Origin of the sequence: Pseudomonas sp. I2 (assembly GCF_040984075.1) — a bacterium.
GTDB classification, from domain to species: domain Bacteria; phylum Pseudomonadota; class Gammaproteobacteria; order Pseudomonadales; family Pseudomonadaceae; genus Aquipseudomonas; species Aquipseudomonas guariconensis_B.
Genome location: NZ_JBCGFQ010000020.1, coordinates 1 through 98846, shown reverse-complemented (window position 1 = coordinate 98846; position 98846 = coordinate 1). Strand labels below are relative to the sequence as shown.

Genomic DNA, 98846 nt, shown 5'->3' with positions numbered 1-98846 from the left:
GGAAAAGCGCGATGAATCAATTTGCGATTCTGTACGGAGACCGGTTCATCAGGCCGACCTGGTGAGAATCAGGGCCTGCCTGACGGCAGGCCGTTACCGGCCCGCACACAAAAAATCTGACAGTCCCAGCGACGCCGCCTCCTCCCTCCCCTTCGGATATACTCCGGCGCAAGATGTACCAGCCCGATGATCGCAACATGAATGACCAACAGCACTGCCCCGCCTGTGGCGCCCTCAACCAGTGCAGCCTGGCCGACCCTCGTAGCGCCACGCAGAACTGCTGGTGCTTCGCGGTGACCATCGACCCAGCCGCGCTCCAGGCCGTGCCCGCCGAACTGCGCGACAAGGCCTGCCTGTGCCCTCGCTGCGCGTCGCTCAGCGAGCACGCCGAAGCAACGCGGCGCTAGACTGCGCTCTTTTCTCCCGACCTGCCGCCATGCGCCTAGACCGTTTCCTCGCCAACCACCCCTGCTACAACCGCCAGCAGGTCCGCCTGCTGCTGGTCCAGCGGCGTGTCCGCGTGGGCGATGCGGTGGTGAGCGACCCCCGTCATGAGGTCCGTGCGTTCGACCGCATCGAGGTGGACGGCCAAGTGCTCCAGGCCGGCCACCCGGCGCGCTACCTGATGCTGCACAAGCCCGCCGGTTACGTCAGCGCGACCCAGGACCCACGGCACCGCACGGTGCTCGACCTGCTGCCCGCTGGGCTGCGCGGCGACCTGCACATCGCCGGGCGCCTGGACTACAACACCACCGGGCTGATGATCCTGACCAACGACGGACAATGGTCGCGCCGCCTGACCCAGCCTGGTACCAAGCTGCCCAAGGTCTACCACGTCCAGACCGAGGACGAGATCGGCGAGCACTATGTCGCCAAGTTCCACGAAGGCTTCTACTTCGCCTTCGAAAACCTCACCACCCAGCCCGCCCGGCTGGACATCCTCGGGCCGCGCCAGGCACGCCTGGCGATCGTCGAGGGGCGTTATCACCAGGTCAAGCGCATGTTCGGCCACTTCCAGAACAAGGTGGTCGGGCTGCACCGCGAATGCATGGGGCCTATCCAGCTCGACCCTGCCCTGGCGCCGGGTGAGTTCCGCGAACTCACCGAGCAGGAGATCGCTTCGGTCTGAACGGATGGGGATGGGGCTGCTGCAGCCCTCGGACTACAAGGCCCCTGGATTGACCGGCATTCCCCAAACGACCGCCCAGCGGTTTTCCCCGCAGGATTCCCCGAACGGCACTTGCAGGATCCCGCCCCTGCTGCTTGAATCCTAACTCGTCGGTCTGCATGTGACTTATCGGTCACGCCCGCAGTCCAAGACACCTTTTTGCCGGCCACCCGGGGCCTCGATGCCCTGGGGCACGGCAGATTGCCCACCTAAAACAATACCGTCGACACGCGTGCCAAGGATCGACACAAGGGCTCCGGTTTCTCTTCGAGGCGTATGCCTACCTGTCATGAAGAACGTGCACCCTAGGTGACGCGAATACCCTTTTTGCGCCAGGAGTCGATGACATGAGGCCAGAAATCGCTGTGCTTGATATCCAAGGTCAGTACCGGGTTTACACGGAGTTCCATCGCGCCGAAGCCGCCGAGAAGACGATCATCCTGATCAACGGCTCCCTGGCCACCACGGCCTCCTTTGCCCAGACGGTGCGCAGCCTGCACCCGCAGTTCAATGTCGTGCTGTACGACCAGCCCTACGCCGGCAAGTCCAAGCCGCACAACCGCCAGGAACGGCTGATCACCAAGGAGACCGAGGCGCATATCCTCCTCGAGCTGATCGAGCACTTCCAGGCCGACCACGTGATGTCCTTTTCCTGGGGCGGCGCCTGCGCACTGCTGGCCCTTGCGTACCAGCCGCGACGGGTACGCAAGGCCATCGTCAGTTCGTTTTCGCCGGTGATCAACGAACCCATGCGCGACTACCTGGAGCGCGGTTGTCAGTACCTGGCCGCCTGCGACCGCTACCAAGTGGGCAACCTGGTCAACGACACCATCGGCAAGTACCTGCCGTCGCTGTTCAAGCGCTTCAACTACCGCCACGTCAGCAGCCTCGACAGCCACGAGTACGCGCAGATGCACTTCCACATCAACCAGGTGCTGCAGCATGACCTGCAGCGGGCACTGAAGGCTGCGCACAACATCGACATCCCGGTGCTGTTCATCAATGGCGAGCGTGACGAGTACACCACCGTCGAGGATGCCCGGCAGTTCGGCCAGCATGTGCAGCAAAGCCACTTCAGCGTGATCCGCGACGCCGGCCACTTCCTCGACATGGAGCACAAGAGCGCCTGTGAAGATACCCGCACCGCCATGCTCGGCTTCCTCAAGCCAACCGTGCGTGCGCCCCGTCAACGCCACCCGTACGTACAGGGGCAGCATGCATTGGCCATCTGACCGTCTCGGCGTCCCGTAGCCTCCAGCACCCGCAGGCTACGGGGCGTCGACAGGTCTTTTTACAACTCGGGCTTCTCATGGCGCGAGGGTTCTGGTAAAAAGTCGGGCTCCGAAGCGGGTGTAGTTCAATGGCAGAACTGCAGCTTCCCAAGCTGCTAGCGTGGGTTCGATTCCCATCACCCGCTCCATATCGCTTTCCCGCATGACGTTCCAGCAGCGTCATCGCCTGTCAAAAGGAGCTTCTGCTCCTTTTTTCGTGCCCTCCTTTCGTTATATGGCCTCTGGCCATCTCTTCGCCGATCGGCTTGAATGCCCTCTGGATTCCACTTGCAAGCGAAACGGCTTCGGGCGCATATGCTCGAAGCACTGCGAAACATTTCGAAAGGACTGCGCATGTTTCTCTCCCGCTGGCTACCCGGCCTGGCCAACCTCCTCCACTACCGCCGCGAGTGGTTCCATGCCGACCTGCAGGCAGGCCTGTCCGTGGCCGCGATCCAGATTCCCATCGCCATCGCCTACGCCCAGATCGTCGGTCTGCCGCCACAGTACGGGCTGTATGCCTGCGTGCTGCCGATGATGGTCTACGCCCTGATCGGCAGTTCGCGGCAATTGATGGTCGGCCCGGACGCGGCGACCTGCGCCATGATCGCCGGCGCCGTGGCGCCGCTGGCCATGGGCGATACGCAGCGCACCGCCGAGCTGGCGGTGATCGTCACCGTGCTGGTGGGGCTGATGCTGATCGCCGCCGGGGTGGCCCGGGCCGGGTTCATCGCCAGTTTCTTCTCGCGGCCGATCCTGATCGGCTACCTCAACGGCATCGGCCTGAGCCTGATCGCCGGGCAATTGAGCAAGGTGGTGGGGTTCAGGATCGAAGGCGACGGTTTCATCCTCAGCTTGCTCGACTTCCTCCAGCGTCTGGGTGAGATCCACTGGCTGACCCTGGCCATCGGCCTGGCCGGCCTGGGCCTGCTGATCTGGCTGCCGCGCCGTTATCCGCGCCTGCCCGCGGCGCTACTGACGGTGGCGCTGTTCACCCTGCTGGCGGGGCTGTTCGGCCTGGACCGTTTCGGCGTGGCCATCCTCGGCCCGGTGCCGGCGGGCATCCCGGAGCTGGCCTGGCCGCAGAGCAACCTGGCGGAAACCAAGAGCCTGCTGCGCGATGCCCTGGGTATCGCCACGGTGAGCTTCTGCAGCGCCATGCTCACCGCCCGCAGCTTCGCTGCCCGCCACGGCTACGCGATCAACGCCAACCATGAGTTCGTCGCCCTTGGCGTCAGCAACCTGGCCGCCGGGATCTCCCAGGGCTTCGCCATCAGCGGCGCCGATTCGCGGACCGCGGTCAACGACATGGTCGGCGGCAAGAGCCAATTGGTGGGCATCATCGCCGCGCTGGTGATCGCCTTGATCCTGCTGTTCTTCACCGCGCCCATGGCCTGGATTCCCCAGGCCGTCCTGGGCGCCGTGCTGCTGATGGCCGGCTGGGGGCTGATCGACGTGAAGTCCCTGGGCAAGATCTACAGGCTCAGCCGCTTCGAGTTCTGCCTGTGCCTGCTGACCACCGTGGGCGTGCTCGGCCTGGGCGTGTTGCCGGGCATCATCTTCGCCGTGACCCTGGCGATCCTGCGCCTGCTGTACAGCATCTACCAGCCCACCGACGCCGTGCTCGGCTGGGCGCCCGGTATCGAAGGCCAGGTCGACATCCGCCACCACCCCGACGCCCGCACCGTCCCGGGCCTGGTGGTGTACCGCTTCGACGACGCGATCCTGTTCTTCAACGCCGACTACTTCAAGATGCGCCTGCTCGACGCCGTGCAGCAGGAGAGCAAGCCCCAGGCCGTACTGTTCGACGCCGAGGCGGTGACCCGCATCGACGTCAGCGGCATCGCCGCCCTGCGCGAAGTGCGCGACACCCTCGCCGCCCAGGGCATCCACTTCAGCATCGCCCGCGCCCGTGGCCCCTTCCTGCGCATGCTGGTGCGCTCGGGGATGGCGCGGGAGATGGAGGACAAACTACTGTTCGGCTCGGTGCGGGCGGGGATCCGGGCGTACCGGGTGTGGCGCAACAGGCAGCGGCAAGCCGTACGGGAGGAGTGACGCCGCTTACCGCTGGCATGCCTGTTTCAAGGATCGATGCCTTGAGGATACCTGCACGCCTCGGCTACGGTTTGCGTCCCTTTGCCGAGCAGGCTGACCAACCCGCACGGCAGGCTCCCCCGCCATTGCAGGTAGTCGTGCCCCGCCGGATATTCGACTTGCTCGACCTCATACCCCTTGGCCAGCAGCACATCACGCAGGTGGCGATTGCTGTCGAGGATCCTGGGCCCTTCGAACAGCCCGGCCTGCAGGTAGAAACGCAGCGGCAGGCGGGGCACCTTGACGTACTCGCGGGTCAGCCAGCCAGGCTCCTCGCCCTCCCTGGCCCACCAGTAGGAACCCGACAGGCTCAGCACGTTACCGAACAGCTCTGGATGCCTGAGCCCCATGTAAGCTGCGGCCAGGCCGCCGTAGCTGGAGCCGGCGACCACGGTGTGCGAGGCCTGCGCCGAGATCCCTTGCCGATGCGCCCAGGGCATCAGTTCCTCGGCCATGAAGCGCGCGAAGGCTGGGTTGGGCGGCAGTTCCTGTTGACGGCTGAGGTCACTGGGATTGGCGATGATGATCGCCGCCGTGGGCGGTATCCGACCTTCGGCGATCAGGTTGTCGAGGATCGTCGGGGTCGGTACCTGGCGGGTGTAGGCGTGGGCGTCGAACAGCACCAGCAGGCCTTGGTCGGCCTGGCCCGGGCGCCAGCCAGCCGGACGGTACAGGTAGATGTCACGCTCGTTGCCCAGCGACCGGCTGGCCAGGCGCTTGCGCTCGACGCTGCCACGGGCCACGCCCGACCGCTCGGCACTCCACGGCTGCGGCGCAGCGTCGGGCAGCTCCAGGCGGGAACGTGACAACCAGGGGTCACCGCTGGCGTCGGCGAAGGTGTTGGGGTTGAGCGGGTCGCGGCGCGTGCTGGCGAGGATCACCCGGCGGTCGTCCGAGGGGGGTACATCCGGGGCCATCTGGTAGCTCAGCCGCGTAGCGGCGGGCACCTCGAAACTGCGGTACCAGACATCGCTTTCGCCCAGGCGCTGCAACGCCTCGTGGCTGCCACTCGGGGCGCCGAACATGCGCACGTTGTCCCTGGCACCGCGCCAGAGGAAGGTGACCAGGCGCTGCCCGGGCTTGCCGGGAACCGCCTCGACCAAGGGCGTGCCCTGTTCGGCACGCGCCTGCCAGAACGCTGCCGTGTCGCCACCGTTAGCGAGTTGCCCGGCCAGCTCGCGCAGGGTCGGGCTGGCCAGCGGCACCGGAGCACGGCGCTGCTCGCTGGCCGCCAGCACCTGCTCCAGGCGCAAGCTGAAGTGGGCCCCCGGGCGGATCGGCAGGGGCTCGGCGCGCAGGCCGAAACGGCCGTCGCGCCCGGCGACGAACAGGAACTCGCGGGGCTGGTCGAGGCCATCGAGCAGCAGGCGCAGCGATTGCCCGCGCTCATCGAGCAAGCGCAGGCTGACATCGCCATCGACCCGGCCACGAACCAGGTCCCCGGCCTTGAGCGACAGTGGCCAGACGGACTGGGAGGCCTCGAGGGCCCGGCCGCTGACGACCTGGCCTACCCGCAGCCCTTGGTCCGGCGCGGCCTGGGCCCCACCCGCACAAGCGGCGGCCATGAGCACCGCACACCCACAGCACGCGAATCGATGCATGTTCACCTCAGAAGTCGACACTGGCGGAGAGTTTCAGGGTTCGCGGCTCGCTCACCGTGGCGTAGCCAGGGTTGAACACCCCGGCCCAATAGGCGCGGTTCTCGACGTTTTCCAGGCTGGCACGCAGGGTCACGTCCTTGCTCAACACCTTGGTGGCATAGCGTGCGCCCAGGTCATAGCGAGTCCACTGGGGGATCTTCAGCGTGTTCTCGTCGTCCAGGTACTGGGAACTGCTGTGGATGCCCAGGGCGGTCAGGGTCAGGCCCTCTACCCACGGCAGGTCCCACTCGGCGCCAAGGTTGGCCGACCACTGCGGCACGCCACGGGCGGTATTGCCGTCGAGCTGGCCGTTGGCGGTCTTGGTCAGCCTGGCACGGGTATAGGTCACGCCACCGAGCAGACGTACGCCGGGCACGACCTCGCCGAACATGTTCCATTCCACGCCGCGGTTGCGCTGCTCGCCATCGTCGGTGTAGCGGTACTCGTCGGCCCCGCCGTCCTTGATCATGCTCGGCTTCTCGATCTGGAACACCGCCAGGGTATGACTGAAATCGCCCAGGTCCCACTTCACGCCGGTTTCCATCTGCCTGGCCACGTACGGTGCGAACTGCTCGCCATAGTTGGCCGCCTTGAGGTCAGTGACCATGCCGCCCTGGGTCAGCCCTTCGATGTAGTTGGCATACAGCGATACCGGCGCATCCCAGGGCTTGACCACGATCCCCAGGGCCGGGGTCAGCTTGCGCTCGTCGTAGGCGGGGTTGCTCATTTTCTGGCGTACCCGCTGGGCCCGTACCCCCAGGGTCAGCAGCACGCGGTCATCGACGAAACCCAGGGTGTCGGCCAGGGCGAAGCTGGACAAGGTGTTGTCGCCGGTCTTGTCGCTGCTGCCATGGTCGCCGGCGATCACCGCCTTGCCCGGGTGGTAGATGCTGGTGGTGTACTTCGGCCCGGTGACGGTCGGCGCACGGCCGATGTCCTGGTGCAGCAGGGTGGCACTGAGCACCAGTTGGTGGCTCACGTCACCGGTCATGAAGTTGCCGCGCAGGCCAGCCTCGGTGGACAGGCTGTGGGTGTAGCCGGCCTGGTTGTAGGTTTCGCCAGTGGCCGTGCCGTCGGCCTTGGTGACGATGACCCGGGTACCGTTGAGAAAGCCGTCGTAGCGGGTCCGCGCGCCACCGACGCTGGCGAAGGCGGTCCAGTGCTCGTCCAGCTCATATTCACCGTGCAGCACCACGGCTTTACTGATCTGCTTGGCATGGATGCCTTCGAGGATGTTGGTGTCGGGCTTGGGGGCCTTGGTCACCTGGCCCAGCTTGCTGAAGCCGGCCATCATCGGGCTGCCGTTGTCGAGTTTCTCATGGGTCTCGTAGGCATCGAGCTCGAGCTTGAAGTCGTCGCCCCGATAATCGAGCGCCAGGGACGCGAGGGTGCGATCCTTGGATTGCTGGTCCACACCGGTGTCGCCGCTACCGTAGACGCCGTTGAAGCGGATGCCGAAGCGACCGTCGGCGAAGCGCCGGCTCAGGTCGATGTGCTCGGCGACGAAACCATCGGACACGTAGCTGGTGGTCAGGCGCGTCAGCGGCGCATCGCCAGCGCGCTTGGGCACCAGGTTGATCACGCCGCCCACACCGCCATTGGGCGCCATGCCGGAAAGCAGTGCCCCCGGCCCCTTGAGCACCTCGACCCGCTCGAGGAACTCGGTCGGCACATGGCCATCCGGCGCCAGGCCGTACAGGCCGTTCACCGCAAGCTCAGTGGAGTCCAGGGAGTAACCGCGGATCATGAAGTTCTCGTAGGCATGACCTTCGCCAGTGCTGAAGCGGATCGACGGATCGTTGCGCAACACCGCGCCGACCGTGCCGCTCTGCTGGTTCTCGATGGCCTGCGCGGTATACGCGGTGATGTTGAACGGCGTGTCCATGATGTCGCGGTTGCCCAACAGGCCAACCCGCGCACCGCGGGCGACCTGGCCGCCGCTGTAGGCGTCGGGCAGGTCACTGGCGAAGCCGCTGGCGTTGACCGTGGTCGCCCCCAGGGTCAGGGCGCCCGCCTCGCTGCTGCTGCGCAGGATCACCACACCGTTTTCCTCGACCGCCACCAGGTCACTGCCCTGCAGCAACTGCTGCAAGGCTTGCAACACCGTGTAGCGCCCCCGCAGGGCCGGTGCGCTGCGGCCGGCGAGCACACGGCTGTCGGCCGCGATGGCCACACCTGACTCATGGGCCAGGGCATGCACGGTGGCCTCCAGGGACTGGCTTGGCAGGTCCAGCGCCAGCGGCTGGCTGTCGGCCAGCGCGACGGCGGGCGCCAGGCCCGCGCCACCCAAGGCGCAGGCCAGGGCCAAACGGCGCAGGGTGCCGGGGAAGCGGGTGGGGTAAAGCGACATGATCGGTCCTTGCAGAAGGTGGATTCACCTGTGATGACGCAGCACCTTTGCGTTACCCCTCAAAAAATCTGCCGGCCTGTTTCAACGTCGCTGCACCAGGCGTCGACCGCCCTCCTCCACCAGGCGTACCGGGAGGATCCGTGGCAGTGCTTCGAGCAGCACCTCGGGTCGGTCGCTGGGGAAGCTACCGGTCAGGCGCAACCCTGCCACGCCAGGATCGACCCGGAGCGGCTGCGCCAGGTAGGCATTGAGTTCGCCGATGACATCCGCCAGCGCCTGGTCGGTGAACGACCACCAGCCGCGCTGCCAGTGGCCCAGCTCGGGGCCGAAGCGACCGCCGGAGCGCAACGCGCCCAGCCGGCCCTGCTCGTCCAGGCAGATACGCTCACCGGCCACCAGAATCTGCTCGCCGCCTTGCAGGTCGCGCACCTGGACCCGCCCCCGGGCAACTGCCACCTGCACCCGACCGCCACGGTCGCTGACGCTGAAGGCGGTGCCGAGCACCTCTACCCTGCCCAGGCGGGTGCTGACCAGAAACGGCCGCCACATCTCGTGGGCGACGTCGAAGAACACATTGCCGTGCAACAACAGCACCTGGCGCTGGCCATGGTCGAAGCGCACCCGCAGGTTGGTCTCGGCAGCCGCCAGCAACTGGCTGCCGTCAGGCAGCGCGACGGCGCGCGGCGCTTCGGCGTGGGCGGTCTGCAGGTCGTGCTGGAAGGGTGAGGTACGCTTGAACATCCACCCCAGCCAGCCACCGGCCGCCAGCACCACGGCCAGGGCACTCCCCTGGCGCAGCAAGCGCCGACGGGCCGGGTCGTAGGGCTGCGGCTGCACCGCCCCCCGCAGCTGTGGTGCCAGGCGATGAACCATCTGCCAACGCTGTTCGGCCTCCTGCCAGGCGCGTTCGTGCTCGTCGCTCCTGCCGCGCCAGCGCTGCACCTGGCCACCGACCTGGCGCACCCGCTCCGGGTCATCGCCGTGCAAGGCCGCCAGATACATCAGCGCCTGCTGCACCTTGCGCGGTGACACCGACTCAACCATGACGCACGGCCAGGCGCAGTTCGGACAGGTCGAACACCGCGCGGGCAATATGCAGCTCCACCGACTTGGCCGACAGGCCCAGCGCCTGGCACACCTCGCGGTGGCTCTGCCCATGCAGACGCACACGGACGAAGACTTCGCGGCGCAGGCGCGGCATGCGCTCGATGCGGGCGATCAGCTGCTGCAACTGCTCGCGGGCGATCATGATCTCCTCGACACTGGGGCTGAGCGCATCGGCGCGGGCCAACCAGTCCTCCAGCGCTGCCAGTTCGGTGCTGCGCCGGCGGTACTGGTCGATGCACAGGTTGCGCGCGGCCTGGAACAACAGCGCGCGGGCATTGATCACCGGCGCATTGAGGGCATGGGCGTAGGCCTGGGCGAAGCTGGACTGGGCGATGTCGGCGGCATCGTCAGGGTTGCGCAGGCGGGCGCACAGGTAGCGGCGCAGGTCGCTGTAGTGGGCGAGCAGGTCGTCGACGACTGCCTGGAAGGCCGGCGCGGCGCCGGCCCAGGGCGTGGTGAAGGATGTCATTGCGCGTAGGAGTGGGCAGGATCGTTAATAGGAATTCCTATCATTCTCACACATGTCTTCCAGCCGTCGCCAGCCTATCGGTCTTGTGCGCCACTTCAGTGGCCAGCCACGCGAGATCCACGACATGCTAAAGTCGCCACGTTCTTCGCCCTACCCAACGGACCTGCGATGCCTGCTCTCGACGCCCACCTGCCCGCCTGGGCGGACCTGAACGACCGCCACCCCTGCGATGCCCTGCTGCTGGGCAACGGCGCCAGCCGCGCACTGTGGAAGCCGTTCGGCTACTTCTCGCTGTTCGAGGAGGCGCAGCGGGTCCGGCACAAGGCGCTGGGGGTCAGCGACCAGGCCTTGTTCAAGGCCCTCGGCACGGAGCTGTTCGAGCCGGTGCTCAGCACCCTGAACACCACGGTGCGGGCCAACGCCGCGCTGGCCATCAACTCCACCGCCCCGCTCAACCGCTACTACTCGATCAAGGAAGCGCTGATCCACGCCATGCGCGTCGTGCACCTGCCCTGGGCGCAGGTGTCAGGCGCCATCCTGGCGACGATCAACCAGGCCCTGCGCGGCTATCGCAACGTCTATACCAGCAACTACGACCTGCTGCTGCCCTGGGCCGTAGGGCAGGCGCCGGAGGGCTTCGCCACGCTGTTCGACGAGCAGGGTTTCTTCGACGTGCGCCGTACCGCCACCGAAGGCACCCGCGTCGTTCACCTGCACGGCGGCCTGCACCTGCTCAAGCTGCCCGACGGCAGCACCCGCCAGCGCAGCGCCGAAGGCGGCGAACTGCTCGATGGCTTTGCCGTGAACATTCCTGGCGAGGTGCCGCTGTTCGTCAACGAGAGCCGCAGCGAGGAAAAACTGCGCGCCATCCGCGCGTCGGACTATCTGTCCTGGGGGTTGGGCCAACTGGCCGGCGAAAACCAGGGCCTGTGCCTGTTCGGCCAGCACCTGGACGCCAGCGACCAGCACCTGCTCGACGCCATCCGCCAGGCCCGGCCGAAACACCTGTCGATTGCCATCCGGCCGTTGAGCGAGGCGTCGGTGATCAACCAGAAACAGCATTTCGCTCAACGCTTCGCTGATACGCCGCAGATCGCACTGCATTTCTTCGATGCCAGTAGCCATCCGCTGGGTAACCCCGCGTTGACGATCGCGGTGCCTGCCGAGCATGCCCGGCGGCGATGAGCAGACCGGGGGCAAAACTGCCCTGTCAGAGCGCGGGACGGCTGGTGCTGCGTTGACAAACCAAGCTGGCGACACGTGTCAGATCCACAGCAGCTCCTGACGTCACATGCCCGGGAGGGAATGGCCCTACATGACCTCAGGACCATTCCCTAGAGCAGGGCTTTACGAAGCGTGGCAGCGCAGAAGCCTCAAGCCGGAATCAACCCATCAGCCCGCAGCAATGTCTCCAGGCAATGCTCCTTGATGCCATAGAATGCCTTGAGCTGGCCGATCTTCTCGAGCAGCGCGGTGTTGTCCGCCGCCTGCCGGCGCTTCACCGCGAGGATCATCTTGTTCTTGTTGGTGTGCTCCAACGAGATGAACTCGAACACCTTGGTCTCGTAGCCACAGGCCTCCAGGTACAGCGCGCGCAGGCTGTCGGTGAGCATCTCGGCCTGCTGCCCCAGGTGCAGGCCGTACTGCAGCATCGGCTGGAGCAGGCCGGGGCTGTGCAACTGCGGGCGGATCTGCTTGTGGCAGCAGGGCGAGCACATGATGATCGCGGCCTTGCAGCGAATACCGGTGTGGATGGCGTAGTCGGTGGCGATGTCGCAGGCATGCAGGGCGATCATCACCTCGATGGCCTCGGGCACCACGCTGCGCACGTCGCCGCACTGGAACTCCAGCCCGGGATGCTGCAGGCGCGCGGCGGCGGCGTTGCACAGGTCGACCATGTCCTGGCGCAGCTCGACACCGGTGACCTGGGCGTCACGCGCCAGGCTGTTACGCAGGTAGTCATGCATGGCGAAGGTCAGGTAGCCCTTGCCCGAACCGAAGTCGGCCACCCGCAGCGGCTGGCCTGCCGCCAGTGGCGCGCTGGCCAGGGCATGGTCGAAGACCTCGATGAACTTGTTGATCTGCTTCCACTTGCGCGACATGGACGGGATCAACGCGCCCTGGGCATCGGTCACGCCCAGGTCACGCAGGAACGGCCGCGACAACGCCAGGTAGCGCTTCTTCTCCCGGTCGTGCCCGGCCGCCGGCTGCGCTTCGCGCGGGGGTTGCGTGCCATGGTGCAGGAGCTGCGGCTTGCCCTTCTTGCTGAAGCCCAGTTGCACCTCACCCTCGCGGGTGAACAGGTGGGCATTGCGAAAGCTCTGCGGCAGCAGTTCGGCGACCAGCGCCTTGGCCTGCTCCAGCGGCAGGTTGCGGGTGATGTCGCGGGTCTGGTGGCGATAGACCAGCGACAGGCAGGGCTGGCCCTTGACCACCACAGGCTTGGCGATGATCCGCTGCAGGGTCGGGTCGTCACCGACATGGCGGGCCAGCACCAGCCTGGCCAGGGTGCCGTCGTCCAGGGCGTCGGCCAGCAGGCTCAGGAACTGGGCACGCGCATCCGGCGCGGTGGGAGCGGAAGGGTTGGCGGACATGGGAAATGGGTGCCTCGGTATGCGGGGAGCGCAACGCGCAATGGCGGGCATTCTACGTCGATGCCCGGCCAGCGCGAAGGTTTTCTCGATGGAAGCCCTCCTGCTCCCACAGGGGAGAAGCGGTTCAGTCGAGAATCACCAAGCGGTTGGGCAGTTCGTTGCACGCATGGGTCGGCGGCACATGCTCGCTGAGCAGCTCGCCACAGGCCTCGATGCACTCGACGAAGCCCTGCAGGGTCTGGCCCTGACGCACCTGCTCGGTGAAGCGCGCCACGATGTCGGCCCGGGCCTGCTCCGGCAGGTGCCGGGCGATGCCTTCGTCGACGAGGATCTCCACGTGGTGCTCGGCCTCGCTGACGAAGATCAGCACCCCGGTGGCACCGGCGGTGCGTTGCAGGTTCAGTTCGAGGAACTGCTGGCGCGCCAGCCCCGAGGCGCGCCGATGGCGCAGCACGCGCGGTACCAGGAGGCTGGCCAGGCGCGGGTTGCGCAGCAGCAGGCACAGGGCGATGAACAGCAGCACCTGGGCCACCAGCAGGCCGCGGATACCGGGCCAGCCCAGGGCCACATGCAGCAGGCCGGGCAATGCCAGGGCCAGCAGCGCGGCCCAGAGCAACGGCAAGTAGGCGTAGTCGTCGGCGCGACGCGCCAGCACCGTCACCAGTTCCGCGTCGGTGCGCCGTTCGGCCCGGGCGATGGCCTCGGCGATCAGCCGCTGCTCGTATTCGTTGAGGTCAGTCATGCCTTCGGTCTCTCGATCGTTCTTATAGTTGTCCCGGCATCCAGCCGGCGGGAGTGTATCTCATGACGCGCGCCATATAAGGCATAATCCGCCGCCGCACTGGATCATGCAGGGCCGATCGGCTAAAACAAGCCCGGCGAACTGTACAACTTCGATAGCCGCCTGAAAAACTCCGACCGCACGCATCCCCCGGATACGGCACAGGCCACGACAACGGAACCCATGATGAAACTGTCTTTGCTGGGCCTGGCCATGGGCCTTGCCAGTCAGGCGGCCCTGGCCGCCACCGCCGCACCGCCCCTGCAAAACAAGCAGGCCTTCATCGACCACTTGATCCAGCAAATGACCGTCGAGGAGAAGATCGGCCAGTTGCGCCTGATCAGCATCGGCCCGGAAATGCCCCGCGAAAAGATCCGCGAGGAAATCGCCGCCGGTCGCATCGGTGGCACCTTCAACTCGCTCACCGCCCCGGAGAACCGGCCGATGCAGGATGCCGCCATGCGCAGCCGCCTGAAGATCCCGATGTTCTTCGCCTACGACACGATCCACGGTGAACGTACCCTCTTCCCGATTGGCCTGGGCCTGGCCGCGACCTGGGACATGCATGCCATCGCCAAGGTCGGCCGCACCGCAGCCATCGAAGCCGCCGCCGACGCCTTGGACATGACCTTCGCGCCCATGGTCGATATCGCCCGCGACCCGCGCTGGGGCCGCACCAGCGAAGGCTTCGGCGAGGACACCTACCTCACCTCGCGGATCGCCAAGGTGATGGTCGAGTCGTTCCAGGGCAAGAGCCCGGCCAATCCCGACAGCGTCATGACCATCGTCAAGCATTTCGCCCTGTATGGCGCGGTGGAGGGTGGGCGCGACTACAACACGGTCGATATGAGCCTGCCGAAGATGTACAACGACTACCTGCCGCCCTACCGCGCCGCGCTCGACGCGGGTGCCGGTGGCGTGATGGTCGCGCTCAACTCGATCAACGGCGTGCCCGCCACCGCCAATACCTGGCTGATGAACGACCTGCTGCGCAAGGAATGGGGCTTCAAGGGCGTGACCATCAGCGACCATGGCGCGATCCAGGAGCTGATCCGCCATGGTGTCGCCCAGGATGGCCGCGAGGCGGCGAAGCTGGCGATCAAGGCCGGCATCGACATGAGCATGAACGATACCCTCTATGGCGAAGAACTGCCGGGCCTGCTCGAGTCAGGTGAAGTGACCCAGGCCGAGCTGGACCAGGCCGTGCGTGAAGTCCTCGGCGCCAAGTACGACATGGGCCTGTTCAAGGACCCGTACCTGCGCATTGGCAAGGCCGAGAACGACCTCAAGGACTACTACAGCGACGACCGCCTGCACCGCGACACCGCGCGCGACGTGGCACGACGCAGCCTGGTGCTGCTGGAGAACCGCAACCAGACCCTGCCACTGAAGAAGGCCGGCACCATCGCCCTGGTCGGCCCGCTGGCCGACGCGCCGATCGACATGATGGGCAGTTGGGCCGCCGCTGGCCGCCCGGAACACTCGGTCACCGTGCGCGAAGGCCTGCGTCGCGCCCTGGGCGACAAGGCGACCCTGCTCTACGCCAAAGGCTCCAACGTCACCGGCGACAAGGCAATCGTCGATTACCTGAACTTCCTCAACTTCGATGCTCCGGAGATCATCGACGACCCGCGCCCGGCCGCGGTACTGATCGACGAAGCGGTCAAGGCGGCACGGCAGTCCGACGTGGTGGTGGCCGTGGTTGGCGAGTCACGCGGCATGTCCCACGAGTCGTCGAGCCGCACCAGCCTGCAGATCCCTGCCGTACAGCGTGAGCTGATCAAGGCCCTCAAGACCACCGGCAAGCCACTGGTGCTGGTGCTGATGAATGGCCGGCCGCTGTCGATCGCGTGGGAGCGCGAACAGGCCGATGCCATCCTCGAGACCTGGTTCAGCGGCACCGAGGGCGGCAATGCCATCGCCGACGTTCTGTTCGGCGACTACAACCCGTCCGGCAAGCTGGCGATCACCTTCCCGCGCTCGGTCGGGCAGATCCCGATGTACTACAACCACCTGCGTATCGGCCGCCCCTACACGCCGGGCAAGCCGGGCAACTACACCTCGCAGTACTTCGAGGAGCCCAATGGGCCGCTGTACCCGTTCGGCTATGGCCTGAGCTACAGCACCTTCGAGTTGTCGAACCTGACGCTCTCGCACAAGACACTCGAGCGCGGCGCCAGCCTGCAAGCCAAGGTCACGGTGAAGAACACTGGCAAGCGCGACGGCGAGACCGTGGTGCAGCTGTACCTGCAGGATGTCACTGCGTCCATGAGCCGCCCGGTCAAGGAGCTGAAGAACTTCCAGAAGCTGATGCTCAAGGCAGGCGAGTCGCGGACCTTGACCTTCCGCATCGGCGAGCAGGACCTTAGGTTCTACAATAGCCAACTGCAACGGGTCGCCGAGCCCGGGCAGTTCAATGTCCAGGTCGGCCTGGACTCCCAGGCGGTGCAGCAACAGAGCTTCGAGCTGCTGTAGGTCGGTCTGCTCGGCCTCTTCGCAGGCAAGCCCGCGAAGGGGTCGACACTGGCCCCCAGAACACACACCCGCACAGGCCAAGGATCCGCCTCATGCTTTTTTCTTTTCGAGCCCTGCGCCTGACCCTGATCGTCCTGCTGATCCTCCTCGGTACCGCGCTCAGCGCCGGCTGGGCCATGCACCAGGCCAAGCGCCAGGCGATGGAGACCGACGCCCGTCGGGCCAGCCAGCAGTTGACCCTGTACGCCAACTCCCTGCATACGCTGATCGAGCGCTACCGCGCCCTGCCCGCCGTGCTGGCCCTGGACCCGGAATTGATCGACGCCCTGCGCGGCCCACTCACCGAACAGCGCCAGGACGCCCTGAACCGCAAGCTCGAACGCATCAACGGCGCCGCCAACTCCTCCACCCTGGAACTGCTCGACCGCACCGGCCTGGCCGTGGCCGCCAGCAACTGGCGCCTGCCGACCAGCTACGTCGGCTCCAACTACGGCTTTCGCCCCTACTTCAAGCAGACCCGCAGCCAGGGCAGCGGCAGTTTCTACGCCGTCGGCGTGACCAGTGGCGTGCCGGGGTACTTCCTGTCCAGCGCGGTGCACGACGAACAGGGGCGCTTCCTCGGCGCCATGGTGGTCAAGCTGGAGTTTCCCGAGCTGGAGCGCGAATGGCGCCAGGGCAGCGACATCCTGCTGGTCAGTGACGCCCGCGGCATCATCTTCATCGCCAACCAGGACGGCTGGCGCTACCGCGAACTGCTGCCGATCTCCAGCGCCGATCGTGCCGAGCTGGCCGCGACCCGCCAGTACGACAAGCAGCCACTGGTGCCGCTGCAGCACCAGGTGCTGACCCGCTTCGGCGACAACAGCCACCTCACCCGCGTGCAAGGCCCCGAGGGCACCGGCGAATACCTGTGGGAGAGCCTGCCGCTGGAAACCGAGGGCTGGACCTTGCACCTGCTGCGCAAGCCGCAGGTCAGCAAGGATGGCCGCAACGCCGCCCTGGCCGCCGCCGCGGTATGGCTGAGCCTGGTGTTCGCCGCCCTGTTCGCCAGCCAGCGCCTGCGCCTGGCTCGCCTGCGCCAGCGCAGCCGCGACGAGCTCAAGCGTCTGGTCGAGGAACGCACCCGCGAACTGCGCACCGCCCAGGAAGGGCTGGTGCAGTCGGCCAAGCTGGCGGCCCTGGGGCAGATGTCGGCGGCACTGGCCCATGAGATCAACCAGCCGCTGACCACCCAGCGCATGCAACTGGAAACCCTGCGCCTGCTGCTCGACCACGGCCGCCACGAAGAGGCACGCCAGGCCCTGGAGCCGCTGGAGCAGATGCTCACGCGCATGGCCGCGCTGACCGGCCACCTCAAGACCTTCGCCCGCAACAGTCCCGGCGGCCTGCGCGAGCGCCTGGACCTGGCCACCGTGGTCGACCAGGCCCTGCACCTGCTGGAGGCGCGTATCCGCGGCGAAGGCGTCGAAGTGGCCCTGTACCTGGCACGCCCGGCCTGGGTACGCGGCGATGCCATCCGCCTCGAGCAGGTGCTGATCAACCTGTTGCACAACGCCCTCGACGCCATGGCCGACAAGCGCTACAAACGCCTGGAGATCCGTATCGAGGCCGATGACGGCCACTGGCGCCTGAGCGTGCTCGACTCCGGCGGCGGCATCCCCGAGGCCGACCTGGCCAAGGTCTTCGACCCCTTCTTCACCACCAAGCCGGTGGGCGAAGGGCTCGGCCTGGGCCTGGCGATCTCCTACGGCATCGTCCACGAGGCCGGCGGCCAACTGCAGGCCGAGAACCTGCCCGGCGGCGCCCGCCTGAGCCTTACCCTGCCACGTGACCTGGAGCCTGTATGTTGAATTCGGTGATCGTCGTCGACGATGAAGCCAGTATCCGCACCGCGGTGGAACAGTGGCTGAGCCTGTCGGGCTTCAGCGTGCAACTGTTCGCCCGTGCCGAGGATTGCCTGGCGCAATTGCCGCCCCACTACCCCGGGGTGATCGTCAGCGACGTGCGCATGCCGGGCATGGATGGCCTGCAACTGCTCGAGCGGCTGCAGGGCCAGGACCCCGACCTGCCGGTGATCCTGCTCACCGGCCACGGCGACGTGCCCATGGCGGTGGAGGCCATGCGCAGCGGCGCCTATGACTTCCTGGAAAAACCCTTCACGCCGCAGACCCTGCTCGGCAGCCTGCGCCGGGCCCTGGAAAAACGCCAACTGGTGCTGGAGAACCGCCGCCTGCACCAGCAGGCCGACCTCAAGGCACGCCTGGAAGGCACCCTGCTGGGCATGTCCCAGGGCCTGCAGCAATTGCGCCGGCAGGTCCTGGACCTGGCGAACCTGCCGGTCAACGTGCTGATCCGTGGCGAGACCGGCAGCGGCAAGGAGCGTGTCGCCCGCTGCCTGCACGACTTCGGGCCACGCGCCGACAAACCCTTCGTCGCCCTCAACTGTGCGGCGATCCCCGAGTCGCTGTTCGAGGCCGAGCTGTTCGGTCATGAGAGCGGCGCCTTCACCGGCGCCCAGGGCAAGCGCATCGGCAAGCTGGAATACGCCAATGGCGGCACGGTGTTCCTCGACGAGATCGAGAGCATGCCCCTGGCCCAACAGGCCAAGCTGCTGCGCGTGATCCAAGAGCAGAAACTCGAGCGCCTGGGGGCCAACCAGAGCATCAGCGTAGACCTGCGGATCATCGCCGCGACCAAGCCCGACCTGCTCGAAGAAGCCCGTGCCGGACGCTTCCGCGAAGACCTGGCCTACCGCCTGAATGTCGCCGAACTGCGCCTGGCACCCTTGCGCGAGCGGCGCGAGGACATCCCGTTGCTGTTCGAGCACTTCGCCCGCGCGGCCGCCGAGCGCCTGGGCCGCGCTGCACCACCGCTGGCCGGTGCGCAACTGGCGCAGCTGCTGGCCCACGACTGGCCGGGCAACGTGCGCGAACTGGCCAATGCCGCCGAACGCCACGCCCTGGGCCTGGACTCGCCGGGCCTGGAAGCAACCAGCGCGAGCCATTCCCTCGCCGAACAGATGGAAGCGTTCGAGGCCCAGTGCCTGCGTGCTGCGCTGCGCCAGCACAAGGGCGAGATCAAGGCGGTCATGGAAACCCTGCAACTGCCACGGCGCACGCTGAACGAGAAGATGCAGCGGCACGGGTTGGTACGCGAGGATTTCCTCGAGCGCGAATGAGCGGATTCTTGCTCGCTCACGCTTTTCGATAAGCGGAAATCCGCTCATTCAGCCGCTTTCGTAGGGGCGGCGTTGCAGCCCATCGCGGGCAAGCCCGCCCCCCGTGAGGGGGTGCCGTATACCTCAAGAAGTGCGGTTTACAGGGCTTGCGTGGGGGCTGACCGGCCCACGATAGGGCACGCGGCGCCCTCATTTGGATCACCCTGCATCCATTTGGCACACTTTCTGCACTTGTCCCGGCAAGCCGCGCCACGGCGCGCTCCACAAAAACAACGAGAAGGTATCCCTGATGGATAACGCCACCACCCTGCCCGCCGGGGCGGCCCTCGCGCCCGCCGCGGAAAAAACCACCTCCAGCCGTCTCAAGTCGATCTTCAGCGGATCCATCGGCAACATGGTCGAATGGTACGACTGGTACGTCTACGCCGCATTCTCGCTGTACTTCGCCAAGGCCTTCTTCCCGGCTGGCGACACCACCGCCCAACTGCTCAATACCGCCGCGATCTTCGCCGTGGGCTTCCTCATGCGCCCGATCGGTGGCTGGCTGATGGGCCTGTACGCCGACCGCAAGGGCCGCAAGGCCGCGCTGATGGCCTCGGTACTGCTGATGTGCGCAGGCTCCTTGATCATCGCCCTGACCCCGGGCTACGAAAGCATCGGCGTCGCCGCGCCGGTCCTGCTGGTGCTGGCGCGCCTGATGCAGGGCCTATCGGTGGGCGGTGAATACGGCACCTCGGCGACCTACCTCAGCGAGATGGCCACCAAGGACCGCCGTGGCTTCTTCTCCAGCTTCCAGTACGTGACCCTGATCTCCGGCCAGCTCATCGCCCTGGCGGTGCTGATCATCCTGCAACAGACGCTCACCACCGAGCAGTTGTACGCCTGGGGCTGGCGCGTGCCCTTCGTGATCGGCGCGCTGTGCGCGGTGGTCGCCCTGTACCTGCGCCGTGGCATGGAAGAAACCGCCTCCTTCACCAAGAAGGAGAAGGCCAAGGAAAGCCTGATGCGCACCCTGCTGCGCCATCCCAAGGAGCTGATGACCGTGGTCGGCCTGACCATGGGCGGCACCCTGGCGTTCTACACCTACACCACCTACATGCAGAAGTACCTGGTCAACACCGTGGGCATGAGCATCAGCGACTCGACCACCATCTCGGCGGCCACGCTGTTCCTGTTCATGTGCCTGCAACCGGTGATCGGCAGCCTCTCCGACAAGATCGGCCGCCGCCCGATCCTGATCGCCTTCGGCGTGCTCGGTACCCTGTTCACCGTGCCGATCCTCAGCACCCTGCACACCGTGCAGACCTGGTGGGGCGCCTTCTTCCTGATCATGGCGGCGCTGATCATCGTCAGCGGCTACACCTCGATCAACGCGGTGGTCAAGGCCGAGCTGTTCCCCACCGAGATCCGCGCCCTGGGCGTGGGCCTGCCCTACGCCCTGACCGTGTCGATCTTCGGCGGCACCGCCGAGTACGTGGCTCTGTGGTTCAAGAGCGCAGGCATGGAAACCGGCTTCTACTGGTACGTCACCGGCTGCATCGCTTGCTCGCTGCTGGTGTATGCCACCATGAAGGACACCCGCAAGCACTCGCGGATCACCACTGACTGATCCTGCTTGCAAGCCTGCAAAAGGGGCGCTCCGTCTGACGGGGCGCCCCTTTTTCATGGCTATCGTGAGCCGAATAACCCCCTTATTCGGCTCACCAAATGAGCCGAATAAGGCTACTATTGGGCTCATGGCACAACAAGGGGAAACCATGAGCGATCCAATGTGGATCTGGCAGCGGCCAGAGTGGCCTCATTTGCGCTGGGATACAGAGCAGCTTGCCACGCTGCTGCGAAGCTGTGTCGAAACGCAGGGACGTTTGCTGGGCAGGATCGGTGCCGTGGACGAACTCAGCGAAAGCCACAATATCCTGGATACCTTGCTGCAGAACATCATTACGTCCTCCGCCATCGAGGGCGAGCAGCTCAATGTCGGCTCCGTGCGTTCCTCCCTGGCCCGTCGCCTGGGTCTCGAGGGGCATGGTTCGACTACAGCCCGCAGCGAGGGGCTTGCCGAACTGATGCTGGACGCGACGCAGGGATATGACCAGCCCTTGACCCTGCAACGCCTGTTCACCTGGCATCGATGGTTGTTCCCGGCAAGCGACGAGGCCCTGGGTAAACCCATCCTCGTCGGCCAACTGCGGGACGAGGCGCCCATGCAGGTGGTTTCCGGCCGCCTCGACAAACCCAGGGTACATTTCGAAGCGCCCCCGCGAGCCGGGCTGCAAGAGCAGCTCCAGGCGTTTCTCGAATGGTTCGAGGACAGTCGCCACTTCACGCAGTTGGACCCGTTCCTACGCGCCGGCATCGCCCACTTCTGGTTCGTGACCCTGCATCCGTTCGATGATGGCAATGGTCGCCTGACCCGCGCCCTCACTGACCTGGCCCTGGCCCAGGGCGAACGACAGGCCATCCGTTTCCATGCGATGTCCGCCAGCATCCTCGAGGATCGGTCAGGCTATTACGCGGTGCTGGAAAGCAGCCAGAAAGGCGACCTGGACATTACACGCTGGCTAGCCTGGTTCTTGACGACCTTGCTGCGCAGCCTGGAGCAGGCGCTGGTGCGGATCGACCGGGTGTTGGCCAAGGCGCGCTTCTGGCATGCGCACCGCAGTGATGGGCTGCTGCCCGAGCAGGTGAAGGTGCTCAACCGATTGCTCGATGGCGGCCAACGCGGCTTCGAGGCGGGTATCAACGCCAGTCAGTATCAAGCGGTGGCCAAGGTGTCCAAGGCCACCGCCACCCGCCATCTCACCGACCTGCTCGACAAGGGCTGCCTGGTTCGCCTGCCGGGCGGCGGTCGCAGTACCCGCTACCGGGTCAATACGCCCGTTGATGATCAGGTTGAACGATAGAACTTCAACCTGACCCTTCGCACTTAACCCCGAATTAATTCAGCAGAGGCATCCTTCGAAGGGTGGCGAAGTGTCTTTCGCCGCTCCCGGAAAGGGACACCTGACGTGATGCTTCGCAGGTATCTGCACATCAAACAAATCGAAAAAGTAGATTTATTAGCGCTACTTTTTGCGCTTTTTAATCTAATTAATCGGCGTAACATGAAACCCATAGAGCAGAGCAACCCATCGATTCCACTGGAGCAACGACCATGAAAAACAAACTGATCCTGACCCTGGCCCTGTCGGTACTGGCGACCGGCGCCTTCGCCGAAGACGGCTTCGACCGTACCAACGCCCACAACTTCACCGCCGTCCAGACCCAATCGGCGACTTATGCAGAAGATGGTTTCGACCGTACCGGCGCACAACGCTTCGCCGAAGATGGCTTCGACCGTACCGGCGCACAACGCTTCGCCGAAGATGGCTTCGACCGCACTGGCGCACAACGCTTCGCCGAAGATGGCTTCGACCGCACTGGCGCACAACGCTTCGCCGAAGACGGCTTCGACCGCACCCACGCCCACCGCATCGGCTGATCCCGCGATGCGAGCGCCCAGCCCGGCTTCGGCCGGGCTTGATCGTTTCCAGCCGGGCCCAGCCTTGGCACACTAGGCGCCTCGTCCCGCCAAGAGGAAGGGCCACAGGCCCTGCGCAGATGTACTACTACGAACCCGCCAAAGGCCACGGCCTGCCTCATGACCCGTTCAACGCCATCGTCGGCCCCCGGCCCATCGGCTGGATCTCCACCCAGGACCGCGAAGGTCGCCTGAACCTGGCGCCCTACAGTTTTTTCAACGCCTTCAACTACGTGCCGCCGATCATCGGTTTCTGCAGCATCGGCCGCAAAGACAGCCTGAACAACATCGAACAGACCGGTGAATTCGTCTGGAACCTGGCCACCCGCCCGCTGGCCGAGCAGATGAACCAGAGCTGCGTGGCGGTGGCGGCCGAGGTGGATGAATTCCAGTTGAGCGAACTGACGCCCACGGCATCGCGCATCGTCGGGGTACCGCGCGTGGGGGAAAGCCCGGTGGCCTTCGAGTGCAAGGTGAGCCAGATCGTCCAGCTCCAGCGCGCCGACCAGGCGCTGGTGCCCAGTTGGCTGATCCTTGGCGAAGTGGTGGCCGTGCATATCGCCGAGCACCTGCTCAAGGACGGCATCTACGACACTGCCGCCGCCGAGCCCATCCTGCGCGGCGGCGGGCCTGCGGATTACTTCGAGCTGGGCAACTGCTTCAAGATGCCCCGGCCACGGGCCTGATCACCAGACCAGCTCGCCGTCTTCGCTGACGCCTTGCAGGCGCCCGAGCTCGGCGCAGGCGGCTTCGTCGGCGGCCATCGCCGTCTTGAACAGTTGCCCGTCCAGCACCTTGTGGAAACGCGGCGCGCCGCCCATGCCCAGGGCCTTCACGGCGATCGCGGCGTGGTAGCCGCCGCCCTCTGCCGGAACCATTGCCGAAACCGCTTCGAAGCGGGGGAATTCTCTACGTGCCATCGTGCCTGTATCCACGTGTTGATCGAAGGGCGGCATTCTAACCTGGCGAGTGCCGGGCACAATCGGTGCTGCCTATTCGGGCCCAGGCATCATGCAAAGGTATGCAGGTCGAGGCTCGCGACCACCTGCGCCTGCACCAGCTCGCCGAACAGGTCCAGGGTCGGCGAGGCGAAGTAGCCGCTCATGGCCTGCTGGTCGCGCCAGCTGCCACTGAGCAGCCAGAGGTCCGTATCGGCCTGGGAGCGCTGCACGGTGAAACTCAGGCAGCCGGGCGTCTGCAACGAGGGTTCGAGCAGGTCACGCAGGCGCGCGCCCAACTCCGCCGAACGACCGCTGCTGGCCCGGATGAAAGCCAGGTGAGTGACCGGTTGAGGCTGGGTCATGAACGTTCTCCTTGAAGCAGACGGACGGAAAGGCCAGGCTGGCAAGGTTAGGCCCTCGCCCGCGCGCGCCGTTAGGCCATTACTGCCGGCCGCTTGCCTGATCCTGCAACCGTGCAGGATCAGGCAAGCGAGGAGCAGCTTTCGACTAGCGCCCACCCTTGCCCGAACCTATCCTGCGTCGGTCAGTAGAGGAAACCCGCCATGACCACGCCCACGCCCCCCGCCCCGTCCCTGGAGCTACAACGCCAGGAGCTGGCCGACCTGATCCTGCGCCATGCCGGCGAGCCCTACGGCACGGCCTCGGCGGTCGACGACCTGTACCTGGTGGCCTACCGGGAAAACGTGCGTTCGGTGCCGAGCCTGGCGCAACCTGCCCTGTGTGTCCTGGCCCAGGGCAGCAAGAGCCTGTTCCTGGGCGACGAGCAATACACCTACGACCCATTGCACTACATGGTGGTGTCGGTAACCCTGCCGATCAGCCGGGTGCGCCTGGACGCCAGCCCCGAGACGCCCAGCCTGGGCCTGCGCCTGGACATCGACCCGGCACAGATCAGCCAACTGATCGCCGAAAGCGGGCCGATGCTGGTGCCCAACCTTCCTTCTGGCCGTGGCCTGTATGTGGAAAAGACCGATCCGCAGTTGCTCGATGCCTTGCTACGTCTGGTGCGCCTGCTCGACGCCCCCCGGGATATCCCCATGCTGGCGCCACTGATCCGCCGGGAAATCCTCTATCGCCTGCTACGCGGGCCACAGGGCTACCGCCTGTACGAGATCGCCCTGGCCAACAGCCAGACCCACCGGGTCAGCCAGGCCATCGCCTGGCTCAACCAGCACTTCCAGCGACCGCTGCGCATCGAAGATCTGGCGCGCGAGGTCAACCTCAGTACCTCGACCTTGCACCATCGATTCAAGGCAGTGACCTCGATGAGCCCCCTGCAGTACCAGAAGCAGTTGCGCCTGCAGGAAGCGCGGCGGTTGATGCTCAATGAGGGGCTCGAAGCCGCGGTGGCGGGGTACCGGGTGGGCTACGAAAGCCCGTCTCAGTTCAGCCGGGAGTACAGCAGGCTGTATGGCGCACCGCCGATCCGTGACGTGGCGCGGCTGCGTACCGCTGCCGATTGAAGGCCGGGTTGCGCTGCCATGATGGGGCGCGCAGCGGCCCCGATGCAGCCGCTTCGCCGTACCTGTCAGCCCCCCACCGCCGTCTGCCACTGGGCTTGGTCGATCTGGATCAAGGTCGGCCCCTGGCGCTCCACAGCCTGGCGCAGCGCGGCCTGCAACTGGCCCACGTCCTCCACCTGCTGCGCCGCGGCGCCCAGGGCCCGGGCGACACCGATGAAGTCCGGCGTATGGATGTCCACGCCCACCGGTTCGATGGCCCGGTTGACCATGTATTTCTTGATTTCCTCGTAACCCTGGTTGTTCCACAGCAGCACGATCAACGGCACCTGGGCCTCCACCGCGCTGGCCAGTTCAGGCAGGGTGAACTGCAAGCCGCCATCGCCGATCAGGCAGATGGCTGGTGAACGCTCGTCCACCTGCCCGCCGCTGCCGAGCCAGGCGCCCATGGCCGCCGGTAGGGCGTAGCCAAGGGTGCCGTAGCCGGTCGAGGCGTTGAACCAGCGCCGTGGCTGGTCCATGTCCAAGGTCAGGTTGCCGGTGTACACCGGCTGGGTCGAGTCGCCCACCAGGATGGCGTCGGGCAGGGTTTCCAGCACGCTGGTGAGCAGGCGTGTCTGGCTCAGGGTCGGCGGGTCCCAAGTGGTCGACAAGTCCTGGCGCAGGCGAGCGGCACGCACGGCGCCCCAGGCGGGGTCACGCACCGGTTGCATCTGAGTCTGCAAGGCATCGAGCAAGGCCTCGGCCGCCTGCTCGGCATCTGCCACCAGCGCCAGTTCCGGCAGGTAGTTGCGCACGGTCTGGTCCGGGTCGATGTCTATGCGCAGCAGGCTGCCGGGAATCTCGAAGCCGCCTTTGAAGGTCACGTCGTAGTCGGTCTCGGCAAGCTCGGTGCCGATGGCCAGCACCACGTCGGCCTCGGCGACCAGCGCGCGAGTGGCCGGCAGCGACTGGGTCGAACCGATCTGCAACGGATGCCCGGACGGCAGCAAGCCCTTGGCATTGATGGTCAGCGCCACCGGTGCCTGCAAGTGCTCCGCCAGGCGGGCCAGGGCCGTGCCCGCCGCCAGGGCGCCGCCACCGGCGAGGATCAACGGCCGCCGCGCCGAGGCCAGGCGCTCGGCCATGAGCGCCACACCCCGTGGCGCCGCGCCCGCCCGACCGGTGCGCACGGGACGACCCGGCAGCAGGTGGCCGGCCGGCTCGACCAGCACATCCAGGGGGATCTCGATATGCACCGGCCTTGGCCGGGCACCGTCGAACACGGCAAAGGCACGGGCCAGCACCTGGGGCAGGTCGTCGGCACTCATCAAGGTATGGGAGAACGCCGCCACACCGGCGACCAACCCTGCCTGGCTGGGCAGCTCGTGCAACTTGCCGCGACCGCCGCCGAGTTGGTCGCGGGCCTGCACGCTGGAAATCACCAGCATCGGGATCGAGTCGGCATAGGCTTGGCCCATGGCCGTGGTGATGTTGGTCATGCCAGGGCCGGTGATGATGAAACACACCCCCGGCTTGCCACGGGTGCGCGCATAGCCGTCGGCCATGAACCCGGCCCCCTGCTCGTGGCGTGGGGTGATGTGCCGGATCGACGATCCCGCCAGGCCGCGATACAGCTCCACGGTATGCACGCCAGGAATGCCGAAGACATGCTCCACGCCATAGCCTTCGAGGAGTTCGACCAGTACTTCGCCACAGGTTGCCATCTGTCTTTTACCTGATTCTTGTTGAGACCAGTGACCATGGAACCAAGGCATGGCTATCGCCACAATGCAAAAAAACACATACTAGTCATGTCTTGTGATCATGGCTCAGCGCAATGAAACGTCTGCCTCCTCTACCGGCCCTGCACACCTTTCTGGTCACCGCCCAACATTGCAATTTCACCCGCGCGGCGCAGCAGCTGCACATCACCCAGGGCGCGGTCAGCCGGCAGATCGCCGGGCTCGAGGAACACCTGGGCTATGCCCTGTTCCAGCGCCAGGCCCGTGGCCTGGCACTGACCCGCGAGGGCCAGGACTGGTTGCCCCGGGTGCAGCAGGTGTTCGCCCTCATCGAGCAGGGCGTGCGCGAAGTCGGCGGGCGCAGCGCCGTCCTGCAGCTCAAGGCGCCCACCTGCGTGATGCGCTGGCTGCTGCCACGGCTGATGGAATGGCAGGCCCTGCGCCCGGACGTGCCGGTGGAGCTGACCACCACCGTGCAGCACGGCGTGGACCTGCGCCGCGAAGGCTTCGATGCCGCCGTAGTCTATGGCGGGCCACCGAGCCCGGGCCTGCAGGTGCGCAAGCTATTCGACGAGCAACTGACGCCGGTCTGCGCCCCGTCGTTGCTGCAGGGCGCCGCGTCGTTGGCGTGCCTGGAGGACCTGTCCCGGCACATGCTGCTGCACCCCTCGTCGGACGAGCATGACTGGCGGCTGTGGCTACAGGCGGCGGGAGCGGCGTTCGAGCCGCAGGGGCCCAGGCAGCATTTCCAGACCCTGGACATGGCGATGGCCATGGCTGCCCAGGGTACCGGCGTGGCGATCGGCGACTGGGCGCTGATTGGCGACGACCTGCTCAGCGGCCGGCTGTGCATGCCTTTCGGGCTGAAGGTGGCAACCGGCAAGGGCTACTACCTGGTCTGCCCTGCCAAGCCGCTGCCGCCGGGGCTGGTCGAGCTGATGGATTGGCTCGAGGATCGCGCCAGGCAGTGATCCCAGGTTGACCTATGCTTGTAGGTATCACCTGTTGCAGCAACAGGAGGTACGCACCATGAGCATCAGATCCAGACGCTGGACCCTTGCCCTCATCGTGATCGCCGTCGCGGGGCTCTATGGTTCGGCCTGCTGGCGAGTCGAATTGCTGCGCAACCAACCCAACGCCGCGGCAAGCTGCGCCCAGGAGCATTGCGTGCCGCACACCGCGACCTTGAGCGCCGTGCGCTGAACCGACTGCACCGCGCCGATCACTCCTCGACGCTCATGTACTCCTTGGCCCAGCGAATGTAGTCCTCGGGCTGGGTGTAGGTATGCGACAGCTCGGTGGCGCTGAGGCTCTCGGACTTGTTCTGCTGCCCGCGTTGCAGACGCAGGCAGTCGTAGGTGGCCTTGATCGCGGCGAAGTAGGCGGCATGGCCGTCGACCACCACCCGCACGCCCAGGCGCGCCAGGCGCTCGTCGTCACGCAGGTTCGGGTTGCCGTAGCTGACCAGCATCAGTGGCACCGTCAGGTGCTCGGCGATCTGCTCCAGATGGTCGAAATCCCTCACACCCACCATGCAGATACCATCGGCCCCGGCCTTCTGGTAGCTCTGGGTGCGGACGATGATTTCCTCGGTGCTCAGCACGCCGGCGTTGGTCCGGGCGATGATCGACAGCGCCGAGTCGACCCGCGCCTCGAGGGCCGCGCGGATCTTGCCGACCCCTTCCTCCACCGGGATCAGGTCGGTGGACTTGCGGCCGAACTGCGCCGGCAGCAGGGTATCCTCGATGGTCAGCGCGGCCACGCCGGCGCGCTCCAGCTCGATCACCGTGCGCATCACGTTGAGGGCGTTGCCGTAGCCGTGGTCGGCATCGGCGATCACCGGCAACTGGGCCACCCGGCCGATGCGAGTGGCCTGCTCGACGAACTCGCTCAGGGTGATCAGGGCGAAATCGGGCGCGGCCAGCACCTGAAGCGAGGCCACCGAACCACCGAGGATGCCGACCTCGAAGCCCAGGTCGGCGGCGATGCGGGCCGACATGGGGTCAAACACCGACGCGGTGTGAAAGCACGAACCTGAAGCCAGCAGTTCGCGGAAGGCAAAACGCAGATCGTGGTGGGAAGCCTTGGACATGATCACTCCGCTTGTAAGGTGAAAATTGAACCTGACCTGTTCCAACCGTCGCCATCTGGGCGGTCATGCTCGACATGCAGGCAGAGGAATAGAAGGTGTGGGAAACAGCGCTGGGAAATCCTGCGGCAATGCGTTGCACCATGCTGGTGCAGACCGCGGATTTCAGCGACTGCGGCCAGGTCACGATATCACGCAGCCATGCAGCACTGGATGAATGCGCCAATGCCGATCTTGCATAGGGGATGCACGTAGTACATAGGAAGCTACCTAACTCAGGTTACAATCCGGCGGTTGGCGCGATAGCGAGGTGAGCTATTCAGGGGGCGCGAAGCGACCCTGATGAGATACCACGACTCGAACCGCCCTGATACACCCCATTCCCCGACAAGGTATGCCCGTGACCGCCGCCCTCCCCCCTGCCGTGCTGCGCAGCGTCCTCACCGCCCTGATGCTGGCGATCTTCCTCGGCGCCCTGGACCAGACCATCGTCGCCGTGTCCATGCCCGCGATCTCCGCGCAGTTCAACGATGTCGGCCTGCTGGCCTGGGTCATCTCCGGCTACATGGTGGCCATGACCGTGGCCGTGCCGATCTATGGCAAGCTCGGCGACCTCTACGGACGCCGACGCATGATCCTCACCGGCACCGCCGTGTTCACCCTGGCCTCGGTAGCCTGCGCCCTGGCCCAGGACATGCAGCAACTGGTGCTGGCACGGGTGGTCCAGGGCATCGGGGCCGGCGGCATGGTGTCGGTGAGCCAGGCGATCATCGGCGACTTCGTCCCGCCTCGGGAACGCGGTCGCTACCAGGGCTACTTCAGCAGCATGTACGCCCTGGCCAGCGTGGCCGGGCCGGTGCTCGGCGGCTGGCTGACCGAATACCTGTCATGGCGCTGGGTGTTCTGGATCAACCTGCCGCTGGGCCTGTTCGCCCTATGGGCGATCCACCGTGCCCTGGGCAACATGCCCGGCCAACGGCGCGACGCGCAGGTGGACTATCTCGGCGCGCTGCTGCTGATCCTCGGGCTGGGCAGCCTGCTGCTGGGCATCACCCTGGTCGGCCAGGGCCATGCCTGGCTGGCGCCACCGGTACTGGCGCTGTTCGCCACGGCCCTGCTGGGGCTGCTGCTGTTCGTCGGGCATGAGCGGCGCTGCGCCGAGCCGCTCCTGCCCCTGCAACTGTTCGGCAACCGCGCGGCGGTCCTGTGCTGGTGCACGGTGTTCTTCGCCAGCTTCCAGTCGATCGCCCTGACCATGCTCATGCCCCTGCGCTACCAGGGCATCACCGGCGCCGGCGCCGACAGCGCCGCCCTACACCTGCTGCCGCTGGCCATGGGCCTGCCCTTGGGCGCCTTCTGTGGTGGGCGCATGACCAGCCTCACCGGCCGCTACCGGCCGCAGATCCTCGCCGGCGCCGTGCTGATGCCCGTGGCCATCGCCGCCATGGCCCTGACGCCGCCGCAAGCGGGCGTGCTCAGTGCCGTATTCATGTCGCTGGCCGGCATCGCCTGCGGCCTGCAGTTCCCCACCTCGCTGGTGGGCGCGCAGAGCGCGGTCGAGATGAAGGACATCGGCGTTTCCACCAGCACCACCAACTTGTTCCGCTCCCTCGGCGGTGCCATGGGGGTGGCGTGCATGTCCAGCCTGCTGCTGGCGCTGCTGCACCAGGGTGGTTTCGAGTTGTTGGGCAATCCGCTGCTGGGCAGCCTGAAGGCGGGTGAAGCGGACCCGGTGACCCAGGCACGGTTGCTGGAGACGTTTCGTCATCTGCTGCTGGCCAGCGCCGGGGTATCGCTGATCGGGCTGGGGGCTGCACTGGCGATGCCCGACCGCCAACTGCGGGGGCATTGAGGATGCTGGGGCCGCTCGGGCGCCGCATTAACCTCCCCTTAATACAGAGGGGAAACACTTCATCACAATCCTTCACAAAGTGTCATTTGCGCAGGGAGGGACTCAAGCGCAGCATATCTAGCCCCGTGTCGACCCATTTTTCAGCATCGCCCAACAGGTCGAAGCTGTCCGGCAACAGCAACCAACGCCCGATCAAGCCATCGACATAGGCGAACAGGGCGATGGCCGCACGTTGCACGTCCAGGTCGGCGGGCAATTGCTCGCGGCGCACGGCATTGGTCATGGCCAGGGTGATGCCCTCATGGCAATCCAGGACCGCTCCCTGGCGCTGCTGGCGGATTTCACACATGTCGTCGGTGAACTCGCACTTGTGATGCAGGATTTCATTGATACGCCGGGTGCGCGCGTCGAGCGCCAGCTCGTTGAGCACCTGCAGCAACAGCGTGCGCATGCAGCCGAGCGGGTCGACCTCGTCCTCGCTCTCGCTCGCGCGGGCCAGGTGGTCATGGGTCTCGTGCAGGCTGTCGAGCAATGCCTGGATCAGGTCGGCCTTGTTGCTGAAATGCCAGTAGATCGCCCCGCGGGTCACGCCCGCCAGCTCGGCGATGTCGGCCAGGGTGGTTCGCGCAACCCCGCGCTTGTAGAAGGCCTTTTCCGCCGCCTCGATGATCTGGGCGCGGGTTTCCTGGGCTTCCTCTTTGGTTCGACGGACCATGGCAGCTCAACCTCTATCACGGCCCGCACGCTCGCATGGCGTGCGGTCATCAGGCCGGGGTCGCCTCTTTCAGGGCCTCACCCGGTGTATGTGTCCAGTCCGCGGGGGGATTCACACCCCTCTGCGGTATTTACAAACAAGCATGAATGTAAGTATATTCGTTAGTAAGCTATTTATCCACTGGATAAGTATTTTTCCGATAGGACACTTCCACTATTCTTGAGCGTCTCCCAGCTCTAGCGACCCGAGGATCCTCATGCAATTCAAGCCAGCCGTCACCGCCCTGGTTTCCGCCGTCGCCCTGGCAACCTTGCTAAGTGGCTGTAACAAAGAAGAAGCAGCGCCCGCGGCGCAGGCTCCTCTGGTCGGCGTCGTTACCCTCCAGCCACAGGCCTACACCCTGACCAGCGAACTGCCGGGACGCACCAGCGCCTACCGGGTCGCCGAGGTTCGTCCACAGGTCAACGGCATCATTCTCAAGCGCCTGTTCAAGGAAGGCAGCGACGTCAAGGCCGGCCAACAGCTGTACCAGATCGACCCGGCCATCTACGAAGCCAACCTGGCCAATGCCCAGGCCAACCTGCAAGCCACCCGCTCGCTGGCCGAGCGCTACAAGCAGCTGATCGACGAGCAGGCTGTCTCCAAGCAGGAATACGACGACGCCAATGCCAAACGATTGCAGGCTGAAGCCTCGCTCAAGAGCGCCCAGATCGACCTGCGCTACACCAAGGTCCTGGCCCCGATCAGCGGCCGCATCGGTCGCTCGTCGGTCACCGAAGGCGCGCTGGTGAACAACGGCCAGAGCAACGCCATGGCCACCATCCAGCAGCTCGACCCGATCTACGTCGACGTCACCCAGTCCACCGCCGAGCTGCTCAAGCTGCGCCGCGACCTGGAAAGCGGCCAGTTGCAGAAGGCCGGCGAGAATGCCGCCAAGGTCCAGCTGGTGCTGGAAGACGGCAGCCTGTTCGGCCAGGAAGGCCGCCTGGAGTTCTCCGAAGTCGCGGTCGACGAGACCACCGGCTCGGTGACCCTGCGGGCGATCTTCCCCAACCCCGAGCACACCCTGCTGCCCGGCATGTTCGTGCATGCCCGCCTGCAGGCCGGGGTCAACGCCAACGCCATCCTGGCCCCACAGCAGGGCGTGACCCGGGACCTCAAGGGCAACCCGACCGCGCTGGTGGTCAACCAGGAGAACAAGGTCGAGCTGCGTAACCTCAAGGCCAACCGCACCCTGGGCAACGACTGGCTCATCGAGGAAGGCCTCAACCCGGGCGACCGCCTGATCACCGAAGGCCTGCAGTTCGTCCGCCCGGGCGTCGAGGTCAAGGTCAGCGAGGCCACCAACGTCAAGAAAGCGGTCAATCCAGCCCAGGCCAATGCGGCAAGCGCAGGCGGCAAAGGGGAGTAAGACATGTCGAAGTTCTTTATCGATCGCCCGATCTTCGCCTGGGTGATCGCATTGGTGATCATGCTGGTGGGCGCGTTGTCGATCCTGCGCCTGCCGATCAGCCAGTATCCCAACATCGCGCCGCCGGCCATCGCCATCGCCGTGACCTACCCGGGCGCCTCGGCGCAGACCGTGCAGGACACCGTGGTGCAGGTGATCGAGCAGCAGCTCAACGGTATCGACAACTTGCGTTATGTGTCCTCGGAGAGCAACTCCGACGGCAGCATGACCATCACCGCCACCTTCGAGCAGGGTACCAACCCCGACACCGCGCAGGTCCAGGTACAGAACAAGCTGAACCTGGCCACCCCGCTGCTGCCGCAGGAAGTGCAGCAGCAAGGTATCCGCGTGACCAAGGCAGTGAAGAACTTCCTGCTGGTGATCGGCCTGGTGTCCGAAGACGGCAGCATGACCAAGGACGACCTGGCCAACTACATCGTCTCCAACATGCAGGACCCGATCTCGCGGACCGCCGGCGTGGGTGACTTCCAGGTGTTCGGTGCCCAGTACGCCATGCGTATCTGGCTCGACCCGGCCAAGCTGAACAAGTACCAGCTGACCCCGGTGGACGTGCGCACCGCCGTCGCCGCGCAGAACGTGCAGGTGTCCTCCGGCCAGCTCGGCGGCCTGCCGGCCATGCCGGGTACCCAGCTCAACGCCACCATCATCGGCAAGACCCGCCTGCAGACCGCCGAGCAGTTCGAGAAGATCCTGCTCAAGGTCAACCGCGACGGCTCCCAGGTGCGCCTGGGCGATGTCGCCAAGGTCGGCCTGGGTGGCGAGAACTACGCCATCAGCGCCCAGTACAACGGCATGCCGGCGTCGGGCCTGGCGGTCAAGCTGGCCACCGGCGCCAACGCCCTGGAAACCGCCAAGGCGCTGCGCCAGACCATCAGCGACCTCGAGCCCTTCTTCCCGCCAGGGGTGAAGGCCGTGTTCCCGTACGACACCACCCCAGTGGTCACCGAATCGATCAGCGGCGTGATCCACACCCTGGTCGAGGCCGTGGTGCTGGTGTTCCTGGTGATGTACCTGTTCCTGCAGAACTTCCGCGCCACCATCATCACCACCATGACCGTACCGGTGGTATTGCTGGGCACCTTCGGCATCCTTGCCGCGGCCGGCTTCAACATCAACACCCTGACCATGTTCGCCATGATCCTGGCCATCGGCCTGCTGGTGGACGACGCCATCGTCGTGGTGGAGAACGTCGAGCGGGTGATGGCCGAGGAAGGCCTGCCGCCGAAGGAGGCGACCAAACGCTCCATGGGGCAGATCCAGGGCGCGCTGGTCGGTATCGCCCTGGTGCTCTCGGCGGTACTGCTGCCGATGGCGTTCTTCGGCGGCTCCACCGGCGTGATCTACCGGCAGTTCTCCATCACCATCGTCTCGGCCATGGGCCTGTCGGTGCTGGTGGCGCTGATCTTCACCCCGGCGCTGTGCGCCACCATGCTCAAGGCCATCCCCAAGGGCGAGCACCATGTGGCCAAGCGCGGCTTCTTCGGCTGGTTCAACCGCAACTTCGACCGCAGCGTGCGCGGCTACGAACGCAGCGTGGGCACCATCCTGCGCAACAAGGTGCCGTTCCTGCTGGCCTATGCGCTGATCGTCGTCGGCATGATCTGGTTGTTCATGCGCATCCCCACCGCGTTCCTCCCGGAAGAAGACCAGGGCGTACTGTTCGCCCAGGTACAGACCCCGGCCGGCTCCAGCGCCGAACGTACCCAGGTGGTGGTCGACCAGATGCGTGAATACCTGCTCACGGACGAAGCCGACACCGTGTCGTCGGTGTTCACCGTGACCGGCTTCAACTTCGCCGGCCGTGGCCAGAGCTCGGGCATGGCGTTCATCATGCTCAAGCCCTGGGACGAGCGCTCGGCGGAAAACAGCGTGTTCAACCTGGCCACCCGCGCCCAACAGCACTTCTTCAGCTTCCGCGATGCGATGGTGTTCGCCTTCGCCCCGCCGGCGGTACTCGAACTGGGTAACGCCACCGGCTTCGACGTGTTCCTCCAGGACCGCGCCGGCGTCGGCCACGAGAAGCTCATGGAAGCGCGCAACGAGTTCCTCGCCAAGGCCGCGCAGAGCAAGATCCTCACCGCGGTACGCCCCAACGGCCTGAACGACGAGCCGCAGTACCTGCTGACCGTCGACGACGAGCGCGCCAGTGCCTTGGGCGTGACCATCGCCGACATCAACAACACCCTGTCGATCGCCCTCGGCGGCAGCTACGTCAACGACTTCATCGACCGCGGCCGGGTCAAGAAGGTGTACATCCAGGGCGAGTCGAGCGCCCGGATGAGCCCGGAAGACCTGCAGAAGTGGTACGTGCGCAACGGCAATGGCGAGATGGTGCCGTTCTCCGCCTTCGCCAGCGGCCAATGGACCTACGGCTCGCCGAAGCTGTCGCGCTACAACGGCGTCGAGGCGGTCGAGATCCTCGGTGCCCCGGCCCCAGGCTACAGTACCGGTGAGGCCATGGCCGAGGTCGAGCGCATCGCGGGCGAACTGCCCTCGGGCATCGGCTACTCCTGGACCGGCATGTCCTACGAGGAAAAACTCTCCGGCTCGCAGATGCCGGCGCTGTTCGCCCTCTCGGTCCTGTTCGTGTTCCTCTGCCTGGCAGCGCTGTACGAAAGCTGGTCGATCCCGATCGCCGTGGTCCTGGTGGTGCCCCTGGGTATCATCGGTGCGCTGATCGCCACCAGCATGCGCGGGCTGTCCAACGACGTGTACTTCCTGGTCGGCCTGCTGACCACCATTGGCCTGGCGGCGAAGAACGCGATCCTGATCGTCGAGTTCGCCAAGGAGCTGCACGAGCAGGGCAACAGCCTGTACGACGCGACCATCGAGGCCTGCCGCATGCGTCTGCGCCCGATCATCATGACCTCGCTGGCGTTCATCCTCGGCGTGGTACCGTTGACCATCGCCAGCGGCGCGGGCTCGGGCAGCCAGCACGCCATCGGCACCGGGGTGATCGGCGGCATGACCAGTGCGACCGTGCTGGCCATCTTCTGGGTACCGCTGTTCTTCGTCGCCGTGTCGTCGCTGTTCGGCAGCAAGAAGCCGGAGGCCGACGCCACCCCTGAAACTCCACGTTATGAGGCTGGGCAATGACCAAGTCCTTGCTGTCCCTGGCGGTAACCGCCTTCATCCTCGGCGGTTGCTCGCTGATCCCCGACTACCAGGCCCCGGAATCGCCGGTGGCCGCGCAGTGGCCGCAAGGCCCTGCGTACTCGCCGACCGAGTCGGCCGAGGTGGCCGCCGCCGAACAGGGCTGGCGCCAGTTCTTCCACGACCCGGCGCTGCAGCAGCTGATCCAGACCGCCCTGGTGAACAACCGCGACCTGCGTGTCGCGGCGCTGAACATCGACGCCTACCGGGCGCAGTACCGCATCCAGCGGGCCGACCTGTTCCCGGCGGTCTCGGCCAATGGCAGCGGCAGCCGCCAGCGGGTTCCGGCGAACATGTCGCAGACTGGCGAATCGGGCATCACCAGCCAGTATTCGGCCACCCTCGGTGTCAGCGCCTATGAGCTGGACCTGTTCGGCCGGGTGCGCAGCCTGACCCAGCAGGCCCTGGAAACCTACCTGTCCAGCGAGCAGGCACGCCGCTCCACGCAGATCAGCCTGGTGGCCAGCGTGGCCAACGCCTACTACACCTGGCAGGCCGACCAGGCCCTGCTCAAGCTGACCGAGGAAACCCTCAAGACCTACGAGGAAAGCTACAACCTGACCCGCCGCAGCAACGAGGTCGGCGTGGCCTCCGCGCTCGACCTGAGCCAGGCACGCACCGCCGTGGAAGGCGCGCGGGTCAAGCTGTCGCAGTACCAACGCCTGGTCGCCCAGGACCTCAACAGCCTGACCGTGCTGCTGGGCACCGGCGTGCCGGCCGACCTGCCGGCACCGCTCAAGCTCGACGCCGACCAACTGGCCAAGATCCCCGCCGGCCTGCCGTCGGACCTGCTGCAGCGCCGCCCGGACATCCAGGAAGCCGAGCACCTGCTCAAGGCGGCCAACGCCAATATCGGCGCGGCCCGCGCGGCGTTCTTCCCGAGCATCAGCCTGACCGCCAATGCCGGCACCCTGAGCCCGGACATGGACGGGCTGTTCAAGGGCGGCTCCGGCACCTGGCTGTTCCAGCCGCAGATCAACCTGCCGATCTTCACCGCCGGCAGCCTGAAGGCGAGCCTGGACTACTCGAAGATCCAGAAGGACATCAACGTCGCCAAGTACGAAAAGACCATCCAGACCGCCTTCCAGGAAGTCTCCGATGGCCTGGCCGCACGCAAGACCTTCGAGGAGCAGCTGCAGGCGCAGCGCGACCTGGTATCGGCCAACCAGGACTACTACCGCCTGGCCGAGCGCCGCTACCGCATCGGCATCGACAGCAACCTGACCTTCCTCGACGCCCAGCGCAACCTGTTCAGCGCCCAGCAGGCGCTGATCAGCGACCGGCTCTCGCAACTGGTCAGCGAGGTCAACCTGTACAAGGCCCTCGGCGGCGGCTGGTACGAGCGCACCGGCCAGGCCAACCAGCAGGCCTCGGTGGATACGCCCAAAGGCTGATCGTCCAGCAGCGACATCGAGCCCACCCTTGCGGTGGGCTTTTTTGTGTCAAATGACACCTTGGAGCTGCTTTGCCGACGATAGGGCCAAGGTGAACGGCGAAAATTAACCAGCCCGAACATTTCGTTCGATAATCGCCCCTTTCCGCTTGCAGCGAATTGCCTCGCCCCTCCCCGCCCCGCACCATCGCCCAGGCAACGTTGCACAAGTTCATCAAGAACCAGCGCCGAACCTGCGACCCGCACCGCAGTGCACCGGCTCGCCCAGATAAAAACAAGAGATCCACCACCGATGAGCACTTTGCAACCCGCACGCCAGTTGTTGCCCGGCCTATTGGCTATCTCCTGCGCCCTGCCCGCCCTGGCCGCCGAAAGCGGTTTCCTGGAAGACGCCACGGCGACGCTCAACCTGCGCAATTTCTACCTCAACCGCAACTTCGTCGACCCGGCCAATCCCCAGGGCAAGGCCGAGGAATGGACCCAGAGCTTCATCCTCGACGCCCGCTCCGGCTTCACCCAGGGCACCCTCGGCTTCGGTGTCGATGTGCTGGGGCTGTACTCGGTCAAGCTCGATGGCGGCAGGGGCACCGCCGGCACCCATCTGCTGCCGGTGCATGACGACGGCCGCCCGGCCGACGATTTCGGCCGCCTGGGCGTTGCCTTCAAGGCCAAGCTGTCGCAGACCGAACTGAAGATCGGCGAGTGGATGCCGGTGCTGCCGATCCTGCGTGCCGATGACGGCCGCTCACTGCCGCAGACCTTCCGTGGCGGCCAACTCACGTCCCGGGAAATCGACGGCCTGACCCTGTACGCCGGCCAGTTCCGTGGCAACAGCCCGCGCAACGATGCCAGCATGGAAGACATGTCGCTCAACGGTCGCGCCGCCTTCACCTCCGACCGCTTCGACTTCGCCGGCGGCGAGTACACGTTCAACGACAAGCGCACCCTGGTCGGCCTGTGGGACGCCCGGCTCAAGGACATCTACCGCCAGCAATACATCAACCTGGTGCACAGCCAGCCCCTGGGTGACTGGACCCTGGGCGCCAACCTCGGCTACTTCATCGGCAGCGAAGACGGCGCCGAACGCGCCGGTGCGCTGGACAACCGTACCGCCTCGGCCATGCTCTCGGCCCGCCATGGCGGGCACACCCTGTACCTGGGCTTGCAGAAGGTCAGCGGCGATGACGCCTGGCTGCGGGTCAACGGCACCAGCGGCGGCACCCTGGCCAACGACAGCTACAACTCGAGCTTCGACAATGCCAAGGAACGCTCCTGGCAGCTGCGCCACGATTTCAACTTCGTCACCCTCGGTCTCCCCGGCCTGACCTTGATGAATCGCTACATCAAGGGCGACAACGTACACATCGGCGGCATCAGCGACGGCAAGGAATGGGCACGGGAGACGGAACTGGCCTACGTCATACAGGCCGGCCCCTTCAAGGACCTGTCGCTGAAATGGCGCAACTCCACCATGCGACGCGACTTCAGCAGCAACGCCTTCGACGAGAACCGGCTGATCGTCAGCTATCCGCTTGGGCTGTTGTGATATCGGAGCAATCAGGGCTGCTTTGCAGCCCCAATCCGCTTGGCTGACCAGCATCGAAGGTATGCCTGCAAGGCCCTGTGGGGCTTGCCCGCGAACGGGTTTCTATGCAAATAGCAAAAACGAATAATAAACAGCCAAGCAATATGTTGACGCTATATAAAGCCAAGGCTAAAAACGAACCCTGACCACCCGCCGTAGAGCCTCACCATGGACCTCCGCCAGCTGCGCTACTTCATTGCCCTCACCGAATACCGCAGCTTCGTCCGTGCCGCCGATGCCATGGGCATCACCCAGCCGGCCTTCAGCCGCGCCATCCAGGGCCTGGAGCAGGTGCTGGGTTGCGCACTGGTGGACCGTGGCAGCAAGAACCTGCAGCCCACGCCCGAAGGCCAGGTGGTCCTGCAGCACGCCCGGCGCCTGGTGCAGGGCGCAGCGCAGTTGAGCAACGAGGTGCTGCAGATGACCAAGCTCGACGCCGGCGAGCTGCACTTCGGCAGCGGCCCGGCCCTGGCCGTGCGCCTGGTGCCCGAGGCCCTGCAGCACTTCATCGCGGCGCATCCCGGGATCCGCACCGCGCTGCTGGTGGACAACGCCGAACGCCTGGGCCAGGCCCTGCGCCGCGAGCAGATCGAGTTCTTCGTCGACGACATCCGCCCGTTCGAGGCCGACCCGAACTTCCACACCGAACCGCTCACGCCCCGCCCCGGCCTGTTTTTCTGCCGCCCTGGGCACCCACTGCTGGCCAAGGACAGCCTGTCGACCAACGACCTGTTCGCTTACCCGCTGGCCAGCGCCCTGCTCGTGCCTGGCGTGCGCAAGCGCCTGGCCAACCTCAGCGGGCGTAACGACTTCACCCCGCACCTGCAGACCGAGCACCTGGCGGTGCTGCGCAGCGTGGTGCTGGCCAGCGATGCCATCGGCAGCGCCAGCGAGGAGGCGGTGGCCGAAGACCTGGCCACTGGGCGCCTGGTGCGCCTGCACTGGCGCAACCTGCCACCGGGGCTGGAGGTATTGAGCGTGAGCTGCGGGGTGGTCAGCCGCAGCGGCTATCGCCTGTCGCCGGCGGCACGTGCGATGATCGAGACCCTGCTCCAGCTCGACGCCCAGTCCTCCTCGACAGGCAGTTCCGCTCGCCAGGGCAACCGGCAGCCGCGCCACGATCATTCGCCGCGCTGATGCCTGCGCATCAACGCCGCACAGTTCCGGGAGGCCAGGCCTCGCGCTATGCTCATGCATAACGATTCGTCGCGCTCCTGCCAGGGCGCCAAGGAGGAACGACAATGAAAAGCCTCGTCGATCACCTGAGCCAATACGCGGCCTATCACCGCGACCCACGCAACATCGCCACCCATTTCGTCGGCATCCCGCTGATCGTGCTGGCGGTGACGATCCTCCTGTCACGGCCCGGCTGGGCACTGGCCGGTGTCTGGCTCTCCCCGGCATTGCTGGTGGCCGCGGCGTCGGTATGGTTCTACCTGCGCCTGGACCTGCGCTTCGGGTTGGTCATGGGCGCGCTGCTAGGGCTGTGCCTGTGGGCCGGGCAGGCGCTGGCGGTGCAGGCTACCGGGCTGTGGCTAAGCGCCGGGCTGGGCGCGTTCGTGGTGGGCTGGATCATCCAGTTCGTCGGGCACTATTACGAAGGTCGCAAGCCGGCGTTCGTCGACGATGTCAGCGGGCTGATCATCGGGCCGCTGTTCGTGGTGGCGGAGTTGGCGTTCATGCTGGGATTGTGCCCGGCACTCAAGCGGGCCGTGGAGGCCAATGCCGGGCCGGTGGCGGTGCGTCAGAAGAAAGCCGCCGTGTGACTGGGGCTGCAAGGCAGCCCCCTGGATCCTGGATCAGGCCCGCGATTCGACCCCTAGCTCATCCCACACCGACTCGGCCAGGTGGAAGGTCGCGTTGGCCGCCGGTATCCCGCAGTAGATCGCGCTCTGCATGATCACTTCCTTGATCTCGTCCCGGGTCACGCCATTGTTGGCCGCGGCACGCAGGTGCAACTTGAGTTCCTCGTTGCGGTTCATGCCGATCAGCATGGCGATGGTGATCAGGCTGCGGGTATGCCGCGCCAGGCCCGGGCGGGTCCAGATATCGCCCCAGGCGTGGCGGGTGATCATCTCCTGGAACTCGCCGTTGAAGTCGTTGAGCTTCTCCAGGCTGCGGTCCACGTGGGCATCGCCAAGCACGGCACGGCGCACCTGCATGCCGGCTTCGTAGCGTTGTTTCTCGTCCATGCCGCGATCCTCAGCGAGCCAGCAGGAAGTCGAGCACACGGCGACTGAACGGCGCGCCGATCTCGACGTTGGACAGGTGCGCGGCCGGGAACTCGGCATACTCGGCGCCGAGGATCCCCGCCTGCATGAAACGGCCATGCTCTGGCGTGGTGACCACGTCCTCGGTACCGGCAACGACCAGGGTCGGTACCTGGATACGGTTCAGTTGCTCGCGATAGTCGGCATCACGCACCGCGGCGCAGTTGGCCGCGTAGCCTTCGGGGGCGGTCTGCGCCAGCATGTGGCAGATGCGCTGGGCCTGCTCCGGCTCGGCCTGGGCGAAACCGGGCGTGAACCAACGGGCGATGGAGGCATCGCGCAGGTCGACCATGGCCTGGTGCCCGCCCTTGAGCACGGTGTCGATACGGGTGTTCCACACCTCGTCGTTGGCGATCCTCGCGGCGGTATTGCACAGGGTCATGCTCAGCAGGCGGCTGCCGGCGTTGATGCCCAGCCACTGGCCGATCAGCCCGCCCATCGACAGCCCGACGAAATGCGCCTTGTGGATGTCCAGAGCATCGAGCAGGGCCAACACGTCGCGCCCCAGTTGCTCGATGCTGTACGGCCCCTCGGTCACCAGCGAACCGCCATGGCCACGGGTGTCGTAGCGCAACACGCGAAAATGCTCGCTCCAGGCCGGGATCTGGGTATCCCACATGTGCAGGTCGGTCCCCAGCGAGTTGGACAACACCAGCACCGGGGCATGCGCCGGGCCGTCGAGTTGGTAATGCAGTACGCCATCGGCCAGTTGCAAATGCGCCACAGCGGTCTCCTTCAGGCAGTGAAACGTTGGTGTTCAGCCACGGCGCGTGCCACCCAGACGCGGGCCTGGCCGAGGTAATGGGCAGGGTCGAGCAAACGGTCGAGCTCTTCGGCAGACAACTGCGCAGTGACCTGCGCATCGTCGCCGAGCACGGCGCGCAGGTGGCGCTGTTCGGCCACGGCACGCTGGCAGCATTGTTCCAGCAAGTGATGGGCATGGTCGCGCCCCAGGCGTTGGGCCAGGACGATGCTAACCGCCTCGGCCAGCACCAGGCCCTGGGTAAGGTCGAGGTTGCGGCGCATGCGCGCGGCATCCACCTCCATGCCCTCGACGATCGACTGGGCCTGGTGCAGGGCGCCGGAGACCAGGCAGCAGATTTCCGGCAGGGTTTCCCACTCGGCATGCCACAGGCCCAGGCTGCGCTCGTGCTCCTGGGGCATGGCCGTCAGCAAGGTGGCGACGAGGCCCGGCACACGGGTGGCGGCACCGATCAGCACCGCCGCCCCCACCGGGTTGCGCTTGTGCGGCATGGTCGAGGAACCGCCCTTGCCCGGTGCCGCCGGCTCGAACAGCTCCCCCGCCTCGGTCTGCATCAAGAGGCTGACGTCACGGCCGAACTTGCCCAGGCTGCCGGCGACCATCCCCAGCACCGTGGCGAACTCCACCAGGCGGTCACGCTGGGTGTGCCAGGGCTGCTCGGGCAGGGCCAGCGCCAGTTGCCCGGCCAATGCCTCGGCTACCGGCAAGGCCTTGCTGCCCAATGCCGCGAGCGTGCCGGAAGCACCGCCGAACTGCAGGCACAGCAAGCGCGGGCGCAGCGCCTGCAGGCGTTGGCGATGACGGGTCACCGCCCCCAGCATGCCGGCCAGCTTCATGCCCAGGGTCACTGGCGTGGCATGCTGCAACCAGGTGCGCCCCACCAACGGCGTGTCGGCGTGCTGCAGGGCCTGGCGGGCCAGGCTGTCGGCCAGCCTGGCCAGGTCCGCTTCGATCAATGCCAGGGCGTTACGCAGTTGCAGGACCAGCCCCGTGTCCATGGCGTCCTGGCTGGTGGCCCCCAGGTGCACGTAGCGCTCGGCCTCGGGCACGCCACTGGCGACCACCTTGCCCAACGCCTTGACCAGCGGGATCGCCGAGTTGCCGGCGATGGCGATGGCCTCGGCCAGGGCACGAGGGTCGTAGCGCTCCGCCTGGCAGGCGGCCTCGATGGCCGCCACCGCGCTGTGCGGCACCAGCCCGACGGCCGCTTCGGCGCGGGCCAGGGCTGCCTCGAAGTCGAGCATGCCCTGCAGGCGGCCACGGTCGGAGAAGATCTCGCGCATGGCCGGCGCGGTGAAGTAGGCGTCGAACAGCTGGTTGCTCATGAAGCGTCCTCAATGATCGTGGTGCAGGTACGCCGCCTGCTTCGGCAGGCGCAGGCTGAACAGGAAGGCCAGGGCCATCATGGCCGTCACGTACCAGTAGAAGGTGTTCTCCATGCCCAGGGTTTTCAAGCCCAGGGCCACATATTCGGCCGAGCCGCCGAACACTGCGTTGGCCACGGCATAAGCCAGCCCCACTCCCAGGGCACGCACCTGCGGCGGGAACATCTCGGCCTTCACCAGGCCGCTGATGGAGGTATAGAAACTGACGATGCACAACGCCAGGGTCACCAGCACGAAGGCCATGATCGGGCTGGTCACGGTCTTCAGCGCCATCAGCAGCGGCACGGTGAACAACGTACCCAGGGCGCCGAACAGCAGCATGGAATTACGCCGGCCGATACGGTCGGAGAGCATGCCGAAGAAGGGCTGCATGCACATGTACAGGAACAGCGCACCGGTCATCACGAAGCTGGCATTCTTGGCATGCATGCCGGCCGTATTGACCAGGTACTTCTGCATGTAGGTGGTGAAGGTGTAGAAGATCAGCGAACCACCGGCCGTGTAGCCGAGCACCGTGACGAAGGCCGCGGCGTGGTTGCGAAACAGCCCGCCGATGGACCCGGCGTCCTTGTCCTGTCGGGTTTCGGCGCTGCTGGTTTCCTTCAGCGAACGGCGCAGCATCAGCGAGATCAGCGCGGCGACGGCGCCGACCACGAAGGGAATGCGCCAACCCCAGGCACGCAGTTCGTCCTCGCTGAGCATTTGCTGCAGGATCACCACCACCAGCACCGCCAGCAACTGGCCACCGATCAGGGTCACGTACTGGAACGAGGCGAAGAAACCGCGCTGCCCGCGCAAGGCCACCTCGCTCATGTAGGTCGCGGTGGTGCCATACTCGCCCCCCACCGACAGCCCCTGCACCAGCCGCGCGAACAGCAGCAGGGCCGGCGCCCAGGTACCGATGCTGGCGTAGGTCGGCAGGCAAGCGATGAGCAGCGAACCGGCGCACATCATCAGCACCGAGATCATCAACGAATTCTTGCGCCCGTGGCGGTCGGCCAGGCGGCCGAAGATCCAGCCACCGATGGGCCGCATCAGGAACCCGGCGGCGAACACGCCGGCGGTATTGAGCAGTTGCACGGTGGGGTCGTCGGAGGGGAAGAAGGCCGGGGCGAAGTAGATCGCGCAGAAGGCGTAGACATAGAAGTCGAACCATTCCACCAGGTTGCCCGAAGAGGCACCGACGATGGCGAAGATCCGCTTACTGCGCTCTTCGCCGGTGTAATAGGCTGAGGTCATGGCGTTTCACTCCTGGAGGGTCACTGCCTAGTCTAGACACACTTAGTAACACTCTCGTTCCGCTATCACCTAGGCAGTACCCGTGGGGCCTGGCAGAGCGCTGAATCTGGGGGCTGCCTTGCAGCTCCCAGACAGGTATCGGAGCGGGCCCGACACCACGCGGTCAGACCCGCTCGATGGCCAGCGCCAGCCCTTGGCCAACGCCCACGCACATGGTCGCCAGGCCCTTGCGCCCGCCGCTCTTCTCCAGTTGATGCAGCGCCGTCAGCACCAGCCGGGCGCCGCTCATGCCCAGCGGGTGGCCGAGGGCGATGGCGCCGCCATTGGGGTTGACCTGCGGCGCGTCGTCCGCCACGCCCAGCTCGCGCAGCACCGCCAGGCCCTGGCTGGCGAAGGCTTCGTTGAGTTCGATGACATCGAAGTCCGACACCGCCAGGCCAAGACGCTCGGTCAGCTTGCGCACCGCCGGCACCGGGCCGATGCCCATCACCCGAGGCGCCACGCCACCACTGGCCATGCCCAGCACCCGCGCGCGCGGGGTCAGCCCATGCTGTTTCACCGCCTCGGCGCAGGCCAGGATCAGCGCGGCGGCACCGTCGTTGACACCCGAGGCATTGCCGGCGGTGACGGTCTTGTCCGGGCCGTTGACCGGCTTGAGCCTGGCCAGGGCTTCCAGGGTGGTTTCCGGGCGCAGGTGCTCGTCCTGCTCGACGACGGTCTCGCCCTTGCGGTGGACGATACGCACCGGGACGATCTCTTCGGCGAAGAAGCCCGCCGCCTGGGCCGCGGCGGCCTTCTGCTGGCTGCGCAGGGCGAAGGCGTCCTGGTCGGCACGGGACACCTGGTAGTCATCGGCCACGTTGTCGGCGGTCTCGGGCATGGCATCCACGCCGTACTGGGCCTTCATCAGTGGGTTGACGAAGCGCCAGCCGATGGTGGTGTCCTCGAGCTTCATGTTGCGCGACCAGGCATTCTCGGCCTTGCCCATGACGAACGGCGCCCGCGACATCGACTCGACGCCGCCCGCGATGGCCAGCTCCATCTCGCCGCTGGCGATGGCGCGAAAGGCGGTGCCGACGGCATCCATGCCCGAGGCGCACAAACGATTGAGGGTCACGCCCGGGACGCTCTGCGGCAGCCCGGCCAGCAGCAGGGCCATGCGTGCCACGTTGCGGTTGTCCTCGCCAGCCTGGTTGGCGCAGCCGAGGAATACTTCGTCGAGCTGCGACCAATCGACCTGCGGGTTGCGTTCGACCAGCGCCTTGAGCGGCACTGCGGCCAGGTCGTCGGCGCGCACGCCGGCCAGGGCGCCGCCGAAGCGGCCGATGGGGGTGCGAATGGCATCGCAGATGAAGACGTCGCGCATCAGGCTTCTCCTGCCTTCTGGCCGTGGGCGGCGGCGGTACGGGCTTCCAGGTCACGCAGGGCCGACAGCTCGACCTCGGAAGGTTCGGCGGTGGTCTGCACGTTCTCGGCGAAACGGATCGGCCAGCCGGTGGCGGCGACGATCTGCTCGCGGGTCACACCCGGGTGGATCGAAGTGACCACGAACTCGTGGGTACCGGCTTCCGGCTCCATGATGCACAGGTCGGTGATGATGCCGACCGGGCCGTCACCCGGCAGGCCCAGGCGCTTGCGCGAATCGCCGCCCTCGCCGTGGCCGACCGAGGTGATGAAGTCCAGCTTGTCGACGAAGGCCCGCTGCGACTGCTTGAGGATGATCAGCACCTGCTTGGCGGAACCGGCGATCTCCGGCGCACCGCCGGCGCCCGGCAGGCGGGTCTTCGGTGCGTGGTAGTCACCGACCACCGTGGTGTTGATGTTGCCGAAGCGGTCGACCTGGGCCGCGCCGAGGAAACCGACATCGATACGCCCGCCCTGCAGCCAGTAGCGGAAGATCTCGCCGGTGGGTACCACGGTGTCGGCGGTCTCGGCCAGCTCGCCATCGCCAATGGACAGCGGCAGCACACTAGGCTTGGCGCCGATCGGGCCGGATTCGTAGATCAACACCACATCCGGCGACGAGGTCAGGCGCGCCAGGTTGGCGGCCTTGGACGGCAGGCCGATGCCGACGAAGCAGACAGCGCCGTTGCGCAGGCGACGGGCAGCGGCGACGGTCATCATTTCGGAAGTGGAATAGCTCATTGCGCAGCCTCCGCGGTGCTGGCCAGCTTGGCCTTGAATTCGTTGAAGTCGGCGGTGCCACGGATGTAGGTATCGATCCAGGCGGTGAACGACTCACGGTTGCGGGCGATCGGGTCCCAGGCCTGGTAGAAGCGGTTGTCGCGCTCGTAGTAGCCATGGGCGTAGGACGGATGGGCGCCACCGGGCACCAGGCAGACCGCGCTGATCGCCCAGGTCGGCAGGACGCAGGCGTTCATCGGCGCCTGCAGGTCGTCGACGATCTCCTCGACGGTGACGATGCAGCGCTTGGCTGCAAGAGCAGCTTCCTTCTGCACGCCCAGGATGCCCCACAGCAGCACGTTGCCCTTGCGGTCGGCCTTCTGCGCGTGGATCACGGTGACGTCTGGCCGTACCGACGGCACGGCGGCGAGCACTTCGCCGGTGAACGGGCAGGTGACGCTCTTGATCAGGGGGTTGACCTTCGGCAGGTCGGAGCCGGCGTAGGCGCGCAGCACTGCGAACGGCAGGCCCGAGGCACCGGCGACGTAGGCGTTGGCCAGGTCGGCGTGACTGTGCTCCTCGATCTCGATCGCGTGGGGCCAGTGTTTCTCCACCGCATCGCGCAGGCGGTGCAGCGAGCCGACACCTGGGTTGCCGCCCCAGGAGAAGATCAACTTGCGGGCGCAACCGGCACCGATCAGCTGATCGTAGATCAGGTCCGGGGTCATGCGCACCAGGGTCAACTCCCGCTTGCCCTGGCGAATGATCTCGTGACCGGCGGCGGTCGGGATCAGGTGGGTGAAGCCTTCGAGGGCGACGGTATCGCCATCCTGGATGAATTGCTTCACGGCGTCGTGAAGCGGGAGGATTGCAGCCATGTGGAGACTCCTGGTCAGGGTGCTACGTTGAGCTCAGATTAAGGAGGCTGGCGGGTCGCTTACAATCCGATAATCGCACTTTCGTTCGATTATCGAACAATTTGTTGCTCTACTATTTAGTATTCGCGCGATCGACAGAAGCCCGTAGGGCGCGGATAGCTGATGGCTGATGCCCCTGAAATCAGGTCGCGTCAGCGTGACTCACCCTCCCTTTCACGATCACCCCCACCGTCGCCAGCGCCGCCGGTACCAGCAGCGCCGTCAGCACCTGCTCGAAATTCCATCCCAACCCCAGCAGCGTCGCACCGCTCCAGGCCCCCAGGATCGCGCCGAAACGGCCGATGCCGAGCATCCAGGACACCCCGGTGGCTCGCCCTTGGGTCGGGTAGAACCGCGCCGCCAGCGATGGCATGGCCGATTGCGCACCGTTCACGCACATACCGGCGATCAGCACCAGGGTGGCAAGCAAGGTGATGTTGCCCAGGCTCTGCCCCACCGCGTAGGCGAACACCCCGGCCAGCAAGTAGAAGATGCCGATGACCTTGTGCGGGTCGAAGCGGTCCATGGCCCAGCCCACCGCCACCGCGCTGAGTACCCCGCCGAACTGGAACAGCGCCCCGATGAACGCCGCCTGCTCCAGGCTGGCGCCGCTGTCGCGCATCAGGGTCGGCAGCCAGCTGGTCAGCAGGTAGACGATCACCAGGCCCATGAAGTAGGTCAACCACAGCAGCACGGTGCCCAGGCCATAGCTACCGGAGAAGATCACCGCAAAGACATTGCGCGCCGCCACCACCTTCTGCTCCGGCACGCTGAAACTGGCAGCCTGGGCCACCACGCCTGGCGCGATAGGCGCCAGGGTCTTGCGTACCCGGTCATTGCCCCGGTTGCGTACCACCAAAAAGCGCGCCGACTCCGGCAGCCAGGCCATTAGCACCAGGGCCAGCAGCAACGGCAGCACGCCACCGATCACCAGCAGGCTGTGCCACCCATAGGCTGGGATCAGCTTGGCGGAAATGAAGCCCCCACCGGCCATCCCCAGGTTGAAACCGCAGAACATGCTGGTCACCAGCAGCGACTTGAGCCGCTCAGGGGTGTATTCGGACAGCAGCGTGGTGGCATTGGGCATGCCGGCGCCCAGCCCCAGGCCGGTCAGGAAGCGCAGCACCAGCAGTTGGTCGACATTGCTGGCGTAGGCCGAGGCCAAGCTGAAGCCGCCGAAAACCAGTACCGCCCCCACCAGCACGCCCTTGCGCCCGAAGCGGTCGGCCAACGGCCCGGAACCCAGGGCGCCGAATACCATGCCGATCAGCGCGGCGCTCATCACCGGGCCCAGGCTGGCGCGGTCGATCCCCCATTCCTGGGACAGGGCCGGGGCGATGAAGCCCATGGCAGCGGTGTCCAGGCCATCGAGGAAAACGATCAGGAAACACAGGATCACTACCCGCCACTGGTAGCGGGACAGTGGCTGGCCGTTGATGAACGACTGGACGTCGAGGCAATTTCCGACAGCGGTTTGCGGGTTGTTCATTGTTCTTGTCCGGAAAATGGGCGCAGGCAGGCCACTGCACGCGAGAACGGCGCAGGGAACGGCGATGGGACGTGGAACGGCTGGCGATCAGCCGGAAGATGGCCATGCTGCAAGCGGGTGCGGCCGCGGCAGCGAGGGGGCAGTGGTCATGGATGCGCCTCGGGTGTTGTTATTGTCCGGTCGGCAGGGCCGACCGCTGCGAGAGACATTAATCAGCGCCTGGGGCCTGCGCAATTCGCTGGAGGCGAGACTGTGCGTTTATCGAACAGGAAACACGGGGATCTGTTCGGAATGCGTTACCCATGGGGCTGCTCTGCAGCCCCAGATGCTTCAACACTGCCTATCAACCAAAAAGCTGATGGCACAGGTCGCGGCTAGCCGCCAACAGGATCGGCAGGAAGCGCTGCTCCAGTTCACTGCGGCTGACCCGGCCGACGTGGGTGCTGACATTGAGTGCAGCCAGCACCTGCCCCGAGGCGTCGTAGATCGGTACGGCGATCGAACGCAAGCCCTGCTCCAGTTCCTGATCGACCACGCACCAGCCCTGGGCGCGTACCTGCTGGATGCAGGCGAACAGCGAGTCGGGGTCATGCAGGGTGCGGCTGGTACGGGCCTTGAGGTCGGCACGCTCCAGGTATTCCCGCAGGCTGGCGTCGTCCAGCGCGGCCAGCAGGATCCGTCCCATGGACGTGCAGTAGGCCGGCAGACGCCCCCCCACCGACAAATCGACCGAGATCAACCGCTCCACCGTGGCCGAACGGGCAATGTAGAGAATGTCGTCCCCCTCGAGGGTCGCCATGTTGGCCGCTTCGTGCAATTGATCGCTGATACGGTCCAGGTACGGCTGCGCAGACACCGCCAGGGGCGTGGACGACAGATAGGCGTGGCCGAGGGTCAGCACCTTGGGCAACAGCGAGTAGGTCCGCCCGTCAGTGGTGGCATAGCCCAGCTTGATCAATGTATGCAGGCACCGACGTACCGCCGCCCGGGGGATCTCGGTGCGATGGCTGATCTGGGCGATGGTCAGGTGGCGCTTGCGCTCCTGGAACGCCTGGATGACCGCCAGGCCCCGGGCCAGGGAGGTCATGAAGTCCGGGTCGCCAGTGAACGCCTGGATACGCTTGGCCGGCGACGCCACGATCGGCGGGGCCAACGCGGGGGTGGTGGGGCGCGCAGGTTCCTGGTTTTCGCGATCCGTGGCCTGGGTGTCTTCGCTCATGGCTAACCTCAAAAAATCCGTCGTTCGTGCGATTATCGAACCAACGGCCGATAATCGCAATTGACCGCTGACACTTTTGCTTATACCTTTCTCCTGCCACATGTGGCTTCTTTGGAGAGACTGGTCAGGTACCCACCGTAGAAGTCCCCAGGCACGGCCTCGCTACCCGCGAGGCCGTTTTTCATTCCCCTTCTATTTCGAACGAACTTTCGGCAAACCTGCGCCTCCAACTTCATGAGGCAGAAACGGAACATGCCGACGGTCACAAGAGCAACTTCCAACTGTTTGCCCGTTATCGATAAAGAACGGTAGCCATTGACTTGCCGATTGCTATAATCGAATCCGCTGGCCCGGTCCGATCATTCGGCGCGGCCCACCCCGTCGCCCCATCGAGTTACCGCCAGCAAGCCAGGTGCAAGGCTCAAGGCCTATTTCCATTTTACGAGTCATGCACCGCATGGATACTGTCGCTGCAACAGCCTGTTCGCTCTGGCGACGCAGCCGCATGCGTAACTTCGCATGACGTGGCCAGGGCAAAAACGTCAACATAGTCGGGTATTACTGTGACGAAAGAAGAACTGCGCGCGGAACTCGAGCGCCAGGCTGAACGTTACCAAGAAGTCTACGGTGGTGAAGTCACCACCTATGCCGCGCAACCGGAACCGGAACGCAAACCGTGGCGCAAGCGCGCCACCGTCCAAGACCAGGTCTTTGCCCAGGAACTGGAAAAAATGGAAAAGGAACTGCGCAGCGAGCAGTCCTGAGCCCTTCCCGTTCCAGTGGCCTGTATTGGCCAGCTCGCACTCGGCCTCGGCACCAGCGGCCTCCTGCCTCTGGTGCAGGCCGATCTTTACCGTAACGCCATGGATGAAATGGAATTACACAAATTTCATACGGACGTTTGATTTTTTCCCCGCTCGCCAAATTTTCACTTTTTCGATGATTTTCAACGACTTTCAAGCACATTAAGCGCCGCTAACCTTTGTTGGCGCCCCTCCTCGCCCACTTCGCCCTCTGCTTCGAAGACGCCATCGGTCAGTCGCAGGTGCATCGATTGCCAAGGTTTTCTGGCATAATCGCGCCCCCCTAAGACCGCCAGAAAACCTTCATGATCGATTTATTCAGCGGATTGGATGCCTGGGTGCTGGTGAGCCTGCTGCTCGCCCTGACCTTCGTGCTCGCATTCGAGTTCATCAATGGCTTTCATGACACCGCCAACGCGGTAGCCACCGTCATCTATACCAAAGCCATGCCACCACACCTGGCCGTATTCTTCTCCGGCGTGTTCAACTTTCTCGGGGTTCTGCTGGGCGGTGTCGGGGTGGCCTATGCCATCGTCCACCTGCTACCGGTCGAGCTGCTGATCAATGTGAACACCGGGCACGGCCTGGCCATGGTCTTCTCCTTGCTGGCCGCGGCCATCACCTGGAACCTGGGCACCTGGTATTTCGGCATCCCCGCGTCCAGCTCCCATACCCTGATCGGCTCGATCCTCGGCGTGGGCCTGGCCAACGCCCTGATCAACGAGATCCCGCTGGGCGACGGCGTCAACTGGCAGAAGGCGATCGACATCGCCCTGTCGCTGGTGGTCTCGCCCATGGCCGGCTTCGCCGTGGCGGCCCTGGTGCTGATCGGCCTGAAGTGGTGGCGCCCGCTGTCGAAGATGCACAAGACCCCGGAGCAGCGCCGCAAGCTCGACGACAAGAAGCACCCGCCCTTCTGGAACCGCCTGGTCCTGGTGATCTCGGCCATGGGCGTGAGCTTCGTGCACGGCTCCAACGACGGCCAGAAAGGTATCGGCCTGATCATGTTGGTGCTGATCGGTATCGTCCCGGCGAAATTCGTCCTCGACCTGAACAGCACCACCTACCAGATCGAGCGTACCCGCGATGCCACCCTGCACCTGAGCCAGTTCTACCAGCGCAATGCCGCCACCCTGGGCGAGTACCTGGCACTGGGCAAGGCCATCCCGAGCGACCTGCCAGAGCAGTTCAGCTGCAACCCGCAGCAGACCGAACCGACCATTACCGCCCTGCAATCGTCGCTGGCAGGCGTGACCGACTACCGTGCCCTGAGCGCGGAGAAGCGTGTCGAGGTACGTCGCTACCTGCTCTGCCTGGACGACACGGCGAAGAAGGTCGGCAAGCTGCCTGGCCTGGATGCCCGTGAAAAGGCCGACCTGGACAAGCTGCGCAAGGACCTGACCGCCACCACCGAATATGCCCCGTTCTGGGTGATCGTGGCCGTCGCCCTGGCGCTGGGCCTGGGTACCATGGTGGGTTGGAAGCGCGTGGTACTGACCGTCGGCGAGAAGATCGGCAAGCAGGGCATGACCTATGCCCAGGGCATGTCGGCACAGATCACCGCCGCTTGCGCCATCGGCATGGCCAACGTGTTCAGCCTGCCGGTATCGACCACCCACGTACTGTCCTCGGGCGTGGCCGGTACCATGGTAGCCAACAAGAGCGGCCTGCAAGGCGGCACGGTGAAGACCATCCTGCTGGCCTGGGTACTGACCCTGCCGGCCTCCATGGGCCTGGCCGCGGGCTTGTTCTGGCTGGCGTCGAAGTCGATCAGCTGAACCGATCGCTGTTGCAGGAAAAGCGCCCCAAGGGCAATGCCGGTCAGTTAAGACTTTCAGTTGTCATTTGGGGCGGCTTCGCCCCCCATCGCCGGCAAGCCGGCGATGGGGGGTTAGCTCAACGTCGCTTGCCCCCCAGCAGCGACCCCATCAGCCCCCGCACCAATTGCCTGCCCAGCTGGTTGGCCGCCTGCCGCACCGCCGACTTGATCGCCTGCCTCGCCGCGCTTTGCAAAAACTCTCCCGCCTTGTCGGCGAAACTGTCCTCGTCAGCCTTGGGCTGCGGCACCGGCTCCACCGGTTCGCCCTTGCGTGCCATGAGCATTTCATAGGCCGACTCGCGATCGATCGGCTTGTCGTAACGCCCGGCCAACGGCGAGGCGGCGACCAAGGCACTGCGTTCGGCCGCGCTCAATGGCCCGATTCGCGACTGCGGCGGCGCCACCAGTACCCGCTGGACCTGTTCCGGCGTTCCCTTGTCCTGCAAGGTGCCCACCAGCGCCTCGCCGATACCGAGTTCGGTCAACACGCTCAAGGTATCGAACGCCGGATTGGGGCGGAAACCATCGGCCACGGCCCGGAGCGACTTCTGCTCCTTGGCGGTGAAGGCGCGCAGGCCATGCTGGATGCGCAAGCCCAACTGCGCCAATACCGCATCCGGCAGGTCGCCCGGCGACTGGGTGACGAAGTACACGCCTACCCCCTTGGAACGAATCAGCCGCACGACCTGCTCGAGGCGGTCTTGCAATGCCTTGGGGGTGTCGTTGAACAGCAGGTGCGCCTCGTCGAAGAACAGCGCCAGCACCGGCTTGTCGGCATCGCCCCGCTCGGGCAACTGTTCGAACAGCTCCGCCAGCAACCACAGCAGGAACGTGGCATACACCTTCGGCGCCTCGTGCACCAGGCGGCTGGCATCGAGCAGGTGGATGCGCCCACGGCCGTCGCTGTCCGGACGCAACAGGTCTTCCAGTTGTAGGGCCGGCTCGCCGAACAGCGCCTCGGCGCCCTGCTGCTCCAGGGTCGCCAAGCGGCGCAGCAAGGCCTGGGTGGAAGCGCTGGTCATCAGTGCGCTGTCTTCGCCCAGCAATTGGGGGTTGTCCTTCAGGTGCGCCAGCAAGGCCTTGAGGTCCTTCAGGTCCAGCAACAGCAGGCCCTCGCGGTCGGCCACCTTGAAGGCGGCATACAGCGCGGCCTGCTGGCTGTCGCTCAACTCGAGCAAATTGCCCAGTAACAGCGGGCCCATTTCGCTGAGCGTGGTGCGCAACGGATGACCGGACTCGCCGGCGATATCCCACAAGGTGACCGGATAAGCCTGCGGGCGATGCGCCAGCCAGGGCATCCCGGCGATGCGCTCGGCCACCTTGCCCTGTGGCGTGCCGGCGGCACCGAGGCCACACAGGTCACCCTTGACGTCGGCGGCGAACACCGCCACACCGGCATCGCTGAAGATCTCGGCCAGGTGCTGCAGGGTCACCGTCTTGCCTGTACCGGTGGCACCGGCCACCAGGCCATGGCGGTTGGCCAGGCGCATGGGCTGGCCCACAGGCTGGCCGTCCGGGCCTGCTCCTACAACTATTTGCGAAGAATCTGACATCTTCTTTCTACCTCTCCTCAAGCTTTGCCGCCTATCGGCCGATATCCCATCGTGATTTCCCCCTGAAAGACAGGAACAACCCGAAAAGGACCCCGGTGATTGTTGCACTGTTTTCCAAGCTGCCTTCGTGCGAACGACCCGATAAAACCTTAGCGGACCCGATACGCCATGAACAAAAGCCTTCGCTTCAGCCACAAGATCCTCTTGGCGGCCTCGCTGATCGTGATACTCGCGTTCAGCCTGTTCACCCTTTACAACGATTACCTCCAGCGTAATGCGATTCGCGAGGACCTGGAGAACTATCTGGCTGAAATGGGCGAGTCCACCTCGACCAACATCCGCAACCTCTTCGAAGGCCGTATCAAGCTGGTGGAGAACCTGGCCCAGAACATTGCCCAGGATCCCGCCAACGCCGAAACCCTGATGGGCCAGAATGCCCTGATCTCAAGCTTCCTCACGGTCTACCTGGGCAAGGTCGACGGCGGCTTCAGCGTGCGTCCCGACGCGCCGATGCCCGACGGCTACGACCCGCGCGTACGCCCCTGGTACAAGGACGGCATGAACGCCAGCGGCGCGATCCTCACCGAACCCTACATCGACCTGACCACCAACAAGATGGTCATCGGCATCCTCAGCAAGGTGTCCAGCAGCGTCGGCGTGGTTGGAGGCGACCTGACCCTCGATGGCCTGGTGGAGATCATCAACTCGCTGGACTTCGGCGGCATGGGCTACGCCTTCCTGGTCAACGACCAAGGCAAGATCCTGGTCCACCCGGACAAGGCGCTGGTGATGAAGTCGCTGTCGGACCTGTTCCCGCAGAACACGCCGAAACTCTCCAACGACCTGACCGAGGTCCGCTCCGACGGCCAGGACCGCCTGCTGACCTTCACCCCGATCAAAGGCCTGCCTTCGGCCAACTGGTACATCGGCCTGTCGGTGGACAAGGACAAGGCCTTCTCCATGCTCAGCAGCTTCCGCACCTCGGCGGTGATCGCTACCCTGGTCGCGGTGGTCATCATCATCGCCCTGCTCGGCCTGCTGATCCGTGTATTGATGCAACCGCTGCACGCCATGACCCGGGCCATGGAAGACATCGCCCAAGGCGAAGGCGACCTGACCAAGCGCCTGCAGATCCACCAGCATGACGAGTTCGGCATCCTCGGCAGTGCCTTCAACCGCTTCGTCGAACGCATCCACAGCTCGATCCGCGAAGTGTCCTCGGCCACCGAGCAGGTCAACGAAGTGGCCCTGCGGGTGATCAGCGCCTCCAACTCGTCGATGGCCAATTCCGACGAGCAGTCCAACCGCACCAACAGCGTCGCCGCGGCCATCAACGAGCTGGGCGCCGCGGCCCAGGAGATCGCCGGCAACGCCGCCCAGGCCTCGCAACACGCCACCTCGGCGCGCCTGCTGGCCGAGGAAGGCCAGCAGGTGGTGGAACGCAACATCGAAGCGATGAACCGCCTGTCGGACCTGATCGTCACCTCCAGCGCCCACATCGAGACGCTCAACAACAAGACGGTGAATATCGGCCAGATCCTCGAGGTGATCACCAGCATTTCCCAGCAGACCAACCTGCTGGCGCTCAATGCGGCGATCGAGGCGGCACGTGCCGGCGAGGCCGGCCGTGGTTTCGCCGTGGTCGCCGACGAGGTGCGCAACCTCGCCCACCGCACCCAGGAGTCGGCGCAGCAGGTGCAGAGCATGATCGAGGAGCTGCAGGTCGGTGCCCGCGAGTCGGTCGAGACCATGGACCAGAGCCAGCGCCACAGCCACGACAGCATGGCGATCGCCAACCAGGCCGGCGAGCGCCTGGGCAGCGTGACCCAGCGCATCGGCGAGATCGACGGCATGAACCAGTCGGTGGCCACCGCCACCGAGGAGCAGACCGCCGTGGTCGACTCGATCAACATGGATATCAACGAGATCAACATGCTCAACCAGGAAGGCGTCGAGAACCTGCAGGCCACCCTGCGCGCCTGCGCCGACCTCGAACAGCAGGCCACCCGCCTCAAGCACCTGGTCGGCAGCTTCAGGATCTAGCGGCAAGCAAAAACAAAAGCAGGGGTGTGCGCACTCCTGCTTTTTCTTGCCGCTTGAAGCTTGCTGCTCACAGCCGCCCCCGATCGAACAAACTATCCTTCAGGAAGGTCAACCTTTAGGCGCGTCATCGCCGGCCCATAGCGGCCGGATGACAGACCCGAAGACGATCCCGGAGGGATGCTGATCGTGCACATCGCTGACATCACCATGTTCTACGCCCCGGCCAGCGGCGGCGTACGTACCTATCTTGATGCCAAACACCGCCGACTCGACGCCAAGACCGGCGTCCGCCACAGCCTCTTGATCCCCGGCCCCAGCGCCAGCCACGCCGATGGCATCTACCAGGTGCCGGCGCCTCCCCTGCCTTTTGGCAACGGCTACCGCTTCCCGGTACGCCTGGCCCCCTGGTGCAACGTGCTGCGCCGCCTGCAGCCCGACCTGATCGAAGTGGGCGACCCCTACCTCACCGCCTGGGCGGCCCTGGAAGCACGGCGCAAGCTCGACGTGCCGGTGATCGGTTTCTACCATTCCGACCTGCCGCTGCTGGTCAGCAACCGCATGGGCAACTGGTTCACGCCCAATGTCGAGGCCTACGTCAGCAAGCTGTACGGCAATTTCGACCGGGTCCTGGCACCGAGCCAGGTGATGGCCGACAAGCTGCGCCGGCTGGGGGTCAGGGATGTGCACGTGCAACGCCTGGGCGTCGACCTGGCCACCTTCAACCCCGAGCATCGCGACCCACACCTGCGTACCGAACTGGGCATTCCCGACACCACCCGCCTGCTGGTGTTCGCCGGCCGCGGCTCGCGAGAGAAGAACCTGCCGGTGCTGCTCGACTGCATGCGCCACCTGGGGCGCCACTACCACCTGCTGCTGGCGGGCTCGAACATGCCAACCAATGTGCCGGACAACGTCAGCGTGATCGACGCGTTCTGCCCGCCCGAGGAGGTCGCGCGGCTGTTCGCCAGCGCCGATCTGCTGGTGCATGCCGGCGACCAGGAGACCTTCGGCCTGGTGATCCTCGAAGCCATGGCCAGCGCCACGCCCGTGGTGGCCGTGCGCGCCGGCGCCTTCGGCGAGATCGTCAACGAGCAGTGCGGCCGGCTGTGCCGCCCCAACGACGGCCAGGCCATGGCGCAGGCCGTGCGCGAGACCTTCGAGGCCGGCGTGCGCCAGCTCGGCGCCCAGGCCCGCCGCCACGTGGAGCAGCACTACTCCTGGGACACCGTGGTCAACGGCCTGCTGGAGCACTACCAGGCGGTCCTTGGCCACCTGCCGCAGGTCCGCGCCCATGCCTGAGGCCACCTCGCCACGCAGCCTGATGCTGGTGCTGCACGACGTCGCGCCTGAGACCTGGCCCGACTACCAGCCCTTCGTCCAAGCCATCGACGCCCTCGGCAATGTGCCCATGACCTGGCTGGTGGTCCCGGACTTCCACCACCGCAACGCCCTGGGCCGCTCGCCGACCTTCTGCCGCCTGCTCGAACGCCGCCTGGCACAAGGCGACGAACTGGCCCTGCATGGCTACTACCATGCCGACGACGGCCCGCCGCCACGCAGCCCCGGGGAGTACTTCATGCGCCGGATCTACACCCATGAAGGTGAATTCTACGGACTCGACGAAGGCGAGGCCTTGCAGCGCCTGGAGGCCGGCCTGGCGCTGTTCGGCCGCCAGGGTTGGCCGGTGGCAGGCTTCGTCGCGCCCGCCTGGCTGATGAGCGAAGGCACACGCCAGGCCCTGCGCCGCCTGCCCTTGCGCTATACCAGCACACCGCAGCACCTGTACCGCCTGCCGACATTCACTGCCATCGAGGCGCCGGGCCTGGTGTGGAGTGCCCGCAGCCCCTGGCGCCGCGGCTTGTCGAGGATGCTCTGCGACTGGCAATGCCGGCGCTGGCGCCAGGCCAGCACCCTGCGCCTGGGCCTGCACCCGGTGGACATGCGTCATCGCGCGTCCCGCGACTACTGGCTGCACACCCTGCTGGCGCTACGGGCGCAAGGCCGCGAGCCACTGACCAAGTCCGCCTGGCTGGACCGCCAGGCCAGGGCATGAACCGCCTGGGCTGGCTGGGCCTGGCACTGCTGTTGGCGGTGCTGGTCCCGGCCCTGCTCGGCGGCAGCGACCTGCTGCCTCGCCTGAAAACCTTCGCCCCCGGCCTGATGCTGATGCTGCTGGGCATGATCTTGCTGTGCTGGGTCATCAACGCCCTGCGTCTGCGCCTGCTGCTCGGCCAGCAAGGTACGCGGCTCGGGCGAGTGCGCAGCCTGGGTGTAGTCATGGCCACCGAGTTCGCCATCTGCACCACCCCAGGCGGTAGCGGCGGGCCCCTCACCCTCATGGCCCTGCTGGCCCGCGAACGCATCGGTCCGGCGCGCAGCGGCGCGGTCTTCGCCATGGACCAGTTGAACGACCTGGTGTTCTTCTTTTGCGCCATGCTGGCGATCGCCGGCTACGCCCTGTTCCACAGCCTGGGGCACAGCCAGGAAAGCATGCTGCTCGGCAGCGCGTCGCTGCTGTGCGTGGTGCTGGCTGGGGTGCTCGGGCTGCTGCGCTACCGGCGCCGGGTGATGCGCCTCAACGGCCGCCTACTGCGCCGGCTGGGCATGTCACGCCTGCGGCGGCGGCGCTGGGCGCGCAAGCTGCTGCATTTCAGCCATGCCCTGGCCGACACCTGGCGTCTGCCCAAGCGCACCCTGGCCCTGGTGTTCACCCTGACCTGCGCGCACTGGAGCCTGCGCTACAGCGTGCTGTACCTGGTGTTGAGGGGGTTGGGCGTAGAGCTGTCGTGGATACCGAGCTTCCTGGTGCAGATGCTGTCGCTCAGCGCCGGCCAGTTCAGCCTGCTGCCTGGTGGCGCCGGGGCCGCCGAGCTGACCTCGGCGAGCCTGCTGGCGCCGCTGGTGGGCAGTTCGACGGCGGCGGCGGCGATCCTGATCTGGCGCGCCGTCACCTATTACTTCTACCTGATCGCCGGTGGGCCGGTGTTCGTCTGCCTGCTGGCGCGTCCACTGCTGGAGCGCTGGCGTCGCCAGGCGGATTGAGCTGGCGCCAGAGTTCGGCGGCACCGGCGAAATCGGTGCCGGCATCGTCGCCCAGGGCGTCGAGATCGAAGCGGGCCAGGCAGCCCTCGCCCAACGTCGGCGGTGTCTCGGCTGCCGCCCTGTCGCGTGGGTCGACCATTATCCAATACTCGTCAGGGGGCGCTTTGCAGCCCCAAGGCTCAGTCGAACACCACGGTCTTGTTGCCGTGTACCAGCACGCGGTCTTCCAGGTGATAGCGCAGGCCACGGGCCAGGACCATCTTCTCCACGTCACGACCGAAACGCACCATGTCCTCGATGCTGTCGGCATGGCTGACACGGACCACGTCCTGCTCGATGATCGGCCCGGCATCCAGCTCCTCGGTGACGTAGTGGCAGGTCGCGCCGATCAGCTTGACCCCACGCAGGGCGGCCTGGTGATAGGGCTTGGCGCCGACGAAGGACGGCAGGAAGCTGTGGTGGATGTTGATCACCTTCTCGGCATAGGCCTGGCACAGCTGCGGCGGCAGGATCTGCATGTAGCGCGCCAACACCACGACATCAGCCGCATGCGCCTCGACCAGACGCGACACTTCGGCGAACGCTGGCGCCTTGTCCTTCGGATCGACCGGGACATGGAAGAACGGGATGCCATGCCACTCGACCATGCTGCGCAAGTCGTCGTGGTTGGAGATCACGCACGGGATCTCGCAGTCCAGCTCGTCGGTGTGCCAGCGGTGCAACAGGTCGGCCAGGCAGTGGGATTCGCGGCTAGCCATCAACACCACGCGCTTCTTCTGTGCCGAATCGGTGATCCGCCAGGTCATGGAGAACTCTTCGGCGATCGGCGCGAAGGCCTCGCGGAAGGCCTCGATATCGAACGGCAGGGATTCGGCGCGGATCTCATGGCGCATGAAGAACCAGCCGCTCTGCTCGTCGGAGTGGTGGCTGGCTTCGTTGATCCAGCCATTGTACAAGGCCAGGAAATTACTGACTTTCGCCACGATACCGACACGGTCGGGGCAGGCAATCACCAGTCGATAGGTGCGCATGAATGAGACTCCAGAACTTCGCAAAGGCGCATATTCTAGCGGCCTGCCAGGAAAAACGCAGTAATGATCGGCACAACCGCAGCGAATGCCGAGCGGCTTGAGTCGATGGTGAGAATGCACGGCGTCCGTAGGAAAACGATGATTTCATCACCGCATATGTAAATTTTTCTTAACCAAACAGATACGTTGTCGTCGGACAATTAACAGTTTATTGCTATTTTAATTGTTTACTTGAGAGTATCGCCTGTCTATTATTGCCCCCTACTGTCTGTCTCCCTGAACACGCATTAAGGAACACTCCATGTCCCTGATCAACGAGTACCGCGCTACCGAAGAAGCCATCAAGGAACTTCAGGCCCGCCTGGCCAACCTGTCGCAAGATGACAAGCTGAAGAAAGAGCTGGAGTTCGAAGGCAAACTGCGCGCACTGATGGGCGAATATTCCAAGTCCCTGCGCGACGTGATCGCCCTGCTCGATCCCGATTCCAAACTGAGCAAGGCGCCACGTGGTGCCGTAAAAACCACCGGCACCAAGCGTGCTCGCAAGGTCAAGCAATACAAGAACCCGCACAATGGTGAAGTGATCGAAACCAAGGGCGGCAACCACAAGACGCTGAAAGAGTGGAAAGCCAAGTGGGGCAGCGACGAGGTCGAAAGCTGGGCCACCCTGCTGGACTGATCCCCGGGTATTGTCCTTTTATACCCCCCATGAAAAACGCCGGCACATTGCCGGCGTTTTTCATGGGGCACGCATTCTATAACTGATACTGCACCTTCAACTGCCGGAGATGCGCCTGCCAGGCCTCCAGCACCCGCCGCCCGGCCTCGTCCGCCGTGGCCCAACTGCTCTGCCAGGCCTGTTCGAAGTCACCGACGGTATTCGGCGCCCCCAGGCACGGATCGCTCAAGCGTTGCTGGCAGAATGATTGCCACCGTTGTCGTTCCTCGGTATTCAAGGTCTCGGCGAAGTTTCGTGCGCGATAACGGAACAACAGCTCCGGCAGCCGCGGATCATCGAACATCCAGTGCCCCTGGCCCAATTGTGCAGGCTCCAGGCGACGGACTTGTTCGCACAGGCGCCGGTCCCGATCGCCGATAAACCCGTCGTACAGTTGTTGTTCCGGATCCTCGCTGGGGGTGAAATCATCAGCGTTGTAAATGTGCGCCAGTTTTTCCTGCCAAACGTTTTGTTGATTGGCCAGTTGTTCGCCACGGCGTTGCAGCAGTGCCATATCCAGGCCCAAACGCTGCTGGTCAGCAGGGCGTAATACCGACAACGGCGCGAGCACCGGGCAACGATTGACCTGCACCAACTTCAAAGGTACAGGTAGTTGTCCCTCGGATAATTCATCGCGGCGCGTGTACAAACGCTGACGTAATGTTTCTGCGCTTTCCTGCAATAACGGCAGTGTTTCCAGATGCAGGTCGCACACAATCAGTGCATTGCGATTACGCGGATGCCAGGCCAGCGGCAGCACCACGCCAAGATAGTTACGCTCTGCTGAAAAACGCCCCGAAACATGTACCAGCGGCTGCAGCAGGCGTACCTGTTCCATCACTTTGTGCTTGCTGCGCAACTGGAACAACCAGTCGTACAACCGAGGCTGCTGCTGGCGGATCAAGCGGGCCAGGGCGATGGTCGCCCGCACGTCGGAAAGTGCCTCGTGGGCCTGGCCATGGTCGATGCCGTTGGCCTGGCTGAGCAGCTCCAGGCGCAGGCTGGTACGACCATCCTGCTGCGGCCAGACGATCCCTTCCGGGCGCAAGGCATAGGCGGTGCGCACCACGTCGATCAGGTCCCAGCGGCTGTTGCCACCCTGCCATTCGCGGGCATAGGGATCGAAGAAGTTGCGGTAGAGGCTGTAGCGGGTGACTTCATCGTCGAAGCGCAGGGTGTTGTAACCCGCGCCACAGGTTCCGGGGCGCGCCAGTTGCTCATGCACTTTTGTCATGAACTCGGCTTCGCACAGCCCGTTGCCTGCCAGTTGCTCGGGGGTGATGCCGGTCACCAGGCAAGCCGCCGGGTGCGGCAGGATATCGTCGCTGGGCCGGCAATAAAGGCTGATCGGTGCCTCGATTTCGTTGAGTTCGAGGTCAGTGCGCACGCCTGCGACCTGCAGGGGCCGGTCGCGGCGCGGATCGATACCGGTGGTTTCGTAATCGTGCCAGAAGATGCTGGTGCTCACGGGGTCGTCCTGTAACAAGGTCGACCAGAGTCTACCGGAGACAGCCTCAGGCGGAAGCGTTCATGGGCCGGAAACTGAAGTAGCTGCGCAAGGAACGCACGAACTCCTCGTACTCGCGGGGTGCCTGCAACAGCATGAAGCCTGAATCGTAGTGCCCCGGCGTCTGGTCCTCGCGACACCATAGGCAACTAGCAGTCAGGTTGACGTATTGCCACCCGCCGCCTGCCAGCGGCAGGCGCAACTGCAGCTCGAAATCCGGCCCGACCAGCACCGGCAACTGGCTGATCAGCATCAACCCGTCCTCCGAGGCATTGCCGAGGTAGCCGATCTGCTGGTCGGTGAATCGGTTGTACACCTTGAGGACACAAGGCAACTGGTGACGTTCTATATGGCGTTCGATAAACATGCTGTCCGTACCTGATGCCAGGAAGACAAGGTACTGGCGGTGATCGTTACATCTGCCTGACAGATTAGCCCAGGGCGCCTGTCCAATTCCATGAAATCAACAACACCTTGGTGTTAGCGCCAAGGTGCACGGGTGACCGGCGTCGCCACCGCCGCCTCGCCAGGCCGATAGTGACCGAGTTGCTCGAGTGTCTGCAGCCGCGCCCGGGCGCGGTAGGCGTACTCGTTCTGCGGGTAGCGCTGGATCAGGTACTGGTAGGTCTGCGCCGCATCGACGTAGAGTTTCTGGCGCTCCAGGCACTGGCCCCGCAGCAGCGAGACTTCCGGGTGAATGAACGGCCGGGCACGGCTGGTACGGTCGACCTGCGACAGCTCCAGCATCACCCGCTGGCAATCGCCGCGGTCGTAGGCACGGTAGGCATTGTTCAGATGATGGTCCATCGACCAACGGGTGCAACCGACGACACTGGCCGCCACGGCCAAAACGATCAGGGCTCGCATGGGGGATCTCCTTTATTACGCAGTGTATCGGCTTGGTTTGGCATTTCTTCAGCTTCAAGCGGCAAGCTGCAAGCGGTTATGCGGCGCGAATCAGCTAGAGGCTTGCAGCTTGGAGCCTCCGTTCAACCGCCAAGCCCAAGCGCTGCCAGGTAGTGCAATGGAACAATGACTACAGCGAGATTCCGGGGTAGCCTTTCGCTGCGCTTCACTATAGGAGTCTGTGCATGACCATCCGCCGTACCAAAATCGTCGCCACCCTCGGCCCCGCCAGCAACTCGCCGGAAGTGATCGAACAACTGATCCTCGCTGGCCTGGACGTGGCACGCCTGAACTTCTCCCACGGCACCCCGGACGAGCACAAGGCCCGCGCCCGCCTGATCCGCGACATCGCCGCCAAGCACGGGCGTCACGTCGCGCTGCTGGGCGACCTGCAGGGGCCGAAGATCCGCATCGCCAAGTTCAGCAACAAGCGCATCGAACTGAAGATCGGCGACACGTTCACCTTCTCCACCGCCCACCCGCTGACCGAAGGCACCCAGGACATCGTCGGCATCGACTACCCCGACCTGGTCAAGGACTGCGGCGTCGGCGACGAACTGCTGCTCGATGACGGCCGCGTGGTCATGCGTGTCGAGACCGCCACTGCCGATGCCCTGCACTGCGTGGTGATCGTCGGTGGCCCGCTGTCCGACCACAAGGGAATCAACCGCAAGGGTGGCGGCCTGACCGCCCCGGCCCTGACCGACAAGGACAAGGCCGACATCAAGCTGGCGGCGGAAATGGACCTGGACTACCTGGCCGTGTCCTTCCCGCGTGACGCCAGCGACATGGAATACGCCCGCAAGCTGCGCGACGAAGCCGGCGGCACCGCCTGGCTGGTGGCCAAGATCGAGCGCGCCGAAGCCGTGGCCGACGACGAGACCCTCGATGGCCTGATCGCCGCCTCCGACGCCGTGATGGTCGCCCGTGGCGACCTGGGCGTGGAAATCGGCGACGCCGAGCTGATCGCCATCCAGAAGAAGATCATCCAGCACGCCCGCCGCAACAACAAGGCGGTGATCGTCGCGACCCAGATGATGGAGTCGATGATCCAGAACCCGATGCCGACCCGTGCCGAAGTGTCCGACGTGGCCAACGCCGTGCTGGACAACACCGACGCGGTGATGCTGTCGGCCGAGAGCGCCGCCGGCGCCTACCCGATCGAAGCGGTCCAGGCCATGGCGCGTATCTGCCAGGGCGCCGAGAAGCACCCGACCAGCCAGAAGTCCAGCCATCGCCTGCATACCACCTTCGAGCGCTGCGACGAAAGCATCGCCCTGGCGGCGATGTACACCGCCAACCACTTCCCCGGCGTCAAGGCGATCATCGCCCTCACCGAAAGCGGCTACACCCCGCTGATCATGTCGCGCCTGCGCTCGCACGTGCCGATCTTCGCCATGTCGCCGCACAGCGGCACCCAGGCCCGTACCTCGCTGTTCCGTGGCGTCTACCCGATCGCCTTCGACCCCGCCTCGCTGCCGCCGGAGAAAGTCAGCCAGGCCGCGGTCGACGAACTGCTCAAGCGCGGCCTGGTGCAACAGGGTGACTGGGTGATCCTGACCAAGGGCGACAGCTACCACACCATCGGCGGGACCAATGGCATGAAGATCCTGCATGTGGGTGATCCGCTGATCTGAGTCGATTCTCCAACGCCGTAATCCTGGGGCCGTTTCGCGCCCCTTCGCGGGCAAGCCCGCTCCCACATGGCCCTGCCAACCGCATCATTCGTGATCGACTCGGCCCCTGTGGGAGCGGGCTTGCCCGCGAAAGGAGCCCCACAAGCCCTCAGGCATGCTCGAGAAACACATCGGCAAACAGCTGGTTCCTCGGCAACCCGGCAATGAACAGCCGCCGTGCGAAGCGCTCGACACTCCCCGGCGCCCCGCACGCCAGCGCCACCGTCTGCCGCGATGACAGGCGCAACCCCGCCAGCGCTTGCTCCAACTGATCGGCCAACCCCCACTCGACACTCACCCTGGGATATCGATCGGCCAGGTCCGCCAACGGCCCGGCCAGATACTGTCCGGCGCGGTCATGGGTCACATGCAGCACCCGGATCCCACCCTGGTGCCCCTGGCGCAACGCTTCCCGCAGGATGCCCCACAACGGCGCAAGCCCTGTTCCCGCGGCCAGCAGCCACAAGGGTCGCTCCTGCCAGTCCGGGTCGTAGTGCAAGGCGCCGCCCCGCAGCTCGCCCAGGCGCAGCTCATCGCCCTCGGCCAGCCGCCTGGCCTTGTCGCAGAAGGCGCCAGGGCGCCGGCAATCCAGGTGGAACTCCAGGAAGTCATCTTCCCCCGGCAGGCTCGCCAGTGAATACGGCCGCGCCACGCCGTCCAGCCACAGCACCAGGTGCTGCCCTGCCTGGTAGCGCAATGGCCGCTCGGGCCTAAGGCGCAAGCGCAGCACGTCGCCGAACCACGCCAGGGCGCAGACGCGCGCAGGCAAGCCATCGCTCGACGGATCGAACACCGCCACCCGCAAGTCGGCGCTCACCCGGCACTGGCAGGCCAGGCGCCAGCCCTGCTCGCGCTGCGCAAGGCCCAGCGCCTCGGGCATGGCGTCCTCGGGCTGCCCCTCCAGGCAACGCACCAGGCAGGCATGGCAACTGCCGGCGCGGCAGCTGTAGGGCACGCCACAACCTGCGGCATTGAGGGCATCGAGCAGGTTGCTGGCGGCCGGCACTGTCCAGCAGCGCTCGCCGACGCAGAGTTCAGGCATGGTCGGTATGTCTCCACGAATCACATCGCCCACTCTAGGGCTTCGCGGGTAAATCAGCAAAAAGGGTGCCCGTCGGTTGCCGACCTTGGTCCAGACCACACGCAGGTGTGCCGGGGGCGGATGCGCGCTATACTGCCGCGCCCTTTTGCGTCGGCCAGCCTGCCGGCGCGCCTTGCAAGGCATTTCGACGCGCAGGTCGGCGGTGTCGGAAGGCCTTTATGAATGTTCCCGTCTTTAAGAGGAGCGCGCTGCATGACCGTGATCAAGCAAGACGACCTGATTCAGAGCGTTGCCGACGCCCTGCAATTCATCTCGTACTACCACCCCGTCGATTTCATCCAGGCGATGCACGAAGCCTACCTGCGTGAAGAGTCGCCCGCCGCGCGCGACTCCATCGCCCAGATCCTGATCAACTCGCGCATGTGCGCCACCGGCCACCGCCCGATCTGCCAGGACACCGGCATCGTCACCGTGTTCGTCCGCGTGGGCATGGACGTACGCTGGGACGGCGCCACCATGAGCGTCGACGACATGATCAACGAGGGTGTGCGCCGCGCCTACAACCTGCCTGAGAACGTCCTGCGCGCCTCGATCCTGGCCGACCCGGCCGGTGCCCGCAAGAACACCAAGGACAACACTCCGGCGGTGATCCACTACTCCATCGTCCCCGGCGACAAGGTCGAGGTCGACGTCGCCGCCAAGGGCGGCGGCTCGGAGAACAAGTCGAAGATGGCCATGCTCAACCCGTCCGACTCGATCGTCGACTGGGTCCTGAAGACCGTCCCGACCATGGGCGCCGGCTGGTGCCCGCCTGGCATGCTGGGCATCGGCATCGGCGGTACCGCCGAGAAGGCCGCGGTGATGGCCAAGGAAGTCCTGATGGAGTCCATCGACATCCATGAACTCAAGGCCCGCGGCCCGCAGAACCGCATCGAGGAACTGCGCCTGGAGCTGTTCGAGAAGGTCAACCAGCTGGGCATCGGCGCCCAGGGCCTGGGCGGCCTGACCACCGTGCTCGACGTCAAGATCATGGACTACCCGACCCATGCCGCCTCCCTGCCGGTGTGCATGATCCCCAACTGCGCCGCCACCCGCCACGCCCACTTCGTGCTCGACGGCACGGGCCCGGCCGAGCTGGAAGCGCCGTCGCTGGACGCCTACCCGGAAATCGTCTGGGAAGCCGGCCCGAGCGCCCGCCGCGTCGACCTCGACAGCATCACCCCGGAAGAAGTCGCCAGCTGGAAGCCGGGCGAGACCCTGCTGCTCAACGGCAAGATGCTCACCGGCCGCGACGCCGCGCACAAGCGCATGGTCGAGATGCTCAACCGTGGCGAAGCGTTGCCGGTGGACCTCAAGGGCCGTTTCATCTACTACGTAGGCCCGGTCGATCCGGTCGGTGACGAAGTGGTAGGTCCTGCCGGCCCGACCACCGCCACCCGCATGGACAAGTTCACCCGCCAGATCCTCGAGCAGACCGGCCTGCTGGGCATGATCGGCAAGTCCGAGCGTGGCCCGACCGCCATCGAGGCGATCAAGGACAACAAGGCCGTGTACCTGATGGCCGTCGGCGGCGCCGCCTACCTGGTAGCCCAGGCGATCCGCAAGTCCCAGGTCCTGGCGTTCGCCGAGCTGGGCATGGAGGCGATCTACGAGTTCGAGGTCAAGGACATGCCGGTCACCGTCGCGGTGGACAGCAACGGTGAGTCGGTGCACATCACCGGCCCTGCCCTGTGGCAGAGCAAGATCGCCGAGAGCCTGGCGGTCGAAGTGAAGTAAAACGCCCGACCGTTTGGGGCTGCCTTGCAGCCCCAAGCTTCAAGGCTCTGCCAGACCCGCGCAGCGGCCAACCCAGCCCTACAGAACCCGCTCGAACTGCTCCGGCCAGTCCCGCCGGGTGAACACCTGCCCTTCCCGCCGTACCCGTCGCACCTCCTCCAGATCCACCTCACAGACCAACCAACGGCTACCGCCAGGGCACAATTCGGCGCTCTCGGCGATCACGCCATTGGCCGGCATACCATGGTCCGGCGGCACGAACAGCCCTGCCCGCCCGATGTTCTCATCCAGCGCCGGCGACCAAGGCGCCATGCCCACCGTAGGGCTCTGCAACACGGCGATCTGGTTCTCCAGGGCGCGCGCCTGGGCGCCGATGCGCACGCGGTGATACCCCGCCTCGGTGTCGGTGCAACTGGGGGTGAGGATCAGGTCCGCACCGCCTTCGGCCAGGCGCCGGGCCAGCAGGGGGAACTCGTTGTCATAGCAGATCAGGATGCCCAGGCGCCCCAGGGCCGTGTCGAACACCTTGAGCCCTTCGCCTGCGGCGATCCCCCACTGCTCCCGTTCGAAGCGGGTCATGATCAGTTTGTCCTGATGGCCCAGCACCCCGTCCGGACCGAACAGCCAGGCACGGTTGCGGTAACGGCCATCGGCGTCGAGCACGGGCACGCTGCCAGGCTGCAGGTAGATGCCCCAGCGACGGGCAAGGCTTTCGCACAGCGCCAACCACGGCGCGACCAGCGGCTGGATGCCGGCGATCGACGCCTTCAGGTCGCTGCGCTGTTGTACCGGCAACTGGCCGCTGAGCACCAGGCCGGCATATTCAGGCAATAGCAGCAATTGCCCACCAGCCTCGACCGCCTCGGCGCACAAGCCGTGCAAGTGCTCGGCATAGGCGTCCCAGCTCTCGTACAGTTCGATGGCGTACTGGCACGCCGCGAGGCGGATCATACCGGCAGTTCCTTGAGCCAGAAGGACATGATCTTGGCCGATTCGGTCTGCTCGTCGAGGTCGCGCCAGGCATAGGTGGTGCGCAGCGACGGATCGTGCAGGAAGCCACGGTTGCGCCAGAAGCCATGCAACGGCTTGTAGTCCAGTGGGCGCCGGGGATGGCCGGCCGGGCGCTCGACAGCGCAGAAGGCGCAGTAGTCGAATTCAGCGAGCTTGTGGGCGTAGGATTCGCGCTCGATGAAGAAGCGCACGCCCAGGCCCTGGCCCCGGTAGGCCGGCAGCAACACCGACTCGCCGAAGTAGTAGACGCTCGCCGGGTCCCGGCCCTGGGCCAGGAACGGCTGCTGGAACTCGAGCGTCTCGTCGACCAGGGGCAGGCCGGTCGAGGCGCCGACCACCTTGCCGCCGTCCAGGGCCAGCACCACCAGGCTGCGCCCGGAACGGGCATAGGTGGACAGGTAGTCGGCCTCGTATTCCGGCGAGCCGTCGTAGAGGTAGGGGAACTCGCGGAACACCGTCAGGCGCAGGCGAGCGAGGTCATCGATGTAAGGCGCGATGGCAGCGCCGTGCAACAGGCGGATTTCCATGCGTAGCGGTCGTTTTGTCGATGTGGATGACGCGCTCGGCTAAGCCGGGCTTGAGGGGAAACCCTATCATCCGCTCCACGCCATTCCCTTTCCCGTACACGACAGGAACATTGCCATGACCGCTACCGAGCTCGTCAACGCCTACTACGCCGCCTTCAATGCCGGGGACATGCCGGCCTTCCTCGCCCTGCTCAGCGAGGACGTGATCCATGACATCAACCAGGGCGAGCGGCAGATGGGCAAGGCGGCTTTCGCAGCCTTCATGGACAAGATGAACCGCTGCTACCGGGAGCGCCTGGCCGACATCGTGGTGATGCAGAACGCCGACGGCAGCCGCGCGGCCGCCGAGTTCACCGTGCACGGAGAGTACCTGGCCGATGACGAAGGGCTGCCACCGGCCAATGGGCAGACCTACGTGCTGCCGGCTGGGGCGTTCTTCTACATCCATTGCGGGAAGATCGCCCGGGTGACCAACTACTACAACCTCAATGACTGGGTCGAGCAGGTGGGCTGAGGGCTGGGGTTGGCAGTACAGTTTTGGGGGCGCTTCGCACAAGCCCGGGTAAACCTCGGATGATGCGAATGGCCCCCTCCTCTACGTCAGGCAATCCGCGTCCCGATCAATTTGAGAAATGCCGCCAACCACGCCGGATGCGCTGGCCAGGCCGGTGCGGTCACCAGGTTCCCGTCCACGTGCGCCTGGTCCATGGCGATGTCCACATATCGCCCTCCCGCCAACCTCACCTCGGGCGCACACGCCGGATACGCACTGCACTCGCGCCCATCCAGCACACCGGCCGCCGCCAGCAACTGGGCCCCATGGCACACCGCAGCGATGGGCTTGCCGGCCTGGTCGAAGGCCTTGACCAAACCCAGCACCCGCTCATCCAGGCGCAGGTACTCAGGCGCCCGGCCCCCTGGGATCAGCAGCGCGTCATAGCCCTCGGCCCGCACCTGCACGAAGTCCTGGTTCAGGGCGAAAGCGTGCCCTGGCTTCTCGCTGTAGGTCTGGTCACCTTCGAAATCGTGGATCGCCGTGCGCACGGTCTGCCCCGCCAGTTTCTCCGGGCACACCGCGTGCACCGTGTGGCCGACCATCTTCAGGGCCTGGAAGGGCACCATCACCTCGTAGTCCTCGACGTAGTCGCCCACCAGCATGAGAATCTTCTTCGCCGTCATCGCCGCCACTCCTTCCGTAGCATGAGAACAATCCCTGCACGATAGTCCGCTTCGCCGTCTTAGTCGCGGCGATCCAGCAGGTTGACCACCAGGCGATCGAGCAATCCCCACAGCCGCTGCTGCACCCGCCACCAGAGCGGCCGGGCCTGCCAGAGCGCCAGGTCGACCTCCTGGCTCAGGGCGAAGTCGCGCTCGAAACTGGCCGCCACGGCGGCGGTCAACGGTGGGTCGATGGCCTCGACATTGGCCTCGAGGTTGAAACGCAGGTTCCAGTGGTCGAAATTGCACGAACCGACGCTGACCCAGTCGTCCACCAGCACCATCTTCAGGTGCAGGAAGCAGGGCTGGTACTCGAAGATCCGCACGCCGGCGCGCAGCAACCGCGGATAGTAGCGATGACCGGCGTAGCGTATCGCCGGATGATCGGTGCGCGGGCCGGTGAGCAGCAGGCGCACATCGATGCCCTTCTGCGCAGCCCGGCGCAAGGAGCGGCGCACGCTGAAGGTCGGCAGGAAGTACGGCGTGGCCAGCCAGATGCGACGCTGGCCACTGTTCAGGGCCCGTACCAGCGCATGCAGGATGTCTCGGTGCTGACGGGCATCGGCATAGGCCACCCGGCCCAGGCCCTGCCCCTGGACCGGTACGCGAGGCAGGCGCGGCAACCCGAAGCCTTCCGGTGGGCGCCAGGCGGTGCGCCGGTTGTTGGCGTGCCACTGGCGATCGAACAACAGTTGCCAGTCAGTCACGATCGGCCCCTGCATCTGCACCATCACCTCATGCCACTCGCTGGTTTCGTCCCCCGGCTTCCAGAACGCGTCGGTGACACCGGTGCCGCCGACCACGGCCCAGCGCTCGTCCACCAGCAGCAGCTTGCGATGGTCGCGATAGAAGTTGCGCAACCCTCGCAGCCAGCGCAGGCGGTTGTACAGCCGCAGCTCGACACCCGCCGTCTGCAGGCGCTGGCGCAGGGCCGAGGGGAAGGCCAGCGCACCGTAGTCGTCGAACAGGCAGCGCACCCGCACACCCCGGCCAGCGGCCTGCTCGAGGGCCTCGACCACCGCCTCGGCGCAGGCGCCGGCTTCCACGAGATAGAGCTCCAGGTCGACCTGGAATTCAGCACGCACGATCGCCATGAGCATGCGCGGAAAGAACCTGGGGCCGTCGATCAACAGCTCGAACTGGTTGCCACCCCGCCAAGGGAAGACCGGCCCCGACATGTCAGCGAGCGGCGAAGATCAGCACCGCACTCACCGGTACCGATGGGCTGATGGAAGAAAGCCCGGCGAGCTTGCGCAAGGTCGCCAGGCCCGGCATCAGGCCGAAGTCCTCGGCGCGCAGCAGCAGCGGCTCCAGGGTCACCACCTGGAAGCGCCGCTCGTCCAGACGAGTGGCCAGCAACAGGACGTTGTAGCTGCGCGACTCGCCATGCAGGGTCACGGTCACCGGCAGGCGCAGCTCCACCTGGGCGCCGTTGGCAAGGTCATTGATCGGCCCCAGGTCGATCTGCGCCTGCACCTGGGCCTCCGGGAAACGGGCGACCTCGAACAGCTCGTTGCGCATGCGTTCGTCACGCAGCGGAACGCCGCCACTGACCGAGTCCATCTCGATGCGCAGTTGCGCCAGGCCCTTGCGGTCGACCTTGCCGTGCAACACCAGGAAGCGATGCACCTCGGCGGTATCGCCGTTCTTGCTGGTGACGAAGGACAGGCGCGAGGACTCGCCGTCCAGGTGCCAATTGGCGTGGGCGGGCAAGCACAGGGCCAACAGGAGGGCGGGCAGGAGACGGAGCAACTTGAACATGTGAAGTCCTTTGAAACAAGGCCGTCAACCTTACCCGCCCCTCTTCATGGCAGCAAGCGGCAGCCCGCGCGCGCCCCCTGCCAGGCGGCCACGCTACTGCGCCCCAGGCCCTCGGCGAACACCCGTCGCCGCGCAGGGTCTTCCTCCAGCCGGCCCAACGGCAGGTACTGCTTCACGTAGCCCTGGCAATACGCCGCGTCGAAGCCCATGACGAACCGGCACGAGCAGTACTCCTTGGCCGAATAGGCCGAAAGAATCCCCGGGAAGTCCGCCAACGCCTGGCGCTCATGCCAGGCCCAGGCCAGCAACAACGACATCGGCACCAGCCACACCAGGTGCTTCATGCGCCCTCCGCAGCCAGGGCAGTCAGCACCCGCTTGAGCAGCTCGTTGTGCCGGTAGCTGCCATCACGGTCGTCGCCGTAACGGACGATCACCAGCTTCTGCGAAGGCAGCAGGTAGAGCACCTGGCCCCAATGCCCAAGCGCCGCATAGGTATCCAGCGGTGCGTCCGGCCAGGGTGCAGGGTGGCCCGGCAACGGCTGGTTGAGCCACCAGTGGCCGCCGGGGTTGGCCTCGCCGGGGGCTGCCTCGGCGTGCTCGAACAGGCGTCGGTTGAACGCCACCCAACCCGCCGGCAGTAGCTGGCGATCGCGCCAGCGCCCCTCGCGCAGCATCAGCAGGCCGATCCTGGCCAGGTCGCGGGCGCTCAGGTAGAGGTAGGAAGACCCCACGTAGGTGCCGGCGCCATCGCGCTCCCAGACGGCACTGTCGATGCCCAGCGGCGTGAACAGCGCCTGCCAGGGGTAGTCCTCGTATTGCCCAGGCTCGAGCATGCCCCGCAGGGCGGCGGCCAGCAGGTTGCTGTCGCCGCTGGAATAGAGAAAGCGTGCGCCCGGCGTCGCGTCGGCGGGCATCGCAGCGGCAAAAGCGGCCATGTCGGCGCGGCCACGGGTATAGAGCATGGCCACCACCGAGGACTTGAGCGGCGCGTATTCGTAATCCTCCTGCCAGGCCAGGCCGCTGGCCCAGTGCAGCAAGTCGACCAGGCGCAAGCGCGGGTGGGCTTGCAGTGGCGGGTAGTAACGGGCCGCCGGGTCCTCGAGGGCGAAGCGCCCTTCGCCCTGGGCCACGCCGAGCAGAGTGGCCAGCACGCTCTTGCTGATCGACCAGGTCAGGTGCGGGGTATCGACACCGCTTGGCGCGGCGTAGCGCTCATGCAGGATGCGCCCATCGCGAATGATCAGCAGCGCGTCGCTGCGCACACCCGTGCGCTCGGTCGCATGGCGCGCCGGGAAGGCATAGGCGTCGACGGCCTGCCAGTCGAGCGCATTGGGCTCGGTGTGCCAGTCCGGGTCCGGCCATGCCTCGGCCCAGGCCGGCATGGCGACCATCCCCAGGATGCCCAACAGCCCCTTCAGCGTACCCATGGCCGGCCCTCTCGTCGCGGATCGGGCGAGCCTGCCAGGGTTTCATGACAATCCAGCGGCGGCCCAGGCCTTTTCCAGGCGCTTGTCGCGGGCGGCAGCGGCCAGCGCCAGCACGCCCTGGTCACGCTGCCAGCAATGTGCCCAGGCCTGCGGGCCGGCAGCCAGGGCCTTGTCGATATCGCCGCGCAAGCCCTGGAACTGGGCGAACAGCCCGGCGAGCAGCAGATGGCAGGCGGTGCTGTCGGCGCATTGCCGGCTGCCCTCGGCACAACCGCCAAGCAGGCCCAGCAGACGCAGGCGCAGCTCCCGCGGCCAGCCACTGTCCTGACCGACGCCATATAACCAGGCGACCAGCGCCGCCAGCACATAAAGGTCCTCGAGGGAGCGGAACGGTTTGACATAGGCGTCCCAGCCATCGCCAGCGAGCAGTTCGCAGGCGGCCTGCTGCAGGTGCAGGCGGGCATGCCCGACCTCGGGCATCAGCGGCAGCGCCGGCAGGGCCTCCAGACGCACCCCGGGCTCGCCCGGGTAGACCACCGCCAGGCTCAGGCGGGGAGGTTCGCCCTGCCCTTCGCTGCGCGCCGCCACCAACAGCCACTCGGCCTCGAGCCCTGCCGTCACGAAGTCCTTGCTGCCAGTCAGGCGCAGGCCATCGAGCCGGGTCTGCATGTCTGCCGGCCGCACGCTGCGCCGCTCAGTGGCGCATAGCGCGCCGAGGCTGGCCGGGGCGCTGGGCCAGAGCACGCGCAAAGCGGCCTGGTAGCCGACCAGGAAGGCCAGGCCCGGGGTGGCCATGGCACGGCCGCCGAGCACCGCCAGCTCGAAGGGGTTGACCGGCCCCAGGCGCTCGAGCAGCGCACCGTGGCTTTCGCCCAGGCTGTCGGCCCGGGGCTGGCGGAAAGGGTCGTTGAGTCGTTGCAACCAGGCCATCGGACGCTCCTCGCAAGGGGTTGTCACGCAAGCATCACCAAAGATTCACAGGGGTGACACCGCGCGTACCTAGGCTGACTTTGCACAACAAAGCCGACCGGCCGCAACCCTCTTTGGCTGGCTTAGGGAGACTCGCAATGACTCGGATCGCTCGCTCTGGCGACAACAGCACTGAACGCCGTCTGCAAGCCGAACGCCTGGTCGGCGTCGCGGCCCTGCAAGAAGCGCAGGCCCTGCGTTTCAAGGTGTTCAGCGCCGAATTCAAGGCCAAGCTCAAGGGCGCGGAACAGGGCCTGGACATGGACGACTACGACATCCACTGCCGCCACATCGGCGTGCGCGACCTGGCCAGCGGCCAACTGGTCGCCACCACCCGTCTGCTCGATCACCAGGCCGCCAGCAGCCTGGGCCGTTTCTACAGCGAAGAAGAATTCAGCCTGCACGGGCTGCTCCAGTTGCAGGGCCCGATCCTCGAGCTGGGTCGCACCTGCGTCGACCCGGCCTACCGCAACGGCGGCACCATCGCCGTGCTCTGGGGGGAGCTTGCCGAGGTGCTCAACGAGGGCCGCTACAGCTACCTGATGGGGTGCGCCAGCATCCCCATGCAGGACGGCGGCGTGCAGGCCCACGCCATCATGCAGCGCCTGCGCGAGCGCTACCTGTGCACCGAGCACCTGCGCGCCGAGCCGAAGAAGCCGCTGCCGAGCCTGGCCCTGCCGAACAACGTCATCGCCGAAATGCCACCGCTGCTCAAGGCCTACATGCGCCTGGGCGCGAAGATCTGCGGCGAGCCCTGCTGGGACGAGGACTTCCAGGTCGCCGACGTGTTCATCCTGCTCAAGCGCGACGACCTCTGTCCGCGCTATGCCCGCCACTTCAAGGCGGCGGTCTGATGCCGCGCCTGCGGGTACTCGCCCGCCTGGCCCGGCTGATACTGGTGTTGCTGCTGGGCATGCTCATGGCCAGCGTGATCGCCTTCGGCGAACGCCTGGGCCTGAAAGCCTCCGTCGAACGGCGCCAGCGCTGGACGCGCCGGTTCATGCAGCACTTGGTCGGCGCCCTGCCCTTCAAGGTGCGCGTGGTCGGCCCGTTGCCACGCCAGCCGATGCTGTGGGTCAGCAACCATGTGTCCTGGACCGACATTCCCCTGCTCGGCATGCTCACGCCCCTGTCGTTCCTGTCCAAGGCCGAAGTGCGCCACTGGCCGTTGGCCGGCTGGCTGGCGCAGAAGGCCGGGACCCTGTTCATCCGCCGCGGAAGCGGCGACAGCCAACGCCTGGCCCGGCAGATCGGCAACCAGCTAAACCAGCGACGGCCGTTGCTGATCTTCCCGGAAGGCACCACCACCGACGGCCGCAGCCTGCGTACCTTCCATGGTCGTCTGCTGGCCGCTGCCATCGACCTGGGCACGCCGCTGCAGCCGGTGGCGATCCAGTACCTGCGCGATGGCGAGCCCGACCCTGTGGCGCCGTTCATCGGCGACGATGACCTGGTTTCGCACCTGGTGCGGCTGTTCAGCCAACCGCGCGGCGAGGTGGTCATTCAGTTGCTGCAGCCGATCACCAGTGCGGGCAAGGAGCGGGCGGCCCTGGCCTTCCAGGCGCAGCAGGCGATCCACATGGCGTTGTTCGGCATCCAGGACGTGGAGATGGCGCCGCGTCGTCGGACGCAGGCGGCATAGTTGCGGCGGCGTCAGTACCGGCCTACTCGCGGCGGTACCGCCTCACCTGCCCGCCGCAGCAAAGGCCTGCAACTGCGGATAGAACTCGCGAAAATCCGCCAGCAACGGCTCGTACAGCCGCTCCAACTCCCCCATCACCCCACTCATCCCCTCCGGCCGCGACAGCCGCCGGGCGATCCCCTTGAACACCTGCTCCAGGGTCGCGAAGTCGCCATAAGCCCCCAGCCAGTCATCCGCCGCCATGAACGGCGCAATGTGTGCCAGCCGCCCCGGAAGCTCGGACTGGGCCAGCAGCACGCGATAGAACGCCTCGGTGAACTCGCCCAGTGGCTGCTCGGCATAGTCCGCCCAATGCCGCGCCAGGCAGTGGTCGAAGAACACATCGAGGATGATCCCGGCATAGCGCCGCCGCTCGCGGGGGAAACGCGCCAGCGCCGCCAGCACCAGCGGGTGGCTGTCGGTATAGCTGTCGATATGCCGGTGCAACCGGATCGAGGCCTCCAGCGCCGGCGGGAAACGCCCGTCCAGCGAGCCCTTGACGAAGTCGCCATACAGGCTGCCCAGCAGTTGCTGCGGCGCGTGGCCGCCCAGGTGAAGGTGTGCGAGGTAATTCATGGCGCCAGTCTAGCACCCACTCCGGCCATATCGTTATAACGCGATATAGCGATTCATGCTCAGCTCAGAACCTCTTCATATTTGTATATCGCGAAATATCGATTTATATTTCGTCCCATCGCGATATACCGCTACACACCACGAGCCCAACCATGCCTCTCGATCTCGACGAAATAATAAAAGCCCTGGCCCACCCGGTCCGGCGAGACATCCTCAACTGGCTGAAGGACCCCGCGGCGCAATTCCCCGACCAGCAGCACAGCACCGAATACGGCGTCTGTGCCGGGCAGATCGACCAACGCTGCGGCCTGTCGCAGTCGACCGTCTCCGCCCACCTGGCGACCTTGCAGCGCGCGGGCCTGATCAGCAGCCAGAAGATCGGCCAGTGGCATTTCTTCAAACGCAACGAGCAAACCATCCGGGCTTTCCTCGAGCAGATGAGCCAAGAGCTCTGACAAGGACCTTGCAATGCCCCTTTCCCTGTTGATCCTGGCGCTGAGCGCCTTTGCCATCGGTACCACCGAGTTCGTCATCATGGGCCTGCTGCCCGACGTGGCGCAGGACCTTGGCGTGACCATCCCCGGCGCCGGTTGGCTGGTGACCGGTTACGCCCTGGGCGTGGCCATCGGTGCACCGTTCATGGCCCTGGCCACCGCCCGCCTGCCCCGCAAGGCCGCGCTGGTGACGCTGATGGGCGTATTCATCGTCGGCAACCTGCTGTGCGCCGTGGCCAGCGACTACGACCTGCTGATGTTCGCCCGGGTGGTGACCGCCCTGTGCCACGGTGCCTTCTTCGGCATCGGCTCGGTGGTGGCCGCCAGCCTGGTGCCGGCCAACCGCCGCGCCTCTGCGGTGGCGCTGATGTTCACCGGCCTGACCCTGGCCAACGTGCTCGGCGTGCCCCTGGGCACTGCACTGGGCCAGGTCGCCGGCTGGCGTTCGACCTTCTGGGCCGTGACACTGATCGGGGTGATCGCCTTGATCGGCCTGGTGCGCTTCCTGCCGCTGCAGCGCCAGGAAGAAAAGGTCGACATGCGCGCCGAACTGGCCGCCCTCAAGGGCATCGGCATCTGGCTGTCGCTGGGCATGACCGTGCTGTTCGCCGCGTCCATGTTCGCCCTGTTCACCTATGTGGCACCGTTGCTCGGTGACGTCACCGGCGTATCGCCACGCGGCGTGACCTGGACCCTGCTGCTGATCGGCCTGGGCCTGACCCTGGGCAACATCCTCGGCGGCAAGCTGGCCGACCGCCGCCTGGGTGCCACCCTGGTAGGAGTGTTCGCCGCCATGGCGGTGGTGTCCACCGTACTGAGCTGGACCAGCAGCGCCCTGGTGCCGGCAGAAATCACCCTGTTCCTCTGGGCCACCGCCGCCTTCGCCGCCGTGCCGGCCCTGCAGGTCAACGTGGTGACCTACGGCAAGGCCGCACCGAACCTGGTCTCGACCCTGAACATCGGCGCCTTCAACCTGGGCAATGCCCTGGGCGCCTGGGTCGGCGGCAGCGTCATCGCCCATGGCTTCGGCCTGACCCGCGTGCCCCTGGCCGCAGCGGCCCTGGCGGTGCTGGCGCTGATCGTCACCCTCATCACCTTCAGCCAGCGCGGCGGCGATGCCGAACTGGCCAGCGCTTCCAATTGACCCACGCGAGGCTAAGCAGATGACCACGCTCTTCGATCCGATCACTCTGGGCGACCTCGAGCTGCCCAACCGCATCATCATGGCCCCGCTGACCCGCTGCCGCGCCGATGAAGGCCGCGTGCCCAACGCACTGATGGCCGAGTACTACGTGCAACGTGCCAGCGCCGGGCTGATTCTCAGCGAGGCGACCTCGGTGACGCCCATGGGCGTCGGCTACCCGGACACCCCCGGTATCTGGTCCGATGAGCAGGTGCGCGGCTGGACCAACGTGACCAAGGCCGTGCATGGCGCCGGTGGGCGCATCTTCCTGCAGCTGTGGCACGTGGGGCGCATCTCCCATCCCAGCTACCTGAACGGCGAGTTGCCCGTGGCGCCGAGCGCGATCCAGCCCAAGGGCCATGTCAGCCTGATCCGGCCGGTCACCGAGTACCCGACCCCACGCGCCCTGGAAACCGAGGAAATCGCCGACATCGTCGAGGCCTACCGCACGGGTGCCGAGAATGCCAAGGCCGCCGGCTTCGACGGCGTGGAGATCCATGGCGCCAATGGCTACCTGCTCGACCAGTTCCTGCAGAGCAGCACCAACCAGCGCACCGATCGCTACGGCGGCGCCCTGGAGAACCGTGCGCGCCTGCTGCTGGAAGTGACCGACGCGGTCATCGAGGTGTGGGGCGCCAACCGTGTGGGCATGCACCTGGCCCCTCGCGCCGACGCCCATGACATGGGCGACGCCGACCGCGCGCAAACCTTCACCTATGTCGCACGGGAGCTGGGCAAGCGAGGCATCGCCTTCATCTGCTCGCGGGAGCAGGAAGCCGACGACAGCATCGGCCCGTTGATCAAGGAAGCCTTCGGCGGCCCGTACATCGTCAACGAGCGCTTCGACAAGGCCAGCGCCAATGCGGCCCTGGCCAATGGCACGGCCGATGCGGTGGCCTTCGGTATCCCGTTCATCGCCAACCCGGACCTGCCGGCGCGCCTGGCTGCCGATGCGCCGTTGAACGAGCCGCACCCGGAAACCTTCTATGCCAAGGGGCCGGTGGGGTATATCGATTATCCGCGGATGTGACCACGGCTCGGGGTTGGCCAGTCCGGCCGCGTCCTGGGGCTGCTTTGCAGCCCCATCGACAAACCGGAGCCCGCATCAAGGCCGGGCGTTGATCTGCTGCTGCAGGTTCTGGATCTGACTCTGCAGGGTGTTGAGGTTGCGGGTCACCTGGCTGCGGAAGGCGTCGAACTCCTGCACCGAGGCCCCTGCGGCAGGCGTCGGGCGGTTGTCGATCTGGCTCTTGAGCACCAGCACATCCTGCTCCAGGCTCTCGATGGCCGCGCTCGGGTTGCCCTGCTTCTTCAACGCCGCCACCTCATTGCTCAGGCTCTTGATCTGGCCGTCGAGCTTGCCGCCATCCACCTGGCCCGACTTCAGCGCCGCCAGTTCGCCATTGACGGCCTTGAGCTGCGCCTGCAACTGGTTCTGCAGCTCGGTCACCGCCTTCTGCTGCTCACGGGTATCGGCCAGCACCTGCTCCAGGCGCTTGCCCAGGTCACCGGCCTGGCCGGCCACCCCCTGCTGCTGCTTGCCCTGCTCGGCCAGGCTCGCCTGCAACTGGCGGATCTGCAGCTTCAGGGCCTCGCTGCCGGTATTGGCGCTGGACTCGCTGGCCTCCACCTTGCCGCTGATCGCCTGCAAGCGCCCCGCCGCTTCCTCGCTGATACGGGCGAAACTCTCCTGGGTCGCCACCAGTTGCTGCTCCATCAGCGAGATCTGCTGGAAGCTCCACCAGCCCAACCCCGCCAAGGCGATGAACGACGCGCACAGCAGTGCCCACAGGGGGCCGCTGCTGGCCGGGCGCGCGGCCTTCTGGCGGCTGCGCGCCACATGCGCCGGCAGCAGCTCGTCGTCATCTGGAGTACCGGCACGCAAGGTCGGTACGTCGTCGAAATCGTCGTGTGAGTCGTTACGCATGGATGCTTTCAACCGCGGTGGTAGCAAAGGGGCATTAGTATAAACCGCTCGGGCGGCGCATTGATGACCATCATCGGCGCGCCAGGTTCACGGATGCACGTTTTTCCACCAGGCGCAGAACTCGTCCAACGCCGTCCACAGGCTGACCTTCGGCCGGTAGTCCAGGTACTGGCGGGCGCGGCTGATGTCCAGGGTGAAGTCCTTGCTCATCACCTGCATCGCGGTACGCGACAGGGTCGGCTGCGGGCGCCCCGGCCACAGCAGGCAGGCCGCTTCGTTCAGCGCCGCCAGGCTGTAGGCCAGCCCGTAGGCGCGGTAGCGGGTGACCTGGGGCAACTGCATCTGGCGCATCACGTAGTTGACCACGTCCCACAGCGGCACGGGCTGTCCATTGCTGATGTTGTAGGCTTGGCCGAGCGCCTGCTCGTCGGCGAACAAGGCACTGAGCAAGGCATCGTTGAGGTTGTGCACGCTGGTGAAATCGACTTTGTTCAGACCATTGCCGACGATCGCCAGGCGACGCTTGCGCTGCATCTGCAACAAGCGCGCAAAGATGCTCGCATCGCCGGCCCCGGTGACGAAACGCGGGCGCAGGGCCAGCACCTGCAGGCCGAACTCCTGGGCACCGAAGACCTTCTGCTCGGCCAGGTACTTGGTCGTCGCGTAGTGGTCGTGGAAACGGCGCGGCAGTTGGTCTTCGCGGATGTCCAGGCGCGAGCGGCCGGTGAAGTAGATCGACGGCGACGACAGGTGCACCAGGCGGCGCACGCGCGCCTTGAGGCAGCCTTCCACCACGTTCTCTGTGACCACCACGTTGCCCTGGTGGAAATCCTGATAGCGCCCCCAGTTACCCACCGCGCCGGCGCAGTGCACCACCGCGTCGACGCCCTGGCACAAACGCCTGGCCAGTTCGCCATCGCCCAGGTCGCCCGGCATGAACTCGGCACCGCGCTTGACCAGGTGCTCCACGCCCTCGGCGCGCCGGCCGTTGACCCGTACCTCCAGGCCCTGCTCCAGGGCGAAACGTGCAAAGCGCCCGCCGATGAAGCCGCTCGCGCCGGTGACCAGAATTCGCATGTAAGACTCCGCCTTGCCAGATGACTGAAGCAACTGACGTCGCCCGCGCCTACAAGGGCACCAGCCAGCCCGGCGCCGTCTGGCGCAGGTGCTCGGTCAGTTGGGCGAGCAACTGCCCGCCATTGCGCCAATGATGCCAGTACAGCGGCACGTCGATGGGCGTATCGGCGCAGATTTCCACCAGTTGCCCGCCGGCCAGTTGCTCGGCGGCCTGCAGTTCAGGCACCAGGCCCCAGCCCAACCCAGCTTCGGTCATGCGCAGGAAGCCCTCGGAAGACGGGCACAGGTGATGGAGGAAACCGTCCTGGATACCCAGCGACGCCAGGTAGCGGTGCTGGAGGAAATCGTCCGGACCGAACACCACCGCCGGCGTGCGGGCCAGGCGCCGGACCTCGAAGCCCCGGGGAAAATGCCGTGCCATGAATGCCGGGCTGGCCAGCGCCCGGTAGCGCATGGCCCCCAGGGGCAGGCTGCGCGCCCCGGCCACCGGCCGCTCGCTGCCGCACAGGCAGGCGGCCACTTCGCCGGCGCGCATGCGCTTGAGGCCGACGTCCTGGTCTTCCACCACCAGGTCGAGCAGCACCTGTTGCCCGGCGCAGAAGGCCCCCACCGCACCGGCCCACCAGGTCGCCAGGCTGTCGGCGTTGAGGGCGATGCGCAGGCGCTCGGGCATGCCTTCCTCGTCCAGCGCGGGCACCTGGCGTTGCAGGTCGCGCTCGAGCAGGCGCACCTGCTGCACATGGTTGAGCAACTGGCGGCCGACCTCGGTCGGGCTTGGCGGCGTGGCACGTACCAGCACCGGCTGGCCGACGCGCGCCTCGAGCAGCTTGATGCGCTGGGAAATGGCCGATTGCGACAGGCCCAGAACCTGGGCGGCGCGCTCGAAGCCGCCTTGCTCGATGACGGCGGCAAGGGCGGCGAGCAACTTGTAGTCGAACATCGATTTTCCTAATGAGAGATCAGCTTTATTTGTTTTTCTTATAGCGCGCATTTCCCCACAATGGCCAGCATCTTCCTTGGCAACAAGCACCGGCGTAGAGCCGGTGCCCCTGGAGTGTTCCCGCTATGTGGCAAAGCTATATGAACGGCATGCTGGTGGCCTTCGGCCTGATCATGGCCATCGGCGCGCAGAACGCCTTCGTCCTGGCGCAGAGCCTGCGCCGCGAACATCACCTACCGGTGGCGGCCCTGTGCATCGTCTGCGATGCGATCCTGGTGGCGGCCGGGGTGTTCGGCCTGGCCACGGTGCTGGCGCACAATCCGACCTTGCTGGCGGTGGCCCGCTGGGGCGGCGCGGTGTTCCTGATCTGGTACGGCGCCAAGGCCCTGCGCAGCGCCTGCTCGAAGCAGAGCCTGCAGCACCAGGAAGGCCAGGGCATGCGTTCACGCCGGGCCGTGCTGCTCAGCGCCCTGGCGGTGACCCTGCTCAACCCTCACGTGTACCTCGACACCGTGCTGCTGATCGGCTCCCTCGGAGCCCAGCAGAGCGTGCCCGGCGCCTACGTGGCCGGCGCCGCCAGCGCCTCGCTGGTCTGGTTCTCGACCCTGGCCCTGGGCGCGGCCTGGCTCGCCCCCTGGCTGGCCCGGCCCGCCACCTGGCGTCTGCTCGACCTCATGGTGGCGGTGATGATGTTCGCTGTGGCGGCGCAGCTGATTTTTTCTTGAGTTTCAAGCGGCGAGCTGCAAGTAAAAGCGGATCGTGTGGGCTTCTCTTGCCGCTTGTCCCTATAGTTGTTGCGTGGTTATGCGCGAGGCCGGGTGCTATGATCCAGCCCTTGCGTCGCAAAGAGTACAAACTCGCCGACGCTCATCGGGCCGCCCGTGATCGGCCTTGCGCAAACCGCAAACAGACCTGAATCAGGAGATCTACCATGGCTTTTGAATTGCCGCCGCTGCCGTACGCCCACGATGCCCTGCAGCCGCACATCTCCAAGGAAACCCTGGAGTATCACCACGACAAGCACCACAACACCTATGTCGTGAACCTGAACAACCTGGTCCCAGGCACCGAATTCGAAGGCAAGACCCTGGAAGAGATCGTCAAGACCTCTTCGGGTGGCATCTTCAACAACGCCGCTCAAGTCTGGAACCACACCTTCTACTGGAACTGCCTGTCGCCAAACGGTGGCGGCCAGCCGACCGGTGCCCTGGCCGATGCCATCACCAAGGCCTTCGGCTCCTTCGACAAGTTCAAGGAAGAGTTCACCAAGACGTCCGTCGGCACCTTCGGCTCCGGCTGGGGCTGGCTGGTGAAGAAGGCCGACGGCTCCCTGGCTCTGGCCAGCACGATCGGCGCCGGCAACCCGCTGACCAGCGGCGACACCCCGCTGCTGACCTGCGACGTCTGGGAACACGCCTACTACATCGACTACCGCAACCTGCGTCCGAAGTACGTCGAGGCGTTCTGGCAACTGGTCAACTGGGACTTCGTCGCCCAGCAGTTCGAAGGGAACACCTTCAAGGCCTGATGCTCTGGGCATCTTGAATTGAAACATCCGATGCCGGGCGACTGGCATCGGATTTTTTTTGTCCACAGAGCGCCTGAAGACGCGCTGGGGATCTCCCTATCAGGAGTGGCAAGAGAAACGCCCACGATTCGCTTTCACTTGTGGCTTGAAGCTTGAAGCTGAAAGCTCGCGGCTCACCCACGAACCGCCCGCTCTTGCCCCAGGCGGATAGCACGCTAACATCAAACATCTGGAAAGCTGACGTAGCGCACTCAAGTCGCAGGGCCGCGCAACCGATACATTGCCAAGGGCCCTTTCTACCGTGGCAATCGGTCGATAGTGTACTGCCAGGGACAATGGCAAAATAATGGCACGCGCATGGATTAAGGAACTCCCCTTGAAGCTGGAATTTCGGAACAGCTTATCGGTCAAGTTGCTCAGGGTCGTGCTGCTCTCGGCGCTGGCGGTCGGTGTCGTTCTCAGCTGTGCGCAGATCGTCTACGACGCCTACAAGACCCGCCAGGCGGTGAACACCGACGCCCAGCGCATCCTCGACATGTTCCGCGACCCATCGACCCAGGCGGTGTACAGCCTCGACCGGGAGATGGGCATGCAGGTCATGGAAGGCTTGTTCCAGGACGAGTCGGTGCGCATGGCTTCCATCGGTCATCCCAACGAAACCATGCTCGCGGAAAAGTCCCGCCCGCTACAGGACATGTCCCTGCGCTGGCTGACCGACCCGATCCTCGGCCAGGAACGCACCTTCACCACTCCGCTGGTCGGCCGTGGCCCCTACAGCGAGTACTACGGCGACCTGAGCATCACCCTGGACACCGCCAACTATGGCAAGGGCTTCCTGATCAACGCGGTGATCATCTTCATCGCCGGCGTGCTGCGCGCCTTGGCCATGGGCCTGGTGCTGTACCTGGTCTATCACTGGCTGCTGACCAAGCCGCTGTCGAAGATCATCGAGCACCTCACCCAGATCAACCCCGACCGTCCCAGCCAGCACCAGTTGCCATTGCTCAAGGGCCACGAGAAGAACGAACTGGGCCTGTGGATCAACACCGCCAACCAGTTGCTGGCCTCCATCGAGCGCAACACCCACCTGCGCCACGAGGCCGAGAACAGCCTGCAACGCATGGCCCAGTACGACTTTCTCACCGGCCTGCCCAACCGCCAGCAACTGCAGCAGCAGCTGGACAAGATCCTCGTCGATGGCGGCCGCCTGCAGCGTCGGGTGGCGGTACTGTGCGTCGGCCTCGACGACTTCAAGGGCATCAACGAACAGTTCAGCTACCAGGTCGGCGACCAACTGTTGCTGGCCCTGGCCGACCGCCTGCGCGCCCACAGTGGCCGCCTCGGCGCCCTCGCCCGCCTGGGTGGCGACCAGTTCGCCCTGGTGCAGGCCGACATCGAGCAGCCCTACGAGGCGGCCGAGCTGGCCCAGAGCATCCTCGACGACCTGGAGGTGCCATTCGCCCTGGACCACCAGCAGATCCGCCTGCGCGCCACCATCGGCATCACCCTGTTCCCGGAGGATGGCGACAGCACCGAGAAGCTGCTACAGAAAGCCGAGCAGACCATGACCCTGGCCAAGGTCCGCTCGCGCAACCGCTACCAGTTCTATGTCGCCAGCGTCGACAGCGAGATGCGCCGGCGCCGCGAACTGGAAAAAGACCTGCGCGAGGCCCTGCCGCGCAACCAGCTGTACCTGGTGTACCAGCCGCAGGTCAGCTACCGCGACCACCGCGTGGTCGGCGTCGAGGCGCTGCTGCGCTGGCAGCATCCGGAGCTGGGTATGGTCCCGCCGGACCAGTTCATTCCCCTGGCCGAGCAGAACGGCAACATCATCGCCATCGGCGAATGGGTGCTCGACCAGGCCTGCCGTCAGTTGCGCGAATGGCACGACCTGGGCTTCAGCGAACTGCGCATGGCGGTCAACCTGTCCACCGTGCAACTGCACCACAGCGAGCTGCCACGGGTGGTCAACAACCTGCTGCAGATCTACCGCCTGCCGCCGCGCAGCCTGGAGCTGGAAGTCACCGAGACCGGCCTGATGGAAGACATCAGCACCGCCGCCCAACACCTGATCAGCCTGCGCCGCTCCGGTGCCCTGATCGCCATCGACGACTTCGGTACCGGCTACTCCTCGCTCAGCTACCTGAAGTCGCTGCCGCTGGACAAGATCAAGATCGACAAGAGCTTCGTCCAGGACCTGCTCGACGATGACGACGACGCCACCATCGTCCGGGCCATCATCCAGTTGGGCAAGAGCCTGGGCATGCAGGTGATCGCCGAGGGCGTGGAGAGCGCCGAGCAGGAGAGCTACATCATCGCCCAGGGCTGCCATGAGGGTCAGGGCTATCACTACAGCAAGCCCTTGTCTGCCCGCGAGCTGACCCTCTACCTCAAGCAGGCGCACCGCAACCAGGTGAGCGCGCTCTAACCTCGTCGCCAGGGGGGCTCGCGAAAACGACCAATCTTGATGAAATGCGCAACCGCCCCTTTACACAAAATGCAAATCTTTCGCATTATGTGGCGGTTTCGCGTGCCCCGGCACACAGTCCAACCACACGACGCAGGAAACCAACAATGATTCGAATGCCTCTGGCCTCCGCCAGTCTGCTGGCCATCGCCATCGCCCTCGCCGGTTGCGGCGAAGGCAAGGATGAAAAGGCTGCCGCTCCGCAAGCCCAGGCACCTGCTGCCGCCAGCACCAACGCCGCGGCGCCGGGGGCTGTCGACGAAACGGCCGGCAAGGCCGTGGTCAAGCATTACGCCGAGATCGTCCATGCCGTCTACAGCGATTCGCTGAGCACCGCCAAGACCCTGCAGACCGCCATCGACGCGTTCCTCGCCACCCCTAACGATGAAACCCTGGAAGCCGCCAAGCAAGCCTGGGCCGCCTCTCGCGTTCCTTACCTGCAGAGCGAAGTCTTCCGCTTCGGCAACACCATCATCGACGACTGGGAAGGCCAGGTGAACGCCTGGCCGCTGGACGAAGGCCTGATCGACTACGTCGACAAGAGCTACGAGCACGCCCTGGGCAACCCGGCGGCCAGCGCCAACATCATCGCCAACACCGAGATCCAGGTGGGCGAAGACAAGATCGACGTCAAGGACATCACCCCCGAGAAACTGGCCAGCCTGAACGAGCTGGGCGGCTCCGAGGCCAACGTCGCCACCGGTTACCACGCCATCGAGTTCCTGCTGTGGGGCCAGGACCTCAACGGCACCGGCCCAGGCGCAGGCAACCGTCCGGCTTCCGACTACCTGGAAGGCAAGGGTGCCACCGGAGGCCACAACGAGCGTCGCCGCGCCTACCTGAAGGCCGTCACCGACCTGCTGGTCAAGGACCTGGAAGAAATGGTCGGCAACTGGGCGCCGAACGTCGCCGACAACTACCGCGCCAAGCTGGAGGCCGAACCGGTGGCCGATGGCCTGCGCAAGATGCTGTTCGGCATGGGCAGCCTGTCGCTGGGCGAGCTGGCCGGCGAGCGCATGAAGGTTTCCCTGGAGGCCAACTCGCCAGAAGACGAGCACGACTGCTTCAGCGACAACACCCACTACTCGCACTTCTACGACGCCAAGGGCATCCGCAATGTCTACCTGGGCGAGTACACCCGCGTCGACGGCACCAAGATGACCGGTCCGAGCCTGTCGGAGCTGGTGGCCAAGATCGACCCAGCCACCGACGCGACCCTCAAGGCTGACCTGGAGGCCACCGAGGCGAAGATCCAGGTGATCGTCGACCACGCGCTCAAGGGTGAGCACTACGACCAGCTGATCGCTGCCGACAACACCGCCGGCAACCAGATCGTCCGCGACGCCATCGCCTCGCTGGTCAAGCAGACCGGCGCGATCGAACAGGCCGCTGGCAAGCTGGGCATCGCCAACCTGAACCCGGACACCGCCGATCACGAGTTCTGATCCTGGTGCAGTGGTTCGGCAGAGGCGGCCTTCGGGCCGCCTTTTTCATTATCCGAACCTCATGGGCTTGGTAAATGCTGGGGCCGCTTCGCGCCCCGATGGCGGCCAATGGCATTGGAGCAAGCCCCCGCCCCCCCGCCAACTGACAAGGATTTCATCCAGCAAACGCAAATTGCTCTTATTCAAACCCCCTCGGCCTGCTAAGCTTGCACGCCGGTTTTTCGCTCACCCAGGATCCTCGATGTCCTCGTCGCTGTTCCGACTCCTTCCCTTGCTGCTGGCCACCACCCTGGCTGCCTGTGACGACGCCCCACGCTTCACCCAGGCCGAACCCGGCGAGGCCCTTTCCGGCGGCAAGGCAACGGTGCAGCGCAGCGACCGCAACGCCTTCTCCTTGCCCTCGGCCAACCTCTCGCCGGAGCGGCGCCTGGACTTCAGCGTCGGCAACAGCTTCTTCCGCAACCCGTGGGTGATCGCCCCTTCCACCACCACCGCCCGCGACGGCCTCGGCCCGCTGTTCAATACCAACGCCTGCCAGAACTGCCACGTACGCGACGGCCGCGGCCATCCCCCCGAACCCGATGCCCGCAACGCGGTGTCGATGCTGGTTCGCCTGTCGATCCCCGATCAGCCGCAGTACGCCAAGGAAATCGAGCGTCTGGGCGTGGTCCCGGAGCCGGTCTACGGCACCCAGCTGCAGGACATGGCCGTCCCCGGCGTGGCCCCGGAGGGCAAGGTGCGGGTGGAATACACGCCTGAAACCGTGACCTTCGAGGACGGCCACCAGGTCGAGCTGCGCCGCCCGCGCCTGCAGATCACCCAGCTCGGCTACGGGCCGATGCACCCCGATACCCGCTTCTCCGCCCGGGTGGCGCCGCCGATGATCGGCCTTGGCCTGCTCGAGGCCATCCCCGAGGCGGCGATCCTGGCCAACGCCGACCCGGACGACGGCAACGGCGACGGCATCCGTGGCCGGCCCAACCAGGTCTGGGACCAGACCACGGGCAAGACCGTGCTCGGCCGCTTCGGCTGGAAGGCCGGCCAGCCCAACGTCAACCAGCAGAACGTCCATGCCTTCGCCGGCGACATGGGCCTGACCACCAACCTGCAACCCGTCGACGACTGCACCCCGGCCCAGGCCGACTGCCTGGCCGCACCCAACGGCGATGGCGCCGATGGCGAGAAGGAGGTCAGCGACAACATCCTGCGCCTGGTCACCTTCTACACCCGCAACCTCGGCGTGCCAGCGCGCCGCGACGTCGATGCCCCCCAAGTGCTGGCTGGCAAGACCCTGTTCTTCCAGGCCGGCTGCCAGGGCTGCCATACCCCGCAGTTCACCACCGCCGCCGATGCCAGCGAAGCGGAGCTGGCCAACCAGGTGATCCGCCCCTACAGCGACCTGCTGCTGCACGACATGGGCCCGGGCCTGGCCGACAACCGCAGCGAATTCGCTGCCGGTGGCCAGGACTGGCGCACCCCGCCCCTGTGGGGCATCGGCCTGACCGAAGCGGTCAGCGGCCACACCCAATTCCTCCATGACGGCCGCGCCCGCAACCTGCTCGAGGCCGTGCTCTGGCACGGCGGCGAAGCCGAAGCGGCGCGCAACCATGTTCTGACCTTCGATGCCGAGCAACGCGCAGCGCTGCTGGCGTTCCTGAATTCACTTTAAGCGCAAGGAGCCGGGCATGTTCCGACCCAAACTGTTGTTCACCAGCCTCGCCGCACTCGCCCTGGGCGCCTGCTCGCCACAAGACCCGCAGGCGGTGACCTCCGCCGCCATCGCCAAGCAGGTGATCCTGCCGACCTACAGCCGCTGGGTCGAAGCCGACCGCGCGCTTGCCGCCAGTGCCCTGGCCTACTGCGAAGGCAAGGCCTCCCTGGAGACCGCCCGCGCCGACTTCCTCAATGCGCAGAAGGCCTGGGCCGAGCTGCAGCCGCTGCTGGTCGGCCCGCTGGCCGAGGGCAATCGCGCCTGGCAGGTGCAGTTCTGGCCAGACAAGAAGAACCTGGTCGGCCGCCAGGTCGAGCAACTGGTCAATGGCGACAAGCCGATCGATGCCCAGGCCCTGAGCAAAGCCAGCGTGGTGGTACGTGGCCTCTCGGCCTACGAGTACATCCTGTTCGACAGCAAGCCGGACGTTGCCACCCCCGAGCAGAAGGCCCGCTACTGCCCGCTGCTGGTGGCCATCGGCGAGCACCAGAAGGCCCTGGCCGAAGAAATCCTCAAGGGCTGGAACAGCACCGACGGCATGCTGTCGCAGATGACCAAGTTCCCCAACCAGCGCTACGCCGACTCCCACGAGGCGATCGCCGACCTGCTGCGGGCCCAGGTCACCGCCCTGGATACCCTGAAGAAGAAGCTCGGCGCCCCCATGGGCCGGCAGAGCAAGGGCATCGCCCAGCCGCTGCAGGCCGAGGCCTGGCGCAGCCACTCCTCGCTCAAGAGCCTGGAGGCCAGCCTCAAGGCAGCCCAGGCGCTCTGGGCCGGGGTCGACAACCAGGGCCTGCGTGGCCTGCTGGGCAAGGACCAGGCCGCCCTGGCGGAAAAGATCGACGACGCCTACGCCACCTCTGTCAAACTGCTGGCCGACAACCAGAAGACCCTGGGCGAGCTGCTCGCCGACGACGCCGGCAAGCAGACCCTCAACCAGATCTACGACAGCCTCAACGTCGTCCACCGCCTGCACGAGGGCGAGCTGGCCAAGGCGTTGAACATCCAGCTGGGCTTCAATGCCAACGACGGTGACTGATCATGCTGCGACGCCAGGCCCTCAAACTCGGTAGCGTGTTGCTCAGCGCCCTGACCCTGGGCGGTTGGAGCCTGTTTCGCAACAAAGGCAGCGAACCCCTGCTGCTCTCGGCGCGCGACGATGGCGACGGCAGGCACTATGCGGTCGGCTACCGTCTGGACGGTACCCAGGTGTTCGCCACCCAGGTGGCCCAGCGTTGCCATGCCATCATCGACCATCCCGAGTTGCCGATCGCCCTGTTCGTCGCCCGCCGCCCCGGCACCGAAAGCTACTTGGTCGACCTGCGCGACGGGCGCCTGCTGCAGACCGTCGCCTCGCAACCGGACCGGCACTTCTATGGCCATGCGGTGATCCACAAGAGCGGCCAATGGCTGTACGCCACCGAGAACGACACCCGCGACCCGGGGCGTGGCGTGCTCGGCATCTACCGCTTCGAGGGCGAACGCCTGGTGCACAGCGGCGAGATCCCGACCCATGGCATCGGCCCGCATGAACTGTGCTGGCTACCCGACGGCGAAACCCTGGTGGTGGCCAACGGCGGCATCCGCACCGAGGCCGAGAGCCGCGTGGAGATGAACCTCGACGCCATGGAGCCGAGCCTGGTGCTGATGCAGCGCGACGGCACCCTGTTGAGCAAGGAGACTCTCGCCCAGCAGATGAACAGCGTGCGTCACCTGGCAGTCGGCAGCGACGGCACCATCGTCGCCTGCCAGCAGTTCATGGGCGATGCCGAGGAAACCGCCGAGCTGCTGGCGATCAAGCGCCCTGGCGAGCCGTTCAAGGCCTTCCCGGTGCCCGAGCGGCAGTTGCAGTCGATGGCCCAGTACACCGCCAGCGTCGCCCTGCACAGCGACTTGCGCCTGGTGGCGCTGACCGCGCCACGGGCCAACCGCCTGTTCATCTGGGACCTGGACAGCGGCGCGGTGAAGCTCGATGCACCGATGCCCGACTGTGCCGGCGTGGGGGCGGTGAAGGATGGTTTCGTGGTCACCTCCGGGCAGGGGCGTTGCCGCTTCTATGATTGCCGCAAGCGAGAGCTGGTCGGGCAGCCGATGGACCTGCCCTCCGGGTTCTGGGACAACCACCTGCATCTGACCTGAGTATTTTCGGCGCCTGAGCGGCCCTGTTCGCGGCAGTTCGGCGCCGCGATGCCGCGCAAGGCGGTCCAGGACATACACCACCGCTCGACTGTCCGACTGGACCGCGCCAGCACGGCATCGGTGTCTTGTCCTTTCCCTCTCCCGCCAAAACAGGCAATACTTCCCCCATTCGCACGTGGGCAGGATCGCCCGTTGTCGTGCCAGACGAACAACAACTACGCATCCAAGGAACCGGACTTATGCTGCGCCGCCGCATGCTGATCATGTTGGCCGTGGTCCTGCTGATCGTACTGGCCCTGGGGGGCATCAAGGCCTTCTCGATCTACCAGCAGATCCAGGTGTTCTCTGCCCCGAAACCACCGGTCAGCGTGCCTGCCGCGATGGCCGAGCGACGCCTGTGGCAGGAGCGCCTGCCCGCGGTCGGCAGCCTCAAGGCGTTCCAGGGCGTGGAGCTGAGCCTGGAGGTAGCGGGCACGGTCAAGTCGCTGCACTTCGACTCCGGCCAGCAGGTCAAGGCCGGCCAGTTGCTGCTGCAACTGGACAGCGACGAGGAAGCCGCGCTGCTGCGCACTGCCCAGGCCGACCTGGGCCTGGCCAAGGTGGACTTCGGCCGCGGCAGCCAACTGGTGGGCGATGCGGCCATCTCCCGTGGCGAGTTCGACCGCCTGGCCGCCCAGTACCGACGCAACCAGGCCGTGGTCGAGCAGCTCAAGGCATCGCTGGCGAAAAAGCGCATCCACGCGCCGTTCAGCGGCACCATCGGCATCCGCCAGGTAGATATCGGCGACTACCTGGCAAGCGGCACGGTGATCGCCACCCTGCAGGACCTCTCCAGCCTCTATGTCGACTTCAACGTGCCCGAACAGGCCTTGCCGCACCTGAGCCTTGGCCAGTCGTTGCAGGTCCAGGTGCCGGCCTACCCGGGCCAGACCTTCCCCGCCCGCCTCGGCGCCATCAACCCCAAGGTCGAGGAAAGCACCCGTAACCTGCTGGTCCGCGCCACCCTGGCCAACCCCGACGGCAAGCTGCTGCCAGGCATGTTCGCCAACCTGCAGGTGCTGTTGCCCGACCCGCGTCCCCAGGTGGTGGTGCCGGAAAGCGCCATCACCTACACCCTCTATGGCAACTCGGTCTATGTGGTCACCAGGAAGCAGAGCGAGGACCGGCAGGCGCAGCAGGACGATGGCCAGCCGACGCTGATCGCCGAACAGCGTACGGTACGCACCGGCGAGCGCCGCGATGGGCTGGTGGTGATCAGCGAAGGCCTCGAGGCCGGCGAGCAGGTGGTCACCGGCGGGCAACTGAAGCTGACCCCGGGCACGGCCATCCGCATCAGCGCGGACAAACCTCTCGAGCAGGACGACCAGGGCGCCCCCGGCGCCGACTGAACAGGAGGCAGGCATGGCGTTCACCGACCCGTTCATCCGCCGCCCGGTCCTGGCCAGCGTGGTCAGCCTGCTGATCCTGCTGCTCGGTTTCCAGGCCTGGAGCAAGCTGCAGATCCGCCAGTACCCGCAGATGGAAAATGCCCTGATCACGGTGACCACCGCCTACCCCGGGGCCAACGCCGAAACCATCCAGGGCTACATCACCCAGCCGCTGCAACAAAGCCTGGCCAGCGCCGACGGCATCGACTACATGACCTCGGTGAGCCGGCAGAACTTCTCGGTGATCTCCGTCTACGCGCGCATCGGCGCCGACAGCGACCGCCTGTTCACCCAACTGCTGGCCAAGGCCAACGAGGTACGCAACGAACTGCCCCAGGACGCCGAGGACCCGGTGCTGAGCAAGGAGGCGGCCGACGCCTCGGCGCTGATGTACATCAGCTTCTACAGCCAGCAGATGAACAACCCGCAGATCACCGACTACCTGTCGCGGGTGATCCAGCCCAAGCTCGCCACCCTGCCGGGCATGGCCGAGGCGGAAATCCTCGGCAACCAGGTGTTCGCCATGCGTATCTGGCTCGACCCGGTGCGGCTGGCCGGCTTCGGCCTCTCGGCCACCGACGTGACCGACGCGGTACGGCGCTACAACTTTCTCTCCGCCGCCGGCGAGGTCAAGGGCGAGTACGTGGTCACCAGCATCAACGCCGCCACCGAACTGAAATCCGCCGAGGCCTTCGCCGCCCTGCCCCTCAAGACCGAAGGCGACAGCCGCGTGCTGCTGGGCGATGTGGCACGGGTCGAGATGGGCGCGGAGAACTACGACACGGTCAGCTCGTTCGATGGCATCCCCTCGGTGTACATCGGCATCAAGGCCACCCCAGCGGCCAACCCGCTGGAGGTGATCAAGGAAGTGCGGCGGATCATGCCCGACCTGGAAAGCCAGTTGCCGTCTAACCTCAAGGTGTCCATCGCCTACGACGCCACCCTGTTCATCCAGGCCTCCATCGACGAGGTGATCAAGACCCTCGGCGAGGCGGTGCTGATCGTCATCGTCGTGGTGTTCCTGTTCCTCGGCGCCCTGCGCTCGGTGCTGATCCCGGTGGTGACCATCCCCCTGTCGATGATCGGCGTGCTGTTCTTCATGCAGGTGATGGGCTATTCGCTGAACCTGCTGACCTTGCTGGCGATGGTGCTGGCCATCGGCCTGGTGGTGGATGACGCCATCGTCGTGGTGGAGAACATCCACCGCCATATCGAGGAAGGCAAGACGCCCTTCGAAGCTGCCCTGGAGGGCGCGCGGGAGATCGCCATGCCGGTGGTGTCGATGACCATCACCCTGGCTGCGGTGTATGCCCCCATCGGCTTTCTCGAGGGCCTGACCGGGGCCTTGTTCAAGGAGTTCGCGTTGACCCTGGCCGGCGCGGTGATCATTTCCGGCATCGTCGCCCTGACCCTGTCGCCGATGATGTGCGCCCTGCTGCTGCGCCACGAACAGAACCCCAGCGGCCTGGCCCATCGTCTGGACCTGATCTTCGACCGCCTCAAGGACCGCTACCAGCGCCTGCTGCACAGCACCCTGGAGAGTCGTCCGGTGGTGCTGGTGTTCGCCGTGATCGTGCTGTGCCTGATCCCGGTGCTGCTGATGTTCACCCACAACGAACTGGCGCCGGACGAGGACCAGGGGGTGATCTTCATGATGAGCAACTCGCCGCAGCCGACCAACCTCGACTACCTCAACGCCTACACCGATGAGTTCACACCGCTGTTCAAGCGCTTCCCCGAGTACTACTCATCGTTCCAGATCAACGGCTTCAACGGCGTACAGACCGGTATCGGCGGGTTCCTGCTCAAACCCTGGAACGAGCGCGAGCGTACCCAGATGGAGCTGTTGCCCTTGGTGCAGGCCGAGCTGGAGGAGATCGGCGGCCTGCAGATCTTCGGCTTCAACCTGCCCTCGCTGCCCGGCACCGGCGAGGGCCTGCCATTCCAGTTCGTGATCAACACCGCCGGCGACTATGCGGCGCTGCTGGAGGTGGCCCAGCGCGTCAAGGACCGTGCCCAGGCCTCGGGCAAGTTCGCCTTCCTCGACATCGACCTGGCCTTCGACAAACCCGAGGTGGTGGTCGACATCGACCGGGCCAAGGCCGCGCAAATGGGCGTTTCAATGGATATCCTGGGCGGGACCCTGGCGACCCTGCTGGGCGAGGCGGAGATCAATCGCTTCACCCTCGAAGGCCGCAGCTACAAGGTGATCTCCCAGGTCGAACGGCCGTTTCGTGACAATCCCGGCTGGCTGAACAACTACTACGTGAAGAACGACCAGGGCCAATTGCTGCCGCTGTCGACCCTGATCACCCTGAGCGATCGCGCCCGTCCGCGTCAGCTCAACCAGTTCCAACAACTGAATTCGGCGATCATCCAGGGCGTGCCCATGGTCAGCATGGGCGAAGCGATCCAGACCGTGCAGGCGATCGCCCGGGAGGAAGCGCCGGAGGGGTTCTCCTTCGACTATGCCGGGGCGGCGCGACAGTTCGTCCAGGAAGGTAGCGCGCTGTGGGTCACCTTCGGCCTGGCGCTGGCGATCATCTTCCTGGTGCTGGCGGCGCAGTTCGAGAGTTTCCGCGATCCGCTGGTGATCCTGGTGACGGTGCCACTGTCGATCTGTGGCGCGCTGCTGCCCCTGTTCCTCGGGGTTTCCAGCATGAACATCTATACCCAGGTGGGCCTGGTGACCCTGATCGGGCTGATCAGCAAGCACGGGATCCTGATCGTCGAGTTCGCCAACCAGTTGCGCGAGGAGAAAGGGCTGGGCGTTCGCGAAGCGATCGAGGCGGCAGCGGCCATTCGTCTGCGGCCAGTGCTGATGACCACTGCGGCCATGGTGTTCGGCATGGTGCCGTTGATCCTGGCCAGCGGCGCCGGGGCGGTCAGCCGGTTCGACATCGGGATGGTGATCGCGACCGGGATGTCCATCGGCACGCTGTTCACCTTGTTCGTGTTGCCCTGCATCTATACGTTGCTGGCGCACCGGACGGTGGCGGCGGGAGAGAAACGCGAGGTGCAGGCCCGCTGAGGGGGCTCATCTACCCGCTGAGGTAGATGAGCGCTCGCTCAACCAAGCGGCCGCAGCCCCTGGCGCAGGCCGAACAGGAACAACAACAGGTCGTGGTCCGGCTGGGCCTGGACCTGCTGCTTGACCACTACCCGAGGCAAGGGACACTGCCCGCCCATCTCTGCCTTGCTGAACACTGCCGGCCGCGGTTCTTCCCAGGCCGCCACCGCCGCCGTGGTCACCGCCAGGGCAGCCAACAGGAACAAAGCTCGAGCGATTTCTAGTTTCATTGCTCTAACCCTTTGACAGCGCTGCCAAACGCCATCTGGTAAAAGTAGAGCAGTGTCTGCCATTCCGCTTCATTGAGTGACGAATGGCGCCGCAACTGACGCAGGTCGTTGTAGGCCGCGCGCTGGCAGCGGATACGCCGCCGGCACTTCTCCAGGTCCAGCAGGGCCACTTCGGCTCGGGCGCGCTCGCCTTCGCCGCTGACCTTGACGAAGACATGCTTGCCATACAGGCAACCATGCTGCCAATGCCCCAGGTGCATGCGCGCCAGGTTGTCGGCCAGGTCCTTGAGCATGCGTTCATGCACGGCCTGGGGATAACGCTCCCGGGCCCCTTCGGCATGCCAGGTATCCAGTTCGACGAAGCCATCGAGGGCCTCGCTCACCAGCAGGGCACGCCATTGGCGATCGTCATCCCGCCTGGCACCGGCGAAGACGATGCGCGGCACACGCACACCGAGCCGCTCGAAACTGTGCAGGGCATCCAGCTCGCGCAGCACCGTCGGCCGGCCGAACGGATGCAGCAGGCTCCGGTAGATATGCCCGACCTGGCGCTTGGCATACAGCACTTGCCCGCGTTCGTCGTTCAGGCGCTGCACGCCACTCTCGCCGCCGCGGCGCTGGTTGGGCTCCTCGACCCACTCGCCCTGCTGCTGCCAGTAATACTCGAACCGCGACATTCTATTTTCGGCTACAGCCATGCAAACCTACCCTTTGCGCAACACATACACTCGCCACATGGCATAGAACGGCAAGAAGTCCAGACGTTCCTGAATTCTGAACCCGGCTGTCACGAATTCTTCTTCGACCGTGTCCACCGGTAACACGAAACGGTTCTGGTAGCTGCCCTGCTCTGCCCTGCTCTTGCGTCGCTGCTCGAGTTTCCTGCGCCGCCATGCCTTGAAATTGCCATCCACCCACAGCGACAGGATCACGCTGTCGCGGCTAACCCTCTGAAACTCCGAAAGAATTGTCTTGCGATGGGCCGCCTCGCCAATGTGGTGGAACAGCCGCATGCAGAAAATGCTGTCTACCGCGTTGTCGGGCAGGTCGATGGCAAAGGCAGACGTTTGCAAAGGCCGTACCCGTGCCACCACCTCTGGCGATTGCGAGGCACAGGCTGTCTCGATCATCGCCTCGGAATTGTCGGCACCGATGATCACTCGGTTGGGCTTTTCTGCCAGCAATGGCCAGAAACGGCCGGCACCGCACGGCAGGTCCAGGACCAGGCCCGGTTCGCCGGCCAGCGCCAGGGCACGCCTGGCCAGCTGTTCGTCACGGTGGTGAGAGAGGCGACGCGCCAAGCCATCCTGGTGCTTGAGAAAGTATTCGCGGGCATGCTGCTCGTCGTACTTCTCGGAAAATTCAAGTTTGATGGGGCCTCGCATTGAACATCTCCTGATTCCAGTGCGCCGACTTTAGGCAGCTGCACGTTGGAATCAGGTCATGCAAGTGTGAAAAATCTGTCAGATGCACCGTAGGATTTTTCAGAAAGTTACCGGGAAGCAGGTGACTGGTCGCGCGTCTCGGTGTCTGGGGCCGGTGCGCTGCCCTGGCTCAGGTCCACCTGGAAGCGACAACCATGGGGCAATGTGGCCGTCAGGGTGACCCGCCAGCCCTGGTCGTCGCAGATCCGCTGCACCAGCGAAAGCCCCAGCCCCAGCCC

General features: G+C 65.7%; 87 protein-coding genes, 1 tRNA gene and 1 pseudogene. 47 read left to right on the top strand and 42 right to left on the bottom strand.

Annotation, left to right across the window (positions count from 1 at the left end; translation table 11 throughout):
- Positions 1-197: 197 nt before the first annotated feature.
- From WCE05_RS12580 to WCE05_RS12560, 5 genes are all read left to right on the top strand, one after another.
- Complete coding sequence (locus WCE05_RS12580; RefSeq protein ID WP_225788066.1) at positions 198-407, top strand: cysteine-rich CWC family protein; 210 nt, start codon at positions 198-200, stop codon at positions 405-407.
- A gap of 29 nt (positions 408-436) precedes the next feature.
- Entirely contained in the window at positions 437-1129 is a 693-nt protein-coding gene (locus WCE05_RS12575) for a pseudouridine synthase (protein WP_253080383.1), read from the top strand.
- Between the two features lie 386 nt (positions 1130-1515).
- A complete protein-coding gene (locus WCE05_RS12570; RefSeq protein ID WP_225788064.1) occupies positions 1516-2400 on the top strand; it encodes an alpha/beta fold hydrolase in 885 nt (294 codons plus the stop codon).
- Positions 2401-2514: 114 nt separating this feature from the next.
- Positions 2515-2588, top strand: a tRNA-Gly gene (locus WCE05_RS12565).
- Positions 2589-2793: 205 nt separating this feature from the next.
- A complete protein-coding gene (locus tag WCE05_RS12560; protein WP_368816008.1) occupies positions 2794-4494 on the top strand; it encodes a SulP family inorganic anion transporter in 1701 nt (566 codons plus the stop codon).
- Positions 4495-4520: 26 nt separating this feature from the next.
- Here WCE05_RS12560 and WCE05_RS12555 read toward each other — a convergent pair whose 3' ends face one another.
- From WCE05_RS12555 to WCE05_RS12540, 4 genes are all read right to left on the bottom strand, one after another.
- Positions 4521-6098, bottom strand: a complete 1578-nt coding sequence (locus WCE05_RS12555) for an esterase family protein (RefSeq protein WP_253080381.1) — start codon at positions 6096-6098, stop codon at positions 4521-4523.
- 43 nt (positions 6099-6141) lie between these two features.
- Positions 6142-8523: a TonB-dependent receptor gene (locus WCE05_RS12550; RefSeq protein ID WP_368816007.1), complete on the bottom strand. Its 2382-nt coding sequence runs from the start codon at positions 8521-8523 to the stop codon at positions 6142-6144.
- 81 nt (positions 8524-8604) lie between these two features.
- Positions 8605-9567: a FecR domain-containing protein gene (locus WCE05_RS12545; protein ID WP_368816006.1), complete on the bottom strand. Its 963-nt coding sequence runs from the start codon at positions 9565-9567 to the stop codon at positions 8605-8607.
- Positions 9560-10099 carry an RNA polymerase sigma factor gene (locus tag WCE05_RS12540; RefSeq protein WP_225788059.1) on the bottom strand — a complete coding sequence of 180 codons (540 nt, stop codon included), beginning with the start codon at positions 10097-10099 and terminating at the stop codon, positions 9560-9562. The genes WCE05_RS12545 and WCE05_RS12540 overlap by 8 nt, the downstream gene beginning before the upstream one ends.
- A 168-nt stretch (positions 10100-10267) precedes the next feature.
- On the opposite strand from WCE05_RS12540, the gene WCE05_RS12535 reads away from it, so the two are divergent.
- Positions 10268-11284, top strand: a complete 1017-nt coding sequence (locus WCE05_RS12535) for a DUF4917 family protein (protein ID WP_368816005.1) — start codon at positions 10268-10270, stop codon at positions 11282-11284.
- A 188-nt stretch (positions 11285-11472) separates the two neighbouring features.
- Here WCE05_RS12535 and WCE05_RS12530 read toward each other — a convergent pair whose 3' ends face one another.
- Together WCE05_RS12530 and WCE05_RS12525 are read right to left on the bottom strand one after the other, a co-directional pair.
- Positions 11473-12693, bottom strand: a complete 1221-nt coding sequence (locus tag WCE05_RS12530; protein ID WP_368816004.1) for an SAM-dependent methyltransferase — start codon at positions 12691-12693, stop codon at positions 11473-11475.
- Positions 12694-12817: 124 nt separating this feature from the next.
- On the bottom strand, positions 12818-13435 hold the full coding sequence (locus WCE05_RS12525; RefSeq protein WP_225788056.1) for a TPM domain-containing protein: 618 nt from the start codon (positions 13433-13435) through the stop codon (positions 12818-12820).
- A gap of 222 nt (positions 13436-13657) precedes the next feature.
- On the opposite strand from WCE05_RS12525, the gene bglX reads away from it, so the two are divergent.
- The 7 genes from bglX (at position 13658) to WCE05_RS12490 (ending at position 23333) form a co-directional block, all read left to right on the top strand.
- On the top strand, positions 13658-15949 hold the full coding sequence (bglX, locus tag WCE05_RS12520; protein WP_368816003.1) for a beta-glucosidase BglX: 2292 nt from the start codon (positions 13658-13660) through the stop codon (positions 15947-15949).
- A 92-nt stretch (positions 15950-16041) separates the two neighbouring features.
- Positions 16042-17799: an ATP-binding protein gene (locus WCE05_RS12515; RefSeq protein WP_253080375.1), complete on the top strand. Its 1758-nt coding sequence runs from the start codon at positions 16042-16044 to the stop codon at positions 17797-17799.
- Entirely contained in the window at positions 17793-19127 is a 1335-nt protein-coding gene (locus WCE05_RS12510; RefSeq protein ID WP_225788053.1) for a sigma-54 dependent transcriptional regulator, read from the top strand. Before WCE05_RS12515 ends, WCE05_RS12510 begins: the two co-directional genes overlap by 7 nt.
- 289 nt (positions 19128-19416) lie before the next feature.
- A complete protein-coding gene (locus WCE05_RS12505) occupies positions 19417-20736 on the top strand; it encodes an MFS transporter (RefSeq protein ID WP_225788052.1) in 1320 nt (439 codons plus the stop codon).
- 148 nt (positions 20737-20884) lie between these two features.
- Positions 20885-22030 (top strand): Fic family protein, encoded by a 1146-nt coding sequence (locus WCE05_RS12500; RefSeq protein ID WP_368816002.1) that lies wholly within the window; start codon positions 20885-20887, stop codon positions 22028-22030.
- Positions 22031-22281: 251 nt separating this feature from the next.
- Positions 22282-22608, top strand: a complete 327-nt coding sequence (locus WCE05_RS12495; RefSeq protein ID WP_225788050.1) for a hypothetical protein — start codon at positions 22282-22284, stop codon at positions 22606-22608.
- Between the two features lie 119 nt (positions 22609-22727).
- Positions 22728-23333: a flavin reductase family protein gene (locus WCE05_RS12490; protein ID WP_225788049.1), complete on the top strand. Its 606-nt coding sequence runs from the start codon at positions 22728-22730 to the stop codon at positions 23331-23333.
- Here WCE05_RS12490 and WCE05_RS12485 read toward each other — a convergent pair whose 3' ends face one another.
- Entirely contained in the window at positions 23334-23567 is a 234-nt protein-coding gene (locus WCE05_RS12485) for a hypothetical protein (protein ID WP_225788048.1), read from the bottom strand.
- A gap of 89 nt (positions 23568-23656) precedes the next feature.
- On the bottom strand, positions 23657-23950 hold the full coding sequence (locus WCE05_RS12480; RefSeq protein ID WP_225788047.1) for a putative quinol monooxygenase: 294 nt from the start codon (positions 23948-23950) through the stop codon (positions 23657-23659).
- 201 nt (positions 23951-24151) lie between these two features.
- Between WCE05_RS12480 and WCE05_RS12475 the strand changes: the two genes are divergently transcribed.
- Complete coding sequence (locus WCE05_RS12475) at positions 24152-25072, top strand: AraC family transcriptional regulator (RefSeq protein WP_253080372.1); 921 nt, start codon at positions 24152-24154, stop codon at positions 25070-25072.
- Positions 25073-25137: 65 nt separating this feature from the next.
- Here the strand turns inward: WCE05_RS12475 and WCE05_RS12470 are convergent, their stop codons facing one another.
- Entirely contained in the window at positions 25138-26775 is a 1638-nt protein-coding gene (locus tag WCE05_RS12470; protein ID WP_368816000.1) for a 5-guanidino-2-oxopentanoate decarboxylase, read from the bottom strand.
- A 113-nt stretch (positions 26776-26888) separates the two neighbouring features.
- On the opposite strand from WCE05_RS12470, the gene WCE05_RS12465 reads away from it, so the two are divergent.
- A complete protein-coding gene (locus WCE05_RS12465) occupies positions 26889-27764 on the top strand; it encodes a LysR substrate-binding domain-containing protein (protein WP_225788044.1) in 876 nt (291 codons plus the stop codon).
- A 58-nt stretch (positions 27765-27822) separates the two neighbouring features.
- Positions 27823-27996 carry a hypothetical protein gene (locus WCE05_RS12460; RefSeq protein WP_225788043.1) on the top strand — a complete coding sequence of 58 codons (174 nt, stop codon included), beginning with the start codon at positions 27823-27825 and terminating at the stop codon, positions 27994-27996.
- A 19-nt stretch (positions 27997-28015) separates the two neighbouring features.
- Here the strand turns inward: WCE05_RS12460 and WCE05_RS12455 are convergent, their stop codons facing one another.
- Positions 28016-28885 (bottom strand): oxaloacetate decarboxylase, encoded by an 870-nt coding sequence (locus WCE05_RS12455; RefSeq protein ID WP_253080371.1) that lies wholly within the window; start codon positions 28883-28885, stop codon positions 28016-28018.
- 397 nt (positions 28886-29282) lie between these two features.
- Between WCE05_RS12455 and WCE05_RS12450 the strand changes: the two genes are divergently transcribed.
- Complete coding sequence (locus WCE05_RS12450; RefSeq protein ID WP_368815999.1) at positions 29283-30734, top strand: MDR family MFS transporter; 1452 nt, start codon at positions 29283-29285, stop codon at positions 30732-30734.
- 82 nt (positions 30735-30816) lie between these two features.
- Here the strand turns inward: WCE05_RS12450 and WCE05_RS12445 are convergent, their stop codons facing one another.
- Positions 30817-31449, bottom strand: a complete 633-nt coding sequence (locus tag WCE05_RS12445; protein WP_225788040.1) for a TetR family transcriptional regulator — start codon at positions 31447-31449, stop codon at positions 30817-30819.
- A 256-nt stretch (positions 31450-31705) separates the two neighbouring features.
- On the opposite strand from WCE05_RS12445, the gene WCE05_RS12440 reads away from it, so the two are divergent.
- The 6 genes from WCE05_RS12440 to WCE05_RS12415 all read left to right on the top strand — a co-directional run bounded on the left by WCE05_RS12440 (position 31706) and on the right by WCE05_RS12415 (position 40817).
- Positions 31706-32860: an efflux RND transporter periplasmic adaptor subunit gene (locus WCE05_RS12440; protein ID WP_225788039.1), complete on the top strand. Its 1155-nt coding sequence runs from the start codon at positions 31706-31708 to the stop codon at positions 32858-32860.
- Between the two features lie 3 nt (positions 32861-32863).
- Positions 32864-36016 carry a multidrug efflux RND transporter permease subunit TtgB gene (gene ttgB / locus WCE05_RS12435; RefSeq protein ID WP_225788038.1) on the top strand — a complete coding sequence of 1051 codons (3153 nt, stop codon included), beginning with the start codon at positions 32864-32866 and terminating at the stop codon, positions 36014-36016.
- Complete coding sequence (locus WCE05_RS12430; protein ID WP_253080370.1) at positions 36013-37467, top strand: AdeC/AdeK/OprM family multidrug efflux complex outer membrane factor; 1455 nt, start codon at positions 36013-36015, stop codon at positions 37465-37467. The genes ttgB and WCE05_RS12430 overlap by 4 nt, the downstream gene beginning before the upstream one ends.
- Before the next feature lie 291 nt (positions 37468-37758).
- Positions 37759-39012: an OprD family porin gene (locus WCE05_RS12425; protein WP_225788036.1), complete on the top strand. Its 1254-nt coding sequence runs from the start codon at positions 37759-37761 to the stop codon at positions 39010-39012.
- Between the two features lie 207 nt (positions 39013-39219).
- The gene (locus WCE05_RS12420; RefSeq protein ID WP_368815998.1) at positions 39220-40188 is read left to right on the top strand and encodes a LysR family transcriptional regulator; all 969 of its coding nucleotides are present in this window, start codon (positions 39220-39222) and stop codon (positions 40186-40188) included.
- Positions 40189-40292: 104 nt separating this feature from the next.
- Entirely contained in the window at positions 40293-40817 is a 525-nt protein-coding gene (locus WCE05_RS12415) for a DUF962 domain-containing protein (RefSeq protein WP_225788034.1), read from the top strand.
- Between the two features lie 33 nt (positions 40818-40850).
- Here WCE05_RS12415 and pcaC read toward each other — a convergent pair whose 3' ends face one another.
- From pcaC to pcaR, 9 genes are all read right to left on the bottom strand, one after another.
- On the bottom strand, positions 40851-41243 hold the full coding sequence (pcaC, locus tag WCE05_RS12410; protein ID WP_225788033.1) for a 4-carboxymuconolactone decarboxylase: 393 nt from the start codon (positions 41241-41243) through the stop codon (positions 40851-40853).
- Between the two features lie 10 nt (positions 41244-41253).
- Complete coding sequence (gene pcaD / locus WCE05_RS12405; protein WP_368815997.1) at positions 41254-42045, bottom strand: 3-oxoadipate enol-lactonase; 792 nt, start codon at positions 42043-42045, stop codon at positions 41254-41256.
- An 11-nt stretch (positions 42046-42056) separates the two neighbouring features.
- Positions 42057-43409: a 3-carboxy-cis,cis-muconate cycloisomerase gene (locus WCE05_RS12400; protein ID WP_368815996.1), complete on the bottom strand. Its 1353-nt coding sequence runs from the start codon at positions 43407-43409 to the stop codon at positions 42057-42059.
- 9 nt (positions 43410-43418) lie between these two features.
- The gene (locus tag WCE05_RS12395; protein ID WP_368815995.1) at positions 43419-44708 is read right to left on the bottom strand and encodes an MFS family transporter; all 1290 of its coding nucleotides are present in this window, start codon (positions 44706-44708) and stop codon (positions 43419-43421) included.
- A 163-nt stretch (positions 44709-44871) separates the two neighbouring features.
- Positions 44872-46077, bottom strand: a complete 1206-nt coding sequence (gene pcaF, locus WCE05_RS12390) for a 3-oxoadipyl-CoA thiolase (RefSeq protein WP_225788186.1) — start codon at positions 46075-46077, stop codon at positions 44872-44874.
- Positions 46074-46853, bottom strand: a complete 780-nt coding sequence (locus WCE05_RS12385; protein ID WP_253080366.1) for a CoA-transferase subunit beta — start codon at positions 46851-46853, stop codon at positions 46074-46076. The genes pcaF and WCE05_RS12385 overlap by 4 nt, the downstream gene beginning before the upstream one ends.
- Positions 46850-47710, bottom strand: a complete 861-nt coding sequence (locus WCE05_RS12380) for a CoA transferase subunit A (RefSeq protein WP_225788028.1) — start codon at positions 47708-47710, stop codon at positions 46850-46852. The genes WCE05_RS12385 and WCE05_RS12380 overlap by 4 nt, the downstream gene beginning before the upstream one ends.
- A 181-nt stretch (positions 47711-47891) precedes the next feature.
- Entirely contained in the window at positions 47892-49238 is a 1347-nt protein-coding gene (locus WCE05_RS12375) for an MFS transporter (RefSeq protein WP_225788027.1), read from the bottom strand.
- A gap of 343 nt (positions 49239-49581) precedes the next feature.
- Positions 49582-50457: a pca regulon transcriptional regulator PcaR gene (gene pcaR, locus WCE05_RS12370; RefSeq protein ID WP_253091128.1), complete on the bottom strand. Its 876-nt coding sequence runs from the start codon at positions 50455-50457 to the stop codon at positions 49582-49584.
- A gap of 563 nt (positions 50458-51020) precedes the next feature.
- Between pcaR and WCE05_RS12365 the strand changes: the two genes are divergently transcribed.
- Both WCE05_RS12365 and WCE05_RS12360 read left to right on the top strand, forming a co-directional pair.
- Positions 51021-51221: a hypothetical protein gene (locus tag WCE05_RS12365; RefSeq protein WP_225788025.1), complete on the top strand. Its 201-nt coding sequence runs from the start codon at positions 51021-51023 to the stop codon at positions 51219-51221.
- Between the two features lie 344 nt (positions 51222-51565).
- On the top strand, positions 51566-53038 hold the full coding sequence (locus WCE05_RS12360; protein ID WP_253080365.1) for an inorganic phosphate transporter: 1473 nt from the start codon (positions 51566-51568) through the stop codon (positions 53036-53038).
- A gap of 118 nt (positions 53039-53156) precedes the next feature.
- Here WCE05_RS12360 and WCE05_RS12355 read toward each other — a convergent pair whose 3' ends face one another.
- On the bottom strand, positions 53157-54632 hold the full coding sequence (locus WCE05_RS12355; RefSeq protein WP_368815994.1) for a helicase HerA-like domain-containing protein: 1476 nt from the start codon (positions 54630-54632) through the stop codon (positions 53157-53159).
- Positions 54633-54800: 168 nt separating this feature from the next.
- On the opposite strand from WCE05_RS12355, the gene WCE05_RS12350 reads away from it, so the two are divergent.
- The 4 genes from WCE05_RS12350 to WCE05_RS12335 all read left to right on the top strand — a co-directional run bounded on the left by WCE05_RS12350 (position 54801) and on the right by WCE05_RS12335 (position 59717).
- Positions 54801-56675, top strand: coding sequence for a methyl-accepting chemotaxis protein (locus WCE05_RS12350; protein WP_225788022.1), 1875 nt, complete (start codon positions 54801-54803; stop codon positions 56673-56675).
- 177 nt (positions 56676-56852) lie between these two features.
- Positions 56853-57974 carry a glycosyltransferase family 1 protein gene (locus WCE05_RS12345; RefSeq protein WP_253091127.1) on the top strand — a complete coding sequence of 374 codons (1122 nt, stop codon included), beginning with the start codon at positions 56853-56855 and terminating at the stop codon, positions 57972-57974.
- Positions 57967-58728, top strand: a complete 762-nt coding sequence (locus tag WCE05_RS12340) for a DUF2334 domain-containing protein (RefSeq protein WP_225788020.1) — start codon at positions 57967-57969, stop codon at positions 58726-58728. Before WCE05_RS12345 ends, WCE05_RS12340 begins: the two co-directional genes overlap by 8 nt.
- Positions 58725-59717 carry a lysylphosphatidylglycerol synthase transmembrane domain-containing protein gene (locus tag WCE05_RS12335; RefSeq protein ID WP_225788019.1) on the top strand — a complete coding sequence of 331 codons (993 nt, stop codon included), beginning with the start codon at positions 58725-58727 and terminating at the stop codon, positions 59715-59717. The genes WCE05_RS12340 and WCE05_RS12335 overlap by 4 nt, the downstream gene beginning before the upstream one ends.
- A gap of 179 nt (positions 59718-59896) precedes the next feature.
- Here the strand turns inward: WCE05_RS12335 and purU are convergent, their stop codons facing one another.
- The gene (gene purU / locus WCE05_RS12330) at positions 59897-60748 is read right to left on the bottom strand and encodes a formyltetrahydrofolate deformylase (protein WP_225788018.1); all 852 of its coding nucleotides are present in this window, start codon (positions 60746-60748) and stop codon (positions 59897-59899) included.
- Positions 60749-61049: 301 nt separating this feature from the next.
- On the opposite strand from purU, the gene mvaT reads away from it, so the two are divergent.
- Positions 61050-61427, top strand: a complete 378-nt coding sequence (mvaT, locus tag WCE05_RS12325) for a histone-like nucleoid-structuring protein MvaT (RefSeq protein ID WP_225788017.1) — start codon at positions 61050-61052, stop codon at positions 61425-61427.
- Positions 61428-61503: 76 nt separating this feature from the next.
- Here the strand turns inward: mvaT and sbcB are convergent, their stop codons facing one another.
- The 3 genes from sbcB to WCE05_RS12310 form a co-directional block, all read right to left on the bottom strand.
- Positions 61504-62934 carry an exodeoxyribonuclease I gene (gene sbcB, locus WCE05_RS12320; protein WP_225788016.1) on the bottom strand — a complete coding sequence of 477 codons (1431 nt, stop codon included), beginning with the start codon at positions 62932-62934 and terminating at the stop codon, positions 61504-61506.
- A 46-nt stretch (positions 62935-62980) separates the two neighbouring features.
- The gene (locus WCE05_RS12315; protein ID WP_225788015.1) at positions 62981-63340 is read right to left on the bottom strand and encodes a PilZ domain-containing protein; all 360 of its coding nucleotides are present in this window, start codon (positions 63338-63340) and stop codon (positions 62981-62983) included.
- 113 nt (positions 63341-63453) lie between these two features.
- The gene (locus WCE05_RS12310) at positions 63454-63840 is read right to left on the bottom strand and encodes a tetratricopeptide repeat protein (protein ID WP_225788014.1); all 387 of its coding nucleotides are present in this window, start codon (positions 63838-63840) and stop codon (positions 63454-63456) included.
- A gap of 224 nt (positions 63841-64064) precedes the next feature.
- On the opposite strand from WCE05_RS12310, the gene pyk reads away from it, so the two are divergent.
- Positions 64065-65516: a pyruvate kinase gene (gene pyk / locus WCE05_RS12305; RefSeq protein ID WP_253080360.1), complete on the top strand. Its 1452-nt coding sequence runs from the start codon at positions 64065-64067 to the stop codon at positions 65514-65516.
- Between the two features lie 148 nt (positions 65517-65664).
- Here the strand turns inward: pyk and WCE05_RS12300 are convergent, their stop codons facing one another.
- Positions 65665-66597: an iron-sulfur-binding ferredoxin reductase gene (locus WCE05_RS12300; protein WP_225788012.1), complete on the bottom strand. Its 933-nt coding sequence runs from the start codon at positions 66595-66597 to the stop codon at positions 65665-65667.
- A 252-nt stretch (positions 66598-66849) separates the two neighbouring features.
- Between WCE05_RS12300 and WCE05_RS12295 the strand changes: the two genes are divergently transcribed.
- Complete coding sequence (locus tag WCE05_RS12295) at positions 66850-68373, top strand: fumarate hydratase (protein ID WP_225788011.1); 1524 nt, start codon at positions 66850-66852, stop codon at positions 68371-68373.
- 78 nt (positions 68374-68451) lie between these two features.
- On the opposite strand, the gene WCE05_RS12290 is transcribed toward WCE05_RS12295, so the two are convergent.
- Both WCE05_RS12290 and WCE05_RS12285 read right to left on the bottom strand, forming a co-directional pair.
- Entirely contained in the window at positions 68452-69324 is an 873-nt protein-coding gene (locus WCE05_RS12290) for a carbon-nitrogen hydrolase family protein (protein WP_253080358.1), read from the bottom strand.
- On the bottom strand, positions 69321-69911 hold the full coding sequence (locus WCE05_RS12285) for a GNAT family acetyltransferase (protein ID WP_225788009.1): 591 nt from the start codon (positions 69909-69911) through the stop codon (positions 69321-69323). Before WCE05_RS12285 ends, WCE05_RS12290 begins: the two co-directional genes overlap by 4 nt.
- Positions 69912-70026: 115 nt before the next feature.
- Here WCE05_RS12285 and WCE05_RS12280 point away from each other — a divergent pair, with 115 nt between their 5' ends.
- A complete protein-coding gene (locus WCE05_RS12280) occupies positions 70027-70425 on the top strand; it encodes a nuclear transport factor 2 family protein (protein WP_225788008.1) in 399 nt (132 codons plus the stop codon).
- An 86-nt stretch (positions 70426-70511) separates the two neighbouring features.
- Here the strand turns inward: WCE05_RS12280 and WCE05_RS12275 are convergent, their stop codons facing one another.
- Genes WCE05_RS12275 through WCE05_RS12250 form a run of 6 tightly spaced genes read right to left on the bottom strand, consistent with a single transcriptional unit; the run spans position 70512 to position 75249 of the window.
- Positions 70512-71090 carry a DJ-1/PfpI family protein gene (locus tag WCE05_RS12275; protein WP_368815993.1) on the bottom strand — a complete coding sequence of 193 codons (579 nt, stop codon included), beginning with the start codon at positions 71088-71090 and terminating at the stop codon, positions 70512-70514.
- A 59-nt stretch (positions 71091-71149) separates the two neighbouring features.
- Positions 71150-72307 carry a phosphatidylserine/phosphatidylglycerophosphate/cardiolipin synthase family protein gene (locus WCE05_RS12270; RefSeq protein WP_253080357.1) on the bottom strand — a complete coding sequence of 386 codons (1158 nt, stop codon included), beginning with the start codon at positions 72305-72307 and terminating at the stop codon, positions 71150-71152.
- 1 nt (position 72308) lies between these two features.
- On the bottom strand, positions 72309-72890 hold the full coding sequence (locus tag WCE05_RS12265) for a YceI family protein (protein ID WP_225788005.1): 582 nt from the start codon (positions 72888-72890) through the stop codon (positions 72309-72311).
- A gap of 44 nt (positions 72891-72934) precedes the next feature.
- Positions 72935-73234: an amidase gene (locus tag WCE05_RS12260; protein WP_253080356.1), complete on the bottom strand. Its 300-nt coding sequence runs from the start codon at positions 73232-73234 to the stop codon at positions 72935-72937.
- Entirely contained in the window at positions 73231-74310 is a 1080-nt protein-coding gene (locus WCE05_RS12255) for a serine hydrolase domain-containing protein (protein ID WP_368816009.1), read from the bottom strand. The genes WCE05_RS12260 and WCE05_RS12255 overlap by 4 nt, the downstream gene beginning before the upstream one ends.
- A 51-nt stretch (positions 74311-74361) precedes the next feature.
- Positions 74362-75249 carry an acyl-CoA dehydrogenase family protein gene (locus WCE05_RS12250; RefSeq protein ID WP_225788003.1) on the bottom strand — a complete coding sequence of 296 codons (888 nt, stop codon included), beginning with the start codon at positions 75247-75249 and terminating at the stop codon, positions 74362-74364.
- Between the two features lie 137 nt (positions 75250-75386).
- On the opposite strand from WCE05_RS12250, the gene olsB reads away from it, so the two are divergent.
- Both olsB and WCE05_RS12240 read left to right on the top strand, forming a co-directional pair.
- Positions 75387-76142 (top strand): L-ornithine N(alpha)-acyltransferase, encoded by a 756-nt coding sequence (gene olsB, locus WCE05_RS12245; RefSeq protein ID WP_225788002.1) that lies wholly within the window; start codon positions 75387-75389, stop codon positions 76140-76142.
- Positions 76142-76930 (top strand): lysophospholipid acyltransferase family protein, encoded by a 789-nt coding sequence (locus tag WCE05_RS12240; RefSeq protein WP_253091124.1) that lies wholly within the window; start codon positions 76142-76144, stop codon positions 76928-76930. Before olsB ends, WCE05_RS12240 begins: the two co-directional genes overlap by 1 nt.
- Positions 76931-76972: 42 nt before the next feature.
- On the opposite strand, the gene WCE05_RS12235 is transcribed toward WCE05_RS12240, so the two are convergent.
- A complete protein-coding gene (locus WCE05_RS12235) occupies positions 76973-77545 on the bottom strand; it encodes an ACP phosphodiesterase (protein WP_253091123.1) in 573 nt (190 codons plus the stop codon).
- 152 nt (positions 77546-77697) lie between these two features.
- On the opposite strand from WCE05_RS12235, the gene WCE05_RS12230 reads away from it, so the two are divergent.
- Genes WCE05_RS12230 through WCE05_RS12220 form a run of 3 tightly spaced genes read left to right on the top strand, consistent with a single transcriptional unit; the run spans position 77698 to position 80252 of the window.
- On the top strand, positions 77698-78000 hold the full coding sequence (locus tag WCE05_RS12230; protein WP_225787999.1) for a helix-turn-helix transcriptional regulator: 303 nt from the start codon (positions 77698-77700) through the stop codon (positions 77998-78000).
- 13 nt (positions 78001-78013) lie between these two features.
- Positions 78014-79183, top strand: a complete 1170-nt coding sequence (locus WCE05_RS12225; protein ID WP_225787998.1) for an MFS transporter — start codon at positions 78014-78016, stop codon at positions 79181-79183.
- 19 nt (positions 79184-79202) lie between these two features.
- On the top strand, positions 79203-80252 hold the full coding sequence (locus tag WCE05_RS12220; RefSeq protein ID WP_253080353.1) for an alkene reductase: 1050 nt from the start codon (positions 79203-79205) through the stop codon (positions 80250-80252).
- A 75-nt stretch (positions 80253-80327) separates the two neighbouring features.
- Here WCE05_RS12220 and WCE05_RS12215 read toward each other — a convergent pair whose 3' ends face one another.
- The 3 genes from WCE05_RS12215 to WCE05_RS12205 form a co-directional block, all read right to left on the bottom strand.
- Positions 80328-81149: an ATPase gene (locus WCE05_RS12215; protein WP_368815992.1), complete on the bottom strand. Its 822-nt coding sequence runs from the start codon at positions 81147-81149 to the stop codon at positions 80328-80330.
- A gap of 87 nt (positions 81150-81236) precedes the next feature.
- Entirely contained in the window at positions 81237-82226 is a 990-nt protein-coding gene (locus WCE05_RS12210) for an NAD(P)-dependent oxidoreductase (protein ID WP_225787995.1), read from the bottom strand.
- 49 nt (positions 82227-82275) lie between these two features.
- Complete coding sequence (locus WCE05_RS12205; protein WP_225787994.1) at positions 82276-83166, bottom strand: LysR family transcriptional regulator ArgP; 891 nt, start codon at positions 83164-83166, stop codon at positions 82276-82278.
- A gap of 125 nt (positions 83167-83291) precedes the next feature.
- Here WCE05_RS12205 and WCE05_RS12200 point away from each other — a divergent pair, with 125 nt between their 5' ends.
- The 9 genes from WCE05_RS12200 to WCE05_RS12160 all read left to right on the top strand — a co-directional run bounded on the left by WCE05_RS12200 (position 83292) and on the right by WCE05_RS12160 (position 96914).
- Positions 83292-83891: a LysE/ArgO family amino acid transporter gene (locus tag WCE05_RS12200; protein WP_225787993.1), complete on the top strand. Its 600-nt coding sequence runs from the start codon at positions 83292-83294 to the stop codon at positions 83889-83891.
- A 206-nt stretch (positions 83892-84097) separates the two neighbouring features.
- Positions 84098-84694, top strand: a complete 597-nt coding sequence (locus WCE05_RS12195; protein WP_084855819.1) for a superoxide dismutase — start codon at positions 84098-84100, stop codon at positions 84692-84694.
- Between the two features lie 376 nt (positions 84695-85070).
- On the top strand, positions 85071-87122 hold the full coding sequence (locus WCE05_RS12190) for a bifunctional diguanylate cyclase/phosphodiesterase (protein WP_225787992.1): 2052 nt from the start codon (positions 85071-85073) through the stop codon (positions 87120-87122).
- 146 nt (positions 87123-87268) lie between these two features.
- Entirely contained in the window at positions 87269-88606 is a 1338-nt protein-coding gene (locus WCE05_RS12185; RefSeq protein ID WP_253080351.1) for an imelysin family protein, read from the top strand.
- A 241-nt stretch (positions 88607-88847) separates the two neighbouring features.
- Positions 88848-90275, top strand: coding sequence for a di-heme oxidoredictase family protein (locus WCE05_RS12180; protein WP_368815991.1), 1428 nt, complete (start codon positions 88848-88850; stop codon positions 90273-90275).
- 16 nt (positions 90276-90291) lie between these two features.
- The gene (locus WCE05_RS12175; protein WP_225787989.1) at positions 90292-91356 is read left to right on the top strand and encodes an imelysin family protein; all 1065 of its coding nucleotides are present in this window, start codon (positions 90292-90294) and stop codon (positions 91354-91356) included.
- Positions 91357-91358: 2 nt separating this feature from the next.
- On the top strand, positions 91359-92456 hold the full coding sequence (locus WCE05_RS12170; protein WP_225787988.1) for a DUF1513 domain-containing protein: 1098 nt from the start codon (positions 91359-91361) through the stop codon (positions 92454-92456).
- Between the two features lie 239 nt (positions 92457-92695).
- Complete coding sequence (locus tag WCE05_RS12165; RefSeq protein WP_253080348.1) at positions 92696-93844, top strand: efflux RND transporter periplasmic adaptor subunit; 1149 nt, start codon at positions 92696-92698, stop codon at positions 93842-93844.
- Between the two features lie 13 nt (positions 93845-93857).
- Positions 93858-96914, top strand: a complete 3057-nt coding sequence (locus WCE05_RS12160) for a multidrug efflux RND transporter permease subunit (protein WP_225787986.1) — start codon at positions 93858-93860, stop codon at positions 96912-96914.
- Between the two features lie 38 nt (positions 96915-96952).
- Here WCE05_RS12160 and WCE05_RS12155 read toward each other — a convergent pair whose 3' ends face one another.
- The 4 genes and pseudogenes from WCE05_RS12155 to WCE05_RS12140 form a co-directional block, all read right to left on the bottom strand.
- Complete coding sequence (locus WCE05_RS12155) at positions 96953-97183, bottom strand: hypothetical protein (RefSeq protein WP_225787985.1); 231 nt, start codon at positions 97181-97183, stop codon at positions 96953-96955.
- Positions 97180-97881: a lipopolysaccharide kinase InaA family protein gene (locus WCE05_RS12150; protein WP_225787984.1), complete on the bottom strand. Its 702-nt coding sequence runs from the start codon at positions 97879-97881 to the stop codon at positions 97180-97182. Before WCE05_RS12150 ends, WCE05_RS12155 begins: the two co-directional genes overlap by 4 nt.
- A gap of 6 nt (positions 97882-97887) precedes the next feature.
- Positions 97888-98568, bottom strand: a complete 681-nt coding sequence (locus tag WCE05_RS12145; RefSeq protein WP_253080347.1) for a class I SAM-dependent methyltransferase — start codon at positions 98566-98568, stop codon at positions 97888-97890.
- A 107-nt stretch (positions 98569-98675) separates the two neighbouring features.
- Positions 98676-98846, bottom strand: a pseudogene (locus WCE05_RS12140) (two-component sensor histidine kinase); the annotation flags it as partial.

Excerpts from the sequence above, each read along its gene's own strand:
- WCE05_RS12580 (WP_225788066.1), top strand. The coding sequence starts at position 198 with ATGAATGACCAACAGCACTGCCCCGCCTGTGGCGCCCTCAACCAGTGC.
- WCE05_RS12575 (WP_253080383.1), top strand. The coding sequence starts at position 437 with ATGCGCCTAGACCGTTTCCTCGCCAACCACCCCTGCTACAACCGCCAG.
- WCE05_RS12570 (WP_225788064.1), top strand. The coding sequence starts at position 1,516 with ATGAGGCCAGAAATCGCTGTGCTTGATATCCAAGGTCAGTACCGGGTT.
- WCE05_RS12560 (WP_368816008.1), top strand. The coding sequence starts at position 2,794 with ATGTTTCTCTCCCGCTGGCTACCCGGCCTGGCCAACCTCCTCCACTAC.
- WCE05_RS12555 (WP_253080381.1), bottom strand. The coding sequence starts at position 6,098 with ATGGCCGCCGCTTGTGCGGGTGGGGCCCAGGCCGCGCCGGACCAAGGG.
- WCE05_RS12550 (WP_368816007.1), bottom strand. The coding sequence starts at position 8,523 with ATGTCGCTTTACCCCACCCGCTTCCCCGGCACCCTGCGCCGTTTGGCC.
- WCE05_RS12545 (WP_368816006.1), bottom strand. The coding sequence starts at position 9,567 with ATGGTTGAGTCGGTGTCACCGCGCAAGGTGCAGCAGGCGCTGATGTAT.
- WCE05_RS12540 (WP_225788059.1), bottom strand. The coding sequence starts at position 10,099 with ATGACATCCTTCACCACGCCCTGGGCCGGCGCCGCGCCGGCCTTCCAG.
- WCE05_RS12535 (WP_368816005.1), top strand. The coding sequence starts at position 10,268 with ATGCCTGCTCTCGACGCCCACCTGCCCGCCTGGGCGGACCTGAACGAC.
- WCE05_RS12530 (WP_368816004.1), bottom strand. The coding sequence starts at position 12,693 with ATGTCCGCCAACCCTTCCGCTCCCACCGCGCCGGATGCGCGTGCCCAG.
- WCE05_RS12525 (WP_225788056.1), bottom strand. The coding sequence starts at position 13,435 with ATGACTGACCTCAACGAATACGAGCAGCGGCTGATCGCCGAGGCCATC.
- bglX (WP_368816003.1), top strand. The coding sequence starts at position 13,658 with ATGATGAAACTGTCTTTGCTGGGCCTGGCCATGGGCCTTGCCAGTCAG.
- WCE05_RS12515 (WP_253080375.1), top strand. The coding sequence starts at position 16,042 with ATGCTTTTTTCTTTTCGAGCCCTGCGCCTGACCCTGATCGTCCTGCTG.
- WCE05_RS12510 (WP_225788053.1), top strand. The coding sequence starts at position 17,793 with ATGTTGAATTCGGTGATCGTCGTCGACGATGAAGCCAGTATCCGCACC.
- WCE05_RS12505 (WP_225788052.1), top strand. The coding sequence starts at position 19,417 with ATGGATAACGCCACCACCCTGCCCGCCGGGGCGGCCCTCGCGCCCGCC.
- WCE05_RS12500 (WP_368816002.1), top strand. The coding sequence starts at position 20,885 with ATGAGCGATCCAATGTGGATCTGGCAGCGGCCAGAGTGGCCTCATTTG.
- WCE05_RS12495 (WP_225788050.1), top strand. The coding sequence starts at position 22,282 with ATGAAAAACAAACTGATCCTGACCCTGGCCCTGTCGGTACTGGCGACC.
- WCE05_RS12490 (WP_225788049.1), top strand. The coding sequence starts at position 22,728 with ATGTACTACTACGAACCCGCCAAAGGCCACGGCCTGCCTCATGACCCG.
- WCE05_RS12485 (WP_225788048.1), bottom strand. The coding sequence starts at position 23,567 with ATGGCACGTAGAGAATTCCCCCGCTTCGAAGCGGTTTCGGCAATGGTT.
- WCE05_RS12480 (WP_225788047.1), bottom strand. The coding sequence starts at position 23,950 with ATGACCCAGCCTCAACCGGTCACTCACCTGGCTTTCATCCGGGCCAGC.
- WCE05_RS12475 (WP_253080372.1), top strand. The coding sequence starts at position 24,152 with ATGACCACGCCCACGCCCCCCGCCCCGTCCCTGGAGCTACAACGCCAG.
- WCE05_RS12470 (WP_368816000.1), bottom strand. The coding sequence starts at position 26,775 with ATGGCAACCTGTGGCGAAGTACTGGTCGAACTCCTCGAAGGCTATGGC.
- WCE05_RS12465 (WP_225788044.1), top strand. The coding sequence starts at position 26,889 with ATGAAACGTCTGCCTCCTCTACCGGCCCTGCACACCTTTCTGGTCACC.
- WCE05_RS12460 (WP_225788043.1), top strand. The coding sequence starts at position 27,823 with ATGAGCATCAGATCCAGACGCTGGACCCTTGCCCTCATCGTGATCGCC.
- WCE05_RS12455 (WP_253080371.1), bottom strand. The coding sequence starts at position 28,885 with ATGTCCAAGGCTTCCCACCACGATCTGCGTTTTGCCTTCCGCGAACTG.
- WCE05_RS12445 (WP_225788040.1), bottom strand. The coding sequence starts at position 31,449 with ATGGTCCGTCGAACCAAAGAGGAAGCCCAGGAAACCCGCGCCCAGATC.
- WCE05_RS12440 (WP_225788039.1), top strand. The coding sequence starts at position 31,706 with ATGCAATTCAAGCCAGCCGTCACCGCCCTGGTTTCCGCCGTCGCCCTG.
- ttgB (WP_225788038.1), top strand. The coding sequence starts at position 32,864 with ATGTCGAAGTTCTTTATCGATCGCCCGATCTTCGCCTGGGTGATCGCA.
- WCE05_RS12430 (WP_253080370.1), top strand. The coding sequence starts at position 36,013 with ATGACCAAGTCCTTGCTGTCCCTGGCGGTAACCGCCTTCATCCTCGGC.
- WCE05_RS12425 (WP_225788036.1), top strand. The coding sequence starts at position 37,759 with ATGAGCACTTTGCAACCCGCACGCCAGTTGTTGCCCGGCCTATTGGCT.
- WCE05_RS12420 (WP_368815998.1), top strand. The coding sequence starts at position 39,220 with ATGGACCTCCGCCAGCTGCGCTACTTCATTGCCCTCACCGAATACCGC.
- WCE05_RS12415 (WP_225788034.1), top strand. The coding sequence starts at position 40,293 with ATGAAAAGCCTCGTCGATCACCTGAGCCAATACGCGGCCTATCACCGC.
- pcaC (WP_225788033.1), bottom strand. The coding sequence starts at position 41,243 with ATGGACGAGAAACAACGCTACGAAGCCGGCATGCAGGTGCGCCGTGCC.
- WCE05_RS12400 (WP_368815996.1), bottom strand. The coding sequence starts at position 43,409 with ATGAGCAACCAGCTGTTCGACGCCTACTTCACCGCGCCGGCCATGCGC.
- WCE05_RS12395 (WP_368815995.1), bottom strand. The coding sequence starts at position 44,708 with ATGACCTCAGCCTATTACACCGGCGAAGAGCGCAGTAAGCGGATCTTC.
- WCE05_RS12385 (WP_253080366.1), bottom strand. The coding sequence starts at position 46,853 with ATGAGCTATTCCACTTCCGAAATGATGACCGTCGCCGCTGCCCGTCGC.
- WCE05_RS12380 (WP_225788028.1), bottom strand. The coding sequence starts at position 47,710 with ATGGCTGCAATCCTCCCGCTTCACGACGCCGTGAAGCAATTCATCCAG.
- WCE05_RS12375 (WP_225788027.1), bottom strand. The coding sequence starts at position 49,238 with ATGAACAACCCGCAAACCGCTGTCGGAAATTGCCTCGACGTCCAGTCG.
- pcaR (WP_253091128.1), bottom strand. The coding sequence starts at position 50,457 with ATGAGCGAAGACACCCAGGCCACGGATCGCGAAAACCAGGAACCTGCG.
- WCE05_RS12360 (WP_253080365.1), top strand. The coding sequence starts at position 51,566 with ATGATCGATTTATTCAGCGGATTGGATGCCTGGGTGCTGGTGAGCCTG.
- WCE05_RS12355 (WP_368815994.1), bottom strand. The coding sequence starts at position 54,632 with ATGTCAGATTCTTCGCAAATAGTTGTAGGAGCAGGCCCGGACGGCCAG.
- WCE05_RS12350 (WP_225788022.1), top strand. The coding sequence starts at position 54,801 with ATGAACAAAAGCCTTCGCTTCAGCCACAAGATCCTCTTGGCGGCCTCG.
- WCE05_RS12345 (WP_253091127.1), top strand. The coding sequence starts at position 56,853 with ATGCTGATCGTGCACATCGCTGACATCACCATGTTCTACGCCCCGGCC.
- WCE05_RS12340 (WP_225788020.1), top strand. The coding sequence starts at position 57,967 with ATGCCTGAGGCCACCTCGCCACGCAGCCTGATGCTGGTGCTGCACGAC.
- WCE05_RS12335 (WP_225788019.1), top strand. The coding sequence starts at position 58,725 with ATGAACCGCCTGGGCTGGCTGGGCCTGGCACTGCTGTTGGCGGTGCTG.
- purU (WP_225788018.1), bottom strand. The coding sequence starts at position 60,748 with ATGCGCACCTATCGACTGGTGATTGCCTGCCCCGACCGTGTCGGTATC.
- mvaT (WP_225788017.1), top strand. The coding sequence starts at position 61,050 with ATGTCCCTGATCAACGAGTACCGCGCTACCGAAGAAGCCATCAAGGAA.
- WCE05_RS12315 (WP_225788015.1), bottom strand. The coding sequence starts at position 63,340 with ATGTTTATCGAACGCCATATAGAACGTCACCAGTTGCCTTGTGTCCTC.
- WCE05_RS12310 (WP_225788014.1), bottom strand. The coding sequence starts at position 63,840 with ATGCGAGCCCTGATCGTTTTGGCCGTGGCGGCCAGTGTCGTCGGTTGC.
- pyk (WP_253080360.1), top strand. The coding sequence starts at position 64,065 with ATGACCATCCGCCGTACCAAAATCGTCGCCACCCTCGGCCCCGCCAGC.
- WCE05_RS12300 (WP_225788012.1), bottom strand. The coding sequence starts at position 66,597 with ATGCCTGAACTCTGCGTCGGCGAGCGCTGCTGGACAGTGCCGGCCGCC.
- WCE05_RS12295 (WP_225788011.1), top strand. The coding sequence starts at position 66,850 with ATGACCGTGATCAAGCAAGACGACCTGATTCAGAGCGTTGCCGACGCC.
- WCE05_RS12290 (WP_253080358.1), bottom strand. The coding sequence starts at position 69,324 with ATGATCCGCCTCGCGGCGTGCCAGTACGCCATCGAACTGTACGAGAGC.
- WCE05_RS12285 (WP_225788009.1), bottom strand. The coding sequence starts at position 69,911 with ATGGAAATCCGCCTGTTGCACGGCGCTGCCATCGCGCCTTACATCGAT.
- WCE05_RS12280 (WP_225788008.1), top strand. The coding sequence starts at position 70,027 with ATGACCGCTACCGAGCTCGTCAACGCCTACTACGCCGCCTTCAATGCC.
- WCE05_RS12275 (WP_368815993.1), bottom strand. The coding sequence starts at position 71,090 with ATGACGGCGAAGAAGATTCTCATGCTGGTGGGCGACTACGTCGAGGAC.
- WCE05_RS12270 (WP_253080357.1), bottom strand. The coding sequence starts at position 72,307 with ATGTCGGGGCCGGTCTTCCCTTGGCGGGGTGGCAACCAGTTCGAGCTG.
- WCE05_RS12265 (WP_225788005.1), bottom strand. The coding sequence starts at position 72,890 with ATGTTCAAGTTGCTCCGTCTCCTGCCCGCCCTCCTGTTGGCCCTGTGC.
- WCE05_RS12260 (WP_253080356.1), bottom strand. The coding sequence starts at position 73,234 with ATGAAGCACCTGGTGTGGCTGGTGCCGATGTCGTTGTTGCTGGCCTGG.
- WCE05_RS12250 (WP_225788003.1), bottom strand. The coding sequence starts at position 75,249 with ATGGCCTGGTTGCAACGACTCAACGACCCTTTCCGCCAGCCCCGGGCC.
- olsB (WP_225788002.1), top strand. The coding sequence starts at position 75,387 with ATGACTCGGATCGCTCGCTCTGGCGACAACAGCACTGAACGCCGTCTG.
- WCE05_RS12240 (WP_253091124.1), top strand. The coding sequence starts at position 76,142 with ATGCCGCGCCTGCGGGTACTCGCCCGCCTGGCCCGGCTGATACTGGTG.
- WCE05_RS12235 (WP_253091123.1), bottom strand. The coding sequence starts at position 77,545 with ATGAATTACCTCGCACACCTTCACCTGGGCGGCCACGCGCCGCAGCAA.
- WCE05_RS12230 (WP_225787999.1), top strand. The coding sequence starts at position 77,698 with ATGCCTCTCGATCTCGACGAAATAATAAAAGCCCTGGCCCACCCGGTC.
- WCE05_RS12225 (WP_225787998.1), top strand. The coding sequence starts at position 78,014 with ATGCCCCTTTCCCTGTTGATCCTGGCGCTGAGCGCCTTTGCCATCGGT.
- WCE05_RS12220 (WP_253080353.1), top strand. The coding sequence starts at position 79,203 with ATGACCACGCTCTTCGATCCGATCACTCTGGGCGACCTCGAGCTGCCC.
- WCE05_RS12215 (WP_368815992.1), bottom strand. The coding sequence starts at position 81,149 with ATGCGTAACGACTCACACGACGATTTCGACGACGTACCGACCTTGCGT.
- WCE05_RS12210 (WP_225787995.1), bottom strand. The coding sequence starts at position 82,226 with ATGCGAATTCTGGTCACCGGCGCGAGCGGCTTCATCGGCGGGCGCTTT.
- WCE05_RS12205 (WP_225787994.1), bottom strand. The coding sequence starts at position 83,166 with ATGTTCGACTACAAGTTGCTCGCCGCCCTTGCCGCCGTCATCGAGCAA.
- WCE05_RS12200 (WP_225787993.1), top strand. The coding sequence starts at position 83,292 with ATGTGGCAAAGCTATATGAACGGCATGCTGGTGGCCTTCGGCCTGATC.
- WCE05_RS12195 (WP_084855819.1), top strand. The coding sequence starts at position 84,098 with ATGGCTTTTGAATTGCCGCCGCTGCCGTACGCCCACGATGCCCTGCAG.
- WCE05_RS12185 (WP_253080351.1), top strand. The coding sequence starts at position 87,269 with ATGATTCGAATGCCTCTGGCCTCCGCCAGTCTGCTGGCCATCGCCATC.
- WCE05_RS12180 (WP_368815991.1), top strand. The coding sequence starts at position 88,848 with ATGTCCTCGTCGCTGTTCCGACTCCTTCCCTTGCTGCTGGCCACCACC.
- WCE05_RS12175 (WP_225787989.1), top strand. The coding sequence starts at position 90,292 with ATGTTCCGACCCAAACTGTTGTTCACCAGCCTCGCCGCACTCGCCCTG.
- WCE05_RS12170 (WP_225787988.1), top strand. The coding sequence starts at position 91,359 with ATGCTGCGACGCCAGGCCCTCAAACTCGGTAGCGTGTTGCTCAGCGCC.
- WCE05_RS12165 (WP_253080348.1), top strand. The coding sequence starts at position 92,696 with ATGCTGCGCCGCCGCATGCTGATCATGTTGGCCGTGGTCCTGCTGATC.
- WCE05_RS12160 (WP_225787986.1), top strand. The coding sequence starts at position 93,858 with ATGGCGTTCACCGACCCGTTCATCCGCCGCCCGGTCCTGGCCAGCGTG.
- WCE05_RS12155 (WP_225787985.1), bottom strand. The coding sequence starts at position 97,183 with ATGAAACTAGAAATCGCTCGAGCTTTGTTCCTGTTGGCTGCCCTGGCG.
- WCE05_RS12150 (WP_225787984.1), bottom strand. The coding sequence starts at position 97,881 with ATGGCTGTAGCCGAAAATAGAATGTCGCGGTTCGAGTATTACTGGCAG.
- WCE05_RS12145 (WP_253080347.1), bottom strand. The coding sequence starts at position 98,568 with ATGCGAGGCCCCATCAAACTTGAATTTTCCGAGAAGTACGACGAGCAG.